The organism is Streptomyces sp. NBC_01214 (assembly GCF_026340975.1).
Lineage (GTDB): Bacteria > Actinomycetota > Actinomycetes > Streptomycetales > Streptomycetaceae > Streptomyces.
Genome location: NZ_JAPEOS010000003.1, coordinates 285,509 through 400,851, shown reverse-complemented (window position 1 = coordinate 400,851; position 115,343 = coordinate 285,509). Strand labels below are relative to the sequence as shown.

Sequence of the window (115,343 nt, the reverse complement as noted above, 5' to 3'; positions counted from 1 at the left end):
GGTGTGCTGCTCGTAGTAGCGGGTCGGGGCTCCGGCCCGCAGGTAGGTGAACGCGTCCCCCCGCAGCACCGCTGCGTGCACCTGGGCCAGCGAACGATCGGGGTCAATGCCCAGTTCGTCGCGGAGCAGGGTGCGGATCTCGGCGTATTCGGCGAGCGCGTCGGCCTGCCGTCCCGAGAGGGAGAGCGCGAGCATGAGCTGTGCGCGCAGGTCCTCCGCGAGCGGGTGCTGCGCCACCAGGTCCCGGAGGTCTCCTATCACCAGCGCCGGTGGCGACGAGTGCAGCCGCAGGGTGATCAGTTCCTTCTGCACCGCGAGCCGTCGCTCTTCCACCACCCGCGCGGCCGCACGGATCAGGCCGTTCTCCAGCTCGTCGCCGTCGACGACGTCGGCCGCGACCTGGCCGCGGAAGAGGGACAGAGCCGTCTGCAGCTCCTGGATCACCTGGGCCTCGCTGGCTCCGCCCTCCCTGAGCTTTCGGACCCGTAGGCGGCGTTGGTTGAACTCCACCAGGTCGGACTCGGTCTCGCCGACGTTCAGCCGGTAGTTCGGGCCGTCGGTGAGCAGGTAGTCACCCGCACCCGGTATCGCCTGACGGAGTTGGGCGACCGCCTTGCGCACCTGGTTCGAGGCGGTCGCCGGGCAGCACGAGCCCCAGACCGCCTTGGCGAGCCGGGGGGTGCTGAGCACCTCGCCGGGGGACAGCATCAGCACGGTGAGCACGCGGCGCGCCACGGTGCTAGGCAGGCGGGTGGGGGAATCCCCGCAGCGCACCGCGACCGACCCCAGCACCTGGAAGCGCAGGCCCCCTTCTCGCGACGTCATGCGGCCGGCTCGCAGAACGCGGGCCGGGTCGTCCACCGTTCCCCTGCGGCAGTGACGGACGTCGGACATCTGTGGTCGGCCGACGAACCCGATCTTTCTTGCGCGGAGGTGTGCATGTGTAATTGCCGAGGTGTCCCAGTTAAGGAAGTGGCGTACGGGACTGGTGAGACCCACGCCCCGGACACTGCGCAAACGGACTTCAGACCATCCATCCATTCCCCCTCAGACCGAGCCGGGGCTGAAACTCAGCCCATGCTGCTGATCATTTAGCCCACGCTGCCGGGCGGTAATCCCGGAAGTATTTATAATCTTGGCATTAAGGTCGGACTCTGTGCCCTGAACCGGGACGATGCCGGGCATCACCTTTGCCCCGCTTACACAGGTCTCCGCCACGTATGTGAGGCGGTTCAGACCATCAGCACCGGGTGAGCGCTGATCGAACTCGGTCGGAACTCTGCGGTACGGGCCGCGGAGTTCGCCATCGGTCGCCCATCCGTCAGCATCGCGCGATTGGCGCGACTCGGCGTCCGCCTGGAGGCACCCGCCCGAGTGGAGGGCTGAGGCCGACCCGCCTTCGGGCCTTGACCCTGCATCCTGGTCGCGGGTTATGCGGCTGGTGCCAGCGTAGTTGATGGTGTCTCGAGTGCGGTTTCGCAGGTGATCGGACTGCGCTGGCCGAGGACGCAGCGGCGGCGGGCGGTGCTCGTGCATTGCGTCCCGTGATCGGTGATCGGTGTGCCCGCGTTGCACAGACTGCCGCGGCAGCGCCGGGCCACGGCGAGGGCGTCGGTGACGAGCTCGGCCCGCATGCGGTCCACGAGTGCCCAGCCGACCAGGCGGCTTGAGGCGAGGCCGATGACGGTGGCCAGATACAGGAGCTTCCCGCTGGTCAGCGGGATACGGGTGATGTCACCGACGCACTTGGTGTTCACGGTGTCGGCGGTGAAGTCCCGTCCGGTCAGGTCGGGCGCTTTCACAGCGGCCGGGACGGGATGGTTGTGCGGTGCTTCTTGCGCAACCGCAGGCCCGCCAGTCCCATCGACCGCATCACCCGGGCGACGCGCTTGTGGTTCACGCGCTCGCCGCCCTCGCAAAGCTCAGCCGTGGTCCTCGGGACGCCGTAGGTCCCGTCCGGCTCCCGGTGCACCTGGCGCATTCGCGCGGCGAGCTTGGCGTCGGCAGCCTGGCGGGCGGCCCGCTCGGGCGCGGTCCGGCGCCAGTAGGAGAAGCTGGAGCGGGCGATCCCGAGGGTGTGACACAACCGCTTGACGCCGAAACGGCACTGGCGGTCCTCAACGAACTGGCATCGGTTCGCCAGCACATCTCCCCGGCGAAATGCTTCGCGGCCCGCCGCAGGACGTCCCTTTCCTCCTCGAGCTCACGGATCCGCCTGCGAGCGGCGGCGAGCTCGGCTTCCACCGGCGCCTGCGAACGGGCCGGCTCACCGTTCCGTCCCCGGGGCCTGTCGGCGCCGGCTGTCCGGATCCAGTTCCGAGGGTCTCCGGGTTGACCCCGAGATCAGCGCGATGTGCTTGATCGTCGCTCCGGGCCGCGACGCGTACAACGCCACCGCATCCGCCCCGAACTCCGGCGAGTAGTGATTCATGAACACGCCCGGGGTAACCCCCTTCGACTTTCGGGAGTCGACGGCTGCTTGAACCCTGATAGCTCCCCACGCGCTGTGTAGTTGAATATTCCGTCATCGTGCGCCGCTGGGGGCATCACATCTCTACACAATCCTGGACCGACTTCTGACCCAATTGGCGACGAGCGTCGGCCGCTGGGATCCCTGTCACTCGGTTAACCGATTTCCCTCATTCCGCACTGTCGGCCTGAGGACGCCCCGCCTCACGAAACGCGCCGTACCTCGCGGGGCTCATCCCAGACCCTGTGGAGAACAGCCTCGGCTGTCATGGCGCACCGAAAGGCCGCCTGCGCCAGCAGCATGCGCGGTCTCCGCAGATTACGACCAGTAGCTCTCCTGCATCCCCTGACTCCCTGCCGCGACGACGACCGGACGAGACGCGCTCGGACAGCGGGCATCTGCCGGGTTGTCTCCGCCCAGAGCGGGGTCCGGTAGCACAGATGCCTCGCGCCGGAAAACGAAGACTCCTCCTCTGAGTCAGTTCCATGGGGGATTCAGCGAGCCCTGGTAGAGGCCGCGAGTGGGGACGCTCAGCCTCCACCAGTGCCACCCGTGGATGCTGCGGATCCCAACGGCCGGGCCGCCGCTGGAGCCTGGCCAGTGGTCCTGGATGGGGTGCGGCCTACAGATGCTGCCCCGGACGGGCATCATCGCCACCGAGAAGTTCCCCAAAGACGCAGGCTCATCAGCCGGGAGTCAGCCGCTCCCAGGCCCCGATGACATGACCGTCGCGGGTCTGCTGGCCACGGTCGCGGACCCGGAGGCGCGCGGTCTTCACGCACATGCGCTCATGGAGCGGGTCAGGCGGTCCGGTCGGCCACGAAGTCGCAGAGCGCGCCCAGCGCCTGGGTCCCCGGGCCGGGCGGAAGGACCCGCAGCGCCGCGCGGGCCCGGTCCAGCCGCTCGTCCATCATCGCCTCCGCCTGGGCGAGGGCCGACGAGTGGCGGAAGAGGGTGAGGGCCCGGCGCTGTCCGGCGGGTCCCACCGCTCCGTCGGCGAGGAGTTCGCGCAGTTCGGCGCCTCGCTGCGTACGGTCGGCGAGCGCGAGGAGGACCGGAAGGCTAGCGACGCCCGCCGTGAGGTCCTTGCCCTGCTCCTTGCCCATCTCCTCGGTCGGAGCCTTGATGTCGAGCAGGTCGTCGGCAATCTGGAAAGCGAAGCCCAGTTGTTCGGCGTACTCGCCCAAGGCCCGCACGACCTGCTCGGGCGCGCCCGCTTGCTGGGCGCCGATCCGCAGTGACATGGTGAGCAGCGCCGCGGTCTTGCCCGCTATCACCCGGAGGTAGTGGCTGATGGCGTCCTCGCCCGGGCTGGGCCCGACGAGTTCGCCCAGTTGCCCGCCCACCAGCTGTCCCGCGACCTCGGCGTTCAGGTCAGCGGCCTCCGGGCCGAGCTCGGCGGCGAGCCGGGCGGCCTTCGCCATGAGCAAGTCGCCCCCCAGGACCGCGAGTCGATCGCCCCAGCGGGCGTTCACGCTCGATGTCCCGTGCCGCGTCGCGGCATTGTCCATGACATCGTCATGGTAGAGCGAGGAGATGTGGACCAGTTCCACCACGACCGCAGCCTGCGTGACCCCGTCCCTCCAGGGGTCACCGAACTCCGCCCCGATGAGTACCAGCAGTGGGCGCAGCCGCTTGCCGCCGGCCGCCGCGAGGTGGCGGGTCACATCGGCGATCCGCGGGTCCGCGGCGCTCTCGGTCTCGACGACCAATTGCTTCTCCACCGCCTCGAGGCCGTTGCGCAGGCGCACTTCGAGGCCCGGGTGGTCGACTGCGAGCCGACGGACCAGAGCCGCCCTGCGTAGGCGGGCGGGCATCGATGCCCCACTCAGCGCCGCCAGTGTCTTCATAGCCGCCACGGAATCTCCCCGTTCCTTCTGCATGCCGGATTGAAGGGAGGGATGTTCGCTCCAGCCCATATCACTGTCGCAGCAGCTTCATCAGCGCAGCCATCGGCGTGGCATGAAGTTGCCACAACCAAATGCGGTCGACCAGGTTCTGTCACCTTCCTGCAATGGATGGAGAGATCAACCACCTCAAAAATCGAAATGCTCTCTACCCAACTCACCGAAAGAACACCGGCAATCACGAAGGAACGAGCGCCTCTTCGTGATCACGGCCGTGGCCGTGCTGGCAGCCGCCACCGGCGTGACCCCGGCCTCCGCGTCCGAGTCCGGACAGCAGGGCACCGCGTGCGGCGCCGTACGACTGCCGGTGACGCTCCCCGTGCCGCCGACCGGGATCTCCGCTCAACAGGACATCAGCATCGGTGCGGACTGCGAGCCCGTCCTGGGGCCCGTACGGTTCATCCCCACCGGGCCGACGACAAGGCGTGCTCCCTGACGGCCCCGAGTGCAGATACGCCCGTCGGCCATCAGGTCACCCACGCCGCCAACCGTGAGCCCTGGAACGCAGGAAATCTTGTCGATGCGACGGGGCTGACCACCGCGCACTCCACTGCGCTCAGGCCGCGTCGGCCGCGCGGGACCGGACGTGATCTGGGGTCGGATCGCCGCCGATCTGGTGGTGACGCTCGCCGACGGCTGCGGGACGATCTTCCTGGCCAGCACCGGCGAGGCGATGTTCGGGGAGCTGCGGCCCGGCCATGCCGGAGCCAACGCCGCCGCCGATCACATCGCGGCTCTGGACGACGCACCGACAGCGCCGGATCCGCGAAGGCCTTCCTCACCCATGTCCGAGACATGCGGAAACGAGGAATCCGCACCTTCTTCTCCGTCGGATGCGCAGTCACCAGGTCTGTCCGCCAAGCGATCTGAGCCGTGCCCGATCGTCTCCGGCATCGCGCTCTGGACCACGACGGCTCACTCCGTGCCGGCGCCGAGGTCGCCGAACTGACCGGGATGGTCGAGCTGACTGGCTATCGGGACGGCACCCGCATCATCGTGCGCCGCGAGCGGCCACACCCGGGCGCCCCACTCTCCCCGTTCGACGAGGACGAGGGTCTGCAGTACCAGGTGTTCCTTACCCACACCGCCTGCTTCGGTGTGGCAAGACGACCGACTCGCGGCCTTGGCCCCGCCCGGCGAGCTGACTTCATCAAGTGCCGTGCGGGCCCGCTGCTAGGCGGCCGGAGGAACGACCCGGCGCTTCGGCGAAGTCCGCACGTGATAGGACCACGTGGCCGATACCAGCCCGGCCACCCAGGCGAGGATGACCACCATGGTTCCCACACCTGCCCACGCGTTGAAAACGAGATCATCCCGGTCGGCAAACATGAAGTACAACGCGAGCGGAGTGCCCCACAGGCTGTAGACGGTCAGCAGCACCGATCCGGCGAAGGCGGGCCAGAGAACCAGCTTCCGGGGCACCGGCCGGCCGGCCAGTCTCGGCACCCAGCGCGGGAAGAAGTGCCCGCACGGACGGACCAGGGCCACCGCCAGGACCGAGCCCAGCAGGGCCAGTGCGCAGAGCAGCAGCAGGTAGGGGCCGCCGCCATCCGCGTACCAGTCATCGAACTGTTCCCCATACGCCCAAAGGGGCGTACCGAGAGCCCACAGCATATGTAACGGAACGAATCCGATCAGCGGTGCCAGACAAGCCGTGTATCCCGCTCGGGTGGCCCATGCGGACGGCGATGGCGTCTCGGTCCGCTGCGTCATGTAACTCTCACTCCCTCGACCGCCTCATCATGTTCCTACACGATGCTGCCGCGGGTTCCGCTCCGGCCACATCGTTCGGGAAGATGATCGCGCTCCCCCATGTGGGGGAGCGCGGAACTCATTCCTCGCCGACCGCCGCGGCCGCACCGTCCAACGGTCCGTCGCGGTTCAGCAGAAGAGGAAGCCGGAGAGCAGCGGAAGCCCCCCGAACGGGTTCGTGCCCACCAGGCAGACGTCCTTCTTCATGAACTTCTTGACGTACGCGGCACCTTCGGTGTCGCCCGATCCCTTCGTTCCGCTGTCGAGGTAGGTGCGGGCGAAGCGGTAGTGCCCACCGCGCCATTTGGCGAGCGCACGATCCAGGCGTTTCCAGCCCTGCTCGAGAGCGGCGTCGGACGTCTGTGCGAGCGCCGCGCTCAACGAGTGGTGGTCCTGGACGTCGGAGTCGTTGAGCACGGCCAGATGGCCGATGGACTCGAAGACCTCGAACTTGCGCGGGTCGTACCCGTACACCGCGATGTCCATCGCGTGAAAGTTCAGGGACTGGACGGCGCTGGCGGCTCCCGTCGCGTCGCGGAAGGACATGAAGAGATCGGGAGAGAGGGTGCGCAGGACCTCGAAGATCTCGTTGAGCAGGCGCGCGCAGTCCTCGGCCTGCGCCAGCCGGCCGACGGCACGGCCCGGGAATTCCTGCCGAGTCGCGGTGACCTCGACCGCGAGCCTGCGGATGAGGAAGAACAACACCTCGCACGCCTGGACGGAGCGAAGGAAGATGTGTTCCTCGTGACGGTCCGAGCGCGGGAAGCGGGTGGCTTCCACGAGCAGCGCCAGTCTGTGTCGCAGCACCGGGTCGGCTTCGGCGCGGTCCACCAGGTCGCCCACGTTGATGCGCGCGATCTGGTCCACTGGAATCTCGCGCAACGAGGCCAGAACCTCGTCGAGTCCCTTGATCCGTTCCACGCAGTAGTCCGGCCGGTCAGCGTCGGTCCACCGGTCGCGTTCCAGTGCGGCGAGGTCGGCGAGGGTGGCGTGAACGGTGAGGAACGCACCGCCCACGGGGTCTTCCGGGTACTGGCCGAGGAACCAGCCGTATGCGTGCAAGCAGGTGTACTGGTAGTACTCCGGAATGGCCAGCCGGCGGCTGAAGGGTCGTGTCAACAGGCGTGTGACCGTGTCCTCTTCGTCCTCGCCCCGTACGCCGTCGTGCAGCATGGCGAGGAGATCGCGCTCGGCCTCGTCGAGACCGGAGCGGCCGCGGGTCCGCTGCAGTTCGGCTATCATGCACTGCGATCAGGCCGCGTCCATCGCGTCCGCGAGGGACTTCGGCCGCATGTCGACCCAGTTCTCGTTGATGTACTCCAAGCAGGCCTGCCTGCTTTCCTCGCCGCACACGACGGTCCAGCCCGCCGGCACCTCGGCGAAGGCCGGCCAGAGCGAGTGCTGGTTCTCCGCGTTGACGAGCACGAAGTAACGGCCGTCCTCGTCCTCGAACGGGTTGGTCGCCATAATTCAACCTTCCTTCCACACCGCAAGGGTTTTCAAGTTTGCCGAATGCCGCCGTATGGATTTCGACGGTTCGCTCCATCAATCAACCTGAGACGCCCCATTGCCTACAACGTCGATTGCAGCAACCTGCCACCCAGGGGCAAGACGGCTCCTTGACGACGTCTGTATTATTCCCATAGCCGGCCCATACCGGGCCACATCGGCAAGTACAGAACAATCGGGGATTTTGTGTATTGATACGGCCGATCATATTTGTGCGGCATCTGACGGGACCCAACCTCATATGCAGGAGGAATGATGTACGACCACAAGAGCGGCCTGCCTCAGCCCCAGCACCCTTTGGAAGTCCTCGCGAGCATCGAGCGGCAAGGGACGGTGGATCAGGAACTTCTGCTGCGCGACAGCGTGACGCCGTGGGCCGATCTCCTGGCCGTACACGTCGACAACCTCAACGAACTGGCCTCCAGGGCGGCCGAGTCCAATGACTTCATCGTCACGTACGGACTCGACGAGGGACACGCCGGCGGCTGCGGCTGACCTGGATCCCCGGTCGGGCGGTGGCCGCCTTCACGCGGAGGGCTCCTGGGCGAAGAGCCGCACCAGCGGCCTGAGGTGATATCTCGGCCCTACGTCGCCTTCGATGCTCAGGGCCTCCACGAGTCGTGCGTCAGCCAGCCGTTCCAGTACCTCCTCGGCCTCGTCCACCCTTGTGTCCAGCAGTTCCGCTGCGGCGCAGGCGGTCAGCCGGGACGGGCCGTCCACTGCCAGGACGCGGAAGGCACGGGCCGTTGCCGGGTCCAGCTGGTCGCGCACTGCACTCAGCCCCACCCTCACGTCGAGGCTCCCGATGCGCAGCTCGTCGAGCCGCCGGTCGTCCGGAGCGAGCCGCTCTGCCAAGCCGCCGGCGGACCAGTGCGGGTGGGCGGCCAGCCGGGCCGCCGCGATCCTGAGGGCGAGGGGCAATCGGTCGCACAGCTCGGCGATGCGCTCGACGGTCTCGGGTTCCCCGGCGAGACGGGAGCTGCCCGCGACGGCGGTGAGCAGTCGGCCCGCCTCGGCTCGATCCATGGGGCCGAGCGTGATCAGTCTGGTTCCTTCGAGCGAGGCCAGCTGGGAGCGGACGCCGGTGATCACGGTGCGGCTCACCCCACCGCCGGGCAGCAGGGGACGTACCTGTGCGTCATCGCGCGCGTTGTCGAGGAGGACGAGCATGCGTCGTCCCGTCAGGAGCGTCCGGTAGAGCTGAACGCGCTCGTCGAGCGTGTGGGGCAGTTGGTCCCGGCTGGTACCGAGGGCGCGCAGGAACCAGCCGAGCACTTCGGAGGGTGCACGCGGACCGCTGCCGTCGGTGGTACGGAGATCCGCGTAGAGCTGGCCCTGCGGAAACTCGTCCCGGCAGTGTTCGGCCGCCCACAGAGCCAGTGTGGACTTTCCCGTTCCAGGTGCTCCGGTCACCACGACGTCCTTGCTCTCGCGCAGGGCGGTGAGCACGTCGTCCGTCTCGGCGGAACGGCCCGTGAAGTCTCCAGGAGCGGCGGGAAGCATCGCGGGGGCGAGTTCGCACCAGCCCCAACTGCCGGTCTGCGGCTGGTCGGGAAGCGCCCGCGGGTGCCGCACCGGCGACAACGCAGGCGGCGAGAGCGACGGCAGCGGGGGGTCGGGCCGCGGCTGCACCGACGCAGCGGCGCGCTCGCGTTCCGGGGCCGCTGGCGGGGCCAGCGTTCCGTTGAGCATTTCGTGGTGGAGCGTGCGCAGTGCGGGACCGGGCTCGATGCCGAGGTCCTCGGCGAGGATCCGGCGGCCCTCCTCGTACACCGCGAGCGTGTCGGGCAGCCGGCCGCAGCGGAACAGAGCGGTCATCAACTGGCCGCGCATCCGCTCTCGAGCCGGGTGCAGGGCCACCAACCGGGTCAGGCTCGGGACCGCGTCGGTGTGGCGGCCGAGGGCGAGTGCGGCTTCGGCGTGGTTCTCCAGCGCGGAGAGTCTGGCCTCCTCCATGCGGGGGCCTTCGGCCTCGGCGAGGTATTCGGTGACATGGGTGAGGGCCGGGCCCCGCCAAAGCCCGAGGGCTCTCGTGAACAGCCTTTCGGCGTCGCCGTAACGACCCGCCACCAGCTCCGTACGGCCCGCGTCGGCGAGCTCGCGAAAGGTGTCCCAGTCCAGACCGGCTCCGCCGGTGTCCAATCGGTAGCTGGCACCGTGGCGCTCCAGGCCGTAGCGAAGACCGAGACGGGTGCGCAGCCGTGACACATAGGTGTAGAGCTGATTGGTACTCGTGGCCGGCGGGTCCCAGCCCCACAGCAGACAGGTCAGCCGCTCGTCGGTCACGACCTTGCCATGGGCGAGCAACAGCGCCGCGAGCGCGGTGCGCTGCTTGCTGCCGTCGAGTGGGACCGAGCGACCGTCGACCTCGGCCGACACAGGTCCCAGGATCTTAAAGTCCATTGTGGCTTTCTTCGTTCAGCAGACCGTTCCGGTCGCCCCGTGCAAGGTGGAGGTGTACCGCCGGCGCCCCCGGTGGGCCCCCGTCGCACCGGTGGTTCTCAGGTTCTGGCCATCCAGGAAGCCGGCGGGAAGGCGTCGGGGCGATCCCAAGTGGCCGGCGGGGTTTCGATGGCACTTGCAGACGCGGACGCCGCCGCCCGCACGACGGTCAAGAGCGCCGTGACGGCGGCGAGCTCCTCCGGGGTGGGGCAGCCGTTGATCACCGTGAACAGGGTGGGGTCGAACGGCCCGTCGAGCGCAGGTACCGTCATCGGGATCTCCTCAGGTCGGAGGATTGCCATGCTTCCGGGCGGGCATCGAGGCGTGTTTGGACCGCAGCATGCGGAGCACCCCGATCAGCGACGACCGGGTCTCGGCGGGGTCGATGACGTCGTCGACGAGGCCGCGCTCGGCCGCGTAGTACGGGTGCATCAGCTCGGCCTTGTACTCCTTGACCAGCTGCTCGCGCATCGCGTCCGGGTCGTCTGCCGCCTGGATCTGACGCCGGAAGACCACGTTCGCGGCGCCTTCGGCGCCCATGACGGCGATCTCGTTGGTCGGCCAGGCCAGGGACACGTCGCTGCCGATGGAGAGGGAGTCCATGACGATGTACGCGCCGCCGTATGCCTTGCGCAGGATCACCTGCACCCGGGGGACGGTGGCGTTGCAGTACGCGTACAGCAGCTTGGCGCCGTGGCGGATGATGCCGCCGTGCTCCTGGTCGATGCCCGGCAGGAAGCCGGGGACGTCGACAAGGGTCACCAGCGGAATGTTGAAGGCGTCGCACATCTGGACGAAGCGTGCGGCCTTTTCCGATGAATGGATGTCCAGCACACCGGCGAGCGACTGGGGTTGGTTGGCGACGATGCCGACGACCTGTCCGTCGAGCCGGGCGAGGGTGGTGATGATGCTCGTGGCCCAGCGTTCGTGGACCTCCATGTGGTCGCCGTCGTCGACGAGCTCCTCGATCACCAAACGCATGTCGTACGGCCGCCTGCCGTCCGGCGGCACCAGATCGAGCAGTCGCTCGCAGCGCCGGTCGGCCGAATCGGTGGAGGCCGAACGCGGCGGGTTCTCGCGGTTGTTGGAGGGCAGCATCGAGATGAGGTACCGGACCTCGGAGATGCAGGTCTCCTCGTCGTCGTACGCGAAGTGCGCGACGCCGGAGGTCTCGGCGTGCACGTCGGCGCCGCCGAGGCCGTTCTGGGTGATCTCCTCGCCGGTCACCGCGCGGACCACGTCCGGGCCGGTGATGAACATCTGCGAGGTCTCCCGGACCATGAACACGAAGTCCGTGAGGGCCGGGGAGTACGCGGCGCCACCGGCGCAGGGGCCCAGCATGACCGAGATCTGCGGGATGACGCCCGAGGCCTTGGTGTTGCGCTGGAAGATGCCGCCGTAGCCGGCCAGCGCCGATACGCCCTCCTGGATGCGGGCGCCGGCGCCGTCGTTCAGGGAGACCAGCGGGGCACCGGCCGCGATGGCCATGTCCATGATCTTGTGGATCTTCGTGGCGTGGGCCTCGCCCAGGGCGCCGCCGAAGATGCGGAAGTCGTGCGCGTAGACGAAGACCGTGCGGCCCTCGACCGTGCCCCAGCCGGTGATGACACCGTCGGTGTAGGGCTTCTTGTTCTCCAGGCCGAACCCGGTCGCCCGGTGCCGGCGGAGCTGCTCGACCTCCCGGAAGGAACCTTCGTCGAGCAGCAGCGCGATGCGCTCACGGGCGGTCAGCTTGCCCTTGGCGTGCTGGGTCTCGGTCGCGCGCAGCGCCCCTTCGAGGACTTCTGCGCGGATCTGCGCGAGCTCGGCCACGCGTTCCACCATCGTCAACGCCCACTCCTCCTCACTGCTGGCAACCCGCCCGGGAGAAGCAGATCGAGGCTGCGGCACGCCTCGGGCGGCCTCCCCGGCGGAACTCGCTTCAGGCATGTCGGCTCGGCACCATCCTTCACGCCGCACCCGACGGCACGGCAACCGGCCTGACATGAAGGTGTCACCGGGATGACGGGACACTGAAACCGGCACGGGGCATGCGAACGCCCAGGTGGCGCTGCAGCCTGCGTTCGGCCCGAGTACTGCGGGCAGGCCGATGTCCCGTCTTCACCTCCACTGTGCGGAAGGAAGCGGCATTCCCCGAGCACCGCGGCAGGTTGTTGCCAGACCCATCCAATTGACCACGGCGCGCAGGCGGCTGCCCATCAGAATGAAAAACCTCGGGTAAACGTACTAAGAAGTCATCTCATTTGGCGAGTCGGCGGTAGCAGATGAGGGTGCAGGCGATGCTGGTGAAGGCGAGGAAGTGCTCGGCCTTGCGTTCGTAGCGGCGGTGGAGTCGGCGACAGCCGGCGAGCCAGGCCATGGTTCGTTCTATGGTCCAGCGGTGACGTCCCAGCCGCTGCGAGGGCTCGATGCCCTTGCGGGCGATGCGGTGTGTGATGCCGCGCTGACGTAACCATTTCCGCAGGTGGGCGTAGTCATAGCCCTTGTCTGCATGGAGCTTGCCGGGCTTGCGCCGTCGGCGTCCACGGCGGGAACGGATGGGCGGTATGCCGCGGACGAGGGGTTCAAGTGCCTGGCTGTCGTGCACGTTCGCCCCTGAGATACCGACGGACAAGGGCAGACCGGTCCGCTCGGTGATCAAGTGGATCTTCGAGCCGTACTTGCCCCGGTCGACAGGATTCGGACCCGTCAGGTCCCCCTTTTCAGGGCCCGCATGTTCACCGAGTCGATCGCGCAGCGGGACCAGTCCAGCTCACCTTGGGCGCCGAGCTCGTCAAGGACGAGGCGGTGCAGCTTGGCCCAGACCCGTGCCTTCGTCCACTCGGTGAAACGCCGGTGGGCTGTCGCCCCCGACGGCCCGAACGACGCCTTCGGCAACTGCTGCCATGTGCAGCCCGACGTGGCCACGAACATGATCGCGGCCAGCACTTCCCGATCACTGTGCCGACGCCGGCCACCGCCCTGCGGCCGCGAAGGCGCCTCCGGCACCACCCGTTGGAACAACATCCACAACTCATCCGGCACCAGCCGCTCAACGATCCCCGCCACGGCCGCCAGCCTATCCAACTCACCAAATGAGATGACGTCTAAGGAGTCTCATGTTTGGAAGGGTCGGGCGGACATCCGTCAAGCATCCCTGGCTGACCATCCTCGCCTGGGTGGTGGCCGCCGTAGCCTTGGTTGCGTTGGCACCCCAGCTCAAGTCGACGACCGATCAGGCCGATTTTCTTCCCTCGCACTATGAGTCGGTGCGCAGTGCCAAGTTGCAGGAGCGCGCGTTTCCTCAGCAGGAGCAGCCGGCTTCCATCGCGGTCTTCTGGCGCGGCGACAACGCCCCGCTGACAGACGCCGACAAGGCCGACGTCGCCAAGGTCACCTCCGGCCTGGACAAGGCGGGATTCGACAAGATCAAGAGGGTCGAGACCAATCCCGAGGCCGTTTCGGCCAATGGGGAGATCGCGCTGGCGAGCATACTTGCGAGCGTCAAGGACCCGTACGATCCGGACCTGGTCGACTCGGTCAAGGAGCTACGGCAGAAGGCTGCCCCGCTGCTTGAGGGGGCCGCCCTGCGCATGGGGGTCACCGGCTCGACGGCGAGCGCGCTGGACAGCCGGGAGTCGTCCGGCGACACCGACGCGATGATCTTGATGGCGACACTGGTGCTGATCATCGTGCTGCTGGGGGTCATCTTCCGCAGCCCGCTGATCGCGCTCCTGCCCGTGCTGATCATCTGCCTGGTCTTCATGGTCGCCAACGGACTCATCGCCACCGCGGCGGACCTCTTCGGTCTCGAGGCCGACGGCTCCATCTCCTCCATCCTGATCGTGGTGCTGTTCGGTGTCGGCACCGACTACATCCTCTTCCTGCTGTTCCGGTACCGGGAGCTGCTGCGGGAGGGCCAGGCCCCCAAGCAGGCGATGGGCGAGGCGGTCGCCAAGGTCGGCGAGACCATCGCCTCGGCGGCAGGGGCGGTCATCGTTGCCTTCCTCGCCCTGCTCCTGTCCTCCCTCGGCATGCTGCGCGCCATGGGCCCCGCGCTCGCCATCTCCGTCGCGGTCACCCTGGTCGCCGCGCTCACCCTGGTGCCCGCGGTCTTCTCGCTCCTCGGCGAGAAGGCGTTCTGGCCGTCGAAGGCCTGGCGCAAGCAGCCCAAGCACACGCTGGCGAAGCGCGTCGGCGACCTGACGGCGCGCAAGCCGGGTCTCGTCGCGGCCGCGTCCGGTGGACTCCTCGCCGTACTGGCCGCGGGCGTGCTCACGTTCAACCCGACGTTCGACTCGGGGAGCGCCCTTCCGGAGAAGCTCGAATCCGTAGCGGCGATGAAGAAGCTGCAGAGCGGCTTCCCGGCCGGGCAGACCGACCCCACCTGGGTACTTCTGGAAAAGAAGTCCGGCGGCAAGTTCGAGCAGGCCGAGCTCTCGGCGTTCGAGCAGAAGCTGGCCGCCGCCGACGTCGGGCAGGTCACGCCCGGAGTCGTCGCGCCCTCGGGTGACGTGGCCCAGTTCGCCGTGCTGCTGAAGGATAGGCCGACCACGGACGCGGCCATGGAACTGGTCTCGGGCAAGCTCAGGGACTCCGCCCACGAGGCCGCGCCAGAGGGTTCCCGGGCCGCGGTCGGCGGTCTCACCGCTGTCCTCTCGGACATCCAGACCGCGGTCAACCGCGACTACTCGCTGGTGTTCCCGATCGCCGGGCTGGCCATCATGGTCATCCTCGGGCTGCTGCTGCGCAGTGTCGTCGCACCCTGGTATCTGATGCTGGCCGTGGGGCTGGGCTTCGGCGCCGCACTCGGCTCCACCGTGTGGCTCTTCCAGGGCATCCAGGGCGAGGACGGCCTGCTGTTCAACCTGCCGGTGATCGTCTATCTCTTCGTGGTCGCGATCGGTACGGACTACAACATCCTGATGGTGGCCCGGCTCCGCGAGGAAGTGCGCCGCGGGGACAACCCGGCGGATGCCGTGCGCCATGCGATCACCCAGTCCGCCTCCACGATCGGAGCTGCCGCGATCATCCTGGCCGGCACCTTCGGAGTCCTGCTGCTGGCCGAGAACAGCATGCTCCAGCAGATGGGCTTCGCCGTGGCCTTCGGCATCCTGCTGACGGCCTTCGTGATGGCCCTGCTGCTCGTACCCGCCATCACCACGTTGGTCGGCCCCCGCGCCTGGTGGCCGGGGAACAAGTCGGACCAGGCCCGGCACGCCGAACGCGTGTCGCAGGCCGCCGAGGTCCCGGCCGGGCACCGCACGTCCGTGTGACGGGAAGGCAGTGTGCCACCGGACGGCCGGGCTCTCACGGGCCCGGCCGTCCGGTGGCTCCGGGGGTACGGAGGCACGCTCCACCGTTACGTGAGGGATCGGTATGAATCCGGCTGTTCTTCTCCTTGTGGCACTGCTCACCACATCGATCGTGCTGATCGGCGTCACCACTGGTGCCAGACGTCTCCTCGGTCTCCAGCTGGGCAAGGGACGGGCGGTGTTGACGGCCGTCGTAGGGCTGATGGCCGCCACGGTCATCGGCTTCGCAATGCGCGACCAGGAGCGGTCTCCGGCGCTGGTCACCGTGCAGTTGGGATCCTCTCTGCTCGTCGCGATGGGATTCCTCTTCGTCACCGAGATCGTCTTCCCCCAGGGTGCCTGGATGGGGCTGGTGAGCTGGCCGAAAGCCCTGCGGCGCCGGCTGTCGAGGGCCAGGCGCTATACACAGCTCACCCGCATCCTCGTACGGAACGGCCTCGGCCGATTCCTCCGCAGCCGGGCCAGACGCGGACCCGCCGCCGCCGACGAGCGCGCTCGGCTGGCTCCTTCACTGCGCAGGGCGATGGAGGAGGCCGGAGTGACCTTCGTCAAGATGGGCCAGGTCCTCTCCACTCGCTACGACCTGATGCCTTCGGAGTTCATCGCCGAACTCGGCAAGCTACAGCACCAGGCCACTCCCGACCCGTGGGACGACGTCGAGAGGCTGATCAGGGACGAGCTGGGGAGCGACCCCTTCGAAGTGTTCGCCGAGTTCGACCGCGAGGCGATCGCGGCCGGGTCGATAGCCCAGGTGCACCGGGCCCGTCTCAAGGACGGGAGCCAGGTCGTGGTGAAGATCCAGCGGCCCAGCAGCGAGTCCGTGGTGGAGGACGACCTCGACATCCTGCTGCGGTTCAGCCAGAAGCTGCAGCAGCACACGGAGTGGGGCCGCAACGTCAATGCCGTCAGACTCGCCGAGGGGTTCGCCAACTCGCTGCACGAGGAACTCGACTTCCGGATCGAGGCACAGAACATGATCACCGTGTCGACCGCGATGGGCGAGTCGGGGGCGGACCGGACGATCTGGCTGCCGACGGTGTACGAATCCCTCTCGACCCAGCGCATGCTCATCACCGAGTGGCTCGACGGCGTCCCCCTCAACAGCGCGGCAAAGACGCTGGAGGAACAGGGACTCGACCCGGCAGTGCTGGCCCAGCAGATGCTGCGCTGCCTGCTCGACCAGATCATGGTCGGCGGGGTGTTCCACGCCGACCCCCACCCCGGGAACATCCTGTTGCTGCGGGACGGCCGGCTCGGGCTGCTCGACTTCGGTTCGGTGGGAAGGCTCGACCGGATCGTGCGCTCCACACTGCGCAGCATTCTCGTCGCCTTGCACCGCAATGACCCCGCGGCCTTGTGCGACGCCCTTCTGGAACTCGTGTCCCATCCGGAGGACATCGACGAGCGGGTCCTGGAGCGCTCTCTGGGGCGGTTCCTCGCCCGGCACTTCGCCCCCGGGCTCCGCCCCGATCAGGAGATGTTCACCGATCTCTTCCGGCTGGTGTCCCGGCACGGGCTGCACGTCCCTCCGGACATCGCCGCCGTCTTCCGTTCGCTGGCCACCATGGAGGGTTCACTCGGGCGGCTGGTGCCGGAGTTCGACATCGTCGCGAGTGCCCGCGACTACGCCGTGGCCCTGCACACGAAGAAGTTCCGGCCCGAAGCGCTGAGCAAGACCATCGCCGACGAGGTCATCGGCCTGGTGCCGGTGCTGCGCCGCATTCCGCGGCGCATCGAGCGCATCGGCAGCGCCATCGAGAACGGTCAGCTGAGCGTGAAGGTGCGGGTCCTCGCCGACCCTCGCGACCGCCGGTTCATCCGGACCCTGGTGCACGAGACGCTGTTGACGGTCCTGTCGAGCACCATCGGCCTGATGGCCGTGCTGCTGGTGCGCACGGACGGCGGTCCGCAGCTCGGTCCGTCGCTGACCCTCGTTCAGCTGATCGGATACAACCTGCTGGTGGTGAGCGGGGTGCTCGTACTCCATACCCTCTTCGCCATCTTCAAGGCCCAGCGCTGACGGCGCGGCCGGCGCCGGGGAGGGCGGCGACGGGACGGCGGGACATACGCGAACACGTCCCGGCAGCCCGTGGGGGGCGACCGGGACGTGTGGAGGGGTGAACGCGCGACCCGTGACCAGGGCAGGCCTCAGCCCGCGTCCATGGCATCGGCCAGAGACTTCGGCCTCATGTCGGTCCAGTTCTCGTTGATGTAGTCAACGCAGGCCTGACGGCCGTCCTCACCGTGCACGACGGTCCAGCCGGCCGGCACCTCCGCGAAGGCGGGCCACAGAGAGTGCTGATTCTCTTCGTTGGTGAGCACGAAGTAGCGAGCGCTCTCGTCTTCGAACGGGTTGGTGGCCATGATCAGCCTTCCTTCCTCACGGTGGGATGTGCAGAGTGGGCACGGATCGTCTCGGCAAAGAGCGGAAGCCGGTCCACACCCCAGAACTTTTCGAATCCACTGATGAAATAGGGGACTCCGAAGACCCCGTCACGGTAGAGGGAGTTCAACGCATCAAGACCTCGAGCGCGCACCTCGGGGTCCGCATGGGCTCCGGCGAGCAGTGCCGGGTCGAGATCCAGTTCCTCGCCGATGCCGCGCATGGTGTCCGGCAGCGAGATGTCTTCCCCGCGCTCCCACCTGGCCCGGTAGACGGCGGCGATGAACTCCCGTCCCGCCCCGAGGTCCGCCGCCACCAGGTAGGCGAGGTGTGAGACCTCCCAGCGCGGCTCGGGATCCACCGGCCAGACCATGTCCAGTCCTCGGGCCCTGGCGAGCCTGCGGACGTCCTGCAGAATGTAGAGGTGCTTTTCCTTGGACATCGGAACATAGGGCAAGTGGACTTTGTTGCGCTCTAGTTGGGCGATGGCGGCATCGTCCGGCTCCCAGAAGGGCAGCCATTCGATCTGCTCCGCCACATCCGCGTACTCATCGATCAGATCGCGGTACGCCATCCAGGAGTAGGGGCTGCGAAAGGAGAAGTACCAGCGGGGTCTTCTTCGTGCCATCACGAACTCCTCATATCGTGATGCCGCCGTCGATCTGCAGCACCGCGCCCGTCACGTAGGCGGCGCGGTCCGAGACCAGGTAGGCGACCAGGTCGGCCACCTCCTCCGGGGTTCCCATCCGGCGCAGCGGAATCGAGGAGAGGGCCTCCTTTCGGGCCTTTTCGTTCATCGCGGCGACCATGTCGGTCTCGATGAATCCGGGGGCGACCGTGTTGACCCGGATGCCGGAGCGGCCGGTTTCCTTGGCCAGGGCCCGGGAGAAGCCGATGATGCCGGCCTTGGAGGCCGAATAGTTGGTCTGGGTGGCGTGACCGTACACGCCGGCGACCGAGGAAATGTTGACGATCGCCCCGGTGCGGCGCTTCATCATGCCGAAAACCACGGCTCGGCAGACGTGGTAGACGCCGTCCAGATTGGTGGCGACGACCTGTCGCCACTGCTCGTCCTCCATGAGGACCAGCGGGTTGTCGCGGGTGATGCCCGCGGCGGTGACCACGGCGTCGATGTCCCCGAGCTCCTGCTCGGTGGCCGAGATCCAGGCGCGTACGGCTTCGGGGTCCGTGACATCGACCCTATGGCCCACGACGCGTACGCCCCGGTCGGCGGCCTCCTTCTCCAGGGCGCGGGCGGCGGTGTCGTCCGATCGGTAGCAGAAGGCGACGTCGAATCCGTCGCGGGCCAGCGCGAGAACCGTGGCCCGGCCTATGCCGCGCGATCCCCCGGTGACCAGGGCCACCGGGCTCTTGCTGTCTCCCATGAACTTTCTCCTCAGAGGGTGGTGGGGCGCAGGGCGGCCGCGGGACGGAAGGCCATGACGATCCGGTCCACGGTCATGACCGTTTCGCCGGCCGAGCGGGACACGCCTTCGAAGAGCAGGGTGTCGTCGACCTTGCGGTCGAGCCGCACCCGGTGCTCCAGGACCTCACCGGGCAGCACCGGGCGGTGGAACTCCACTCCGGTCATGCCGCCAAAGAGCATCACCTGCCCGTCGAGCACGTCCGGGTTGGGGTCGTCCCACGTCGCGAGGAGTCCGGCGGACTGGCACCAGGACTCCACCAGCAGCGCCGCGGGGTACGCGAAGTCCTCCTGCGGACTGTCCGGCCCGAGCCGCTCGTACCAGGGCTCGTTACACGTGACCGCCTTCAGTGCGACCAGCCAGTCACCCGGTACGACATCGACGACCCGGTCCACGAGGAGCATCGGGAAGCGGTGCGGCAGTCGGGCCCTGATCTCGCGCTGGCCGATCACACCGCCTCCCGGGTGTCCGGGAGGGCGTATCGCAGTCGTACGCCGGCGGCCGGGCCGCGTCCGGTGGTGAGCTTGGCCCGGACCTGCCAGTCGCCGGTCGGGGTCTGCTTCCAGGCCATGGTGATGTCGACCAAGTCGCCGGGGAACACCGGCCCGGTGAACCGGGTGGACTCCACGGCGGCCAGCCCGGCGCCCTTGGCCTCGCGGGGCAGCGTGGCCTCGGCGCCCTGCCGGGCACACTCCACCAGACAGACGCCGGGGAAGATCGGGAAACTCGGGTAGTGGCCGGGCAGCACGGTTTCGGTGTCCGCCACCGTGAAGCGTGCCGCCGTACTGAGCTCGCTCTCCGCCGGCAGCACTTCGACCGCGCCGCGCAGCAAAGTCGCAGCGGGCATCAGGCGGCTCGCACCGTGTCGAGCTTGCCGAGGAGCAGGTCGTAGGCGCTCTGGAGGGTGACGATCTGCTTGAGCTCGGACTCCGGCAGTCTGACGGCGTACTTCTTCTCCAGCACGACGACGATCTCAAGAGCCATCAGCGAGTCGACCTCAAGGTCGTCGGTGAACCGTACGTCGTCGGTCACCTCGGCCACTTCGACGTCCAGTACGTGCGCCACGAGCGCGCGCAGTTCTTCCTTGTCCAGCACGGTTCAGGTCCTTTCGAGGGGCGGGTGCTCAGCGCAGGCCGAGCAGGGCGCAGCCGACGGTGCCGGTGCGGTCCACGGAGGTGATCACGCCGATCCGGCCGGCTGCTTCCGCAGGGCGGTCCTCGGCGTACGACAGCAGTGCGGCGGCCTGGAAGGCCGCAGCCGCGGCCCCGGTATCACCGATCAGGCCCGTCGGCGTCAGGTCGCGATGCTCCACCGCAGCGAAGACTTCGCGTACGGCCTCGGCCTCGCCCCGGCCCTCACGGCCGGGAGCGCCCGAACGGGCCACGGCGGCCACCTGGCCGGGCTCGACGCCGGCCCGGCGCAGCGCCGAGCGCAGGCAGGACAGGAGTGCGGGTCGAACGTCGCCGTCGAGGACGATGCCGAGCTCCACGGCGAGGAGTTCGGCGAGCACGGGCTGGCCGGGATCCTCCGGTGTGTGGGGTTCGACCAGCAGCATGGCGCAGCCCTCGCCGAGCGCCGGGGCGCCGTCGCCGGGTCCCTGGCCACTGTGGTGTTCCAGCCAGGCCCGGGCCTGTGAGAACTCCTCCGCGGCACCGCACAGGACGGTTCGGGCCCGGCCTGCTCCGAGCAGCCGGCGAGAGTAGTTGAGCGCGTGCAGGCCCGCGGTGCGGCCGCCTGCAATGGTGGCGTTGGGGCCTTTGAGCTGGTACCAGATGGCGCTCTGGCCGGCCGCGCAGTTCATGACGGTGTTGGGGAACCGGGCGGGGTCGACGAAGAAGGGCTGTTCGCCGGTGAGGGAGTCGCGGGTGAAGTCCATCATCGACTGGGCACTGCCGGTAGTGGTGCCGAGCGCGAACGCGGCCCCCTCCCCGGTCCCGACCGCGCGGTTGCGCTCGGCATCGTCCAGCAGGGAGCCGACGGCTGTGACCGCGAGGCCGGTGACCCGGTCCATCGACCGGGTGCCCTTCTTGCCGAGCACCTCCCGGATGCTGAAGGAGGGCACGACGCAGCCCACGCCGTCGGGCGTGGTGCCGTGCTCGGGCCCGAGCACGGCGACCGTGTCGCGCCGCTCCCGCAGGCCCTGGGTGAACGCGGCCCTGCCGATGCCGTACGGCGACACGGCCGACCAGGCGGTGATCACCGGGTGTCCGGTGCCCGTGGTGAGGGTGGTCATGACCGTCACGTGTTCCTTCCGTTCGGGGCGTTTCGTACGAATGCGGCTCATCGGCAACCGGATCGCAAGCAGACCGGACGGGCTGTCGCCCCGTCCGGGGTCCGTCGGATCTACGAGGCCTTGCCCTCGATCGCGTCGACGACCCGCTGGTCGAAGTTCACGAGGCTCCAGTCCCGGCGGTTCTCGATGACGGCGTAGCCGTGCACGATGCGGCCGGTGGCGGTCTTGACGAGGTTGCCGTCGCGCAGCACGTAGAAGTCCATGCGCGAGGTGTAGGTGAAGTCCTTGAAGACCTCTTCGACGGTGTAGACCGTGTACAGGTCCTCCTCCATCAGCGCCTCGTCGAGAATGCGGATGTCGGAGCGGGGCACGACCGGGATCCAGCGCCGGTCGTCGAGCAGGGTCTTGATGGAGATGCCGCGGTCGGCGACGAAGCGGTCCTTGCCCTCCTCCATGAGCCGCAGGTATCCGGACATCTGGATGCGCTCCGTGAAGTGGCAGTACGGGTACGGGATGTTCCACTTCCAGGCGTACGCGTTCTGACCGGCGGTCAGCGAGGCGAGGATCTCGTCCTCGGCCGGAGCGGCGGTGGCGGGCTCGCGCTCCAGGTCGTCGCCGAGGGTGGCGACGGCGTACCGGGCGAGCGCGGCCGGGACTTCGCCGGCCGCCTCCAGATACGTGTCGATCCGGAGCGAGACGCGGACCTTGGCCGTGACGGCCTTGTGGATCGCGCCGTCGCGCTCGAACCGGATGGTGACCCTGAAGCCGAGGGTCGCATCGCCGTCCTTGGTCCACGGCTCGACCTCGGCGTCGGCGACGTCGTCCATGTGGAAGGCGTGCAGGATGCGGCTGTCTATCGACACCAAGTCGAGGCCCAGGCCGTGCGTCTCGTAGAGCGCGCGGGCCGGCAGGCCGGCCTGCCGGAAGTGGTCGAGGACCGCCTCCTCGACCAGGTAGTTGACGTGCTTGAAGCCGATCCACGTACAGATGTTGGAACCCTCGTAACGGGCGCGCACCTGCGTGGTGGTGGTGGAGTGGACGAGCGCCTTGACGGCGGTGTCCGTGACGAGGGTCATCGTTGGAGCTCCAGGGCGTTGAGGGGGGCGGTCCCGCGCCGGGGAGTCTCGCCCGTGATCGGATCGATGAAGTCCCGTACCGCCGCGGCGAAGAGTTCGGCCGCTTCGAGCATCGGGAAGTGCCCGCAACCGGGCAGGACGCGGGAGACCGCGTCGGGAAGGGCGTCGGCGAGCGCCACGCCCTCGTCAGGAGAGGCGGCGAAGTCCTCCTCGCCGCCCAGTACCAGGGTGGGGACGGTGATGCGGCCGGTCTGCAGGGTGGGTGTCCGGAGATAGAGGTCGAAGAACCGGAACCATCCGTAGGGGCCGACCTGGTCCCGGACACGTCGGCCCATGGCCTCCTGCACGTCGGCGGGGTACCGGCCGTCCGAGTGGACCCGGATCCCCTCTTCCATGATCAGGTGGAAGTCGTTGAGGTAGTGGCTGAGGGTGTTCCAGTCGAACGCCTCGGCGCTACCGCGGTAGAAGGGCGACACGAGGACCAGCGCGCGGATGCCGAACCGGCGCGGCGCGTCGGTGCCGCCCCGGTTCTTCTGGTCGAGCAGGTCGAGCAGGACGTTCGCCGCCATGGAGTGCGCGACGACCACCTCGGCGCCCCCTGGCACCGCTTCCAGCGCCTTGGCGAGCCAGCCCTTGAGGTTGGCCTGCCCGCCCCAGTCGCCGATGGCCTCGGTGCGCCACGGCAGCCGCGCGGTCCAGATCTCGTACGTGTCGGGAAGCAGCGGAACCGTACGGTCCCAGACGCTGTCGCTCGCGGCAAGGCCGTGCAGCAGCAGGGCCCGGGGGCCGCCGCCATGGGTGCGCCGCTTCACCGAGACGGGCCGCGGATCCGTCGGGGTGATCACTACGCCGCTCCGGGGGCCAGCAGCAACAGGTCCGCGATGGCGTCGTCCGCCGCCGTGCCCGCTACGGCGTGCACCGGGTCGTTCTCGCCGGCGTCGAACCAGCCGACGGCGGCGGCGCACTGGAGCACCCCGCCCGCACCGGACGCCCTGCCGAGGTGCTGCGGCAGCTGCCAGCGCCGGCCGCGGAGACTCGGGGCATCGGCGCTCCTGCGGTACGAACCGAGTACCGCGCGCACGGTCACGGAGCGCTGCGCGGCCGCGGCCCGGGACTCCAGGACCAGGGCTGCTCCGCCGTCGACGGCCCGGGTGCCGCCGAGGAGCCGGCGCACCACGTCGTTGTCGGGTTCGACCCCGAGCACAAGGACCCGGTCAACACGTCCCGAGCCGATCATCGTGGTCGCCCAGTGGACGGCGTCGAGACCGGACGTCTCTCCGTTGCAGACCATCAGGTTGGGGCCGCGCAGGCCGTAACGGATGGCCGCCGACGAGGCGATCACGTTGCTGGACGCGTTGGGAAGGTCCATCGGGCTCGTTGCCGTGACGGTCTCCTCCCGGATGGTGTCCAGCGCCCGAACCACGGTGTCGAGATTGCCGAAGTTGGAACTGGCGACCACCCCGACGGTCCCGGCGGGGACGGTGAGTCCGTCCCCGCCGTCGACGAGCAGTCCTGCATCCCGCAGCGCCGCCGCCGTCAGGCAGTAGCCGAGCTGGGTGGCCCGGTCCTTGTAGCGAAGGCCCTTGCGTCCCACGTGCGCGGCGGGATCGACGGGGGTACCGCCCGCCGCCGGTCCGTCGGCGAGGGCCCGCACCGTGTCGGCGCCGGGTAGCAGCACGGCCGCCCCGGTGACGACGACGGCGCCGCGCCCGCTGCGTGCGTACTCCCCGCTCATCGGGCGCCCTCCACGATGGCCACGGCGTTGATGCCGCCGAATCCGAAGGCATTGAGCTGCACCACGTTCAGCCTCAGGTCGTCGGCCGCCTCGCCCGTGACGAAGCGGAAGGGCGCGGCCTCCTCGACCGGTTCGTCCAGTCCCACGGTCGGCGGCACCCGTCCCTCGTTCAGGGCCTGCACGCCCACGATCAGATTGATCAGCCCGGACGCACCGGAGGTGTGCCCCGTCATGGACTTCACGGCAGTCATCAAAGGCACGGCCGTGTCCTCGCCCAGCACGTCGGCGAGTGCGGTGGCCTCGGCCTCGTCGTTGAGCAGGGTGCCGGTGCCGTGCAGCATCACCAGGTCCACGTCGCGCGGCTTGACGCCCGCCATCCGGTAGGCGGCGCGCATGGCCTCGGCGATGCCCTCCGGGGAGGGGGCGGTCACGTGGTACGCGTCGCAGTTCACGGCGACGCCGCGCAGGCGGGCGTACACCTGGGGCGCGCCGCGCTCCGTACGGCGCAGTACGATCGCGGCGGCACCGTCGCCCATCAGGACACCGGTCCTGTTCCGGTCGAAGGGGCGCACCCGATCCGGGGGCTGCGGATGTACGCGCTCCAGCAGCCCGTACATCGACTCGGTCAGTACGTCCACCCCGGCGACGATCACGGTGTCGGGCGCGTCCGCGCCCTCCTGGTTCAGCAGGTCCGACCCGAGGGCGAGCGCGTACAGCGAGGCCGAGCAGGCGTTGGAGAACGTGTGGGTGACGTCGGCGTTGAAGCGCTCGCGCAAACCGGTGCCGAACTGCAGCCCGGACGCGTCGAACTGCGCGCCGTCGCGCCACCACAGTTCGGCCGAGCGGAGCTCCCGCAAGCCCGTGCCGATCAGGATCGGAATGCCACTGAGGTCCTCGCTGAGGCCCGCGTCGGCCGCGGCCTGGGCGATCGCCTCGTGCAGCAGCCTGCTGGCACGGCCGGGTACGTCCTGACCGACGGCGGGCCGGTCGTCCACCTCGTAGGCGTGCTGCGCCCGGAATCTGGAGCGGTCGAAGCCGCGCAGCTCGGCACGGCCGCTGACGCCCCGGCACAGGTTCTCGAAGAGTTCACCGACACCGGAGCCGGTCGCGGCGACGGCGCCCATCCCGATGATGGGGCGGATCGTCATGACGCCTCCTTGTTCGCGTCGTACCGGCCGAGCAGCACGGCGGCGTTGTTGCCGCCGAAGGCGAGACCGTTGTTCTGCACGATCCGCAGGTCGGCCTCGACCGCCTGGTTCGGCACACAGTCGACGTCACACTCGGGGTCGGTGCTGACATGGTTGATGGTGGGCGGGATGAAACGGTTCTGGATGGCCAGAGCACAGCCGATCGCGCCGAGGGCGCTGGCCGCGCCCATGGAGTGGCCCAGCATCGACTTCATGGACACGGTTCGGGGCGGCCTGTCCCCGAACACCTGGCGGATGGCCCCCGCCTCCGTGATGTCGTTGGCCTTCGTACCCGTGCCGTGCGCCGAGATGAGGTCCACCTCGTGGGGGGCGACGCCCGCGTTGTCCAGCGCGAGGCGCATCAGTTCGGCGACGCTGTCCCGGTCAGGGGCCACCTGGTGGTGGGCGTCGCAGTTGAGCCCGTAGCCGAGGACCTCTGCGTAGATGGTGGCCCCGCGTTCCAGGGCCGAGTCCAGACGCTCGAGCACGAGGATGCCGGCGCCCTCACCGGTGAGGATGCCCTTGCGGTCGACGTCGAAGGGCTGGCACCGGTCCGGGGCGATCGTGCCCAGCCGGTAGAAGCCGGTGAACGTCTTGCGGCACATCGCGTCCGCCCCACCGCAGAAGGCGAACTCCGCCTCGCCGGAGCTGACGGCGTCGAAGCCGTAGCCGATGGCGTAGTTGCCCGCCGAGCAGGCGGTCGGAATGGTGAGCGCCTCGACGTCGGTCAGCTCCAGTTCCTGGGCAACGGCCACCGACAGCCGCCCGGCCGGCACGCGCCGGGCGGCCTCGGGGTCGAAGGAGCCGATCCCTTCGGTGAGTTCACGTTCGACCAGCTGGTCGAGGTCGTAGCTCTCGCCGTCGGTGGTACCGATGGAGATCAGCCCGCGCCGGGTGCGCAGATGTGTCAGATCGAGCCCCGAGTCCTCCAGTGCCATCCGAGCCGCCGCCGTCGAGAACTGCGCGGCTCTGCCGAGCTGTTCCACGTCCAGCGTCCTGATCCAGTCCCGCGCGTCGAAATCCGCGATCTCGCACCCGGTCGCGTGGGCGAAGCCCTCCGTGTCGAACACCGTGATGGGCCGGGCACCGCTGCGGCCTTCGCGGAGCCCCTGGAGGAACTCCTTCGCGCCGAGCCCGATGCTGGACACCACTCCAAGTCCAGTGAGAACCACCCGGTGCCGTTCCGGCCGGCTCCGGCCGCTGCTGCGTTCTGCTGCCCTCATGGCAACCTCCCCAACCCACCGAAGCGGGATCGACTACCAGCCGGCAGGCTCAGACACGACTTCGTAGACGCCCTTCAGATTCACCATGCGCGGCAGTTCGGTCTGGTTGATGACAATGCCGAACTCCTTCTCCAGCGCGGCGAGAATCTCGATGGCGCGGAGCGAGTCGGCATCGTGGTCCTCCTTGAAAAGGCTGACCTCGCTGACCTCGTCTTCCTCGATCTCAAGAATGTCGCAGACAATAGCCTTGATGGCTACGAGACGTTCGTCGCGCGCAGCAGTCGTCACGCTTATACCCCTTATCCGATTCGCCGCGAGAAAGCGCGGCACAGTTACTCGCCCAGGAATGGTGCGTTGGTGGGTTCTTTTCTCACAACGGAGGCTGCAAGAACCTGCCACTGCCGGGACGGGGTTCAGGACCCGGACCGGACCGCGGGGGCCAGTTCCCCGCGCGTGCGCAGCAATGGGTCAGTCAGGGCGGCGGCCGCATCGGCAGCACGGCCGCTGCTCTGGCGGTCGGGTGCCACCGGGATCCGGACGGGCGGCCCAGACTGGGATCGGGGCCGTACGCCCAGCCTCGCCGACGGGCTTGCTGCGCCAGCCGGTCCTGGCGTGCCTCGATGGTGAACAGGCCGAGCCGGGGGCCGAGTACGAAACCATGCCGGAAATCACGGCTGAGCAGACCGAGCCGCTCCACGGCAATGGCCTTCCGGTGGGCGGTCGAACGCGACAGACCACTGCCGCGCCGCGCGTTCGACCGGCGTGGTCGGGCCCGCCCCGATGATGTCGAGCACGACCGAGGCCGTGTCGAGCACGCCGACCCCGCTCGTCGGCAACGGCCTGGCTGCTGTGCTCATCGCTGCGGCGCCAGCCGTGCGCGGATGTCCCCGACGAGCGCGTCCCGCTGGTCCACCAGGTAGAAGTGGCCGCCGGGCAGGACCCTGAAGTCGAAGCCCTTGGGGGCTATGTCGGCCCATCCCGCGACGTGGGCGGCCGTGATGTCGGGATCGTTGTCGCCGACGTACCCGACGACCGGGCAGGCCAGCGGTACACCGCGCCGCGCGGTGTACCGGGCGACGGCGGTGAAGTCTGCGCGGATGGCGGGGAGGGTCAGCTCGCGCAGGTCAGGATCGTCCAACAGCACCGCGTCGGTGCCGCCGAGCCGTACGACCTCGGCGAGCAGCTCCTCATCGGTGCCGAAACCGGCCTCCCGGGTCGTGCGCAGGTGCGGAGCCTTGCAGCACGAGACCATCAGTAGCTCCGGGACGACATGGTGCCGGGCCTCGAGGCGGATCGCGATCTCGTAGCCCACTGAGGCGCCCATGCTGTGGCCGAAGATTGCCAACGGCACGTCAAGGTAAGGCAGCAGATCGGCGGAGATGGCGTCGGCGATCTCCTCCAGGTCGGTCAGGGGCTCCTCCGCAATCCGCTCCTGACGGCCGGCGTAGCGTACGGCGAGCACTTCGACGTCGTCACCGAAGGCGGCTCTCCATGTGTGGAAGAATCCTGCCGAGCCGCCGGCGTGCGGCAGGCACAGCAGCCGCATTCGGGGCGGCGCCTCGGTCTCGTATCTGCGCAGCCAGCTACTGCGGGTGTCCATTGCCATGGTTCGTCGCTCTTCTCGCTCACGTGGGTCGTCCGTCCAGGGCGCTCGGAAGATCCACGGCGCGGGCGACCAAGGGGGTACGCGATGGCAGTTCGGGGAGATCGCCTCCGGCGCCTTCCCCTGCTTCCGTGGTGATTCCGACGGCGAGGATTTCCCGCCGGGGAAACACCCGCCCCCTTTGTTCCGCCATTCCCGTCCAGCCACGCTCCAGATTCCGCGCGGCGTTTTCCTGAGGACCACAGGGGCCCGGATCCGACCATCAGATGTACGGACCCCCGCGCACCGGCGTTGGCGCCGCCCGGGGGATTTGCGAGGCCGCCGGTGGCGGCAGTTCCCGGAAAGGAACCCCGCACCTCGCGGCCATCAAACTCGCCACGCCCCGCGGCAGCAACAGCACCTTCAGGAAGCTGCCAGACCGGGTCGACCCAGGGGCGTTTCAAAGTCCCGGTGGGAAGGAGAGCCCGTAGGTCGTAGCGGCGCCAGGAGCCCGGGTCGGCCCGTCACGAACGCAACGAAACTCCGGGGTCACCGGTCTCGGCCTGGACTTCCCCCCGCAGTCCAGGCCGTACGTATCCTGCGCCACCGCACCGACCTGAAGACCGGCGAGTGCAGCCGCCGGACGAGCTACGCGATCACGGATCTGATCTCGTATCAAGCCTCGCCCCAGCGACTCGGCCGGCTCGCCAGGTCACAGTGGGCCACCGAGAAGCGGCTCCACTTCGTCCGCGACACCACCTTCGGCGAGGACGCCTCGAAGATCCGTACCGGCCATGGCCCCCAGAACATGGCGACGCTGCCCGGCCTTGCGATCAACACGCGTCGCGCCGCCGGGCACCGCACCGTTGCCGCCGGCCTCCGCCACGCCTCCTACGTGCCGGTCACCCGCCCACTCGACCTCCTGTGCATCACCTGACCAGGGCATCTACAAGATCGCTGGACTTTGCTACACCCCCGAGGTCGAACCCGGCTGCCTCGGGGCTCCCTGTCCCGAGGCGGAGGCGGGCGATAGCAGCCCGAGTTCGGCGGCCCTGACTCCGGCCTGAAAACGGGAGTTCGCCCCGAGCAGCGCCATGATCTCGGCGACATGGCGGCGGTACGTACGCACGGATACGGTGAGCTCGCGCGCGGCCACCTCATCGATGACGCCGCCGCGAAGCGCCCCCAGGATCTGCTGCGCGAGGGTGGCCCGGTCACGGTCACCGAAACTCACTCGATCGTCGGCCGGCACGGCCGTGCTCCACACGCTCTCGAAGAGGGTGTAGAGCGTGTGCAGGACCTCCGGGGACCTGATCAGCGAGGCCCGGCGGCCGACCGCGGATTCGGCCACGACCAGGCCCACGGTGCCGTCGACGAGGAGCGCCTGCAGCGGGGGCACTCGTGCCACCCGTGTCTCCACCGTGCTCTCCCTGCCGAACTGTTCGTTGACCAAAGACTCGTTGAGCAGAGCAGGGCTGACCAGCAGTCGTGCGGACACCAACTCCTTCGCCTTGTAGATCATTTCTCGCTCCGCCCCCTCCGGGCGTTCGAGTTGCTCGCTGGAGCCCGGCAATCGGGCGTGCACGATGTCAATGGTCTGCGCGGCTCCGCTGATCAGTTCCTCCGCCACCGCCAGTACAGCCGCGTAGCCGCCGTCGACCGTGGTGATCTGCCGTTCCTTGAGACTGCGGCCACGATGGATGGCCACCGTCGACTCGATCAGTGCACGTACTTCGAGCAGAGCTTGCTCCAGCTCGTCCTCTGGCCTTCTGGACACCCCGTACTCCACCATCCCCCGCTTTTGCCAACCCTCGACCGTCCGACGACAGACGGCCAAACGCCCTCCACCTGCCGCGGTCACCCCGCCAGCAACCCCAGTTCCACGGCGCGCACGCCGGCTTGGAAGCGGGACTTGGCGTCGAGTTCACGCATGATCACTGCGACATGGCGGCGGTAGGTCCGCAGTGACACGTTCAGTTCACGTGCCGCCGTGTCGTCGGTGTGACCCGCCCTCAGACGCTCGAGGATGTCACGCGTCACCTCGCTGCGCAGCTGCGGGCTCAGCTCGAGGTGGTCGGCGAGTTTGCGGCTGCGCGACCACGCGCCGGCGAAGAGCAGTTCGAGGGCGCGCACTGCAGCGGCGTCCTTCACGACGGTCATCTGGGACCGGCCGCTCTTGTCGGATCCACGGACCAGTGCCGCCGAGCCGTCGACGACTGCGATCTCACGCAGTTCGCGCTCGGACACCCGGACCTCCAGCCGGAAGCCCGGCAACTGGCCCAGCCGGAACAGCGATTCGTCCGCAGCTTCGGCAGTGCAGAGCACCCGTAACGCCACCCCGCGCGGCACGTCGGCCAACAGCTGCAACACGGAATCGGCGAACCTTCCGGGTCCGGTCAAGGCGACGCTGATCGAGTACCGGGCCCGCGCCATCAGCTGGTCCAGGGTCTCGCCGCCCGCGAAGTCGGCGGGTGCCTCGGCAGGCATGCCGACGCGGCGCCTCCGATGCAGGTTGACCGTGCTCTCGATCAGCGCGCGAGCCTGGAGCAGCGCCTGCTCCAGGTACGCGGCGTGATCCTCGGTGACCGCTCCTTCCGACCGCTCCACACTCGATGGATCTCGTACCACACCCGTCATCATGTTCCCCCGTTCCCCCGTGCACACTCGACCGCAGCACCCCTCATCGACGACCTTGGCCGAAAGCGGCCACCAAGACCCGACTGATTGAATCATTCATGGAGTGCCCGCGGGCGCACGAAATGTGAATAGCCACGCTCCCGCCAAACACTAGGTCGCACGCCCGGAGCCAGTCAACAAGTCTCCGGCCCCATCAGCCATGAAACGAAAACCCTCCAACAAGAATGGCGTGCAATCCCACCCCGGCTGTCAGCAAGCTGCACTTGCCACCCCGGAACCAAATCCACCCCTTCCGATTGAGCCACCCTCCGTAACGCGACCTTCACGCGTCGTAGCCGGGGCGTCCAGTTACGGACACCAGAGCAAGCTGCAGCCACTTCAGCCCTACGGTTATCACGTGACGACGCACCCCTATCACGTGACGACGCACCCCACGGCCGCTCCACAACCCGAGGAAAGCCCAACCTCCTCCCACGGAACCAACATATGGTGGTGGGAGATGCGTACCGGGCAGTACGACAGGGCGGATCTGCATCTGCTCGACCGCTCGGAACTCACACGTGTAGACCAATTCAAATCAGTAAGCGCAATGTCCGAATTCATCACATGCCGTGCGGCGATCCGCCGCATATTGTCCGAGATACTTCAGGTGCCGTCCACCGCTTTATCCCTTGGCCGAATCCCCTGCCCCGGTTGCGGCAGCACACACCACGGACCGCCCGCGGTGCTCAGCCCGGAGACACCCCTACAGCTCGGCATCTCCCACTCCGCGGGTCTGGGCATGCTGGCCGTCTCCCCCTCCCGAGTCGGCGTCGACCTCGAAGCTCTACGGAGCGTTCCGGTCGAAGAGATCGCCGGTGCCACCCTCACCGCACGCGAGCACCGCGCACTGCACGCAGAGCCGCGAGGCCTCGCCCGCAGCCGGTCGTTCCTGCGCTGCTGGACCCGCAAGGAAGCGGTGCTCAAGGCTGTCGGGACAGGAATCGCCACCGATCTCACCCAGCTGGAATCCTACGCCTGGATCCCCGGCCCCGCGCAGATGACCACCTCCGGGCCCGGCGAGCCGACCACCTGGCAGGTGACCGAAGTCCCGGTCCCCGACGGATGGGTGGCCTCCCTCGCCCTGCCCCTCCACACCCGCGGAGACGTCACCGTCCGCCAGTTCTGAGCCGCCTACGGCGCATGCCCCCATGGCTCCACCTTCGACCTGCCGTCGAGCTCCGCGTCTCGGACGTACGTCACGAGCCCCACACCAGTCCAGTCCTGCACATCCTTCGACACGGCGCCTTCCCATGGAGCCCAGCGCGCCCCAGAGTCAACGGGAGACAGACCACTGTGAACACCGCATCCGCCCGGAGCATCGCGGACCTGCTTCTGCGCGCAGCGCGGTACCACCCCGGATCAGGCGTCCGCCACTGTTGGGGCAGCGGTGACGCGGAGTTCCGCGATCAAAGCCACGAGGAGCTGTTGAACGAAGCCCTCCTGGTTCTCGCCGGACTCCGGGCCCGGGGCCTGCGGCCGCAAGACAAGCTCGTACTGGTCCTGGAGCGCCCGCAAGAGTTCATCGTCGCCTTCTGGGCCGCCGTGCTCGGTGGGTACGTGCCCTGCCCGATGGCCCCGCTGCGCGGCGACCCCCAGCGCTGGGCCGCCCAGCTCGGGCACGTCGCCGCGCTGCTCGATCAGCCGCTGGTCGTCACCAGTGGCTCCCTGGCGACCGAACTCCCCCCGGTGCCCGGGCTCCAGATCACCCCGCTGGAGGAGCTGTACGGACCGGAGCAGGCGACACCCCACATCGCCGCTCCCGAGGACACCGCCGTCCTGGTCCTGACGTCGGGGTCGACCGGCAACTCCAAAGCCGTCATGCTCAGCCACGCCAACCTCCTTGCCTCGATGCGAGCGAAGAACGGCTGTCACCGGCTCTCACCGGCCGACGTCACCTTGAACTGGGTCTCCTTCGACCATGTGGCCGCCCTCCTCGAATGCCACCTGCTTCCGCTGTACACCGGAAGCCGCCAGCTGCACGTCGAACCGTCGGTGATCCTCGGCGAGCCGCTGGACTTCCTGCGCCTGGTGTCGAGGCACCGCGTGACGATGACCTTCACACCGAACTTCCTCCTCGGACAGCTGAATTCCGCCGCCGCACGACTCGCCGCAACCGGCGAGCACATCGACCTGAGCGCGCTGCGACAGATCATCAGCGGTGGCGAGGCCGTAGTCCGCGCCACCGGCGAGGCCTTCCTCGACCTGTTCGCCCCGTTGGGCCTCGCGCGGGACGCCCTCTGGCCGGCCTTCGGCATGACCGAGACGTGCGCCGGCAGCATCTACTCCCGCAAGGCGTTCCCGGACGCGGACCGCGGCCAGGAGTTCGCCGGCGTCGGCACGCCCATCGACGGCCTGAGCATCCGGGTCGCCGACCCCGCCGGCCGGAGCCTACCCGCGGGCGAGACGGGTGAACTCCAGATCACCGGGCCCGTAGTCACCCGCGGCTACTACAACGACGAGCGGGCGACCCGAGAGGCCTTCACCGCCGACGGTTGGTTCCGCAGCGGCGACCTGGGGCGCATCGACGAGGGCCGCCTCACCCTCGTCGGCCGCAGCACCGACAGCGTGATCGTCAACGGCGTCAACTACTTCAGCCATGAGATCGAGACCGTGCTGGAGCGGCTCGAAGGGGTGGCGGGGTCCTACGTGGCGGCATTCGCGACCCGCCCGGCCGGCAGTGACACCGAGCAACTGGTGATCGCCTTCCACTGCACCGCCTCGGACGACCACGACCCGGCGCTGTACCGCGTGCTCTGCGCCGTGCGCAGCAGTGTGGTGGCCCATTGGGGTTTCCGCCCCTCACTCGTCCTTCCGCTGCCCGAGGACGCGTTCCCCAAGACCAGCCTCGGCAAGATCCAGCGCACCCTGATGCGCCGCAGGCTGGAGTCGGGGGCGTACGGGAGCCACGAGCGGGCCGTCGCCGACCTCACCCTGCGCATGCTGGGCGGATACACCGCACCGGAGGGCGAAACCGAGCACGTCCTTGCGGAGGTCTACGGGGAGATGTTCGGCATCGAGCCGGGCACGGTCAGCGCCACCGCCAACTTCTTCGATCTCGGCGGCACCTCGCTGGACATACTGCGGCTGCGCAACAAGGTGGCCGAGCGGATCGGCGCGACAGGTCTGGAGGTCATCACCGTCCTGACCGCTCCCACGGTCCGTGCGCTCGCCGCCCGGCTCACCGAGCAGGCTCTCTCCTCCGGGCCGGAGTACGACCCCGTCGTCCCGATGCAGACCAGTGGCACCAAGACCCCGCTGTTCTGCGTCCACCCGGGCGTCGGCGAGGTCCTGGTCTTCGTCAACCTCGCCAAGTACTTCGTGGAGGACCGCCCCTTCTACGCCTTGCGGGCCCGCGGGTTCAACGAGGGCGAGAAACCCTTCGCAACCTTCGAGCAGATGGTCGGCTGCTACGTCGACGCCATCCGGGCCCGCCAACCTCACGGCCCGTACGCCGTGGCCGGCTACTCGTTCGGCGGCGCCGTCGCCTTCGAGGTGGCAAAGGTGCTCCGCAGCCAGGGCGAGCGTGTCGACTTCGTCGGCAGCTTCAACCTGCCGCCCCACATCAAATACCGCATGGACGAACTCGACTTCGTGGAGACCGCGACCAACCTCGCCTTCTTCCTCTCCCTGATCGACAAGAAGCAGTCCCTCGAACTGCCGGATCAGCTGCGCGCCCTACCCGTCGAGGAGCAGCTGGCACACCTCACGGCGCTCGCTCCGCCGGGCCGGCTGGCCGAACTCGACCTGAACGTGCAGAAGTTCGGCGCCTGGGCCGAGCTGGCCAACTCGATGACCGACCTGGGGCGCGGATACCGGCCCGAAGGTGCGGTGCCGGCAATGAGCGTCTTCTACGCCACTCCGCTGCGCGGCACCAAGGAGGACTGGCTCAACAACGAACTGCGCCGGTGGGACGAGCACACCACCGGCAGCAACCACTACATCGAAGTACCGGGTGAGCACTACACGCTGATGGGCCCGCGGCACGTGGCGACCTTCCAGGCCATCCTGCGCAGCGAGCTCGACCGGACTCTGGTCGAGGCTGACCGGATCTCACACAGGCGGGCCACGGCTCGTGAAGGAAACGGAGAAGACCAGTGAAGGGCAAGAAGATCCTCGTCACCGGCGGTACCGGCCAGGTGGCCCGACCCGTCGCCGAGGCGCTGGCCGAAGAGAACGACGTGTGGTGCCTGGGCCGCTTCGGCACCCCCGGGGTCGAACACGAGCTCAACGATCGGGGCATCACCACCTGGCGCTGGGACATGGACGACCTCTCGGGTGACGCGCTGAGGGGAGTCCCCGAGGACTTCACCCATGTCATCCATTCCGCCGTGCGGCGCGGCGACGACGGCGACTTCAACGCCACGGTCGAGGTGAACTCGGTGGCGACGGGGAGACTGATGACGCACTGCCGGACCGCCGAAGCCTTCCTGTACGTGTCGACGGGCGCCCTCTACGCCCGGCAGACACTGGACCACCAGTACACCGAGACCGACCCGATCGACGGGGTGGCCGACTGGCTGCCCGCCTATCCCGTGGGCAAGATAGCGACGGAGGGCACCGTCCGGGCCTTTGCCCAGGTGCTGGGTTTGCCCACCACGATCGCCCGGCTCAACATCGCCTACGGTCCCGGGGGTTACGGCGGCGTCCCGATGCTCTACTTCAAGCGCATGCTCGCGGGTGAGCCCATTGCCGTTCCGCTCGGCGGACAGAACTGGTGCTCGCTGCTGCACACCGACGACCTGGTGGCGCAGGTTCCCCATCTGTGGAACGCCGCCGCTCTCCCGGCGACCCTGGTCAACTGGGGCGGCGACGAAGCGGTCGGCATCACCGACTGCGTACGCCACATGGAAGAGATCACGGGGGTCGAGGCCCGCCTCCTGCCGAGCGAGGTCACCCGGGAGACCTATCAGTTCGACCCCACGCGGCGCCGAGAACTGACCGGCCCCTGCGCGGTCGGATGGCGGGACGGAATCCGCTCGACCCTCGAAGCGCTGTACCCCCAGCACGTCAACCGGTGAGGAAGGAACGTCCGCGTGACCACGAACACAAGCCTTCGCACGGCTGAGGAGTCCGGCAACCTTGCGCTGATCCACCGGGCCTACCAGGCCTTCCACGCCCGCGATGTGGAGGGTCTGCTCGAAATCATGGCGCCGTGCGTGGAATGGGTCCACCCCGACGGCATGGCCGAGTTCGGTCTGGGCGGCACCAGACAGGGACATGCAGCCGTGAAGGAATTCCTTGCCCGTGTTCCCGCGGTGCTGGGCGGAATGCGCCTGGAACCGAAGGAGTTCGTCGAGTCCGGCGACCGGGTGGTCGTGTTCGGCGTACGACAGGTGACGTCGCTCCGCGGGAACACGCAGACGCTGTCGTTCGTGCATTCCTGGACCCTGCGTGAGGGCAAGGCCGTCCGGATGGAGGACATCTTCGACACCGTCGCGTTCCACCGGCTGATCGCGAGCTGACGGCCATGTCGGCCGGCGACGGCCTGTACAGCCCCAGCGGGGTCGTACAGGCCGTCGCACGTACACGGCCCGTCCCGTGCGCCTCGACCGCGCCGATGACGTCGACCAGGTCGGCGAGCGGCCGACCGAGCTCATGGCGCGGGGACCCGAGCACCAGTTCATCGGGGCACTCCTGGCCCTGCCCGTGGACCAGCGGGCCCGCCTGCCGGACCGGATGGCGACGGTCTCCGGCCGGCCGGCCGCCCGCGCGTCGGCGGCGAGACGCTGCCTCGGGGCTCTGTGACGCGTCACGGATGACCTCGTGGTACTCGCGGGAGTGATTCCTCCGAAACGGCATCACGCCGGGCCCACCGGGTACCCCATCCTCGGAGTACACCTCGCGCCAACGGGAGTCGCCCATGAGCGTCCTGGCCTGGATCGGCACCGTCCTGGGCGCCTGGTTCGCGCTCTCGTTCCTGCTCGCCGCCGTCTACGCGTACAGTCGCACCCGGCACAAGCGCACCCGCCGGTGAGGCGGCCGGCCTTCATGTGGACCAGATGTCCAGCAGTTGATCGGCGGCGCGGAACGTGTCGGGTGAATCCACGTTGCACACGACGGCTACGGCAGTGTTGCGGTCCGGGCTCACCTTGAAGGTGCTGTGGAAGCCTTCCCAGTCTCCGCGGTGCACCAGGCTCCGGCCGTGCCCGGTGCGGTGACAGGGCCGGTATCGACATTCCGGGGGGGCCGCCACCGCGTACGTCGGGCCGAGTGCTGCCAGGAGGGCCAGGCCGGCCCCGGCAACCGCCGTCCCGTCACGGTAGCCGTGCTCTGCCATGTGGTCCCGTTCCTCTGCCGATCGACGGCCGGCCGCTCGCCGGGCGACGCTACGGCGGTATGGGCGGAACGCACGTCATCGACGTTACCGGGCGGTCCGAACACCTGCACACGGACGGCCGCCGACCCCACGCACCGCGCCCCTCTCGGAGTCCTGGAATCCGCTCCGGCGCCTACAGGACTCCGGGACCTACGGGGGGCGGGCAGCGGACCGGAGTACGGATCGGCGACCTGATCCGCGACCGGCAACCGGCCGACGCCCCGAGCGTCCACGTGCGCTCAATCGAGCCGCTCCGCGAGCCGACCGGTGACCGCGCTTACGAACGCCTCGCGGAGCTGCTGCCCAGCGCCCGCGCCCGCCGTCGCGCCCGCGGTGCCGAGGGCGACTTCGCCACCTGATCGGCCGCCCTGCGCGCCGATCGGAAACGCCGCGCGGCGGGGCCGCACGGCCGGGCCCGTCGCCGCACGCTGCCGACAACCCGTAGAGGTTAGAAAATGGACTGATGAGCAACTATCTGGGAGGAATCCGGCGCTGGCTGCTCCGTTCGGGCACGAGCTCCTCCACTCGCTCTCGGCCTGCCCGCCCGGGGCACCGCCAAGAGAGCCGGGACCTGGCGCCGCCCCCCGAAGAAGGGGCACGGCGGCCACAGCGCCTGTCTTCCCTCCTGAGCGCCCGCAGCGTGGCCGGAGAGGTGTTCCTCCTCCAGCTGGCCGTCGTCGTCCTCCTCGTCGCTGCCGCGGTCGTGGCGCTCGTGGTGCAGGGCCGGAGCGCCGCCATGATGGACGCCCGGAACCGTACCCTCGCCGCCGCCGGGACGTTCGCGGAGTCGCCGGGAATCGTCGCCGCCGTGCGCAGCCCCCACCCCAGCGCGGTGCTCCAGCCCAGCGCCCAGGCGGCCAGGAAGATCGCCGGGGTCGACGGCATCAACGTGTACACGCTCGACGGGCTCACCCTCGCCCACAGCGACCCGCGGCAGATCGGCAAGCACGTCGTCGGTCCCTTCGCCCGGGCAGCGGCCGGCCGGTCCTTCACCGAGACGTTCTCCGGGTCCCTGGGGCAGTCCGTGGTCTCGGTGGTCCCCGTGAAGGCCGCCGACGGCAGCGTCATCGCCGTCGTCTCCTCCCCCGTCACGGTCGAGAACGTCCAGAACATGCTGAACGGGCAGCTGCCGGTCGTCCTCGGCAGCGCGGCCGCGGTGCTCGCCCTGTCCGCGGGCGGCACCGCTCTGGTGAGCCGCCGGCTGCTGCGCCGGACCCACGGCCTGGGACCGGCCGAGATGACGAGGATGTACGAGCACCACGACGCGGTGCTGCACGCGGTCCGGGAGGGCGTGCTGATCGTCGGCGCCGGCGGGCGACTGCTGCTGGCCAATGACGAGGCGCGTCGGCTGCTGGACCTGCCGGCGGACGCGGAAGGGCTCCCCGTCACGGACCTGGGCCTGGAGGAGGGGATCGCCGAGCGGATCGCCTCGGGCCGTTCCGCGACCGACGAGGTGCACATGGCGGCCGATCGGCTACTGGCGGTGAACATCCGGCCAACTGCCCCCTTCGGGTCCGCCGGCACCGTCGTCACGCTGCGGGACACCACCGAGCTGAGGGCCCTGTCCGGCAGGGCCGAGGTGGCGCGCGAGCGCCTGAACCTGCTCTACGACGCGGGGGTGCAGGTGGGTACGACCCTGGACGTCGAGCGCACGTCGGAGGAACTGGCCGAGGTGGCGGTCCCGCGGTTCGCCGACGTGGTCACGGTCGACCTGCTCGACCCGGTCCTGCGCGGCGAGGAGCCGCCCGATGTGCACACCGAGATGCGCCGCACCGCAGCCGTCGGCCTGCACGGCGAGCACCCGCTCTACCCCGTCGGCAAACTGATCCGGTTCGTTCCCACCAGCCCCATGGCCGCCGGGCTGGCCGGCGGCCGTGCGGTCCTGGAGGCGGACCTGCGCACCGCCCAGCTCTGGCGGACCCAGGACCCGGAGAACTCCCTGCGGATCCTGGACCGCGGCATCCACTCCTTGATCGCCGTGCCCCTGCGGGCCCGGGGCGTCGTGCTGGGGATGGCCGGCTACTGGCGGGGGCAGGACTCCCCGCCGTTCGACGAGGAGGACGTGTCCTTCGCCGAGGAGCTGACCGCCCGGGCGGCGCTGTCCGTCGACAATGCCCGCCGTTACACCCGCGAGCACAACGTGGCCGACACCCTGCAGCGCAGTCTGCTGCCCCGGCGGGTACCGGAGCAGTCCGCCGTCGAGGTCGCGCACCGCTATCTGGCCGCCGAGGCCGGGGTGGGCGGCGACTGGTTCGACGTCATCCCGCTGCCCGGCGCCCGGGTGGCGCTGGTGGTCGGCGACGTCGTCGGCCACGGTCTGCACGCCGCGGCCACCATGGGTCGCCTGCGGACCGCGGTCTACAACTTCTCCACCCTCGACCTGCCTCCGGACGAGCTCCTGAGCCACCTGGACGAGCTGGTCGCCCACATCGACACCGACGAGCAGGAGTGGGGAGGGATCACCGGAGCCACCTGCCTGTGCGCCGTCTACGATCCCTCCTCGGGGCGGGTGACGGCCGCCACCGCCGGCCATCCGGGCCCCGCTCTGGTCCAGCCCGACGGCACCGTGACCTTCCCCGAGGTGCCGATCTCCCCGCCGCTGGGGCTGGGCGCGGGTCTGCCCATGGAGACCGTGGAGCTGACCCTGCCCGAGGGCTCCGTGCTGGCTCTGTTCACCGACGGGCTGGTCGAAGGCCGCGACCGCGATCCGGACGCGGGGCTGGCAGCGCTGCGCGCCGCCCTGGCCGGGCCCTCCCGTACCCCGGAGGAGATCTGCACCGCGGTGATCGACGCGGTGCTGCCCGCCCGGCCCGACGACGACGTCGCCCTGCTGGTGGCCCGCACCCGTCGGCTGGACCCGGAGCGGATCGCCCAGTGGGACGTGCCGCCCGACCCGGCGGCGGTGTCCCGGGTGCGCAACGCCTGCGCCCGGCGGCTCGCGGACTGGGGCCTCGAGGACATCGCCTTCACCACGGAGCTCATCCTCAGCGAACTGATCACCAACGCCATCCGGTACGGAACCGAGCCCATCCGGGTGCGGCTGCTGTACGACCGCAGCCTGGTCTGCGAGGTCTCCGACGGGTCCAGCACCTCCCCGCACCTGCGCCGGGCCGAAGACACCGACGAGGGCGGCCGCGGCCTGTTCCTCGTCGCGCAGTTCGCACTGCGCTGGGGCACGCGCTACACCGACCGCGGCAAGATCATCTGGAGTGAGCAGGCCACCCATGAGGGGGTCGCACCGGCGGCGATGGTTCCGGAAGAGGCGCTCCTGGCCGGCTGGGACGACGAACCGCTCTGAGACCGCGCCGAGGACGCGCCGGTACGGGAGCCACGGAAAGCGGGGCTGTGGGAAACGCGGCTCCTCCAGGACACGCGGCGGCCACCGCCGGCTGGGACTGCGCCGCCGGGGCCCCTGAACGTACGCTGGTCTCGACCGGTACGCGACCGCCCGCCATGGAGCCTTTGTGCCCGCACCTCGTCTCCGGACAGCCGCCGTCGCCGCCTTCCTGGCCTTCGCGGCGGCGCCCCTCGGCGCCTGCGGGGACGAGCCCACCGCCGTGCCCAGGGCCCCCGCGGTGGCCACCTCCGCCGCGGACGCCGGCGGAATGGCGGCCCTGACCGCAGCGGCGAAGAAGGAGGGCACGCTCAACACGATCGCGCTCCCGAGCGACTGGGCCAACTACGGCGCGCTGATCGACGGCTTCGAGAAGAAGTACGGGATCAAGGTCACGGTGGAGAACCCGGAGGGCACCAGCCAGGACGAGATCGACGCCATCAAGGAGCACCGGCGCGACGGCCGCGCCCCCGACGTGATCGACGTGGGCGGCTCGTTCGCCCGCTCGGCGGCCCAGCAGGGCCTGCTCGCCCCGTACATGGTCGTGCCGTGGGACGACATCCCCGAGGACCAGAAGGACCCGCGCGCCCGCTGGTACAACAATTACGGCGGCTACATCTCGATCGGCTGCGACGCCAAGCGCGTCGACACCTGCCCCTCGACCTTCGCCGATCTGCGCAAGCCCGAGTACAAGGGCAAGATCGCGCTCAACGGCGACCCGACCCAGTCCGGCTCCGCCTTCGCCGGCGTGTACGCGGCGGCCCTGGCGAACGGGGGTTCCTTCGACGACATCCAGCCCGGGATCGACTTCTTCGCCGAGCTGCGCAAGAGCGGCAATTTCATCCCGGTCGAATCCACCCCGGCCACGATCGAGAAGGGCCAGACCCCGATCAGCATCGACTGGGACTTCCTCAACCTCGGATACGCCGACGAGTTCCGCAGGAAGGGCGCGGACGTCGACTGGCGGACCGCCATCCCCTTCGACGGCAGCTTCGCCGAGTACTACGCCAACGGGGTGAACAAGGACGCCCCGCACCCCGCGGCGGCCCGTCTGTGGCAGGAGTACGTCTTCAGCCCGGAGGGCCAGAACATCCGGCTTGGCGCCTACGCGCGCCCGGTCCTCATGGACGCCATGAAGGAGGACGGGACCCTCGACAAGGCGGCCGCGGAGAACCTGCCGACGGTCGAGGGCACGCCGTCGTTCCCGACGGAAGCGCAGCAGCAGAAGGCGAAGGAGACCGTCAACCGCAACTGGGCCAAGGCCGTCTCGGGCTGACGACGGGTACGGCACACCGGATTCCGGCTCGGTGGCGGACGCGACCGTCGTGCGCGTTCGCGGTGCCGCCGACACCGGTGAGGATGCGGGGCGCCTCCCGCGCCGAAGCAGCGCCGTGGGCCCGCCGGCGTCCCCGTGAGCGCGGGCCAGCGGCTGAGGGCCACGAGGGGTCTGGCTTCGCCGTGCCGGTGGCCCGTCCCGCAGGGGACGGCCGGTGCCTCCCGGCCGAGCCGGACGGCTGCCGCAGCCCGCCCGCGCCGTCCTCCCCGTGCTCGCCCGGTCCGGCGAGCGTCGAGCCGGCGAGCGTCGAGCCGTCGAGTCCTCGAGTCGTCGGCGTCATGGTGATCAGGCGATCGGGCCCCCGGTGGGATCCGTACCGGCGCGGTAGCTTTCGGCCGCCGAGAGGAAGGCGTCGTTCTCCTCCGGCAGCCCGACGGTGACGCGGACGCCGTCCCCGGGGAAGGTCCGCACGAGCACGCCGTGCCGGGCGCAGAAGTCGGCGAACTCGGCGGCCTCCTCCCCCAGGGGCAGCCATACGAAGTTGGCCTGCGAGGGGGTCACCGGGTGGCCGCGGCGCGTCAACACGGCCTGGAGCCGCTGCCGTTCGCGGACGATCGCAGCGGAGCGCGAGCGCACCTCCTCCGGGCGGTCGAGTGCGGCGAGGGCCGCGGCCTGGGCGAGCCGACTGACCGCGAAGGGGACGGACACCTTGTGGACGGCGGAGACCACGGCCGGCGCCGCCACGCAGTACCCGATGCGCACGCCGGCGAGCCCGTACGCCTTCGAGAAGGTGCGCAGCACCGCCACGTTCGGATGGTTCCGGGCCAGCTCGACCCCGTCCGGCACGTCGGGGTCGTCGACGAACTCCCGGTACGCCTCGTCCAGTACGACCAGGATCCGGTCGGGGAGGCGGTCGAGGAACGCGCGCAGCTCGCGGCCCCGGACCGCCGTCCCGGTGGGGTTGTTGGGGTTGCAGACGAAGACGACGCGGGTGGCGGGGGTGACCGCCGCGAGCATCGCCTCCAGGTCGTGCCGGTGGCCCGCGTCCAGGGGTACGGTGCGGGCGCGTACTCCGGCGACCCGGGCGAAGACCGGATACGCGTCGAAGGACCGCCAGGCGCACAGGACTTCGTCCCCGGGCCCGCAGAACGCCTGGATCAGGTCGCGGCACAGGCTCACGGACCCGCAGCCGACGGCGATCCGCTCGCCGGGGACCGCCAGGTCGGCGGCGAGTCGGGCGACCAGGGTGTCGGAGAACCACTGCGGGTAGCGGTGGCCCTCGACGGCGGCGCGGGTGACGGCCTCGACCACGGCGGGCGGTGGTGGCAGCGGCCCCTCGTTGGAGTTGAGCAGGACGGCGTCGGGCGCCGTGCCGGGGATGTTGTAGTCGGGAACGGAGGCCAGGTCGGCCCTGATGGCGACACCCATGGAGCTCCTCGGAGTGTGCGGACGCGGTCAGTTCGGGGCGAGGCGGAACACGTCGTCGGCCAGCAGCCGGATGCGGCGGTGGTCGGCGAGGAGTTCCTCCGGGCCGTCCCCGGTGAGGAAGACCCGCAGCGGGCTGGACAGCAGGTCGGTGGTGGGCCGCATCCGGTCGCCCGGGGCCAGCCGGGGCACCGCCAGGTGCACGGAGTCCAGGGCGCGGATCCGGGCCAGGGCGTCCTCGTCCACGGCCTCGACGAGACCGCCGCGGGTGGTGCGGACGTGGACGACCATCCCCTCCCGGTGCTTGCGGTACAGGCTGTCGCCGGGGTGCCGCCGCCGGTACTCCTCGGGGCGTACGCAGGCGAGCGCGAGCAGGTCGGCCTGGTTCCCGTCGAGGCACGCGTCGTGGTGGCCCGGGTCCATGATGCCGTCGAGCCGTGCGCCCACCTCGACGAGCACCGGCCCGGCGGCCGTCATCATGATCTCCGCGTGGGCGGCGCCGAACCGGATGTCCAGGGCGTCGAGGACGGTGTCCAGGTAGGTGACGAGGGGTTCGACCACCCGCGCGCCGGGGTCGATCAGGACGTCCCGGTCGTAGACCGGCCGGGTCCCGACGAGGGTCTTGTCGTAGCGCCAGACGCCGCACACGTGCCGTGCGCCGCCGGGGCCCCTGACCACGTCCACGATGTACTCGGTGCCGTCCAGGAAGGACTGTGCGAGCAGCTCGTCGTTGTGCCGGCCGAAGATGTCCCGGCTGCCGAGGATCTCGGCGGCGGCGGCGCGGACCTCCCGCGGGCCGCGGCAGACGGAGACCTTGTCCGTGGAGGCCGAACTGAGCGGCTTGACGACGACCGGGTAGCCGGTGGTCCGCGCCCAGGAGAGCACCTCCTCGACGTCGCCGGACTTCAGCTGGTCGGCGCAGCGGATGCCGGCGGCGCGCAGCGCCTCGATCATGCGGTACTTGTCGCGGCGCAGCGCGGAGGTGGCCGACGGGTTGCCGGGCAGGCCCAGCAGTTCGGCCGTCCGGTCGGCCGGCGGGACCCCGGTCTCCTGGCCGGGCAGCACCCCGCACGGGTGGTAGGAGGCCAGCTCCCGCACCGTACGGGCGGGGTCGGCCGCGTCCTGGACCACGTTGGCCAGGTACGGGCGCAGGTCCGGCGGGGGTACGCAGTCCAGGAACTCGGGCGTGCTCTGCAGGTGCACGACGTCCGCGCCGAGCCGGCGGAAGGCGGCGGGCAGGTACTTGCCGACCGAGTAGCCGTCGACGATCACGCCGACGGACGCGGCGGCGGAGGTGGCGGCGGAGGGCATGGCGGATCCCCTCTTCGCGGGCGCGCTCACGCGGCGGCGACGCTGACGCGGTGGACGGTCCGGGAGACGCCGGGCGGCAGGTCGGTGGCGACGTGGTAGGTGGTGTCGGTCTTCCACAGCAGCAGGTCGTGCGGGGTCCAGCGGTGGGTGTACGTGCGGTCGGGGTCGGCCAGGAGGGTGTCGACGAGGTCGAAGAACTCCTCGTTCTCGTTGGCGTCGAGGCCGACGACCCGGTCCATGTAGGCGCGGGAGCCGTACAGGAAGCGGCGGCCGGTGTGCGGGTCGCGGCGGACGACGGGATGTTCGACGGCCGGGTACTGACGGGCGACGAGGGCGCGCACCTCGGCGATGGACAGGCCCACGTGCTCGGGCGCGATCCGCTGCTGCTTGGTGAGGGTGTGCAGCCCGATGCGGTCCCAGAGCAGTTCGTGCCACTCCTCGGGCAGCCGGTCGTAGACGTCGGCGGCGCTCGCGAAGACGGTGTCGCCGTGCCCCTCGGGCACCTGGACGCCGTGCAGCACGGTGTAGGCGGAGGGATCGGCGTCGAAGGAGGAGTCCTGGTGCCAGAAGTGGCCGACCCGCTCGATCCCGATCGGCCGGCCGGCCTTGCGCTCGTTGGACGAGACGAGGATCTCGGCGAACTCGGGGTGGCGCCAGTCGGCGAGCAGGAAGGGGACGGGCCGGCCGATGCGGGCGGCGAGGCCGATCTGCTGCTGGGGGGTGAGGTCGATGCCGCGGACGACGACGAGGTCGTGCTGGTGCAGGGAGTCGACGACGTCGGCGAAGACCTCGGGGCGGGTGAGTTCGGTGTGGGTGAGTCCGGTGTACTCGACGCCGATGAAGGGGGTCAGGGCGCGCTTGTGCACGGTTCCTCCTTGTGCCAGGTGTACGGGTGGGTGCGGGCGGCGAGCAGCAGCAGGCCGGCGGCGCAGACCGCCGTTCCGGCGGCCGCCCAGGGGGCGCCCGGGTGACCGGGGGCCGAGAGGTGCAGGGCGAGTTGCGGGGCCGCGATGAAGGCCAGGTTGACGCCGCTGGAGTACAGGCCCATGGTGCGCTCGGCGGCCGGGCCGGAGAGCCGGCTGACGTAGTCGAGCAGGCCGGGGAAGACGACGATCTCCCCCGCGGTCCACACGAGCGTGGCGAGCACCAGCTCCGGCCCGGTGTCGGCCAGGGCCATGAGCAGGAACCCGGCGCCCGCGAGGGCGTAGCCGATCAGCAGGGTCGCCAGGTGTCCGACGCGTGCCGTGCGGATGTTGAGCGGTACCTCGAACAGGACGATCCCGACGGCGTTGACGGTGAAGACGACGCCGGCCCAGTAGCCGGGCAGGCCGAGGCCGACGATGACGTAGGCGCCGACGAAGACCGAGGGCAGTGCGTAGGCCAGCTGGATGGGCAGCGAGAGGCCGAACACGGTCCAGAACCGGGTGCGTTCGGCCGCCGTCGGGCGAACGGTGGCGCGCGGGGCGGCGGCCTCCTCCTTCGGACCGCTCCCGCCGGTGCCGGTGTCCGCGTACGGTCCGACACCGGCCGGCCGGTGTGCGCGGCGCAGGTGCAGGAACGCCGCGGCCGCCAGGACGCACAGGGCGTTGGCCCAGAACACGGAGTACGGGTCGAGCGCGTAGAGCAGGGCCCCCAGGAGCGGGCCGGCGGACAGTCCGAGGTTGATGGCGAGGCGGTAGCAGGAGAACGCGACCTTGCGCTGCTCGGGCCGGGTCCCGGCGATCGTGGCCGCGTACGCCGCCGGGGTGACGATCTCGTACGCGAACCCCCAGACCAGCACCCCCGCGACGAGCGCGGGCAGGCCGTGCAGCAGCGGCACCACCGCGACCGCGGCGGCGCCCAGCAGGAAGCCGCCGCGCATCAGCGCGTACGGGTGCAGCCGCCCCAGGAGCCGTCCGGCGGCCAGGTCCGCGGCGAGGGCGCCGATCCCGAAGGCGGTGACGACCAGGCCCGCCCCGGCCGCGTCCAGGCCTCCGCCGCCCAGCAGGTGGGGGGTGAGGAAGGGGTAGGCCATGGTGCCGGTGCGAAAGAGCAGGGTGGTGAGGAACAGGGTCCGCAGGGGTGGGGCGAGCCCGGCCACGGTCCGCAGGGTCTCAACCGGCACGGCGGTTCCCGGCCGGCCGGGAGGCGAAGACGGCGCCGGGGTTGAACAGGCCCGCCGGGTCGAGCGCGTCCTTGATGCCCCGGTGGACGCGCAGCGCCACCGGTCCCAGTTCGCGTTCCAGCCAGTCCTGCTTGAGCTTGCCGACCCCGTGCTCGCCGGTGATGGTGCCGCCGAGGGACAGGGCGAGAGCCAAGATCGCGTCGAACGCCGTCCGGGCGCGGGCGTACTGCTCGGTGTCGGCTCCGTCGTAGAGGACCGTGGGGTGCATGTTGCCGTCGCCCGCGTGGCCGACGACCGCGACGGTGAGCCCCGCGTCGGTGCCGATCCGCGTGCAGCCCTCGATCAGTTCGGCGATGCGGGTACGGGGCACCGCGACGTCCTCGGTCATGCAGGCGCCCCGGGCTTCGAGGGCGGCGAGGCTCACCCGGCGGGCGCGCAGCAGCAGGGCGCCCTCCGCCGGGTCCTGCGTGGCGTGCGTGTACACCGCGCCCGCCTGGCGGAACACGCGTTCCATGTGGTCGAGTTCGGCTTCGCGGGCGGCTTCGGGGGCGTCGGACTGGCACAGCAGCAGGGCTTGGTCGCCTTCGCCGACGAGTTCGGTGCCCAGGTAGGCGGAAGAGGCGCGCAGCGCGGTCGCGTCCATGATCTCCATGAGGGAGGGCACGAGGCCGGCCCGGACGATCCGGTTGACGCTGGCGCCGGCCTGGGCCACCGAGTCGAAGGCCGCGATGACGGTGCCGGGCGCGGCCGGCAGCGGGCGCAGGGCGAGGGTGGCCCGCGTGATGATGCCGAGGGTGCCCTCGCTGCCGACGAGGAGGCGGGTGAGGTCGTAGCCCGCGACGCCCTTGACGGTGCGGCGGCCGGTGCGCAGGAGGGAGCCGTCGGCGAGGACCGCTTCCAGGCCGAGGACGTAGTCGCCGGTGACCCCGTACTTGCCGCAGCACAGGCCGCCGGCGTTGGTGGCCAGGTTGCCCCCGAGGGTGCACGTGTCGAGGCTGGAGGGGTCGGGCGGGTAGTACAGGCCGTGGGCGGCCGCGGCCGTCTTCAGGTCCTGGTTGACCACGCCCGGCTCCACGACGGCGAGCCGGTTGTCCGGGTCGAGTTCGAGGATCCGGTTCATCCGCGTCGTGACCAGGACGATGCAGCCGTCGACGGCGTTGGCGGCGCCGGTCAGGCCCGTTCCGGCGCCCCGGGGGACGAGGGGGACGCCGGCCGCCGCACAGGCCCGTACGCATGCCCGCACCTGCTCGACCGAGGCGGGCAGGACCACGGCGAGCGGCCGGCCGTACGGGGCCAGCGGCATCATGTCGTGGGCGTACCCGGAGGTGGCGTCCGGGTCGGTGACCAGGGCGCCGTCTCCGTCGAGGGCGGCGCGCAGGGCGTCCAGGAGGGCGGCGGTCATGCGGGCCGCCCGTCGGCCCCGGTGACGAGGATGGCCCGGGCGGGGCACAGGTCGGCGGCTTCCAGGACGGCGTCGGCGAGGTCCTCGGCCGGCTCCGGGTCCAGCAGCAGGACGACGCCGTCGGCTTCGTCCTGGTCGAAGACCGTGCCGGCGGACAGGACGCAGTGGCCGGCGCCGACACAGCGCTCGGGATCGAGGGTGACCTTCACGGGGTCGGCTCCTTCGGGGCGGGGGACGGACGGCGGCCGGACGGTACGGGGCGGCCGGGCGGTACGGGGCGGCCGGGCGGTACGGGGCGGCCGGGCGGTACGGGGCGGCCGGGCGGTACGGGGCGGCGGCCCGTGCGCGGTGGTGGGGTCACCAGGTCACGGGCAGGGCGTGCACCCCGTACACGGCCATGTCGGACTTGAAGCGGATCTGCTCGACGGGCACGGCGGTGCGCAGCGTCGGGATCCGGCGGGCCACGGCGGCGTAGACCTCCTGGAGCTCCACCCGGGCGAGCGCCTGGCCCATGCACTGGTGGGGCCCGTAACCGAAGGCGAGGTGGCCGTGGGCGCGGGCGGTGGGGTCGAAGTCCTCGCCGGCGGGGAAGCGTTCGGGGTCCCGGTTGGCGACGTTGATGGCGGCGACGACGCCCTCCCCGGCCCGGACCAGCCGGTCGCCGACCCTCACGTCCTCGACGGCGATCCGGCGGATGCCGCGCTGGACGACGGTGAGGTGGCGCAGCATCTCCTCGACGGTGCGGGCGGGCCGTTCGGGGTCGTCGTCCGCGCCGAGGGCGGCGAAGTGGCCGGGGTGGCGCAGCAGGGTCAGCACCCCGAGGGAGATCATGTTGGCGGTGGTGTCGTGGCCGGCGGTGAGCAGCAGGAGGGCCATGGCGGCGAGTTGGCGCCGGGTCATGGTCCCGTCGGGCCGGTGCCGGGCGGCCATGCGGCCGATGAAGCCGTCCTGCGGCTCCCGTTCGTTCGCGGCGACGAGTTCCTCCAGGTAGTCCTGGAGGGCCTGCCGGGCGGCGGCGGCGCTCTCGGTGGTGCCGGCGACGACGTTCATGGTGTGGGTCAGACCGCGGAAGAGCTCGCGGTCCTCGAAGGGCACCCCGAGGAACTCGCAGATGACGGTGAGCGCGACGGGCAGGGCCAGGTCGGCCACGAGGTCGGCCTCCGTGCCGCGGAGCATGCGGTCCAGGCAGCCGTCGACGACGGCGCGCACGGCCGGGCTCCACTGCTCGGCCCGTTTCACGGTGAACTCGCCGAGCACCAGGCGCCGTACGGCGTCGTGCTCGGGGTTGTCCATGACGAGCAGGGTCGGTTCGACGGCGGTCTCGGCGAGGGCGACGGCGCTGGACAGCGGGTAGCCGGGGCGGCTCTTGTCCGCGCTGAAGCGGGGGTCGGCGAGGACGGTGCGGGCGTCGTCGAAGCGGGTGAACAGCCAGGGGCGGACCCCGTTCCACAGCGTCACGCGGGGCACGGCGCCCGCGTCGCGGATGTCGGTGGCCTCCCGCGGCGGGGCGAACGGGCACTGCCGGCCCATGGGGTAGTGCGGGTCGGCCGTCGGGGCGGTCTGCGGGTCGGTCGTCGGGTCGGTCATGCGCGGGTGCTCCGGTCGAGGTTCTGCCACCAGCGGCCGACGAGGGCGTCGTCCAGGGCGGGCGGGGAGATGCCGTGGGCCCGCAGGGCTGCGAGGGTGGCGTCGTTGCGGTGGTCGGGGAGGCGGGCGTCCGGGTGGTCGCGCAGGTCCCGGAAGTACTCGCGGTAGGCGAGGGCGGGCAGCGCGGTGCCGCCGGCTTCGGCGTCGGCCAGGCGGCCGAGCCAGGTGCCCAGCGGGACCGCGGGGGTGGTCCGGCCGGTACGGCGGTCGTGTACGGCGTGCAGTGCGGCCAGTGGCGTCCGCCGGGGGTGGTGCAGGTGGTGGACGGTGCCCGGGGCTCCCTCGGCGAGGGCCAGGGCGACCAGGGCCCGGGCCATGGTGTCCACGGGCAGTGCGTCGGTGGCGAGCCGCGGGTCGTCGGGGTGGCAGCCGAGGGCGGTGGAGGTGACGAGGAGCCGGCTGAGGAAGTCGTCCTCGCTGACGGCTCCCGTCGTGCTGCCGCCGGCCCGGCCGAGCCGGTAGATCCGGGCGTCGGCGCCGCGTTCGAGGGCCTGGGCGACGAGGTGCTCCGCGGCCCACTTGGCGGCCGCGTAGCCGCGGCCCCGGGGGTGGCGTTCGGCGGCGGCCGGGGTGGCCTCGGTGATCGTGCGCGGGCGGGCGCCGCCGGGGCCGTCGCGGAACACGCCGAGGGTGGAGACGTGGTGGAAGCGGGCCGGGCGGCCCTCGGCGCAGATCCGCAGGAGTTCGGCGGTGCCGCCCACGTTGGCGGCCGCCAGGTGGTGGAAGCCGGACACGTGGTGGACTTCGGCGCCGAGGTGGAGGACGGTCCTCGCGCGCAGGACGTGCTCCCGGTGGGTGCCGTCGAGGCCCAGGCCGGGACGGGTCAGATCACCGGGGACGGGCACGATCCGCGGGTCCGAGGCGTCGGGGCGCAGCCCGTGGCGGCGCAGGGCGGCGGACAGCCGCCGGCGGGCGGCACCGGTGTCCGCGGCCCGGACCAGGCACAGCACCGGGCCCGTGGTGCGGTCCAGCAGCTCGGCGAGGACGTGGGAGCCCACGTATCCGGTGGCTCCGGTGAGCAGGACGGCGTCGTGCGGGTCGAAGGGGCCGGGGCGGTCGGGGAAGACGATGGCGGGGTCGAGCCGCGCGTCGTCGGGCCCCACGGGCCGGGCCCCCGCCGGGACGGACCCTTCCAGCAGTCGGGCCACCTCCCGTACGGTCGGCGCGGCGAGGAAGTCGGCGACGGCGATCCGGACGCCGTGCTCCCGCTCGATGCGGCCCAGGAGCCGGATGACGCGCAGGGAGTGGCCGCCCTGTGTGAAGAAGTCCTCGTCCGGGGAGCCCACCGGCCCGCCCAGCACGTCCTCCCACAGGGCGAGCAGCCGCCGCTCGGTCCCGTTCGGGGAGCCGTCGGCGGCTCCGTCGCCGGGCTGCGGCCGCTGCCTGCGCACGGCGGCCAGGTGGGCGGCGAGCGCCGGCCGGTCGGCCTTGCCGTGGCTGCCGGTCGGGATGGCGGGGACGGGCACGGCCAGCCGGGGCACCATGTGGGCCGGGAGCAGCCGGGCCAGGTGGGCGCGGGCGTCCCGGGGGGCGGCCGTGCCGACGTAGCCGACGGCGAGTTCGGTATCGGCACCGGGGTCGAGGAGGACGGCGACGGCCTCCCGGACACCGGGGTGTTCGGCGAGCGCGGCCTCGATCTCCCCGAGCTCGATGCGGAAGCCGCGCAGCTTGATCTGGTGGTCGAGCCGGCCCAGGTAGTCGATCGATCCGTCGGACAGCCGGCGCACCCGGTCACCGGTGCGGTAGCAGCGGCCGGCGGCGGGGAGTGCGGGATGGGTGGTGAACGATGCGTCCGTCCGCTCGGGGTCGCCCAGGTAGCCGTCGCCGAGTCCGGCGCCGGAGAGCCACAGTTCGCCGGGCACGCCGGTGGCGGCGAGCCGTCCGTGGCGGTCCACGACGTGGGCCGCGGTGCCGGACAGGGGGGTGCCCACGGGCACGCGGGCCCGGGCGTCCGCGGGGTCGGCCCGGTGGGTGGTGGCCAGGATCGCCGCCTCGGTCGGGCCGTAGCCGTTGACGACGACCCGGTCCGCGGCGAAGTGACGGGTGTCGTGGACGTCCGCGGGCTCGCCGGCGACGAGCAGCACGCGTACGCCCGCCAGGTCGGGGCGGTCCAGGGCGCGCAGCAGGGAGGGCACGGTCACCATCACGGTGACCCCGGCGGTGCGCAGGGTGCGGGTCAGGGCCGGGCCGTCGGCGCGGGTGGCGTCGTCCGCGTACACCAGGGTGGCGCCGGAGACGAGCGGCATGAACTGCTCGAAGGCGGCCACGTCGAAGCCGGGCGAGGTCAGTTGGAGCCACACGTCGTCCGCGGTGAAGGGGTGCCGGTCGAGGCAGGCGAGGAGGGTGTTGGCGACCGCGCGGTGGGAGACGGCGACGCCGCGGGGGCGCCCGGTGCTGCCGGAGGTGTAGATGACGTACGCCGGGGCGGCGGGATCTCCGGGGTGTGCGGCGGGCGGAGTCGGCGCGCCGGGGGCGGTGAGGGCCTCGATGTCCAGGACGGGCGGGCCGGAGCCTTCCGCGCCCGGTCCGAACAGCGTGTCGGCGGTGTCCTTGGCGCAGACCAGCGCGCCGGCACCGGCGTCGGCGATGCAGTGGCGCAGCCGCAGCGCCGGGTACGCCGGGTCGAGCGGCACGTACGCGGCCCCGGCCTTGAGCACCCCGAGGAGGGTCGCGGCGAGGAGCGGGGAGCGTTCGAGGCACACGGCGACGCGGTCGCCGGGCCGGATCCCCCGGGTGGCGAGGCGGGCGGCCACGGTGTCGGCGAGCCGGTCGAGTTCGGCGTAGGTGAGGCTGGTGTCGGTGCCGACGACGGCGGCCTTGTGCGGGTGGGCGGCGACCTGGCGGGCGACGAGGGCGGGCAGGGTGGTCCGCGCCGCCCGGGGGCCCGGCTCCGGGGCGCGGCTCAGCCGCTCGTGCTCCCCCGGTTCGTACAGGGTGACGCCGCGCAGTGGCGGGTCGCCGTCCGCGAGGCGGTCGAGCACGGCGGCCAGCTGGCCGGCCAGCCGCTGTGCGGTGGCACGGTCGTAGAGGTCGGTGCTGAACTCGATCTCGATGTCGAGTCCGTCGCCCTCCTCCTCGAAGGTGAAGGACAGCTCGAAGGTCGCGGTGTCGCGGTCGCCGGCGTCCCAGGGTGCGGTCCGGGCGCCGGGCAGCTCCAGCGGACGCGGGCGGCGCTGGCGGTGGTTGACGACGGCCTGGAAGGGGACGGTCGCGCGGCCGGGGGTGGTCGGGGCGAGTTCCCGGCCCACGGCCTGGAAGGGGACGTCCTCGTGGTGCAGGGCCTCGGTACAGGCGGCCCGGACGCGGGCGAGCAGGACACCGGCCGTGGTGTCCGCGTCCGCCTCGATGCGGACGGGGAGCAGGTTGACGAAGCAGCCCACGAGGTCCTGTGCCCCGGCCCGGTTCCGCCCGGCGGACAGGGTGCCCAGGGTGAGGGTGTCGCGTTCGGTGTGGGCGGCCAGGACCGTGTAGACGCCGGCCAGGCCGAACATGTACGGGCTGACGCCGTGCCGGCGGGCGGCTTCGGCGTGGCGGGCGTGCTGCGCGGCGCCGATCCGCAGCCGCACCCGGTCGCCGGATCCGCTGAGGACGGCGGGGCGGGGGCGGTCGGTGACCAGGTCGAGTGCGGCGGCGCCGCCGTCGAGCGCGCCCTGCCAGAACCGGGTCGCGGCGGTGAGCCGTTCGGGGCGGGGCGCGAGGGAGCGGCGCAGGTGCTCGGGGTAGCCCCGGTCCAGGGGCGGCAGGTCCGCGGCCGGGTCCGCGTAGAGGGCGGACAGCTCGGACGTGAAGAGGTCCAGGGACCAGTCGTCGGCGATGGCGTGGTGGACGGCGAAGTGGAGCAGCGCGCTCCGGGCGTCCAGGGTGAGCAGCAGGGTGCGCAGCAGCCGGGTGCCGTCGGCGTCCGGCTCCGCCGTGCGGTGCTCGGCGGCCAGGGCGCGGGCCAGGGCCTGGCGTTCGCCGGCCGGAACGCCGGTGAGGTCGATGTGGCGCACCGCCGCGCCCGGGTCGGCGGTCAGGCTCTGGCGCCAGCCGTCGGCGTCGCGCCGTACGACGGTGCGCAGGGCGGCCTGGCGCCTGCCGAGCAGGGTCAGGGCGTTCCGTAGCCGGGCCGGGTCGAGGGGACCGTCGACGAAGTACCCGCGTCCGATGACGTAGCGGCCGGTGCTCCCGGTGGCCTCCTGCTCGAACCAGATCCCCTCCTGGGCGGGCGACAACGGCAGCCGGCCGGTGTCCGCCCCGGGGGCGGACGGGGCGGGGGCGGCCGGGGCGGTGGTGGCCACGCGGGCCGCCAGGGCGCGGATCGTCGGGGTGGTGAAGAGGTCGGCGATCGTCAGGACCACGCCCTGGTCGCGTTCGAGGCGGGCCAGGATCGCCAGAGCGGACAGGGAGTCGCCGCCGGCGGCGAAGAAGTCGGCGTCCGGGCCGACGGCGCGGCCGAGGACGGCCTCCCAGTGCGCGGAGACGGCGCGGAGTACCGCCGGGGCGGAGGCGGCCGGAGCCGGGCCCACCGCGGGCGCGCGGTCGGCGAGGGCGGCGAGCAGACGGCGGTCGGCCTTGCCGTTGGCCGTGGTCGGCAGCTCCGCGAGCACGGTGACGACGGCCGGAACCGCCGGTCCGGGCAGAACCCGGGCGACGTGCGCAACGAGGCCGACCGCGTCGACCGGGGCCGGGGCGACCTGATCGCCCAAGGCCTGGGGAACCGCGTCGGCCATCGCCGAGACGACCGGATCGGCCGGGGCCGGGGCGACCGGGTCGGCCGGGGCCGGGGCGACCGGGTCGGCCGGGGCCGGGACCACCGCAGCGGCTGCGGCCCGGGCAACCGCATCGGCCGGGGCCGGAACGGAAGCATCGGCAGAAGCCGGGACGAACGGGTCGGTCGAGGCCGGAACGACCGCGTCGGCCGAGGCCGGAACGAACGGGTCGGCCGAGGCCGGGACGAACGCGTCGGCCGAGGCCGGGACGAACGGGTCGGCCGAGGCCGGAACGAACGCGTCGGCCAAGGCCGGAACGACCACGTCGGCCGGGGCCGGGGCAGGAGTGTCGGCAGACGCCGGGGCGGGAGTGTTGGCAGACGCCGGGGCGGTGGGGGTGGGGGCGCCGAGCGGTGTCAGGGTCACGTACGCGGCCAGTCGGCGGGCGTTCGCGGCGCCGTACGGGACCACGACCGCCTCCCGGACCGCCGGGTGGGTCCGCAGCGCACGTTCGGCCTCGGCCGGTTCGACGCGGTGGCCGCGGATCTTGACCTGGTCGTCGAAGCGCCCCAGGAAGGCGAGTTCACCGCCGGGGAGCCGGCGGACCCGGTCGCCCGTCAGGTAGGCGGTGCGGCCGGGCCGGCCGGGCTCGGGGACGAACCGCTCGGCGGTGCGCTCCCGCTCACCGCGGTAGCCCTGGGCGACGCCCGGGCCGCCGATGCAGAGTTCGCCCTCCTCGCCGGGCGCGGCCGGGGTGCGGTCGGGGCGCAGGACGTGGGCGGTGGCGCCGGCGATGGGGCGGCCGATGGGCACGTCCTGCCAGGCGCCGTCCCAGTCGTCCGGGCCGTCGAAGGTCTGCCAGCAGGCGTAGACCGTGGTCTCCGTGGGCCCGTAGCCGTTGACGATCCGGCAGCCGGGCAGCTCGCGCAGGGCGGTCCGTACCGCGTCCGCGTCGGCCCGGTCGCCGCCGGAGATGCACAGGCGCAGCCCGCCCAGGTCCGCGGTGATGTGTTCCATGGCCAGCCGGAACAGGGGGGCGGCCAGCCGCAGGACGGTCACGCCGTGGCGGGCGCACTCCCGGCCGATGTCGTGCACTCCGGGCCGATCGGACCGCGGGAGCACGAGCCGGGCGCCGTTGAGCAGGGCGCCCCAGATCTCGAAGACCGAGGGGTCCACGTGGAGCGGGGCGAGCTGGAGGACCGTGTCGGCGGAGCTCAGCCCGGCCTCGGGGGCGTACGCCAGCGCGAGGACGGAACGGTGCGCGACCCGGACGCCCTTGGGGGCGCCGGTGCTGCCGGAAGTGTGGATGACGTAGGCCGTCGACTCGCCCCCGAGGGCGTACAAGGGGCCCTGGCCCGGGTCCGGGTCCGGGCCCAGGTCCGCGTCCGCGTCCGGATCCGAGGCCTCCTCCTCGATCGGCAGGACCGTCACTCCCGCGGGCAGGAGGGCGCGCAGCCGCGCGGTGTCCTGCCCGGCGGCGAAGACGGTGCGCAGGTGGTTGTCGAGGACGAGCGCGCGGATCCGCTCGTCCGGCGCGTCGGGGTCCAGCGGCAGGTACGCGCCCCCGGCCAGCACCGTCCCCAGCAGGGCGGCGATGGTGCCGGGCGAGCGCCGGGCGCAGATCCCGACGCTCTCTCCGGCGGCGGTGCGGCCGGCGAGGCGGCGGGCGGCGGCCGCGGCCCGGGCGGCGAGTTCGCCGTAGCCGATCCGTAGGTCGCCGTGGATCAGGGCGGTGCGGTGGGGGTGGGCCCGGGCCACGGCGGTGAAGGCCGCGCCGAGGGTGGTGGCGGTGGTGGTGGTGTTCACGGGGCCGAGGTCACCTCCTGCGGGTCGCGTTCCAGGGCCTCGACGACACTGGCGGTGTCGAAGAGGTCGAGGTAGCGGGAGATGAGTCCGTCGCGGACGGTGAAGACGTTCATCCACTGGGCCTCGTAGCGTGCGCCGTTGGCGAGGACGTGGGTGCGGCTCACGCCCAGGACCACGACGCGGTCCCCGGCGTCGAGGTAGTCGTAGGCCTCGCACTCCTGGACCCGGATCAGCTCGCGGACGATGGCGAAGAACGCCCGGAAACCCTCGACGCCCCGGTAGACGCCGGCCCACGGCAGCGAGGCGGGGCCGTGGTAGACCCATTCGAAGTCGGGGGCGAGCAGCGGCTCGATGTCGGCGAGGCGGCCCTCGTCGAACAGCCGGAAGAAGGTGCGGATCACTTCGACGTTCTGCGTGCTCATACGGTGCTCCTCGAAGGTGCGGGGGTGCGGGACGGGCCGGGCTTCAGCAGGCCGGACAGGCGTTGGCCGAGCCGGAACAGGGCGGCGTGGGCCACGAGCCGGGCCGGGCCGGTGCGGGAGAGCCTGCGGGCGCCGCGCATGACCTGGAAGACCTCCCGCTCGGTGGCGGTCAGGGGCAGCAGGAACACGTCGTAGACGACGAACGCCCGGGCGCGGGTGATCCACCAGAGGATGAGGGCGTACGTCATCCGCTCGCCCTCGGGGTCGACCAAGCGGCCGAGCGCTCCGGGGACGCGTGGTTCGAACCGGCCGAGCATGCCTTCGGCGAAGCGGCGGCCGATCACTCCGCGCGGCCCGGTGTCCATCGCGGCGAGTCCGGCGGCCACGAGGTCCGACAGGGCCCGGACCCGTTCGGGCAGGCCGAGGGCGTCGACCTGGCGGATGGCCTGGAGGGCGAAGTGGGCGCCCAGGGCGTGGGCGTGGTGGGTGCGCAGTTCCTCGACCAGTTGCGGGTTGGCCGCGCGGGCGGCGTCGTACACCTCGTCGGAGACGAGGGCGGCACCGGTGGGGAAGCAGCCGTAGCTCAGGGCCTTGGACAGGCTCATGAGGTCGATGTCGGGGAGCCGGCCGTGGTGGGCGAAGCGGGTTCCGCAGCGGTAGTAGGACGTCAGGACCTCGTCTACGCCGACGAGGTAGCCCTGTTCGGCCCGGCCCGCGGTGACGGCGTCGAGGAGGGGTCCGGGGATCGGGGCGTAGGCGTCGGAGCTGCCGTGGACCAGTTCGATCCACACGAGTCCGATCTCGCCGGTGGCCGCCTCCTTGCGGAAGTCGTCGACGGCGTGCGGGGTGAAGGGGTCGATGTAGCGGATGTCGTCGTAGAGGGGGCCGAAGGGCGCGCGGGTGCGTTCGGCGGCGGTGGCCAGCAGGGAGACGAGGGTCTTGCCGCCGTAGTTGTGCTTGAAGACGACGATGCGGCGCTGCCTGCCGGGGCGGGCGAGACGGGCCAGGGTGATGGCGCTCTCGACCGCGGACGCGCCGCTGACGGCGGGGAAGGCGTGGGGCAGGCCGGTTTCGCGGGCCAGGACCCGTTCGAGCTCGCGGACGTGGTCGTGGGCGGGGTCGTGGTCGCGGACGACGTCGGTCAGCGCGTCGGCCGGGTTGTGGCCGGCCACGCCGAGCCCGGCCCCGCACAGTCCGTCGACCAGGTCCAGTTCGCGGCCGGAGTCGAGGCGGACGGTGAGCCGGGAGCCCTTGGCGCGGACGACGTTGAGCGCGCCGTGCAGCTTGCGGTGCATGCGGACCGCCATCGGGTTCACGTGGCGGGCGTACAGGTCGAGGGCGGCCTGCCGGTCGGCGGCGGCCGCCGCGAGGACGCGGTGCACGGGGGCGGCGGCGTCCCAGCGGGGGCGCAGCCGGGCGCTGACGGCGCGCATGGCGACGCTGTTGCCGCCGTAGGTGTTGGAGTGCAGGAACCCGGTCTTCGGGGTGGTCCACGGCGCGAACGTGTCGTGGGTGCCGGTGAAGGCGCCGAACGGGACCTCGTACCCGGTGAGGGATTCGCCCAGGACGACGAGGTCGGGGCGCAGGGCGGTGACGGCGGGGTCCGCCGGGCTGTCCGGGGCGACGTCGCTGAGGTCGACGACGACGCGGGCTCCGGTGGCGCGTGCGGTACGGGCGAGTTCGACGACGGCGGCCAGGGCGCCCGCGTCGAGGAGTTCGGGGGCGCGGACGACGAGCCCGCACACGGTCGTGCCGTGCAGGGCGGTGTGCAGGCCGGCGACGGTGGTGTGGGTGAGGAGGCCGGGGGCGAGGGCGCGGTCGGGGCCTTCGCCGAGCGGGTCGGTGCGGCGGGCGAGGGTGCCGTCGGGGTCCAGGACCAGGACGCGGCCCCGGTGGGCGGCGGCGGTCGCGGCGGCGCGGTGGCGCAGGAGTTTGACGGCGCCGTGCAGGGCCTCGTAGCGGGAGTTGGCGAAGAAGCTGCGGTAGTGGGTGCCGGGCGGGCGGCCGCCCAGTTCCCTGACGAACTCGCTGACGAGGTGGCCGGCCTGGGCGGACTCGGGGGACACGAACCAGGACGGCATGGCGAAGACGGGCTGTTCCTGCGCGATGAGGTCGGCCAGGATGCCGAGGGTCTGCGGGCCGGCCGGGCGCAGGTGCGGTGCCGGGCCGGGGGCGGCGTGGGGGTTCGTGTTCATGACGCCATCTCGCTCGTGGGAGGAGTCCCGGCGGCGGGTGTCCGCGGGATCGCTGCGCTTCTTGCGGGGTGCGGGTGCGGTGCCTTGCGGGGTGCGGGGTGAGCTGCGGGTGCGGGTGCGGTGCCTTGCGGGGCGCGGGGTGAACTGCGGGTGCGGGTGCGGTGCCTTGCGGGGCGCGGGGTGAACTGCGGGTGCGGGTGCGGTGCCTTGCGGGGCGCGGGGTGAACTGCGGGTGCGGGTGCGGTGCCTTGCGGGGCGCGGGGTGAACTGCGGGTGCGGGTGCGGGCTGCCGAGGTGGGTGGGCGACGGGGTCACCGCCAGGCGGAGAGGGCGACGGCCCGGGACCCGGCGAGCCCGGGGCGACGGGGTCACCGCCAGGCGGAGAGGGCGACGGCCCGGGACCCGGCGAGCCGGTGCCGGAAGCACTGCCGGGCAGCGCCCGTTGAGGCACCGCGAGCCGGCGACACCGACAGCGCAACCACCGCCGGACAGGGCTGGCGGAGCCGACAGCGGACCGCCACCAGGGAGATCCCGTCCCGGCACCGCGAACCGGCGAAGCCGACAGGCGACCCGCCCCGGACAGAGCCCGTCCCGGCACCACCCGGTGGAAGCCGACAGCCGGACCGCCACCAGGCAGGTTCCGTCGTGGCACCGCCCGGCAGGGCCGACAGCGCAACCACCGCCGGGCAGAGCCAGTCGAGGCACCACCCGGCGAGGCCGACAGCCGGACCGCCACCAGGCAGGTTCCGTCCCGGCACCGCGACCCGGCGGAGCCGACAGGCGAACCACCGCCGGGCAGAGCCAGTCGAGGCACCACCCGGTGAAGCCGACAGCCGGACCGCCACCAGGCAGGTTCCGTCGTGGCACCGCCCGGCAGGGCCGACAGCGCAACCACCGCCGGGCAGAGTCCGTAGAGGCAGCGGGTCCGGTGCGGCCGGCGGACGGACCGCCGCCGGGTGGAGCCCGTCGCGGGGCCGGGCGGCGGGGGGCGCGCTGTCAGGTACGCTTCCCCGCCGCCCGGGTTCTCAGGAGGCCCGGACGCGCGTCGCGTCGGCCTGCTCGCCGCCCCAGACGAGGGCGGCGGGGGTGGCGGACGGCTCCTCGGGGGTGGCGAGCCATCCCACGAGTGCGCCGTCGCGGGTGACGAGGACCGCGGCGGACCCGGCGGGCAGGTCCAGCGTCCAACCACCGCCGGTGCCCATGCCGGTGACCCGCTCGTCGGCGTCGGTGGGGTTGAAGGCGCCGATGACGCGGACCCCGGCGGGGCCGGACCGGCTCAGGACGCGGGCCCTGCCGTGCTCCGTGGTCCAGCGCGGACCGGCCGGAGCCGGCAGCGCGTCGGCGAACGCGGCGAGGAACGCGGCGGCCGCACCGTCCGCGGACGCACCGGCCGGCAGCGTCAGCTCGCCGGGGCCGTCGCCGCCGGGGTGCCCGGCCCGCAGCACGGCGACGGGGACGGGGCTGCCGTCGGCGGCGCGGGCCGGCCGCTCGTCGAGCCAGCCGAGCCCGATCAGCCGTCCGGAGTCGGCCAGTTGGCGGTGCACGGCGTCGGCGAGTTCCGCGAGGACGGTGCGGCCGGTGCGCTGCCAGGCGCCGGCCTCGGGCAGGGCCCGGTCGACGAGGACCACCGCGTCGCGGTCCAGGACGGAGCCGGCCAGCAGGTCGCCGTGGCGTTCGAGGAACGCGGCCAGCAGCCGCAGGCCCTCGGCGTTGGCCTGGTGGGCACCGCCCTCGGCGAGCGGTGCGCCGGGGGTGTACGGCGGTGCGTGCAGGGCGGGGTCCACCCCTTCGGCGCGCAGCCCGTCGGGGTCCATGTCGACCAGCGGGCCCCAGTTCTCCGTGGCGCAGGCGGTGTAGACGCTGACGGTGGTGGAGCCGAGCAGGAGGGCCAGCAGGGCGTTGAAGACGGGGGTCGCCGGCCGGGCGAAGGACTCGTCGGTCCAGGTGAACCCCCAGTTCGCCTCGACCACGTCGGTGCCGCCGAGGAGGATCCCGGCCAGGTGGGAGCCGAAGGCCTCGGTCTCCCGGGCCGGGTTGCCGATCCATTCGGTGTGGCCGACGAAGTACCCGGAGCCCTGCACGGCCCGCTGCCGGGCGGCCCAGGCGTCGAGGGCGGCGCGCGGTGCGCCGACCGCGGTGAGGGGGACGTTGGCCAGCCGGGCCGGACCTTCGGGGAAGAGCGCGGAGATCCGGTCCCACAGGTCGACGATGGCGTGCCCGGACCAGCGCGACCACTGCTGTCGCGTGGCGCTGGTCCACCGGGTGACGTCCTCGGTGGCGAGGGCGGCTTCGTCGGGCAGGCCGCGTCCGGTCAGCCAGCGGGCGAAGGCCCGGCGGGCGGCCGGCGAGGCGTCCTGGGCGTCCACGGGAAGGTGGGCGTCGCCGCAGGTGCCCTCGTTGCCGAGCTGGAGGGCGACGACGGGGCCGTGGGGGGCTGCGGCCCCGGCGACGACCTCGTCGGCGACGGCCTTCAGCCACGCCTCGGTCTCGGCCTGGACGGCCGGGTCGAGGAGGCTGGGCAGCGGCTTGCCCTGGGAGGTGAGGACCGTGCCGTCCAGACCCTGGTACGGGGTGTGTCCGGGGCCGCACAGGCGGTCGGGCAGCCCGCCGAGCTGCACCTCGGCGTGGATGAAGGGGCCGGGTTTGAGGAGGACGCCCAGCCCGGCGGCGGCGGCCAGCTCCAGCAGTCCGACGACGTCGCGCTGCGGGTCGGTCTTCCCGGTGAAGTCGAAGGGGCGGTCGCTCTCCTGCGCACCCGTCTCGTGGAAGCGCCACGGGAGGTAGCAGGAGACGACGTCCACGCCCAGGGCCCGCAGTTCGCGCAGGTCGGCGCCCCAGTGGGCGGGGGCGGCCCGGTAGTACGGGTACTCGCCGACGACGACGGGCCGGGTGGTGCCGGGGACGAGCGCTCCGGCGAGCGTGGTGCGCGGGGTCGGGCTCATGCGGCCGCTCCGTCGTGCGGGGGTACGAGGACGACCTTCAGGGCGGTGTACTCGGCGCCGGGGACGGCGGCGAGGGCCTTGAACGCCTCTTCGTGGTCGGCGAGGGCGAAGCGGTGGGTGACCACGCGCTCCAGGGGCAGCTGCCGGGCCAGCTCGACGGCCTTGGGGAAGATCATGCTGTTGTAGTCGCCGGCGCCGATGATCTGCAGGCCGCGCTGGAGCAGGGTGAGCGGCCGGACGGTGGCGGAGGCGTTGCTGTTGAAGCCCATGACGACGACGCGGCCGCGCACGGCGGCGTAGCCGATGCTCTGCTCCAGGAGGTTGCCCACGGAGTCGACGACGAGGTCGCCGCGTTCGGTGAGGGCGGGGTCGTCCGGGGTGTGGACGGTGACGCGGCCGCCGAACTCGGGGGCGTCGAAGATCTCCTGGCCGAGCCGGCCGCGTACCGGGTCGGGTTCGACGAGGAGGACCGTGGCGCCGTAGCGCTGGGCAGCCATGGCGGTGACCACGCCCATGGGGCCGCCACCGACGACGACGGCGGTCTCGCCGGCCGCCAGGCGGCCGGCCTCGATGTTGTTGAGTGCGCAGGCGAGCGGTTCGACGACGACGGCGCGGTCGAAGTCCATGTCCTCGGGGATCGCGTGGCAGAAGAGCTCGGGGAGGCGGACGAACTCGGCGAAGGAGCCGTCGTAGTCCAGGCCCACCTCGGTCCCGGCCTTGCGGCCGCAGAAGTTCCAGTGGCCTTCGAGGCAGGTGGGGCAGTTGCCGCAGTACAGGGTGGGGTTGACGATGACCCGGTCGCCGATGGCGAAGCGGGTGACGCCCGGGCCCGTGGAGTCGACGACGCCGACGGCCTCGTGGCCCATGACGACACCGGTCTCGGCCGGGAACTTGCCGACGAGGACGCTGCGGTCGGTCCCGCAGATGCCGCTCTGGGTGACGCGGATGACGACGTCGTCCGCGGCCAGCGGCTCCGGCTTGGGGTGGTCGACGAGGGCGAGCGTGCGGTCGGCGGTGAGCGTCAAGGCCTTCATGATTCCTCCCTCACGGGCGCGGCGGCGGCGCGGCCCAGGTCCCAGCGGATGGTGTCGAGGAGCTGCTTGTGGAGTTCGGGGGTGGCGGCGGCGATGCAGGACTTCTGGTTCATCGGGCCGAGGTCGACCAGGGAGGTGCTGCCGAGGTCGTCGCCGTAGGCGTCCGTGATGACGACGCCGGCCTGCCGGGCGAGGTAGACGACGGCGGCGATGTCGTAGGGGAAGAGGTGCAGGATCGAGCCGCGGCCGACCCGCAGGAACGCCTCTTCGGTGTCCGGGTGGTCGCGCAGCACGCGGTTGCCGATGTCGACGTAGGCGTCGAGCTGGCCGGTGATGATGCGGGAGATGGAGAAGGTGCTGCTGTTGAAAACGAAGATGCCGCCGGTGTTGGCCGAACTGTCCACGAGGTGGCCGTACGCCGCGGTCATCAGGTCCATGGGGTGGCCGTTGAACTCGATCGACCAGAACATGTGGGTCGGGTCGGTGTTCCGGCTCAGCCGCGGGACCGGAGTGGCGAATCCGCCGCTGTCGAGGCCGTCGGTGTCGTCGCCGTAGAGCCATGCGCCGCTCTTGATCTCGACCAGGCAGGCGGCGTCGACGTCGGCGAGGGTGGGCTTGCCGTCGCCGTAGGGGGCGGCCGCGATGGACACCATGCCCATTTCGAGGCCGGCCGAAGTGGGGCGGGTGCCGTCGATCGGGTCGACGACGAGGAGGACCTGCGGCTCGGGGGCGAGCTCCACGTAGGAGCCGTCCTCGGTGTAGAGGGCCGCGGGGACGTGGGCGTGCTCGCGCAGGTAGTCCAGTACAGCCTGCTCCGCCACCTCGTCGACGTCGAACTGGGCGTCGCCGCCGGGCGAGTCGCCGTGGACGCTGCGCTCGCGGCCGGTGGCCTCGTAGGCGAGGAGTTCGGCGCGGACGTGCTGCCCGAGCGAGGTGAGCAGCCGCTTCATCGGGTTGTCGCCGGTCGCCGGGTTGTCGCCGGTCACCGGGTTGTCGCCGGCCATCGGGTCGTGGCCGGTCATCGGGTTGTCGGCGGTCATCGGGCCAGCTCCGCGAGGAAGAGGTTCTCCAGCTTGTCGCAGACCTCCTCGGCCTGGTCCATGGTGAGGATCAGCGGCGGGCGGATCTTGAGGACGTTGCCGTAGCCGTAGCGCGAGGTGCGCAGGATCAGGCCGTGCTCCATGGCCTTGGTGGCCAGGTGGTTGGTGAGCTTCACGGCGGGCTTGCCGTCGGCTTCGGCGATCTCGAAGCCGATCATCAGTCCGACGCCGCGGACGTCGACGATCTGCGGGTAGCGGCGCTTCATGTCGTCGAGGCGCTGCATGATGTAGTCGCCCGTGCGGGTCACGTTCGCCAGAAACTCGGGCTGCCGCACGATGTCGAGGGTGGCGTTGGCCGCAGCGGCGGCCAGCAGGTTGGCGCCGTAGGTGAACGAGTGGTGGTTCGCGGGGAGGCCGGCGAGCCGCTCGTTGGTGATGATGGCGGCGACCTGCGCGCCCGATCCGCCGAGGCCCTTGGCGGTGGTGATGGCGTCGGGTTCGACGTCGAAGTACTGGGCCGCGAACATGTGGCCGGTGCGGCCGATGCCCGTCTGGATCTCGTCGAATATGAGGGCGATGTTCTGCTCGTCGCAGAAGGCGCGCAGTTTCTGCATGTAGCCGTCCGGCGGAACGATGTTCCCGCCGTTTCCGGAGATCGGCTCGATGAGGACGGCGGCGACCCGGCCCGAGCTGGCGTAGTCGACGAAGTCCTCCAGCCGGTCCACGCACATCATCCCGCAGGAGCCCTCCTTCTGCCCGTAGAAGCAGCGGAAGCAGTACGGGTCGGGGACCTGGAGGCTGCCGGGAAAGAGGTTGGGGAACGGCTCGCGGCGGAACGCGTTGCCGGACATCGACGTCATCATCATCGTCTGTCCCACGTGGCTGCGGAACAGCGTGATGACCTCGGACTTGCCGGTGGCCATCTGGGCCATCTTGATGGCGCCCTCATTGGCCGCGGAGCCGCCGGAGACCTTGGGGTGCACCTTCGTCAGGTTGTCCGGGGAGACCTCGACCAGCCGCTGGACCAGGCCGTTGACCGGCTCGCTCTGGTAGGAGGAGGTGATGTGGACCACCTTGTCGAGCTGGTCCTTCATCGCGGCGACGACGGCCGGGTGGGAGTATCCCAGGCTCAGGTTGAAGGTCGCCGACGCGCAGTCGAGGTAGCTCTTGCCGTCCTCGTCGTAGAGGTAGACACCCTCACCCCGCGCCATCTTGTAATCGCTGACGGGGTAATAGATGTGCTCGGTAACGTCCTTGGTTTCCATCGGTCCCTCTCACACGGGTCGTTCGAGACGTCAACACGTCGAAAAATGGACGGCGGATTTGCAACTCACGTCCAATGGAAAAGAATTCGGATACGGCGATGTGATGCCGGTGGGGGGCGGCCCGGATACTTCACCCGTTGGAGACAGGGATCTCGCGGCAGCGCCTTCCCTTTCATCTGATCACATTCCAACTCGGCGTGACAAGTGGCCATTTGGAGATGTAGATCTCTTTACTCCCTTTGCCGTCCGGTTTCTCTAGCCGGGAAAGGCGAGAGCGCCGGCGGAGCCGCTCAGGGAACGGGACACGGCCGTCGCGGCGCGCGCGACGGGCAGCCCCGCGGGCCCCAGCGCGGCCACGGCCCGCAGGGTGCGCCTGGACGCCTCGTCCCGGGAGAGGGCGGGCCAGCACAGGTCGTGCAGTCCGGACGCCGCGAGCAGGGCGCCCGCGGCCACCGCGTGGAGGGCGGAGCGGTCGGGCTCCGCCACCGCCCCCCGCACCCGTTGCAGCGCCTCGCGGGGCCGGATCCCGGCGCGCCGTCCGGGCGGTTCGGCACCGCCCGGGAGCAGTCCGGGGCGGGGGGCGGCGAGCGCCTCGGGACCTGGGCCGTCTCTTTCGGATCTTGCCGGGCCCGCGACGCCCGGCACCGCACCTGGCCGCGTTGTCGGGGCGCCCGAGTACGCCCAGTACACGGTGCGCACCTCCGCCTTGCCATGCTTCCCCTCGGCCCTGCGGGCCTGGGGAGACCCCATGGCACCGGACGCCGTGGGCTCGGCCGACAAGATCCAAAAGAGACGGCCCAGGCGTTCCACCCAGTCGGTGGGCGCCCGGTCCCGGGGGGAACGCTCGACGTGCGCCAGGAAGGCGTCCAGCACCGGGTCGCCGCGGCGGCCCCGGCCGGTCGGCCGGACCCGGTCTTCGTACAGGTCCAGCCGGCCGGCCAGCACACCCTGGAGCAACAGCGCACCGGCGAGGCCCCGGCCGGTCTCGGCCGCGCGGCGCGGCGGCGGGAAGTCGCCGTGCGCGGCGGCGCACAGGGCGTAGAGCTGCGCGGGGGCCGTCACGTCAACGCCGCCTCCAGCGCGCCCAGTAGTTCTTCCGGCGAGGTGAACACGTGCCCCTGGAGGCCGAGTCTGCGTGCCGCGGCCACGTTCTCGTCCCGGTCGTCGACGAACAGGACCTCTTCGGGCGGCAGTCCGAGTGCCTGGACGCACCACTCGTAGGCGGCGGGTTCGGGCTTGGCGCTGCCGATCCGGCAGGAGAGTCCGCGGACCGCGAACCGCTCCAGCCACGGCTGGGTGGCCTCGTACCGGGCGGCCAGGTCCTCGGGGATGTTGGAGAGGAGACCGAGCACGAGCCCCTTGTCGGCGAGGAGGCCGAGCAGGTCCACCATGCGCGGGTCGATCTCGCTCCAGCTGGCGAGGTCGGCAGCGGTCAGTTCCTCGGTCAGCCGCCCGTCGAGCGGGACGTCCAGGTGCGCGAAGACCGCCTGCCAGTAGCCGGGCCCGGTGACCTCGCCGCGGTCGTAGGGGGGCCGTTCGGACCAGTACGCCGCCCAGAAGCGGTCGGGGTCGGCCCCGGCCGTGCGTTCCAGGACGGCCGTGGACTCGGGCGACTGGACACGAGCGATGACACCGAACATGTCGAATAGGACGGCTTTCATCCTTCGGTTCCTCACGTTCTACGGGTTCAGGGGGGCGGTGACGGCGTCCGTACGCCCGGAGTCGCGCGGGCCCGGCACGCCACCGGGGTCGGGGGCGTTGCGGCGCAGCCACAGGCTCAGCACGCCGCAGACGACGGCGAGCAGGAACAGCAGGAGCGGCACCGTCTTCACCTCCATCGTGTCGATGACGGCGCCGAGCAGCGGCGGGAACGCCACGCCGCCGATCATCGAGGCGGCGATCACGTAGGCGCCGGCGGCTCCCACGCCGGGCACGGCGCGGTTCAGCCAGGGCAGGCAGGTCGGGAAGATCGGCGCGATCATCAGGCCGACGCCGAAGTACGCGTACGGGGCGAACGCCGGGACCGTCGCCAGGAGGAGGAAGCCGGCCATGCCGATGCAGCAGACGAGGAGGATCGACGGCGCGGACCAGCGCAGGCTGATCGGCGCGGCGACGAACCGGCCGAGGGTCATGGCGGCCCAGTAGGCGGAGGTCGCGGTCGCGGCGGTGGCGGCCCCGTACCCGACGGCTTCGAGGTGGGTGGGCTCCCAGCCGCCGACGCCGGTCTCGATGGCGACGTGCAGGACGTAGATGCCGATGAACACCGCGATGATCGGGAGCACCCGGGCGCCTCCTGCCGGGGCGCCGTCCACGGGGGCCGGGGCGGGCTCCCGAGCGGCCACCCCGCCGAGGGTCACGAGGATCAGCAGGCTGATCACGCCGGTGCCGACGAAGATCTCCGGATAGCTGTCCGCGCCGAGCCAGCCGATCAGTGCGGGGCCGGCGATCGCGCCGATGCCGAAGTGCCCGTTCAGCAGGTTGAGCATGGCGGTGCTGCGGTGGCCGAAGCCGACGGCGAAGAGCTGGTTGAGGCCGTAGTCGATGCCGCCGAAGCCCAGGCCGATGACGAACGTGCCGGCGAGGGCGAGGGCCCAGCTCGGGGAGAAGGCGAAGGCGGCGGCGCCGAGCGCCATCAGCACGTAGGAGCCGCCGAGCAGCACCCGGTTGTTCAGGCGGCCCCGCAGGAGGTGGTAGATCAGCACCCCGAGGAGGGCGCCGACGAAGTGGGCGCTGAGGCTGAGCCCGGCCACGGCCGGACTGATGCCGAACTCGTCGCGCAGGGCCGGGATCGCCGGACCGTAGAGCGCCTGGAGGGCGCCGATCACCACGAACGCCAGGCACGAGGCGACGATCGCGACGGTGGTGAGGAGGGGTTTCCCTCCCTCTGGCAGGTCGGCCTCAGGGCTGGCGGTCATGGCTCTCCTCATTGGTCATGGCCGAATGAACACGATCAACGTTCACAGCAGCAGGAAGTCCCCACTACTTCACTCAAGCTACACACCGCGAATGTTCATTTCAACAGTTTGAATGTTCGAAACGCACATCCCGACAGTCCTCCGCCCTCATCTGTGCTAAAAGCAGACACATGAACGTGATGGAGAGGCACAAGTTCGTCGTGGAACTGCTCGTGCAGCAGAACCGCGCGACGGTGGCCGAGCTGGCCCTGGCCACCGGGGCGTCCGAGATGACCGTCCGCCGGGACCTGGAGGTCCTGGAGTCCCGGGGAGCACTGCGCCGCGTGCGCGGCGGCGCGGTGAGCAGCCTGCCCGGCGGCGTCGAGCCCCCCTACGCGATCCGGGCCATGTCCGGGACGCAGACCAAGGAGCGACTGGCGCGCGCCGTGGTCGAACTGCTCACCGACGGCGAGACCGTCGCGCTGGACACGGGCACGACCGCCGTGGCCATCGCCAAGGCCATGGCGGACCGCCAGCTCACCGTCGCACCCCTCTCACTGCACGCCGCCTTCACCCTGTCCGCACACCCCGGCATCCAACTGGTGATGCCCGGCGGACAGGTGCGCCCCGAGGAGCTGTCCTTCTACGGCCACGCGCCCGTGCAGACCTTCAAGGACCTGTGCTTCGACACGTTCATCCTGGGCTGCTGCGGTGTCGACCCCGTCCAGGGCGCCACCGCCTACAACCTCGACGACGTCCAGGTGAAGCGGGCGGCGGTCGCCGCGGCGCAGCGCGTGATCCTCGTCGCGACGGCCGACAAGATCGGCCGCGCGGCGCTGGGCCGCATCTGCTCCATGGAGGAGATCGCCCTCGTCGTGACGGACGCCCCCGCGGACTCCCCCGCGGTCGAGGGACTGCGCGACCAGGGGGTCGAGGTGGTCCACCCGGCGGACGGCTGAGCCCGGCGGCGGCCCGGGCGGCCCCGACAGGCGGGGCCCGCCGGTCGTCTGGGATCCATGCGTTCGCGCCTTTCCTGCACGGTGCGCAGCCCCGATCGGCTCGCCCCGTCCCAGCATCGAGGGGGAGGCGGCCGCCCGCCAATGGGGTGCGACCGTCGTCTTACCGACTGTCAGAAAGACGACAGCAAGGACTTGCTGAAACTTTCAAGCGGGGTCCTACGTCTTCCGGCCATCCCCGCGGAGGCACGTCCTCCGGCTCACCGGTTCGCGGCGGGCGGCGAATTCCGCTACGGATCAAGGAACTTGCGCCGACCTCCCGGCAAGACCCGCACACGGAAAGCATGTCTGATACATGTTCCTGGGGCGGCGGGGCCGGAGCGGAGTCTCCTAGCATCGCGATCGCGACGGATGCGAAGGAGAGGGCAGCGAAATGAAACCAGGCGCGCCGAAACGCCCGCAGGACCGTGACCGACCCCGGGAGCTCACGTCCGAGGAGATGGACCTCTACCGGGAGTTCGCAGAACACGGCCCCCTCCAGGGAAGCCAGGTGCTCGCCCGGGCGGAACCCGACGCCATGGCCCGTTCCCTCGACGCCCTCGTCGCCAGCGGCCTGGTGCAGCAGACCGGCCCCGACTGCTTTGCAGCCACCAACCCCACCGACGTGTCCGCGCGCTTGCTCAAGCAGTGGGAGGAACGCGTCCAGGGGGCCCAGCTCGACCTGCTGCGCATGCGGGGGCAGCTCGCGGAACTGGCCATCGTGCACGCCGCACGCCAACGCACCCTGGAGGGGCCGCCGCTGGAGCGCATCGAGTCGGCGGACGAACTCCAGCGCATCCTCGACCGGCAGTCCGCCGCGTGCACGCAGGAGGTGCTCTGCGCCCAGCCGGGCGGACCCCTGCCCGAGGCCGAACAGCGCCGCGCCCGCGTCCGGCACCGGGACCTGCTCTCCCGTGGTGTCCCCGTACGCACGCTGTACCAACACTCGGCCCGGTTCGACCCGTCGACCGTGCGGTACGAGACGGAGCTGGCGGCTCTCGGGGCCGAGGCGAGGACGGTCTCCGGCGGTCTGGCCCGGTGCCTGGTCTTCGACCGGTCCCTGCTCGCCCTCCCGCTCCCGGAGACCGCGGGCGGGGCGCTGCTCGTCCGCAGCCCGGACCTGGTCACGTTCGTCGCCGAGCTGTTCGACCTGCTGTGGGCGACCGGCGAACGCATCGGCAAACCGCGCGAGAAGGCCTTCATCCAGGACGTCGCCGACCAGACGAAACGATCCGTGCTCCAGCACCTGATGCAGGGCGACGACGACCGCGCCACGGCCCGCGCCCTCGGCATCTCGGTGCGCACCTGTCAGCGCCACGTCTCCGCCATCATGCGCCAGCTCGGCGCGACGAGCCGCTTCCAGCTCGGTTACCTGGCCCACCAGCACGGACTGCTCTCGCCCGACGGCTCGGAGACCCCCCGTACGGTCGTCCCGACATCGATGTCACGACCCGCGCCCGCTCCGGCCGTTCCCGAGTCCGGCGCGGGGTGCGCCGCGGACCGCAGCACCTGGATCCACCTGTCACGGGGTCGCGGTACCGAGGACTTCTCCGAGCGGATCGGGTGTCGTCAAGAGGCGTATTAGTGGGACTTTCGGGACCGTCCGGCCGTCGCGGACAGTGGCCTCACGTCGTCGTTGATCGACCGATCCGACTGAGGAGACTGACCACCGCATGGCCACTCACGACCGCGGGCCGCTGCCCCTGACCCCGCCGCAGAACGGCGTCTGGTTCGCGCAGCAGCTCGACCCCACCCGCCTCGACTACACCATCGCCGAGTACCTGGAGATCCGCGGGGCGGTGGATCCGGAGCTGCTCGCCGAGGCGGTGCGCACGATGGTGGCCGGAACCGAGACGCTGTGCGTCCGCTTCGCCGAGGTGGACGGTGTGGTGTGCCAGATACCCGCCGGTCCGCCGCCGCTGCGGATGGCGACGGTCGACGTCAGCGACCACCCGGACCCGGACGCCGAGTCCGATCGGCTGATGCGCGCCGAGCTGGCCCGGCCGACGGACCTGGCGACCGGTGACGTGTGCCGGCACCTCCTGGTGCGGACCGGTCCGGCGACGTACCGCTGGATGCAGGGCTACCACCACCTCGTCGCGGACGGGGTCACCGGTTCGATCCTCGCCCGGCGGACCGCCGAGGTGTACTCGGCGCTGGTCGCGGGCGAGCCCGTACCGGCCCCCGAGAGCACGCCGTGGGAGCGGATCGTGGCCGGGGAGGAGGAGTACGCCCGCTCCGAACGGCTCGCCGAGGACCGGGAGTTCTGGCGGCGTCGACTGGACGGCGCCCCCGAGCCCGTGTCCTTCACCGGCAGCGTCCCGGCGCCCGCGTCGGGTACCACGGTGCGGGTGAGCGGCGAGCTCGACCCCGCCGATGCCCGGACCCTGCGCGACGCCGCGCGCCGGCACGGCACGCGCTGGTCCGTGCTGGTGATGGCCGCGGCCGCCGCCCACCTGCACCGCGCGGGCGCCACCGAGGACGTGGTCCTGGGCCTGCCGGTCACCGGCCGCACCACCCCGGACGCCCGCCGGACGCCCGGCATGTTCTCCAAGGTCCTGCCGCTGCGGCTGGCGGTGACCGGGGACACCACGGTCGGGGAACTGCTGCGCAGCACCTCCGCCGGCATCAAGGAGGCCCTGCGCCACCAGCGGTACCGGATCGAGGAGTTCACCGGAACCGGGCCCCGGCTGTGGGACGCCGCCGTCAACCTCATGTCCTTCGACTACGAGCTGTCCTTCGCCGGTGCTCCCGCCTCCGCGCACAACCTCTCGGTCGGCCCGGTGGAGCACGTCTCCCTCAACGTCTACGACCGTGGTGGCGACAGCCCGCTGACCGTGCAGGCCGAGGGCGACGCCGCCGACGTCGGCGCGGAGGAACTCGAGGCGCTGCGCGTGCGGTTCACCCGCTTCCTGGTCGCGCTCGCCACGGCCGACGACGAGGCCCCGGTCGGCTCGCTGCCCTTCCTGACCGCCGAGGACGAGGCCCGCCTCGCCGCCTTCGCCGAGGGCGGCGCCGACCCGGCGCCCGGGGACGGGCTGCTGCACACCCGCTTCGAAGCGGAGGCGGCGCGCACCCCCGGGAAGGTCGCCGTGATCTGCGCCGGCCAGGAAGTGACCTACCGTCAACTCGACGCCTGGGCCGAGGACATCGCGGACCGGCTGGGGCCGGCCGTGGATCCGGGCACGCCGGTCGGCGTGTGCGTGGAGCGCTCGCCCGCGATGGTCGCGGCCCTGCTCGGCGTCCTGAAAGCGGGCGGCTGCTACGTACCGCTCGACCCCGGCCTGCCGCCGGAGCGCATCGCCTACATCGTGCGCGACGCGGGGCTGCGCACGGTCGTCGCCGGGCCCGGCAGCCTCGACCGGCTGCCGCACGACCTCCCGTCCGTGGTCGACCCGGGAGCGGTGAGCGACCGGATCCGCGGCGACCGGGCGGGCGCAGCAGTGCCGGTGGCGTCCGCCGCGTACCTGCTGTACACCTCGGGCAGTACGGGCGAGCCGAAGGGCGTCGTCGTCCCGCACGCGGCGGCGGTCGACTTCGTCCACGGCCACCTCGCCCTGTGCGGCGCAGCCGACAGCGGCGGCTCCGGATCCGAAACCGATTCCGGTTCCGGTTCCGGTCGCACGGAGCGGTTCCTCGGCTTCGCCTCGCTGTCCTTCGACGTGTCCGTCCTGGACGTGTTCGGCGCGCTGCTCAGCGGTTCCACCCTGGTCCTCGCCACCGACGCCGAACGGGTCGACGTCGACCGCCTCCAGGCCCTGCTCGCCGAGCACGCGGTGACCGTCGCCGACCTCCCGCCGGCGCTCCTGCCGCTGCTGGACCCGGCCGCCCTGCCCGCACTGCGGTTCCTGTCCACGGGCGGCGAGGCCCCGTCGGGGGACGCCGTCGACCGGTGGGCGGTGGACGGCCGCGAGGTCTGGAACGCGTACGGGCCCACCGAGGCCGCCGTCTCCGTCACCATGCACCGGGTGGTCCCGCCCTCGCACGGCCGGATCCCGCCGATCGGGCGGCCGATGGCCAACCACCGTGCGTACGTGGTCGACCGGGCGCTGCGGCTGCTGCCGCCGGGAGCGACCGGTGAGCTGTGCGTGGCCGGTGCCGGTCTGGCCCGGGGGTACGCGGGGCGCGCCGCCATGACGGCCGACCGCTTCGTGCCCGACCCCTTCTGCGGTGTTCCCGGTGCGCGGATGTACCGCACGGGCGACCTCGTGCGCTGGTCGGCGCGGGGCGAACTGGAGTTCCTCGGACGGGTGGACCGACAGGTCAAGATCAACGGACATCGCATCGAACTGGGCGAGATCGAGGCGGTGCTGGGTCGGCAGCCCTCGGTGGGGCAGGCCGCGGTCGTGGTGCACGCCCCCGCGGGCGGAGCCCGCCGGCTCGTCGCCTTCGTCGCGCCGCCGGGCGACGGCGGCCCGGCTCCCGAACCGGAGCTGCTGGCAGCGGAGTTGGGCCGGGTGCTGCCGGGCTACATGGTGCCCCGCAGCTTCGTGGTGGTGGACCGGCTGCCCCTGACCGCGAGCGGCAAGGTGGACCGCGCGCGGCTGCACGTGCCCGAGGCCGCGGACCGTCCGGAGCACCCCGAGCGTGCGTACGGCGCCACCGAGCTGGCCCTCGCGACGCTGTTCTCCGAGGCCCTCGGCGCCGCCGCCACCCCCGACGACAACTTCTTCGAGCTCGGCGGCGACAGCATCGCCGCCCTCAGCCTGACCAGCCGGGCCCGGGCGCGGGGCTTCTCCTTCACCCTGCGCGAGGTGTTCGCGCACAAGACGGCGGCCGCCCTCGCCGCGGCCGTCGGCGAGCCGGGCCACGGTTCCTCGCGGGCCGCCGGTCCGGCGCTCCCCGAGCACGGTCCGCTCCCCGCGACCCCGGTCATGCGCTGGCTCCTCGACGGGCCGGGCCCGATCGGGCGCTTCAGCCAGTCCATGGTGCTGGCGCTGCCCGAGGGTGCGGACGACGCCACGCTCGTACGGGTCCTGCAGTCGGTGGTGGACCGGCACGGGGCGCTGCGCCTGGGCGTGACCGCCGGACCCGAGGGCCCGCTGTGCACGGTCGGCGAGCCCGGTTCGGTCGACGTGTCCCGGCTCTACCGCACCGTCGGTGTGGCGGGGTCGGACGGGTCCGCCCGCACCGCGATCGTGGCGGAGGCGGCGCGGGAGGCGGCCGGGCAACTGGACCCCGCGGCCTCGGTGATGCTGAGGGCGGTGCGCTTCGATGCCGGTGGGGCGTCGCCGGACCGGCTGTTGCTGTGCGTGCACCACCTGGCCGTGGACGGGGTGTCCTGGCGGATCCTGGCGGCGGACCTGGCCGCGGCCTGGGAGGCCGCCGTCGCCGGGCTTCCGCTGCCTGCCGCGGACGGGAACGACGTCCCGTTCCGTGCGTGGGCCCACCACCTCGCGCTCCAGGCACGGTCCCCCGAGGTGCTCGCCGAGCTCCCCTTCTGGCGCTCGACGCTGGAGACCCCCGGGGCCGGACCGGACCCGCGGGAGCCGTGGCACCGGGTCCCCGACCCGGCGCGGGACACCGCGGGCACCACCCGCACCCTGACGCTCGACCTGCCCGCCGAGGTCGCCGGCCCGCTGCTGGCCAAGGTGCCCGGCGCGCTGCGCACCGGTCCGGCCGAGGTGCTGCTCGCGGGGCTGGTCCTCGCGGGCCACCGGCTGCGCTCCCCCGGCAGTGCCCCGGGGTCACTGCTGGTCGACCTGGAGGGCCACGGCCGCGTCGACCGCACCGGCCGCCACGACCTGGCGCGCACGGTCGGCTGGTTCACCACCCAGTACCCGGTCCGGTTCGACCTGGACGGCCTCGACCTGGACGCGGCGGCCCGGGGCGGCGACGCCCTGGCCGAGCTGGTCGCACGGATCCACGCGGCGGTCGCCTCCGTGCCGGACCACGGCACGGGCTTCGGTCTGCTGAGCCGGCTCGATCCGCGGAGCGCCGCGCAGCTGTCCGGACTCCCGCGCCCCCGGGTGCTGTTCAACTACCTGGGCCGGTTCTCCGGCGGGGACGGGGCGCCCTGGAGCCCCGCCCCCGAAGCGGGCGGCCTGCGGGCCGATGTGGATCCGGCGATGCCCGTCGAGCACGCCCTGCAGATCGACGCCATGGCCGTGGACGGCGCCGACGGCCCCTCCTTCACGGCGGTGGTCACCCATCCGCAGGCCCTGCTGACCGACGCCGAGGCCGACGCCCTGGTGGCGGCCTGGGACGAGGCCCTGCGCCTGCTGGCCGGCTGGACGGGCGCCCCCCGACCGCGCCGCCTCACCCCCCGCGACCTGCCGTTGGTACGGCTGACGCAGCCGGAGACGGACGCGTTGGCCGCGCGCTACCCGGGACTCGCCGACGTACTGCCGCTCTCGCCGCTCCAAGAGGGCCTGTTCTTCCACTCCGCCTTCGACACGGGCGCGATGGACGCCTACACCGGCCAGATCGTCCTCACCCTGGACGGCGCCCTGGCCGAGGACGCCCTGCGGACGGCATGTGACCGGCTGCTGCGCCGCCACACCGCGCTGCGCTCCGCCTTCACCGACCAGGGACTGGACCGGCCGGTGCAGATCGTCGTCGAGTCCGCCGGAGCGCCGTGGGAGGCCGTGGACCTCGGCGGGCTCGGGGCCGCGGACCGGCAGCGGGAGTGGGAGCGGCTGCTCGCGGCCGACCGGGCCCGCCGCTTCGACCTGGAGCAGCCGCCGCTGGTGCGCTTCACCCTGGTCCGGTTCGGAGCGGGCGAGCACCGGCTGGTCATGACGAACCACCACATCGTCTGGGACGGCTGGTCCTCGGCGGTGTTGCTGCGCGAACTGCTCACCGGATACGCCGAACACGCCGGGCCCCACGGGCCCGGTGACACCGGTCCCGCCGCGGAAGGGGTCCCGTACCGCTCGCACCTGGACTGGCTGGCCCGCCAGGACGACGACGCCGCGCAGGCCGCGTGGAGCGCTGCGCTCGCCGGGCTGGAGGAGCCGACGCTGCTGGGCGCGGCCGACCCGAACCGGATCGACGCGTTGCCCGAGCGGGCCCCGGTCGAGCTGTCGGCGGAGCTCACGGCGCGGCTCACCGCGCGGGCCCGTGCCGCGGGCGTGACCCTCAACAGCGTCGTCCAGGGCCTCTGGGCGGTCCTGCTGGGCCGGGTGACGGGGCGGGACGACGTGGTGTTCGGCGGAACGGTCTCGGGACGGACCGCGGACGTCGCGGGCATCGAGGACATGGTCGGGCTGCTGATCAACACCCTGCCCGTGCGATTCCGGATCCGGGAGGACGAACCGCTGCTGGCGGCGCTCGCCCGGTTCCAGGACGAGCAGGCGGAACTGATGGACCACCAGCACGTCGGACTCGCCGGCATCCAGCGGGCGGCGGGGCTGGGGGCCCTCTTCGACACCACGGTCGTCGTCGAGAACTATCCGCTCGACCTGGAGTCGATGCGGGACCTGGCCGGCGGGCCGCGACTGACCGGGGTGGAGGGCTCGGACGCCACCCACTACACCGTCAACCTGATCGTGCTGCCCGGGGAGCGGCTGCGGCTCCACCTCGACCACCGCACGGACGTCCTCGACGCACGGACGGCGCGCAGCCTGGGCGAGGCGCTGGAGCGGCTGCTGACGGCCTTCGCCGACGCCCCCTCCACCCCGGTCGGGGAAGTGGACCTGCTCTCCGACGAGCAGCACCGGCTGATCCGGGAGTGGAACGGCACGGCCGTGCCCGTCCCCGACACCACGCTGGTGGAGCTGTTCGAACGGCAGGTGGCCCGGACGCCCGGCGCCCTGGCGACCGTCTTCCGCGGCGAGCGCCTGTCGTACGCCGAACTCGACGCCCGCGCCGAGCTGCTGGCCGGTCAGCTGTGCGCCCGGGGAGCCGGTCCGGAGCGGATCGTCGCGGTCGCCCTGCACCGCTCCACCGAGATGGTGGTCTCGCTGCTGGCCGTGCTGAAGTCGGGCGCCGCCTACCTTCCGGTGGACCCCTCGCTGCCGGCGGACCGGATCGCGTACCTGCTGTCCGACGCCGAGCCCGTCCTGCTGCTCGCGGACGACGCGGTGGCGGCGGCGCTGCCGGCCGCGGCGGACCTGCCCCGGCTGGATCCGGGGGCCGTCCACGACGGGACCACCGGTGCGGTGCGCCGGGCCCCGCTGCCCGCGCACCCCGCGTACGTGATCTACACGTCCGGGTCGACGGGGCGGCCCAAGGCCGTCGTCGTGGAGCACTCGGCCATCGTCAACCGGCTGCTGTGGATGCAGGACCGGTACCGGCTGGGCGCGGACGACCGGGTGCTCCAGAAGACGCCGTTCGGCTTCGACGTCTCGGTGTGGGAGTTCTTCTGGCCGCTGCTGACCGGCGCGGCCCTGGTGGTCGCCGAGCCCGGCGGGCACAAGGACCCCGCCTACCTCAGCCGGGTGATCCAGGAGGAGGCGGTCACCACCGTCCACTTCGTCCCGTCCATGTTGGCCGCGTTCGTCGAGGACCCGCAGGCGGGCCGCTGCCGGTCGCTGCGCCGGGTCGTGTGCAGTGGCGAGGCGCTGCCGGAGGAGCTGAAGAACCGCTTCCTCGACGTGCTCGACGTGCCCCTGCACAACCTGTACGGGCCCACCGAGGCGGCCGTGGACGTCACGCACTGGGACTGCCGCCGCGAGGACGCGGGGCCCGTGCCGATCGGCCGCCCGATCTGGAACACCTCGCTGTACGTGCTCGACCCGCGGGGACGGCCCGTCCCCGTGGGGGTGGCGGGCGAGCTGTTCCTGGCCGGCGCGGGCCTCGCCCGCGGGTACCTGCGCCGCCCGGCGCTGACCGCCGAGCGGTTCCCGCTGGACCCGTTCGGCCCGCCGGGCTCGCGCATGTACCGCACCGGTGACCTGGCCCGGCACCGGGCCGACGGCTCGGTGGAGTACCTGGGCCGCACCGACGACCAGGTGAAGATCCACGGCTTCCGGATCGAACTCGGCGAGATCGAAACGGCGCTGGGCCGCCTCCCCGGTGTCGGGCGGGCCGCGGTCGTGGTCCGCGAGGACGTCCCGGGCGAGCGCAGGCTCGTCGGGTACGTCGTCCCGGAGGCCGGGGCGGACCCGGCTGCGGTCCTGGACCCCGAGCCGATGCGCGCCGAACTGGCCCGCTCCCTCCCGAAGTACATGGTTCCGGTGCTGGTGGTCGTGGACGGGCTGCCCGTCACGGCGAACGGCAAGCTCGACCGCCGGGCGCTGCCGGCGCCCGCCGCCGCGGCCGCCGCCACCGGGTACGAGGCGCCCGCCGGGGAGACCGAGGAACTGGTCGCCATGGTGTGGGCCTCCGTACTGGACGCGCCGCGGATCGGCCGCCACGACGACTTCTTCGCCCTCGGGGGGCACTCGCTGAGCGCCACCCGGGTGGCGGCCCGGCTGCGCCAGGCCCTCGGCCTGGACCTGCCCCTGCACACCCTCTTCGAACAGCGGACCGTCGCCGCCCTCGCCATCGCCGTCGAGACGGTGCTGCTGGCCGAACTGGAGGCCGAACCGGCCCCGTTCGCCGCCGCCGCCGACGCCGTTCCTTCACTCGTACTTCAGGGAGAGACCTCGTGACCACCCAGGAGAGCCTGCCGGCCACCGGCACGGACAGCCGCCTGGCCGCCGCCCGCGAACTGCTGCGCCGCCGGGTGCGCGCCGCACTGGACGACTCGGCGGCCGGTGCGGCCGCCGAGACGGCCCCGGCCCCCACCGCCGGCCCCGACGGCCCGCGCGCCGAGCCCGTCGCCTCGTTCGCCCAGGAGCGGATGTGGCTGGTGGACCGGATGATGGACGGCACCCCCGGCTACGCGATCCCCGAGGTCGTGCGGCTGCGCGGCCCCGTCCGCCCCGACCTGCTGCGCCGGAGCCTGACGGCCGTCGTGGCCCGCCACGCACCGCTGCGCACCGTCTTCGAGGAGCGCGACGGCGCCCCGCACCCGGTGGTCCTGCCCGCGCCGGCGGCCGTCCCGCTGCCGGTGCTGGACCTGGGCAGCGCCCCCCTCGCCGAACTGGAGGAGCGGGCCCACGCCCTGGCCCGGGAGGAGGTCCGCAGGCCCTTCGACCTCGCGGCGGGCCCGCTGCTGCGCGCCCTGCTGATCCGGCTGGGCACCGAGGACCACCTGCTGGTGCTGGTGGTCCACCACATCGCCACCGACGGCTGGTCCATGGGCCTGCTCTGGCAGGAGTTCTCCGCGGGGTACGCGGCCCTGCTCGCGGAGCGTCCCCTCCCGCAGGCGCCGCTCCCCCTCGACTACCAGGCGTACGCCCGTACCCAGCGCGACCGGTTCGCGAGCGGTGCGATGAACGGGCAGCTGCGCTGGTGGGAGGAGCGCCTCGCGGGGCTGGAGCCCCTCGAGCTGCCCGCGGACCGGCCCCGGCCCACCCGCCGCAGCGGTGACGGCGCGAGCCTGGACTTCACCCTCGACGCGCCGCTCACCGCACGGCTGCGCGGGATCGCCGAGAGCGCCGGCGCCACCCTCTTCATGACCCTGCTGGCCGGCTTCCAGGCGGCCCTGGCCCGCTACGCCGGCCGCACCGACATCGCCGTCGGCACTCCGGTGGCCGGGCGCGACCGGGTCGAACTGGAGCCCCTCGTCGGGTTCTTCGTCAACACCGTGGTGCTGCGCGGCGACCTGTCGGGCGACGCCGGGTTCCGCGAACTGCTCGGCCGGGTCCGCCGGGCGACGGTGGACGCGTACGACCACCAGGAGGTGCCCTTCGACCGGCTGGTGGAGCACCTGAGCCCCGAGCGCGTCGGCGACCGCAACCCGCTCGTACAGGTGATGTTCGCGTCCGCCCCGGACGAGACGGCCGGGCTGCGGCTGCCGGGCCTGGACGCGCAGGCCGTGCGGACCGACTTCGGCGGATCGCTCTTCGACCTGAGCGTCTTCGTCTCCGAGGGCGCCGAGACCTGCTCCGGCTCGCTCCTCTTCGACACCGACCTGTTCGACCGGGCCACGGCCGAACTCGTCCTCGGCCACTACCTGGAGCTGCTGGCCTCCGCCGCCGAGGAGCCCGACCGCCCCGTGGCCGAGCTGCTGCCCTCCGCCCCGACCGCGGCCCGGCTCGCGGCCGAGGGCCACGGCGCGGTCCGCCGCGACCTCGCCCCGGCCACACTGGTCGAGCTGTTCGCCGAGCAGGTCCGGCGCACCCCCGGCGCCGACGCCGTGGTCTGCGGCGCCGAGCGCCTCAGCTTCGCCGCACTCGACTCCCGCTCCGACCTGCTGGCGGCCCGGCTGACCGCCGCCGGGGTGGGGCGCGAGACCCCGGTGGCCCTGCTCATGGAGCGCTCGGTCCACCTCCCGGTGGCGATCCTGGCCGTCCTGAAGGCCGGCGGGGTCTACGTCCCGCTCGGCGAGGGGTTCCCCGTCGCCCGACTGCACTGGATGCTGGAGCGGACCGGCGCCCGCCTGCTGCTCGCCGATCCGGCGACGGCCGACCACGAGGCGGTCCGCACCTCGCCCGTACCGGTGCTCGACGTGAGCGCCCCGGCGGACGGGATCCAGGCCGTCGCGCCGGGCTCGTACCCGGCCTGCGCGCCGGACCAGCTGGCGTACGTGATGTACACCTCCGGTTCCACGGGAGAGCCGAAGGGCATCGGCGTCACGCACGCCAACGTCGCGGCGCTCGCCCGCGACACCGCCTTCGGTACCGCGCACCGGCGGGTGCTGGCCCACTCCCCGCTGTCGTTCGACGCCTCGACGTACGAACTGTGGGTGCCGCTGCTGTCCGGCGGCCAGGTGGTCATGGCGCCGCCCGGCCGGGTGGACGCCGCGGCCCTGGCCGCGCTCGTGGCGGAGCACCGGATCACCTCGATGTTCCTCACGGCCGCCCTGTTCAACCTGGTGGTCGAGGAGTGCGTGGAGCTCCTGACGCAGGTGCGGGAGGTGTGGACGGGCGGCGAGGCCGCCTCCCCGCACTCCTTCGCCCGGGCCCTGGCGCAGGCTCCGGACACCGTCCTGGTCAACGTCTACGGGCCCACCGAGACGACCACCTTCGCCACCGGCCACCGGCTGGACACCCGCGCCGGTGCCGTCGTGGACGGCCGGATCCCCATCGGCACCGCCCTGGACGACACCCGCCTGTACGTCCTGGACGAGCGCGGCCGCCCGGTGCCGCAGGGCGCCGTCGGCGAGCTGTGCATCGGCGGCACCGGCGTGGCCCGCGGCTACCTGGGCCGGCCCGGCCTGACCGCGCGGCAGTTCACCCCGGACCCGTACGGCGCCCCGGGCGCCCGGATGTACCGGACGGGCGACCTCGCCCGGCGGCGCCCCGACGGCACCGTCGACTACCTGGGCCGCCGCGACCAGCAGGTCAAGATCCGCGGCCACCGGATCGAGCCGGGCGAGATCGAGTCCGAGCTGGCCCGTTGCCCGCAGATCGGGCACGCCGCGGTGGTGGTCCGCGAGGACACCCCCGGCGAGCAGCGCCTCGTCGCCTACGTGGTGCCCTCGGAGGGGCAGCTGGCCGAGCCGGCCGAGCTGCACCGGGCCCTCGCCGCCCGGCTGCCCGCGTACATGCTGCCTTCGGCGATCGTGCCGCTCGCGGCCCTGCCGGTGACCCCGAACGGCAAGCTGGACCGGCGCGCCCTGCCCGCGCCCCCCGAAGAGGGGGTGCGCCGGGCCGAGTTCGCACCGCCGGCCACACGGACCGAGGAACTCGCCGCGGCGGTATGGGGCGAGGTGCTGGGCACCGCGCGGATCGGCCGCCACGACGACTTCTTCGCGCTCGGCGGCCACTCCCTGCGGGCCACCCGCGCCGTGTCGCGGCTCGGTGCCCGGCTGGGCACCGGCGTGCCGCTGCGGCTGCTGTTCGAGCACCCGACGCTGGAGCGGTTCGCGTCGGCGCTGGACGCCCTGTGCGGGGACGGTCCCGGCACGACCGCGGCCGCCGTCACCGCGATCGGCGCCCGGCCCGCCGGGGAGCCCGCGCCGCTGTCGTTCGCACAGCAGCGGCTGTGGTTCCTGGACCAGCTCCAGCCCGGCCGGCCCGACTACAACATCCCCGTCGCGACCCGGCTGCGCGGCCCGCTCGACACCGACGCGCTGGCCGACGCGCTGTGCGCGGTGGTGACCCGGCACGAGGTGCTGCGCTCGCGGATCACCGAGGGCCCGCGGGGCCCCGTACAGACCGTGGAGGCGCCGGAGGTCTTCGCCCCCGTCCGCACCGACCTGGGGGACCTGCCCCGCGAGGAGGCCCGCTCGCGGGCGCTGGGCCTCGCCCACGCGGACGCCGCCGCCCCCTTCGACCTGGGCTCCGCTCCCCTGTTGCGGGCCCGCGTGGTGCGGGTCGCGGACGACGAGCACCTCCTCGTCCTGGTCCTGCACCACACCGTCGGCGACGGCTGGTCGATGCCGGTGCTGTGGCGGGAGCTGTCCGGGGCCTACGCGGCGCTGCGCCGCGGCGAGCGTCCCGCACTGCCGGAACTCCCCGTGCAGTACGGGGACTTCGCGTACTGGCAGCAGCACCGGCTGGCGAACGGCGAGGCCGACGCCGGCATCGCCCACTGGCGGGCGGCCCTCGCCGGCCTCCCGGCCCTGGACCTGCCCACCGACCGGCCGCGTCCCCAGGTGCGCTCGGGAGCGGGCGACGCCTTCGTCTTCGAGGTCCCGGCCGAGCTCGCCGAGCGGCTCGGCGCGCTGGCCCGGGAGCGCGGCGCCACCTTGTTCATGGTGCTGCTGGCCGGCTTCCAGGCCCTGCTGGCCCGCTACACGGGCCAGGCGGACATCGCGGTGGGCTCGCCCATCGCGGGCCGCGACCGCACCGAACTGGAGCCGCTCGTCGGCTTCTTCGTCAACACCCTCGTGCTGCGCACCGACCTGTCCGGCGACCCGGCCTTCGGCGAACTGCTGGGCCGGGTGCGCCGGACCGCGCTGGCCGCGTACGAGCACCAGGACGTCCCCTTCGACCGGCTGGTGGAGGAGCTGCGGCCGGAGCGCGACCTCAGCCGCAACCCGCTCTTCGACGTCCTGTTCCAGCTGCATCCCGAGCAGCTCGACGCGCTGCCGCTGGAGGGTGTGGAGGTCGAGAGCCTGGACACCTCCAACGGGACGGCCAAGTTCGACCTCAGCCTCGCGATGACCGAGCACCCCGGCGGCCTGACCGGCACCGTGCAGTACGCGACGGACCTCTTCGACCGGGACACGGTCGAGCGGTTCGGCGCGCACTACCTGCGGCTGCTGGCCGGTGCGGCCGAGACCCCCGACGCACCGCTGTCCCGGCTGGACGTGCTGTCCCCGCAGGAGCACGCGGCCCTGCTCGGCGAGGAGTCTGCGGCGCGGACGGACCGGCCGGTGGCGCGGACCCTGCACTCCCTGGTGGCGCAGCGGGCCCGGCTGCGGCCGGACGCCCCGGCCGTGACCTGCGAGGGCCGCACCACCAGCTACGGCGAGCTCGATGCGGCCGCCAACCGGCTGGCCCACCGCCTGCGGGAGCTCGGGACCGGCCCCGAGACCCGGGTGGCCGTACTGGCCGGGCGCGACCCACGCATGCTGGTCTGCGTCCTCGCGGTACTGAAGGCCGGCGGCGCCTACGTGCCCCTGGACGCGGGCCATCCTGCCGAGCGGGTCCGCACGGTCCTCGCCGACAGCGGCGCCCACCTGGTGCTGACGGCGGGCCTGCCGGACGGGCTGCCCGCGGACCTGACCGGCGACCTACCGGTCCTGGACCTGGACGCCGAGCGGCAGCTGGTCGACGCCCTGCCCGCGACGGAGCCGGCCACCCCCGCCTCCCCCGCGCACCTCGCCTACCTCCTGTACACCTCCGGCTCCACCGGCCGCCCCAAGGGCGTGGCCGTCACCCACGCCGCGATCACCGGCTATCTGGCGGCGCTGACCTCCACCTTCGACCTCGGCCCCGAGGACGCGGTGCTCGCCCGTACGGCGCTGACCTTCGACCCGTCGGTGCGCGACCTGTTCGCGCCGCTGACCACCGGCGGGCGGATCGTACTGGCCTCGCAGGACGAGGCCGGGGACCCGGACGCGCTGGCCCGGCTGCTGCACGCGGAAGGCGTGACGGCGCTGCTGTCGATCGTCCCGTCGATGCTGGAGCCGCTGGTCGCCGCCGCCTCGGCCATGGACGGGCCGGCCCCGGCGCTGCGGCTGGTGATGACCACCGGTGAGGCGCTGACGGCCGGACTGGCCCGCGCCGCGCACACCCTGGGCGCGGCCGGCCGGCTGCGGCTGGTCAACCAGTACGGTCCGACGGAGTGCACCAACACCACGACCTACCACGTGGTGACGGACGCCGACATCGAGGCGGGCCGCATCCCCATCGGACGGCCGCTGCCCGGCGCCCGGGTGCTCGTGCTCGGCGAACACCTCGAACCGCTGCCCCGGGGCGCGATCGGTGAGCTGTTCATCGCCGGGCGCGGGGTGGCCCGTGGCTACCTCGGCGACCCGGCCCGCACCGCCGAGGCCTACCCGCCGGACCCGTACGGGCCGCCCGGCGCGCGCATGTACCGCACCGGTGACCTGGCGCGGCTGCGCTCCGACGGCGTGCTGGAGTTCCACGGCCGCCGCGACAACCAGGTCAAGGTCCGCGGCCACCGGATCGAACTCGGCGAGGTCGAGGCCGCCCTGCTGCGCCACCCCGACGTGGGCCGGGCCGTGGCCGCAGCGCACGGCGAGGGCGCCGACCGGCTGCTCGCCGGGTACGTGGTGTGGCGGGACGGGAGCGGTGATCCGGCCGCCGTACTGGACTTCGTACGCGCGGCCCTGCCGGCCGCGATGGTGCCCTCCGCGCTGGTGGTGCTGGACGCACTGCCGCTGACCCCGAACGGGAAGACCGACCGCAGGGCGCTGCCCGCGCCGGAATCCGGTTCGGCCGGCGGGCACCGGGCGCACGTCGCCCCGCGCACGCCGCTGGAGCGGACGGTGACCGAGGTCTGGGAGGAGGTGCTCGGCGAGGGCCCGATCGGGGTCCGCGACCACTTCTTCGAGCGCGGCGGGCACTCCTTGCGCGCGACCCGGGTCATCTCCAGGCTGCGCGCCCTGCTGGAGCTGGACGTCCCGATGCAGCTGCTCTTCCGCCACCCGGTGGCCGAGGACCTCGCCGGGGCGCTGGCGACGCTGGGCGCGGCGGGCGCGACGGGACCGGCGATCCCCGCACTGCCCGAGGGGCCCGGCCCGCTGTCCTTCGGACAGCAGCGGCTGTGGCTGCTGGACCGGCTCCAGCCGGGCCGGCCCGACTACAACATGCCCGGTGCCGTGCGGCTGACGGGGGAGCTCGACACCGACGCGGCGCTGGCGGCCCTGACGGACGTCGTCGCCCGGCACGAGGTGCTGCGCTCGCGGATCGAGGAGACCGGCGGATCCGGGGAATCCGGGGAATCCGGGGAGGAGAGCGGCGAGGGCGCCTTCGCGGCCCGCGTCGTGCCCGGTCCGGCCTCGGTGTTCACCCCGTCCTTCACCGACCTGTCGGAGCTGGGTGCGGCGGCGGCCGGGGAGCGGGCGCTGGAGCTGGCGGCGCACGACGCCGCACTGCCCTTCGACCTGGCGGCCGCGGGCCCGCTGCGGGCCCGCCTGGTGCGGATCGCGGAGCGGGAGCACCTGCTGGTGATCGTCGCGCACCACATCGCCTTCGACGGCTGGTCGGTGGGGGTCTTCTGGCGGGAGTTCTTCGCCGCCTACCGGGCCCGCACCCTCGAAGGGGCCGAGCCCCTGCCGGAACTCGCCCTCTCCTACCGAGATTTCGCGTCCTGGCAGCGCGACCGGCTGAGCGGTGACGCGCTCGCCGCCGCCCTGGAGCACTGGCGGGAGCGGCTTGCCGGGCTCGCCCCGCTGGACCTGCCCACCGACCGGCCCCGGCCGGCCACCCCGTCCGGGCGCGGCGAGCAGTTCCCCTTCGTCCTGCCCGAGCCGCTGCTGCGCGGGCTGCGCGAGCTGGGGCGCCGGCACGACGCCACCCTGTTCATGGTGCTGCTGGCCGGCTTCCAAGCCCTGCTGGCCCGCTGGTCGGGCAGCGAGGACGTGGCGGTGGGCTCCCCCATCGCGGGCCGCGACCGCACCGAACTGGAGCCGCTCATCGGCTTCTTCGTCAACAACCTGGTGCTGCGCACCGACCTGTCCGGCGACCCGGCCTTCGGCGAACTGCTGGACCGGGCCCGGGAGACGGCCCTGGGGGCCTACGCCCACCAGGAGGTGCCGTTCGAGCGTCTGGTGGAGGAGGTGCGGCCGGAGCGCGACCTGAGTCGCAACCCGCTGTTCCAGGTGATGCTGGTGCTGGACGAGGAGGCCGCCGCGCCGCCCGCACCGCCCGGGCTGGACGTCGAACCCCTCTCGCTGGCCAGCGGGGCCTCGAAGTTCGACCTCTCGCTGTACTTCGTCGAGGAGGAGGGCGCGCTGCGCGGCGAGGCCGTCTTCGCGACCGACCTCTTCGACCGGGCGACCGTCGAGCGCATGACCTCGGCGCTGACCGAACTGCTCACGGCCGCGGTGGCCGATCCCGCGACGCCGCTCGGCGCACTGCCGCTGATGGGCCCGACCGAGGAGCGCCGGATCCTGCGTGCGGGCGGCGGGTCCGCCGAGCCGGCCGCCGACCGGCCGCTGCCCGTGCTCGTCGGTGAGCAGGCCTCCCGTACGCCGGAGGCCGTCGCCGTGGACGACGGGGAACGGAGCCTGACGTACGCCGGGTTGTGGGAGGTCTCGGGCCGCCTCGCCCGGGAGCTCGCCCGGCTGGGCGTGGGCCCGGACACGGCGGTGGCCGTCTGCGCGGAGCGCTCCGTACTGCTGCCGGCGGCGCTGCTGGGCGTCCTGCGCTCCGGCGGCCTGTACGTGCCCGTCGACCCCGGCTATCCGGCCGACCGGATCGGCTACATGCTCGCGGACAGCGGTGCCCGGGTGCTGGTGGTGTCGGGGCTGTCCGGCGCCGCCCAGGCACCGGACGGGGTCGCCGTGGTGGACCTCGACGCCCTGGCCGGGGACGGGAGCGCGCGGGCCGACTTCGCACCCGTGCGGCTGGAGCCGGAGCAGCTGGCGTACGCCCTGTACACCTCGGGTTCGACGGGACGCCCGAAGGGGGTCACCGTCCCGCACCGGGCGCTCGCCAACTTCACCCGGGACATGGTGCGCAGGCTGGAGCTGACGGCCGGTGACACGGTCGCGGCCGTCACCACGGCCTCGTTCGACATCGCCGTGCTGGAGCTGCTGGTCCCGCTCGTGTGCGGAGCCACCGTCCGGGTCGTCGACCGGGAGACCGCGCGGGACGGCACCCTCCTCGCGAAGGAGCTGGACTCGGCGCCGGTCACGGTCGTCCAGGCCACTCCGGCCACGTGGCACCAGCTGATGGAGTCCGGCTGGCAGGCGCCCCGCGTACGGGCGCTGTGCGGCGGCGAGGCGCTGCCGTCGGCCCTGGCCGAGCGGATGCGCACGGCGCTGGGCACCGTCTGGAACGTGTACGGGCCGACGGAGACCACCGTCTGGTCCACGGCGCACCGGCTGTCCGGTCCCGTCGGCGACGGGCCGGTGCCGATCGGCTCGGCGCTCGCCAACACCCGGCTGCACGTCCTGGACGCGGGCCTGCGACCGGTACCGGTCGGGGTGTTCGGCGAGCTCTACATCGGCGGCGACGGGGTGGCCCGCGGCTACCACGGGCGGCCGGCGCTGACCGCGGACCGGTTCGTGCCCGACCCGTACGCGGCGGGCGAACGGCTGTACCGCACCGGTGACCTCGTACGACGGCTCGCGGACGGCGGTCTGGAGTACCGGGGTCGGGCCGACGGCCAGGTGAAGGTGCGCGGCCACCGGATGGAACTCGGCGAGATCGAGTCCGCGCTCGCCCGCCACCCGCGGGTGCTGGCGGCGGCCGTGGCCGTCCACGGCACGGGGGTGGACGCGGTGCTGGCCGGCTACGTGACCTGGCGGGACGAGGAGGGCGACGTGCGGGAGCTCGGCGACTTCCTGCGCCAGGACCTCCCCGAGTACATGGTCCCGGCGGTCCTGACCGCCCTGGAGCGGCTCCCGCTCACCCCGAACGGCAAGCTCGACCGCAAGGCGCTGCCCGCTCCTTCGGCGGACGCGGCGCGCGGCGCCGGCGCGGGGCGGATCGCCCCGCGCGACACGACCGAGCTGCGGATGGCGCGTTTGTGGGAGCAGACCCTGGGGACGGCCCCGATCGGGGTGCGCGACGACTTCTTCGCGCTCGGCGGGCATTCGCTCAAGGCCTTCGCCCTGATGGCGGCCGTGCGCCGGGAGTTCGGCGTGGAACTGCCGTTGAACCTGGTGTTCCGTCGGCGCACCGTGGAGCTGCTCTGCGAGGCACTGCCGGACGCGGGGGCGGCCGCCGCCAGGCTGCTGGTCCCGCTGGCCGACGGGGACCCGTCCCGGCCGCCGCTGGTCCTCGTCCACCCGCGGGGCGGCGACGTCGTCTGCTACCGGGACCTGGTGCGGGACCTGTCCGCCCGTCCCGGGGGCGAGCGGCGGATCCTGGGCCTGGAGTCGGTGGGCTACAACACCGGCGAGACCCCGCTGGAGCGGGTGCCCGAGATGGCCGAGCGCTACCTGGCCGCGCTCCGCGAGGAGCAGCCGCACGGCCCGTACCTGCTGGCCGGCTGGTCGTTCGGCGGGACGGTGGCCTACGAGATGGCGGCGCAGCTGGAGGCCGCCGGTGAGGAGGTCGCCTTCCTCGGCCTGATCGACGCGGCGGCGCCGGGAACGGCTCCCGGGAGCGGTTCCGGTACGGCTGGCGGGGCGGGCGATCCGGACCTGCTGCGGTACGGCATCGCCGCCGGGATCGACGCCGGCTCGGCGCGCGAACTGGACGAGGAGGAGCTGCTCGACGTCCTGGTGCGCCGGGGTCGCGAGGAGGGCACGCTCCCCCGCACCTCCCCCACGGAGGCCCTGCGCAGGCTGCTGCGGGTCGCCGAGGCGAACGGGGCGGCCTCCGCCGCCTACCGCACCGACGCCGTACTCGCCGTGGACCTGCACCTCTTCACGGTCGACGAGCGCCATCCGGAGCTCGCGACGCCGCTGGTGGACCCGGCGGCCTGGCGGCCGCGCACCGCGGGCGCCGTCGTACGGGCCGCGGTCCCGGGCAACCACCACGACCTGGTGGACCCGCCGCACTGCGCCGCGCTGGCGGAGCTGCTGGCCGCGGCCCTGCCTTCCTGAGCCTTCTTCCGCATCCCCATCCCTGATTCCTGATCCCTGATCCCTGATCCCTCGAGGAGAACACCGTGAACGACTCGTCCCCGCAGCAGTACCTGGTCGTCGCCAACGACGAGGAGCAGTACTCCCTCTGGGAGGCCGGCCGGCCCGTCCCGCTCGGCTGGCACGACCAGGGCGTGCGCGGCACCAAGGAGGAGTGCCTCGCGCACGTCGAGCGGGTGTGGACCGACATGCGCCCGCTCAGCCTCCGCGTGAGCATGGCCGGCTGACCCGACGATCCCCGGGCACCACGCCGCCCGGCAGACCCCACCGCGGGCTGCCGGGCGGCGCGGCGGTGCCGGAAGGAACCCCGTATGACCAGCTCGTACCCCGGCGGCTCCGCGTCACCGCGCCGCCGCACCCCGCTGGCCGCCCTGGTGGCCGCCTCCGGGATCTCCTCGCTCGGCATGGCGGCGACCCTGGTCGCCGTGCCCTGGTTCGTCCTGCACAGCACCGGCAGCGGCGCCCGGACGGGGCTCGTCGCCACCGCCGAGGTGCTGGGCCTGCTCTGTTCCGCCGTGCTCGCGGGTCCGGTGGTCGACCGACTGCCCGTGCGCGCGACGAGCATCGGTGCGGACCTGTTGACGGCCGCGGCGATCAGCCTGATCCCGCTCCTGCACGCCGGGGGCGCCCTGCCCCTGCCCGTCCTGATCGTCCTGGTCTTCCTGGTGGGGGCGGCGCGCGGGCCGTCCGACACCTCCAAGCAGTTGCTCCTGCCCGGGGCGATGGCACGCGCGGGGGTCACGGCGGAGCGTGCCACGGGAGCCGTCGAGGGGGCCCGCCGGATCGGCATGATGGCGGGAGCGCCGCTGGCCGGTCTGCTGATCGCGACGGTCGGCCCCGTGCGCACCTTGTACGCGGACGTGGCGGCGATGGTGCTGGTCGCCCTCCTCATGGCGGCCCTGGTGCCGGCGGCGGCCCGCCCCCGCCCGGCCGACGGCGTACCGCCGCACGGTTCCTACGCCCAGGAACTGCGCTTCGGGCTCGTGCAGTTGCGCAGGGACCGGCTCCTGGGCGCGATGGTGGGGGTCCTGATGCTGACCAACGCCCTGGACGGGGCGCTGAACGGCGTGCTCTACCCGGCGTACGGGACCCAGGTGCTGCGCAGCAGCGCCCTGTTCGGGGCGATGGTCACCGCCATGGGGGCCGGCGCACTGCTCGGGGCGGCCCTGTACGGCTGGGCGGGCCACCGGATGCCACGGCGCGCGGTCTTCGTCGGGGCCTTCGTCCTGGTCGGGGCGGTGCGGTGTGCCGCACTGGCCGCCGAGCCCCGGGCGGCGGTGCTGCTGACGGTACTGGCCCTGTCCGGCATCGGGTCGGGGGTCGTGGGTCCGCTGATGATGTCGGTCGCCTACGAGCGGGTGCCCGAGGAGGTCCGGGGGCGGGTGTTCGGTCTGCTGGTGGCCGCCGCGCTGGCGGCCACCCCGCTGGGAATGCTCGGCGCGGGGCTGGCCCTGGACGCCTGGGGTCTGGTGGCGGCGCTGCTGGGCACGGGGGCGCTGTACCTGGCGGTCACGCTCGCGCCACTGGTCTTCCCGGTGTGGCGGGAGCTCGACGCCCGGGGGCCGGCGGAGCCCGCGGAGCCCGCGGAGCCCGCAACGCCCGCGGAAGCGCCGGTCGGGCGTGAGCCGGGCCCTCCGGCCACCGTGGGAGCAGGAATCCTGACCGAATAGGTGAGATATAAGAGGATTTGCCACCCCTCACCATCGCGCCAGGCAGCTTGATGAACAGTCTGATCGATCACCGAAGTGCCCGGGGCACGGCAAGGTTGGTCCTGCACCGACCGGCGCGGACGGCCCACGAAGTGGTTCGCGCCGGGACCAGACCGCTCGCACTCCTGGGGATCCCATGCTCAAGCGTTACGTCATCGCCCTGTCCGTGACCGCGGCCGCGCTGCTGGTGCCCGCCGGCGCCGCTCAGGCCGCCGACGACACCTCGGCCGCGACCACCGTGACGACCACCACCGGGGGCGAGGGCAGCACCACCACCCAGACGCCGCGTCAGATCGTCACCTCCACCGGCCGGGTGGTGACGGTCGGCACCACGACGGGCGGCCGGACGCGCGACACGGCCGACAGCTCCTGGGGCGGCTGATCGCGCCGGCCCGTAAGGGCCGCCGAAAAGGGGGGAGGGAGGATCGCGACGCGATCCTCCCTCCCCCCTTTCGTACACCGAGCCGTCAGTCACCCGCACCGTTGAGGGAGATGACGGCGTACTGCGCCTGCGGTGCACCGACGCACCTGCGCGACCACCGGGCCGGTACGTACAGCAGCTCGCCGGGCAGCAGCCGGCACTGGAAGGACTCCGGCCGACCGCTCTCGCCGGTGCCGGTCAGCTGCCAGGTCACGGCGCCGGCGATCTGGTGGATCAGCAAGTGCTCCCGGTCTCCGGGCTGCCCGGTCCAGACGGCGTCCACACCGACGCCCGGGGCGGACCCAGCCCTCTCCACCCGGTCCAGCCGGACGGACAGGCCGGTCAGGGAGGCCAGTTCAGCGGTGAACCGGTCCATCTGGGCCGCACACACACCGTCACCCTCCGGGCCGGCCCCGGCGCCATCGGCGTCATCTGCGTCATCGACGTCATCGGCGTCTTCGAACGCCGGGTTGTCGTACTCGGGCCACAGCACACCCGGCGCCCGGTCCAGGTGGACCGAGAGGAACAGGACGATCTCCCGCAGGTGCGGGGACTCCCGTTCGCAGCCTTCATCCGGCATGTCCATTACGTGCCCCTCTTGTTCGGCGGCTCCACAGCTCCCATCTCAGCAGCATGCGACACGCCCGCCGCCCGCGACAGACACGAGAACGCGTGACACCAGGTCAGGAGGGCTGTGCCGGCTCGCCGTCCGCCTCGGCCTCCAGGTCCAGCAGGCCGCGCGCGGCGGCGGCCACACCGGCCTGGAAACGACTGCCCGCACCCAGCTCCTGCATGATGTCGGCGATGTGGCGCCGGGCCGTGCGCAACGACATGCCCAGGCGCCGCGCTATGGCCTCGTCCTTCAGCCCGGCCGCGAGCAACCGGATGATCGTCTCGTGGATCTCGCGGGCCACCTCTTCGAGCCCCTGGCCCGCCGCGGCCGAGAACGGCGAGGCCAGGTCCCAGGTCTGGTCGAAGATGTTGCACAGGTAGGCGACGGTCGAGGGCTCGCGTATGACCACGGCGCCCCAACTGCCGTCCGAGACCGGTATGAAGGCCAGTTCCCGGTCGAAGGCGATGAGGCGGCCGAAGAGTTCGTGCGCGGTGCGGTACTGCGCCCCCAGCACGGAGGTGGCGGCGACGTAGGCCTGGCTCGGTCCGTTGAAGCGGGCCGTGTGGTGGTAGAGGGTCCGGATCGAGATCCCCCGCTCGAGCATCGTCTCGTCCCGCCGCAGCGCCTCCTGCATCGCCTCCGGCACCCTGCTGCCGCCCCCGGGCTGCGAGCTGAGCATCTCGGTCGTGCAGTTGAGAGAGGCCCGGTTGAGTGCCCCGCGCACGTCCTCCAGGCTCTCCAGGACCTCCAGCGACTCCCCCGTGGAGCGGCGGCCCAGATAGTGCGGCAGGAAGCGCCCCAGGTCCTCGCGGATCCCGCTGATCTCCCGCTGCTGCTCGCGGATCTGCGCCTCCAGGGGCGCGACGAGCTGCTCGGCGGCCGTGTCCGGGGCCACCGCGAAAGCCACCGCCGGGTCGATCGGGCTCACGTGCAGCAGGCGTGAGGCGCGCAGGCGCGCCACGCTGCGCCGGACCTCGTCCGCGTCGCGCCCCGTACCGGCGACCACCGCGTCCACGTCCACCGTGCGGTGTTCGAGCACCCATCCGTAGACATCGATGTCAACATCGGCGCTGTTCGGATCCGGCGCCACGTCAGATGTTTGCATTGCCCCACTTTGCCTTTTTCGCCCCTGGTCGCTTTACTGCCAGGCACTTTGGTGAGGTGCCCGCCCCCTGGCGCCAGGATATGCAGGGCGAAAGGCTGTACCCGACGAACAGCAGCGGGTGTCCGGCCACTTCGAGCCCCGGACGTCCGAAACGGCGCGATCACACCCAGCGTGATCGCACCGTCACCAGGGGCACCGAACCCCGCTGCTCCCTTTCACCCCCGACCCGGAATCCGGAGCCCCACATGCTGCACACCACGCTCACCTCCCGCGCACCGGAGCTGCCCGCCCTGACCCCCCGCGAGCAGGAGGTGCTCGCCTACCTCGCGCAGGGGGACACGTACCGGATGATCGCCTGCCGGATGGGGCTGAGCCCGCACACCGTCGACACCTACCTGCGCCGGCTGCGCAGCAAGACCGGTGCGGTGAACCGGACCCAGCTCACCCACATCGCCTTCCGGCTGGGCTACTGAGCCGGCCGCGCGGCCGCAGCACCGGCACCGGCCCCGGCCCCCGCCTCCGGGGCCTCGTCCTCGAACTCGCGCATCCGCCGCAGCGGGGAGCAGAGCAGGACCAGCGGGGCCGCCGACAGGGCGGCGGTGCACAGCCACAGCGCGTTCCGCACGCCCAGCAGTTCGCCGAGGAGTCCCGCCAGCAGACCGCTCAGGGGCAGCACGCCCCACACCAGGAAGCGCATGGTGGCGGTCATCCGGCCGAGCAGGTGCGGCGGGCAGACCGTCTGCCGGTAGGTCACCTGGCAGATGTTGTACAGGGTGACGCCGGCCGACTGGACGAGCGACCCGAGCACGAACAGGCCGATCCGCCAATCGTCGTCGGCGAGCGGGAGCAGCAGCCCGAAGGGCATGGTCACCAACAGGGACAGCCACGTGAGCCGGGCCGCGCCGACGGCCCGGGTCACCCGGTCCGCGGCGGTGGCCGCGAGCACCGAGCCGATCGTGGCGGTCGTCAGCACCCAGCCGAGGGCCGCGGGCGGCAGCCCCACCGTCCGGGTCAGGAAGAGCACCTCGATGGCCATCACCGCGCTGAGGAACAGGTTCACCGCAGCCGTGTTCAGGGCGATGAGCCGCAGGATCCGGTGGCTCAGGACGTAGCCCAGGCCCTCGCGGATGTCGCGCAGCAGGTGCCGGCGCGGAGCGGGTTCCGGCTTCTCCTCCCGGGCCCCGATCCGCCCCAGCAGGACCACGGACACCAGTGAGGTGACCGCCTGCCCGGCCAGCGTTCCGGCCGCGCCCAGCAGTTGCACCAGGAAGCCGGCGATACCGGGGCCCGCGAACTCGGCTCCCGAACGCACGGTCTCCAGCTTCGAGTTCCCCGCGATCAGGGTGTCCTTGCCGATGAGGGTCGGCAAGTAGCTCTGATCGGCGACGTCACCGAACAGCCGGGCGCAGCCGAGCAGCAGGGCGACCGCGTACAGCAGCGGCATCGAGTGCAGGTCCAGTAGGTAGGCCACCGGCAGCAACGTCAGCAGGACGGCGCGCGCCAGGTCGGCGGCCATCATCACGCGGCGCTTGCGCATCCGGTCCACCCAGGCCCCGGCGGGCAGTCCCAGCAGCAGGAACGCCGCGTGTTCCGCGGCGGACAGCAGACCGGCCTGCCACGCCGAGGCGTCGAGGGTGAGCACCGCCATCAGCGGCAGCGCCACGTACGTGATGCTGCCGCCCAGCTCGTTGCAGATGTGCGAGGACATGAAGAGCCGGAAGTCCCTGCGCCGGCGGCGCTGCACGGCCTGGGCGGCCTCACTGGACTCCATGGACCCGGTGGACCCGGTGGACCCGGTGGGCTCGGCGGACTCGTCGGTGGTGACGGACACGGGTGCGTTCCTTGTCTGGTCGCGGACCTGGTCCGCGGGCTGCTGGTTCATCGGGGGTCGGGCGCGGGGAGCGCCCTGGGGTCGAGCTTGCCGCCCGGGGTCCGCGGCAGCCTGTCCATCAGTGTCACCACGGCCGGTACGAGGTACCCGGGCACCTTGGCCAGAAGGTGACGGCGCAGGGCGTCCGGGGTGAGGGGGCTGCCGGGGGTGACGGCGGCCCAGGCGGCCAGCTGCGGGCCGTCGGCCGCCGTCACGGCGCGGGCGACCACGTCGACGACGTCGGGGTGGGCGGCCACGGCCGCCTCCACCTCCTTGAGTTCGACCCGGTGGCCGCGGATCTTGACCTGGTCGTCGGCGCGCCCGAGGAAGACGAGCGGGCCGGCGGGCGCGCGGGTGACGCGGTCGCCCGTGCGGTACATGCGCTCTCCCGGGGCGTCGGCGAAGGGGTCGGCGACGAACCGCTCGGAGGTCAGCCCCGGCCGGCCGTGGTAGCCGCGCGCCAGGCAGGAACCCGCCAGGTACAGCTCGCCCGCGGCGCCGGGGGGTGCCTCGCGCAGCTCCTCGTCGAGGACGTAGGCGCGTACGCCCGCCAGCGGTTCGCCGAGCGGGATCAACTCGTCGCCCGCGAAGCCGGCCAGTTCGGCCGGTCCCGGCTCGTAGGAGGTGGCGGTGATGGTGGACTCGGTGAGGCCGTAGCAGCTGATGACCGGGGGCCGGCCGGCGGCCGTCCAGCGCGCCAGGTCCGCGGTGCGGCCCGCGTCGCTGCCGATCACCACGCGGCGCAGTGCGGACGGCAGCGGCCGCGGGGCGCGCTCCAGGTCCTTGGCCCACTGCGACCAGTACGGGGTGGGCAGGTTGACGACGCTGATCCGCTCCTCGTCGAGGAACGGCTCCAGTTCGGCGGGAGAGAGGACGTTGTCCTTGACGAAGACGGCCGTGCCGCCCGTGCACCAGGTGGGCAGGGCCTCCTCCAGGCTGACGTCGAAGGCGGGGGCCGCGAATTGAAGGACCGCGTCCTCGGCGGTCAGCCCGTAGCGTCCGGCCAGGGTGGCGACCTGTGCGGCGAGTCCGGCGTGGCCGACCGCCACGGGCTTGGGCTGCCCGGTGGAGCCGGAGGTGAAGAGGAGGTAGGCGAGGGAGCCGGGGGCGACGTCGGCGGGCGGTTCGGCCGCCGACGTGGGGGCCGCGGTCGTGGTGGCGGCCCAGAACAGCTCGCGCCCGGTGCGGCGTTGCAGCATCGCGGCTGCGTACGTGTCCGGGGCGACCGCGTGCCGGGTGCCGGCGGCCTCCAGCAGGGTGCGCAGCCGCTCGTCGGGGGCGTCGAGGTCCACCAGGAGGGGGGCCGCGCCCGCGTACCAGATCCCCAGCAGCCCCACCGCCCAGTGGACGCCCCTGCGCACCCCGAGGAGCACGGTGTCCTCCGGCCCGGCCCCGGCGGCGCGCAGTTCCTCGGCCACCGCGCGCGCCCGCCGGTCGAACTGGCGGTACGTCAGCTCCCCTTCGGGTGCGCGGACCGCGGTGGCCTCGGGCGTGAGCCCGGCCCGGTGCGCGATGCGCAGGGGTACGGGGGTGGTCTCGGTGGGGCTCATGGTGGTGGTGTCTCCTGGGGGTGCGGGCGGGCTCTTCGCGGGGACGGGGGGCGGGCGGGCGCGTTCGGGCGCCTTCTCGCGCGTCCAGGCGGGTTCGGGCGCCTGGACGCGCGCTCACGCCTGCGTCAGTCGCGGGAGCGGGGGCGCAGGGCGGGGCGGGCGGGCGCGGTGGCGGCCTCGGTCAGGCGGGCGGCGATGCCCGCCGGGGTGGGCGTCTCGAAGAGGTCGCGGATGCCCAGGCGTACGCCCAGCTCGGTGCCGATGCGGCCGGCGAGCCGGGTGGCGAGGAGCGAGTGGCCGCCGTGGGCAAAGAAGTCGTCGTCCATGCCCGCCTCCTGGAGGCCGAGGACGGACGCGAAGATCTCGCAGACCGTCTTTTCGGCGGGCGTGGCGGGCAGCCGGCCGGCCGGGCGGTGCACGGTGGCCGGGTCCGGGAGCGCCTTGCGGTCCAGCTTGCCGTTGACGGTGAGCGGGAACTGCGGCAGGTGCAGGAACAGCGACGGGACCATGTAGTTGGGCAGGTTCCGGCCCAGTTCGGTGCGGACCTCCTCGGCGGTGGGCGTGCCGGTGAAGTAGCAGACGAGCCGCTGCTGGCCCGCGTGGTCCCGGTCGACGGCGACGACCGCCTCGCCGACGCCCGGTACGGCGCGCAGCGCGGTCTCCACCTCGCCCAGTTCGATGCGGTTGCCGCGGACCTTGACCTGGTGGTCCTGGCGGCCGAGGAAGTCGAGTTGGCCGTCGGCCCGCATCCGGGCGAGGTCGCCGGTGCGGTACATGCGGCTGCCGGGCACGGCGGAGAACGGGTCGGGGACGTAGCGCTCGCTGGAGCGGCGCGGGTCGCGCAGGTATCCGGGGCCCACGCCGGTGCCGCCGATGAAGAGTTCGCCGGGCACGCCGGGCGGTACGGGGGCGAGCGCGGCGTCCAGCAGGTAGAGGGTGTTGTTGCGCAGCGGGCGGCCGACGGGCAGCCGGCCGTGCTCCAGCTGGGCGTGCACGTCGGGGCCGATGAAGGCGTGGGTGTTGTCGTCGGAGCACTCGGTGAGGCCGTAGGCGTTGACGATCGCGGCCTTCGGGTGGCGCGCGTACCAGCGGGTGCACAGTTCGGGCGGCAGCACCTCGCCGTTGACGATGAACCAGCGCAGCTCGGGCAGGGCCGGCGGCAGCACGCCGGTGTCCCACAGGTCGACGGCGGCGCGCACGAAGGAGGGCACGGTCTCCAGGACGGTGGTCCCGCGGCGGGCGGCGTCGTCGAAGAGGGCGGCCGGGTCGCGGGCGGTGTCGCGGGTGACCAGGTGGACCTGTCCGCCGGTGATCAGCGGGGCGAGCACCTGCCACACGGAGATGTCGAAGGTGAGCGGGGCGTTCATCACCACGCGGTCGCCGTTGCCGAGGCCGAGGTCCTCGACCTTGGCCAGGAGGTGGTTGTTCATGCCCCGGCGGTGGACCATGGCGCCCTTGGGCTTGCCGGTGGAGCCGGAGGTGAAGCAGACGTAGGCGAGGGCGTCGGGTCCGCCGGCCGGCGCGGGCCGCTCGCCCGGGGCGGCGGCCGCGTCGTCGATGACCAGGACGGGCAGGCCGCCGGGGACGGCGGCGGCGATCTCCTCGGCGCGGGCGCGCTGTTCGGGGGCGGCCAGCAGGCGGGCGATCCCGCCGCTCGCGAGGAGGTCGGCGGTACGGGTGACGGGGCCCTCGGGGTCGAGGGGGACGTACGCCGCTCCGGAGCCCAGGATGCCGAGCATCGCGACGGGGACCCGGGCGGTGGGCTCGCTCAGCACCGCGATCAGGTCGCCGGGGCGCACGCCGTCGGCGAGGAGGGACAGGGCGAGGGCGTCGGCGCGGGCGACGAGGGCCGCGTAGCTCAGCTCGCGGCCGGCCTCGTCGGTGGTGGCGACGGCGTCGGGGCGGCGCTCGGCCTGCTGTCGTACGCGCTCGACGACCTCCGCGTACTGCTCGTCGCGCGCGGTGTCGTTCCATTCGACCAGGACGCGGTGGCGTTCGGCGGGCGAGAGCAGGTCCACGGTGCCCACCGGGCACGACGGGTCCCGGGCGACGGCTTCCAGGAGCCGGGCGAGCCGTTCCAGCAGGGCCCGGGCGGTGTCCCGTTCGAAGACGTCCGGCCGGTAGTCGATCTGCAGGCGCAGCCGGTCGCCGGGGATGGCGGTCAGTGAGAGCGGGTAGTGGGCGGCGTCGTACGGGTCCACTCCGGTGACCCGGAGCCCGCCCGCGCCGAGGGCGGCGAGGCCGGCTTCGTCGACCGGGTAGTTCTGGAAGGCGACGCAGGAGTCGAAGAGCTCCCCCGCTCCGGCGAGCCGCTGGATCTCGACCAGGCCCAGGTGGTGGTGGTCGATCAGCCGCGCCTGTTCGTCCTGGAGCCGTTCGAACAGGGCGACGAGGGGCTCCGCGGGGTCGATCCGCACGCGGACCGGCACGGTGTTGATGCACAGGCCGACGATGTCGGCGACGCCGGGCAGTTCGGGGTCGCGGCCGCTGACGATGGCGCCGAAGACCACGTCCTCGGAGCGGATCTGCCGGCCGAGCAGGAGCGCCCAGGCGCCCTGGAGCAGGGTTCCGGAGGTGATCCGGTGGCCGCGCGCGAGGGCGCCGAGCCGCTCGGTCAGGGACTTGGGGAGGTACGTCTCCACGCGGTCGGGCAGGACCGAGCCGGGCGGCGGGGACACGGGCGCGGTGCGGGTTCCGCCCGCCAAGCCGTCCAGGGCGCGGGTCCAGGCGTCCTGGGCGGCGGCCGTGTCGCGGCTGTGGAGCCGGCCCAGGAAGGCGGAGTACGGGGTGACCGGGCCCAGCGGCGCGTCGTCGGCGTGGTGCAGGGCGAGGAGTTCGCGCACCAGGACCGGCCAGGACCAGCCGTCCATCAGGATGTGGTGGTAGGTCAGCAGCAGCCGGTGGGACAGCGGGCCGGTGCGGATGAGGTGGAAGCGCAGCAGCGGCGGCCGGGCGAGGTCGAAGCGGGTGGCCCGGTCCTCGGCGAGGAGGGTGTCGACGGCGGCGGCGCGCTCGGCCGGGCCGAGCCCGGAGAGGTCCGTCTCCTGCCAGGGGGCCCGTACGCCGCGCTGGACGACCTGGGCGGGCTCGCCCGTGGCGCGGCGCAGGAATCCGGCGCGGAGGTTGGCGTGCCGTTCCAACGCGGTGTCGGCGGCGGCGCGCAGCCGGTCCGCGTCGAGGGGGCCGTCGAGGTCGAGGAGCAGCTGGGCGACGTAGACGTCGCGTTCGTCCTCGTCGAAGAGGGCGTGGAAGAGGATGCCGTCCTGGAGCGGGGAGAGCGGCAGGACGTCCTCGACCAGGGAGCGTGCGGCGGGCGCGGCAGCAGGGACGGGGGTGGACGGGGGGTGGTTCACGGTGGTGTTCCTTCTGTGGTCAGGCGGTCTGGGTGCGGCGGGCCCGGCGGACGATCGGCGGGTCCTCGGCGCCGGCGCCGGCGGCCACGGCGGCGGGCAGGGCCGCGGCCAGTTCGGCGACGGTGGGGCCGGTGAAGAACTGGCGGATGCCGACGGCCGCTCCGAACCGCGCCGTGACCTCGGCAAGCAGCTGGGTGGCGAGCAGGGAGTGCCCGCCGAGGTCGAAGAAGCTGTCGTGGACGCCGATCCGCGGCAGGCCGAGGACCTGTTCCCAGATCGCGCACAGGGTGCGCTCGTCGTCGGTGAGCGGTTCCTGATGGGCCCCTGCGGTGCCGGCCGTGGCCGGGTCCGGCGCGGGCAGGGCGGTCAGGTCGGTCTTGCCGTTGGCCGTCACGGGGAAGGCGTCCAGCAGGGTGAGGGTGGCGGGCACCATGTAGTCGGGGAGCCGGGCGCGCAGGTGTTCGCGCAGCTCCCGCGGATCGGGTGCGGGGGTTCCCTCGGCGGGGACCGCGTAGCCCGCGAGCGCGGGTCCGGCGGCCGTGTCCACGACGGTGACGGCGGCCTGGCCCACCGCCGGGTGGGCGGCCAGGGCGTGCTCGATCTCGCCGGGTTCGATGCGCAGTCCGCGGATCTTGACCTGCCGGTCGGCGCGGCCGAGGTACTCGACCTGGCCGTCGGTGTTCCAGCGGGCCAGGTCTCCGGTGCGGTACATGCGGGCGCCCGGGGGGCCGTACGGGCAGGCGACGAAGCGTTCGGCGGTCAGCGCCGCCCGGCCGAGGTAGCCCTGGGCGAGTCCGGCTCCCGCGATGTACAGCTCTCCGACGACGCCGGGCGCCACGAGGCCGAGCCGCTCGTCCAGGACGTGGAGCTGCGTGCCGTCGAGCGGGCGGCCGATCGGGACCTGCCCGCCCGGGGCCTCCTGGCCCGGGCCGATGGCGAAGGTCGCGGCGAAGGTGGTGGTCTCGGTGGGGCCGTAGGCGTTGGTGACGGTGGTGCGCGGGCAGGCCTCGCGGACCCGGCGGACCATGGACGGCGAGGCGGCCTCGCCCCCGGTCATCACCTCGTGCAGCGTGCCGAGTGCGGGCAGGCAGCGGTCGGCGAGGACGTTGAAGAGGGTGGCGGTGAGGAAGGTTCCGGTGACCTTCTCCTCGGTCATCAGCCGGGCCAGTGCGTCGACGTCGAGCTCGCCGGGCGGCGCGACGACGACCAGGCCGCCGTTCAGGAGCGGCACCCACATCTCGTAGGTGGAGGCGTCGAAGGCGTGCGGGGAGCGGAACAGGACCCGCTCGTGCGCGCCGCCGCGCCAGCGCCCGTCGGTGGCGAGGGCGACGACCTCGCGGTGGGAGACGGCCACGCCCTTGGGGGTGCCCGTGGAGCCGGAGGTGTACATCAGGTAGGCGAGCGCGTCGGGATGCCCGGGGGCCCCGGCCGGCGCGGCGTCCGCGGCGGCGCCGGCGGGGGTCCCGTCCGGGCGCAGCACGTGGCGCGGACCCGCCGGTACGGGCTCCCCGTCCGGGAGGTCGGTGACGAGGACGGCGGCTGCCGCCGCGGTGATCACGGCCTCGGTACGGGCGCGCGGGGCCCGCGCGTCCAGCGGCAGGTAGGCGGCGCCCGCCTTGAGGATGCCGAGGCAGGCGGCGACGAGGTCGGCCGAGCGGTCCATCAGTACGGCGACGGCCTCGCCCGGGCGGACGCCGAGGGTGCGCAGCCGCCCGGCGATCCGGTCGGCCCGGGCGCCCAGTTCGGCGTACGTGGTCTCCCGGCCGGCGCAGAGCACGGCGGCGCGGCCGGGGTGGGCGGCGGCCCGCTCCTCGAAGGCCCCGTGGACGGTGCGGGCGTCGGTGGCGACGCCCGCGCCCTGCCAGTGCTCCAGGAGGTCGGCGCGCTCCCCGGGCAGCAGGACGTCGAGTGCGGAGAGCGGGACCCCGGGTGCGCGGACGACGGCGCCGATGAGGTGGACGAGCCGGTCCAGCAGGCGCCGCGCCGTCGTCCCGTCGAACAGGTCGCTCGCGTACTCCAGGCCGAGGGCCAGGCCCCGGGGTTCTCCGGTGGCCGGGTCGTGGAGCTCCTCGACCTCCAGGGTGAGGTCGAACTTGGCGGTGTCGGTGCGTACCGCCTCGACCTGCACGGCCAGCCCCGCGAAGGCGGGTACCTGCGGCTCGGTGCGCTGGGCGGAGACCGCAACCTGGAAAAGCGGGTGACGGGCGGGCGAGCGGGCCGGGTTGAGGCGTTCGACGAGCGATTCGAAGGGCAGTTCCTGGTGGGCGTACGTCTCCAGGGCGGCGGACCGCACCCGGCCCAGCACCTCCGTGAAGTCGGGGTCGCCCGAGGTGTCGGCGCGCACGATCAGGGTGTTGACGAAGAGGCCCACGAGGTCGGTGAGGGCTTCGTCGTCACGGCCGTCGACGGGGCAGCCGAGCGGCAGGTCGGTGCCGGCGCCGAGTCGGGTGAGCAGGACCGCGAAGGCCGCCTGGACGGCCATGAACGGCGTGGCGCGGCAGCCCCGGGCCAGCGCGGCCAGCCCTGCGTGGACGGCGGCGTCGGTCCGCGCCTCCACCAGTGCGCCCCGGTGGCCGGCCACGGCCGGGCGCGGCCGGTCTGCGGGCAGGGCCAGTTCCTCGGGCAGGCCGTCCAGGGCGGCCGCCCAGTGGGTGAGCAGCCGGGCGTGCAGGGAGGCGGGGTCCTGGGCCGGGCCGAGGAGTTCGCGCTGCCACAGGGCGTAGTCCGGGTACTGGACGGGCAGTTCGGGCCACTCGGGCGGGCGGCCGGAGCACCGGGCGGTGTAGGCGGCGGCGAGGTCGCGGACGAGGACGTTCACGGAGTGGCCGTCGCCCGCGATGTGGTGCAGGACCAGGAGCAGGTAGTGGTCCTCGTCCCCGTCGGTGAACAGGTCGGCGCGCAGCGGCGGTTCGGTGGCGAGATCGAAGGGCCGGGACGAGGCCTCCGCGGCCCGCCCGGCGCGTTCGGCGGGCGGGCAGTCGGTGACGGTGAGCACCGGGGTCGCGTCCGCGGGGTCCAGGACCCGCTGGTGGGGGCGGCCCGCCGCGTCGGGGAAGACGGTGCGCAGGGCCTCGTGGCGGGCGCTCACGTCCGCGAGCGCGGCGCGCAGGGCGGGGCGGTCGAGGGCGCCGCGCAGCCGCAGCCCGACGGGGATGTGGTAGAGCGCGCCGTCGGCGCCGTCCCGGGCGTGGAACCACAACCGCTGCTGGGCGTGGGACAGAGGGATCACAGCAGGGCTCCGAGCTGGGATTCGAAGGTGTCGAGGTCGGCCTGGCTGACCTGGGCGAGGGATACGTCGGAGGGGGTCAGCCCGCCGGCTCCCGGGCGGGCGGCGTGGGTGACGACGGCGCGCAGCATGGTGAACCACTCCTGCGCGAGGCCGTGGACCCAGCTCCCCGGGAAGGCGTTGCCCGCCCAGGTCCAGGTGGCGCTGAGGGTGAGGCCGTCCGGGCCCTCGTGGGCGGCCGCGTTGACCTCCACGGCGTGGGCCATCGGCAGGCCTTCGTCGGCGTCGTCGAGGGCGAAGGCGTGCCCGGGCGCGGCGTCCCAGGGGGCGTCGCCGCCCATCGGGAACCGGCCGAGGTAGTTGAAGCCGATCTGGGGGATGCCGCGCGCGGCGAGGTCCGGCCCGGTACGGGAGTTGAGGTGGCGCAGCAGCCCGAAGCCGATGCCCTTGTCCGGTACGGCGCGCAGTTCCTCCTTGACCAGGCGCAGGGCGGCGCCGACCGCGGGTCCGCCGGCGCGGGCCTCGTCGAGGTCGGGTCGGCCGAGGGCGAGGCGGACGGGGAACACGGTGGTGAACCAACCGACGGTGCGGGACAGGTCCGTGCCGTCGGCGACGTCCTCCCGGCCGTGGCCCTCGACGTCGACGAGGACGGCTCCCTCCTCGTCCATCCCGTCCGCCCCGTCCGCCCCGTCGGCGCTGCGCCGGCCGAGCACGGCGAGGGCCAGGGCGGTCAGCAGGACGTCGTTGACGGTGCCGTTGACGAGTCCGGGCGCGGTGGTGAGCAGGGGGCCCGTCACGTCGGGCCCGAGGGTCAGGGTGAGGGTGTTGTCCGGGCTCTCGGGGTCGAGGCCGCCGGCCGGGCGGACCCCGGCGAGGGCCTGCGGGGCCTCGCGCAGGGCGGCGGCCCAGCGGTCGGCTTCGGCGGTCCGGCGGCCGGAAGTGGCCTCCGCGCGCAGCAGGTCGGCCCAGTGCGCGAAAGGGGTGTGCGCCGGTTCGAGGACGGGCTCGCGGCCCTCGGTGAGGGCCGCCGCGCAGGTCCGCAGGTCGTCCTGGAGGATCCGCCACGAGACGCCGTCGACCACGAGGTGGTGGACGACGAGCGCGAGGCGTCCCTGCTGTCCGGCCCCCCGGTCGAGGAGCACAGCGCGCAGCATGTGGCCGGCGCGGGGCGAGAGCAGCCGACGGGCCGCGCGCATCCGCTCCCGGGTCAGGGCGGGGAGTTCCCCGTCGCCCGTCCCGCGGGCGTCCACGTGCTCCAGCAGGTCCGCCGCGGTGACGGAGCCCGCGGGCGGTACGAACGGCTCGACGCCGCGGGCCCCGATCCCGTCCGGCAGCCGCAGGCGGAGCATCTCGTGGGTGTCGAGGAGGGCCTGGACGGTGCGTGCGGCGGCGGCCGCTCCGAAGCCCGGCGGGGTGCGCACGACGAGCGACTGGTTGTACGTGTCGACGGGACCGCCGAGTTCGGCGAGCCACCCCATGATCGGCGTGGGGGTCAGCGGGCCGAGCCGGCGCGGGGGCACGGCGGGGCCGGCGCTCTCCCCCGCCCGGCCGTGGGCACGGGCGGTGGCGGCGAGCGCGCTCACGCTCTCGGCGCGGAGCACGTCGCGGGTGCTGACGACGAGGCCGGCCGCGCGGGCGCGGCTGACGACCTGGATCGCCTGGATGCTGTCCCCGCCGAGCCCGGTGAAGCTGTGGCCCGCCTCGACCCCGGCACGGCCGAGGACCTCGGCGAAGAGGGTGCACAGGGTCCGTACGGGGTCGACGTCGGTGTCGGTGTCGGTGTCGACCGACTGCCCGGTGGGGTGGACGGGCTCAGCCACGGGGCGCGTTCCCGGCGAGGGCGGCCACCAGGGAGGCGGGGCGCATGTCGGTCCAGACCCGCTCGACGTGGTCCAGGCAGGCCTGCCGGCCGTCGGGGCCGTGCACCACGCTCCAGCCGGCCGGGACCGGGTTGGTGGCGGGCCACAGGGAGTGCTGGAGCTCGTCGTTGCGGACCACGACGTAGGTGGCGTTGTCGTTCTCGAAGGGGTTACTCATGGCGGTTCGCCTTTCGGTTCGGGTGCGGCCGTACGGTCGTACGGCCACTTTTCGGAACGGAGGGTGACGGTGCATCAGGAACGGGACGCGGCCTCGATGTCGAGGCGGAGCAGGGCCCGCGCCGCGTCGAGGGCGGCGTGCACGCCCGCGGGCTCCGGGTGGCGGGCGATCACGTGCCCGAGGCGGTCGGAGGCGCTGCGGGGCTTGCGTACGGGCGTGCCGGGGGCGGCGGTGACCAGCACCGACTCGACCCCCTCGACGGCGGCGGCCTCCCGGGTGCCGTGGGCGGCCGTGAAGGTGCCGTCGGCGTCGGCGAGGAGGAACTGGATCCCGGCGTGGCCGGCCCCCTCGGCCTTGAGGTGCGGGGGCAGGCCGAGGGCGGCGCGGAGCTGTTCCCCGAGGAGGTCCACCCCGGTGGCCAGTCGGATCAGTTCGGGGATCATGCCGCCGGCCGGGCGCGGGTTGATCTCGATGAGGGCGGGCCCGTCGGCGGTCAGTTTGACCTCGGTGTGGGTGGCTCCCAGTCGGATCCCGGCCGCGTCCAGGGCCGCCGTCACCGTCTCGGTGATCTGCTGGGCGGTGGCGGCGGGCAGCGGGGCGGGGAACAGGTGGCGGTGCTCGACGAAGTGCGGGGTGGCCGTCACGGACTTGGCGGTGATGCCGACGCACACGGCCTGGCCCTCCCCGCTGAACATCTCGACGCTGTACTCCGGCGCGTCCAGGTACTCCTCGACGAGGACGGTCCGGGCGGTGGGCATGCCCCGGACGTTGGTGTCGATCGCGAGGATCTTCTCGATCTGGGCGCGGACCTCCGCCTCGTCGGCGCAGAGCAGGACGTTGGTGGAGCCCGAGTCGTCGGCCGGCTTGACCACGCAGGGCAGTCCGGTGCGGGCGACGGCCTCCGCCGCCCCGGCCGGCTCGTGCACGAGGGCGTACCGGGGCTGGCGGACGCCCGCGGCCCGCAGCCTCTCGCGCAGGGCGGACTTGTCGCGGCAGACGGTCACGGCGTCGGGCGGGTTGCCGGGCAGGCCGAGCCACTGGGCGATCCGGGCGGCGGCCGGTACGTAGAAGTCGCTGGTGGTGGTGACGCCCGCGATCTCCTCGCGGCGGAACCTCTCCTGTACGGCGGCGCGCAGGGCGGCGTCGGAGTTGGTGTCGCAGCGGACCACCTCGGCGCCGGTGTCCGCGAGTCCCCGGTAGCGGTCGGGGTCGCCGGTCAGCAGGACGGGTACGGTGCCCAGTTCGCGCGCCCGGTCCAGGGCCAGCATGCCGGTGCCGGTGGTGTTGGACTCCACGAACAGCAGGTGCCGCCGGATCCCGGCGGGCGGGCTGTAGGCGAGGGTGGACCAGGTGCGGGCGGTCCCCTCGGGGTCGAGGGCGGCCGGCGCGGTGGCTGTGGGCACCTCGCGCAGCCGGTGGGCGTCCCAGTGCGCGTCGTTGTAGACGGTGTCGGCGTAACGGTCGCCGCGGTCGGGCAGGATGCCGACGATCCGGCTCCCGGGCTCGGCGCGGTCGGCGAGGCCGGTGAGGACCCGGTAGACGGAGCCCGAGGTGTTGCCGCCGAAGACCTGCTGCTCGCGGGCGAGGTCCCAGGTCGCGGCGAAGGCCTCGTGGTCGTTGAGCCAGTGCACCTCGTCGACGAGGGTGCGGTCCAGGTTCTTGGGCAGCAGGCTGTTGCCCAACCCGCTCTGCAGCCGCTGCGGTACGTCGGGCTGGCCGAAGAGGGCGCTGCCCACGCAGTCGACGCCCACGACGTGCAGGGCGGGGAGGCTCTCGCGCAGCGCCCGTGCGGTGCCGCACAGGGAGCCGCCGCTGCCGACGGCCCCGACCAGGGTGTCGAACCGGCCCAGATCAGCGAGGAGTTCAGCGGCGAGGGTGCGGTAGGCGCCGGGGTTGTCGGGGTTGGTGTACTGCTGCGGCCAGAAGGCGCCCGGCAGTTCGTCGAGCAGTTCCGCGAGCCGCTCCAGTCGGGCGCTCTGCCAGCCGTGGCTGGTCATGGCCTCGACCACGTGCACCCGGCAGCCCAGGGCGCGGAGTTTGGCGAGGGTGACGGGGTCGATGCGCGGGTCGGTGACGATGTGGACCTCGTGGCCCAGGGAGCGGCCGACGAGGGCGACGCCGAGGGCCATGGTCCCCGAGGAGCTCTCGATGACGGGGGCGCCCGGCTTCAGGGTGCCCAGTCGCCGGGCCTCCAGGAGGATGTTGCGGGCGACGCGGTCCTTCATGGCGAAGAGGTTCTGCAGTTCCAGCTTGGCGTAGACCTCCACGCCGCGGGCCTCGCCGAGGCGCAGCCGGACCAGCGGGGTCGCGCCGATCGCGTCCGTCACGGTATCGAACAGCATGGTCAGATCTCCAGCTCGGTGGGGTGGGCGGGCGCGGCCGTCGGGCTCCAGCTGTCGTCGGCTCCGAGGGAGCGGTGTACGGACACCTCTCCGCCGAGGGCGGCGCAGCCGGCCCGGACGTGCTCGGTCTTGCCCGCGAGGGCCGGGTCGTTCGCCTCCAGGAGGACGCCGAGCATGGTGCCGCTGTGGGCGAGCACCAGGCCCAGGCCGTCGACCTCGCGGCACAGGGCGTGCAGTTCGGCGAATCCGGCGCGCCGGCGGCGGCGGGCGTTCATCTCGGCGCTGCGGGTGGCGACGGCGCCGACCTCCTGGAGGTCGCCGCGGGCCACGGCGTCGGTGAGCCGGTCCAGCAGGAGCGCGTACTCCTCCCGGTCGGCGGCGTCGATGGCGCGGGCGCCCCGGTTGTGCGCGACGGTGTCCACCTGGCCGCCCTCGTCGTGGGCGACGACGGTGAGCGGGGGCAGCACGCCGAGGCGGCGGCCGAGGCGCACCTCCCGGTGGTGGAAGGCGACGATCTCGTCGTACATGACCCCGTCGGCCGGTTCGATGCCGCGCAGGAAGTCCTCCGTCTCGGCCGGGGTGAACTCGCGTCCGTGGGCGGCCCCGACGGCCCGTACGGTGGCGACGAGGTCGGCGGAGGAGCTGGCGAGGCCCTTGCCCTCGGGCAGGTCCCCGGCCACCTCCAGGAGGCCGCCGTCCGCCGTGCCGAGGGCGGCCAGGACGGCCTCGGCGACACGACGGGACTTGGCCTTGTGGGCCGGCCGCACCTGGACGCCCGGCCGGCCGGGGCTGGGGTGGAAACGGGCGGTGGCCCAGCGGGCGAGGGGGAAGGTGACCAGGAAGTCCCCCTGCGGGTGGGGCAGGGCGCCCTGGAGCAGTTCGCCGAAGGTGCCGAAGGCGCTGCCGGAGCCGGATCCGAGGACGGAGGCCGATGCGAGGGCGGAGGCGGATCCGAGGGCGGAGGCGGACGTCCCTCCGGCGGCGTCAGTGGGCGTGCTGTACGCGGGCGCGGGTGCCATCGCCGTCCTCCTCGTGGTTCTCGTCGCCGGTCGGCCCGTACAGGGCGCGGTCGCCTTCCTCGGCGCCCGCGCGGACCGCGGCGGCGCGCAGTTCCCAGTCGGCGCCGAGCCGTTCGTACGTCTCCTGCTGGGTGCGCAGTACCGCGCGCACGGCGTCGGGGCGGGCCGAACCGGCGGAAACCGTGCGCTCCAGGCCCCGGTCGACGTCGAAGGCCTCGGCGAGGAGCCGGGCGGGGTCGGCGAGGGTGATGCCGTGTCCGGCGGCCGCCTCGACCAGCAGGGCGGGTTCGCCCGGAGCGGGGGCGGCGCCCGCCGCCGCGGCGAGCACGACGTACTTCCCGGCGACGACCTGGGCGGTGCGCCAGGACACCCCTTCGGTGAGGCAGAGGGCGTTGGCGAGGCTGAAGCCGCCGAGGAACTCGCGCTCGCACACCTGGCGCATGCGGTCGGCGCGGAAGGTCAGCCGGCGCAGCACCTCGGTGAGGAGGCGGACGGTGCCGTGGGCCGAGTCGAAGGCGTTCAGCAGGTGGGTGCCGGCCTCCTTGGACACCTCGACGAGGTTGCAGAAGGGGGTGTTGCGCTGGCCCAGGAGCACGTCGAAGTGGAAGGCGGTCAGGTGGGCGGTGCGCCCGCGGATGCGTTCCAGGACGGGGTAGTTCTTCTTCTGCGGCATGGCGGAGGAGATGCCGGACAGCTCGTCGGGCAGTTCGATGAAGCCGTACTCGCTGCCGCCCCACGTCAGCAGGTCGGTGGTGAAGCGGCTCAGGGCGGTGCCCAGCAGGCTGAGTTCCGCGGTCAGTTCGGCGCTCCAGCGGCGCGAGGCCACGGCGGTCAGGGCGTGGGGCTGCGGCCGGGAGAAGCCGAGCAGCCGGGCCATCCGGTCGCGGTCCCAGGGCAGTTCCTGCCCCGCCATGGCGCCGGCGCCCAGCGGGCAGGCGTCGATGCCGTCGTAGGCGTTCAGCAGCCGGGCGTGGGTGTGCAGCAGGTGCTCGGAGAGCGCGGCGAAGTGGAAGCCGGGGGTGATGATCTGGGCGGCCTGGAAGTGGGTGTACCCCGGCATGGGCAGGTCGCAGGTCTCCTGTGCCAGCCGCTGGACGACGGCGGCGAGTTCGAGGAGGGCTGCGGCGAAGCGGGTGAGCTGGTCGCGGCCGTACATCACCTGGGCGCAGGCCTGCAGGTCGTTGCGGCTGCGGTCGGCGTGCCAGCGCACGACCGGGGCGGGCAGGCCCGCCTCGACGTGCCGTTCGAGGGCGAAGGCGATGTCCGACATGTTGGCGCCGGGCTGCGCGCTGAGGGTGTCGGGCCCGACGGCGTCCAGCAGGGCGGCGATCCGGTGGGCCTCCTCGGCGGTGATCAGGTCCATGCGGACGTACTCGGCGGCCAGGGTCTTCTCGATGGCGACGTAGTGGCGCAGCAGGTGGCGGGACTCGAATGCGAACTGCGGGGCGAGCACTTCGTCGTGCAGGAGTTCGGCGGGACCGCCGCTGATCCGGCCGCTCAGAGCGGGGGCGCGCCCCGGGGTGTCACTCGTCACGTGGTGTGTTCCGTTCCTGTTCTGGTGCGGGGGCGCGTCGGCGCATGCCTCGTCGACGCGCGGCGCGGGAAGGGGGTACGGGTGCCCCGGGCGGGCCGGGGTCCCGTTCAGCGGTGGTCGGCCGCGGCGAGGGCGGTGCGCAGGAGGGCGGCGACCCGGGTGCTGTGCGGCGGCCGCATCAGCCCGTAGTGGTCGGTGGCGACGTCGTGGCGGGTGAAGCCGGCCCCGGCCCGCCGGGCCCATCGGTCGGCGGCCCGTTCCCTGGCCCCGGTCCCGCTCTGGAGGAACAGGACGGGACAGGGGGCGGCCGGGGGCTCGTACGCGGCGGCGGCGCGGATCCCGGTCCGGAACACCGCGTAGTGCCGGGCGAGGTCCTGCGGGTCCAGTCCGGGGGCGAAGCCGTCGCGTTCCACCTGTTCGGCGAGGACGGTGAGCCGGGCCGTGGTGTCGGCGACGCTCCGCAGGGCGCTCCGCAGGGCGGACGCGCTCTCGTCGGAGGGGTCGAAGCCGGCGGAGCGGGCGAGGTCCTCGTGGAACCACTCCAGCAGCTCGTTCTCGTCGTCGGGGACGTGGCCGGGCTCCGGGTAGCCGGTGTCCAGCAGTGCGAGGGTCGCCACCTCCTGCCCGGCGGCCCGCAGCTGGACCGCCATCTCGTGGGCGAGGAGCCCGCCGAAGGACCAGCCGGCCAGGTGGTAGGGGCCGGAGGGGCGGATCCGGCGCAGGGCCTCCAGGTGGGCGGCGGCCAGCGCCTGGACCGTGGCGTCGGGGTCCGCCGCGGGGTCGGTCAGCCCGGGCGCCGTCAGCCCGAACACCGGTCGTTCGGTGCCCAGTTCGGCGGCCAGGGTGCGGTAGCAGAAGACGTTCCCGCCGATCGGGTGGACGAGGAAGAGCGGGTCGAGGGTGCCTTCGGGCTGGAGGCGGACCACCGGGTCCGGGGCCACGGCGACGCGGCGGCCCCGCAGCAGCGCGGCCTGCCGGGCGACGGTCGGGTGCTCCAGGACGGCCGAGACGCCGAGGCGTTCGCCGAAGGCCTGGTTGATCCGGCCGATCAGGCGCAGGGCGTCGATGGAGTGCCCGCCGGACTCGAAGAAGTCGTCGTGGACGCCGACCGTGCCGGCGTCCAGCAGCCGCTCCCAGATCTCGGCGAGACGGGATTCGAGGGCGTCGCGGGGCGGGGTCGGCTCGACGCCGCCGCGCAGGTCGGCGGGGTCCGGGTCGGGCAGGGCGGCGCGGTCCAGTTTGCCGTTGGCGGTCAGCGGGAGGGCGTCCAGTCGCACCCATCCGGAGGGGACCATGTACTCGGGGAGCCGCTCCCGGGCGTGGGCGGCGAGTGCGCCCGGGTCGGGGGCGGGTGCGGCGTCCGGGCCGGCCGCGTCGGGGACGAAGTAGCCGACGAGGCGTTCGCCGCGGGGCAGGACCGCGCAGTCGCGCACACCGGGGTGTTCGGCGAGGACGGCTTCGATCTCCCCCGGCTCGACGCGGAAGCCGCGGATCTTGAGCTGGTGGTCGGTGCGGCCCGCGTACTCCAGGGCTCCGTCGGGGCGGTGCCGGGCCAGGTCGCCGGTCCGGTAGAGGCGGCGGGTGACGCCGTCGGGGCCGGTGTGCTCGATGAAGCGCTCGGCCGTCAGTTCGGGGCGTCCGTGGTAGCCGTCGGCGAGGCCGATGCCTTCGAGGAAGAGTTCCCCGGTGACGCCGAGGGGGACCTCGGCGAGGCGGCGGTCCAGGACGTGGGTGCGCATGTTGGCGATGGGCCGGCCGATGGGCACGGTGTCGCCGCCGTCCGGCCGGCACTGCCAGTACGTGACGTCGACGGCCGCCTCGGTCGGTCCGTAGAGGTTGTGCAGTTCGACTCCGGGCAGCCGCTCGAAGAACCTGCGCTGGACCTCGTACGGCAGGGCCTCGCCGCTGCACACCACGCGGGTGAGCCCGGCCGCGCCGGTCACGGCCGCGGGGTCGTCGAGGAAGACGCTCAGCATCGACGGGACGAAGTGCACCGTGGTGGCGCCCTCGTCGTGGATCAGGCCGGCGAGGTAGCCGGGGTCGCGCTGCCCGCCGGGGCGGGCGAGGACCAGGGTGGCGCCGGTCAGCAGGGGCCAGAACAGCTCCCACACGGAGACGTCGAAGGTGTACGGCGTCTTGTGCAGCACCCGCTCCCCCGGGACCAGCCCGTACTCGTCCTGCATCCACAGCAGCCGGTTGGCGATGGCGCGGTGGGAGACCACGACGCCCTTGGGCTTTCCGGTCGAGCCCGAGGTGAAGATCATGTACGCCGGGTCGGACGGCTCGGGCGCCCCGGCGGGACCCGCGGTGCCGGTCGCGGCCGCGTCCGGCCGGACGACGGTGACCCCGGAGCCCTCCAGCCGCTCCGCCCACGCGCCCTCGGTGACCACCAGGCCGATGCCGGACTCGGCGAGCAGGGACCGCACGCGCGGCGCCGGGTGCTCGGGGTCCAGCGGGACGTAGGCGGCGCCCGACTTCAGGACGGCGAGCAGGACGACGGGCAGGGCGAGGGAGCGTTCGAGCAGCAGGCCGACGAAGGTGCCGGGGCCCGCGCCCCGCTCCCGCAGGGCCGCGCACAGCCGCTCCGCCTCGGTGTCGAGGGCCCGGTAGGTCAGCTCGGCGCCCTCGAAGCGCACGGCGGGGGCGTCCGGGGTCCGGTCGCGCTGCGCGTCGATCAGCCGGGTCAGGACGTGCGGCTGCGGGTAGTCGACGACGGTCCGGTTCCACTCGGCGTAGCGGCGGTGTTCGGCCTCCGGCAGCAGGTCGGCGGCCGTGCAGTCGCGGTCGGGGGTCTCGGCCAGGTCGCACAGGGCGGCGGTGTAGGAGGCGTGCGCGCTCTCCATCTGGGCCTCGGAGAACTGGGCGGCGTCGAAGCGCAGTCCCAGTTCGAGCAGGGAGCCGTCGGGGCTGCGGGAGAACTCCGCGCCGAAGGCGAAGTCGGTGCCGGCCTCGCCGGTCTCCTCCAGCACGGTGAACGCGCCGTCGGCGGCCCCGTCCTGCTCCACGTGGAAGTGGGTGTAGTTGAAGAAGGTCTCGAAGAGCGGGCCGCCGCCGGACAGGCGCTGGATCTCGGCGAGCGGGAAGCGGCGGTGCGCGTGCAGCTCCGCCTCCAGCTCGGCGACGTGTGCGACGAGGCCGCGCCAGCTGAGACTGGTGACGTCGGCGCTCAGCGGCAGGGTGTTCAGGAAGACGCCGACGACCTTGTCGCCGTCGGTCTCCTCGGCCCGGCCGTTGTGGACCACTCCGGTGGTGACCGCGTCGCCGCCGCCCAACAGGGCCATGGCCCGCAGGTGGGCGGCGAGCAGGACCGTGCGCAGCGGCACGCCGCACTCGGCGGCCAGGGCGGTCAGCCGGGCGTGTAGCCCCTGCGGGAGCGGCGCGAGGTACCAGGACATCGTGGCGGGTCCGCCGGTCGCCGCCGGGCGGGGCAGCCGGGTCGCGGGGGCGTCGGTGGCCTTGCCGGTCCAAAAGGCGCGCTGTCCGGCGTCGGCCAGCGCGGCCCGTTCCAGGGCGACGAAGGTGGCGAACCGGGAGCGGGGGCCCACGTCCGGGGAGGGACCCGCCGCAGGGGTCCGGGCGGCGAGGGCCTCGGTGTAGCAGGAGGCCAGTTCGGTCAGGAGCGAGCGTTCGCTCCAGCCGTCGAGGACGGCGTGGTGCTCGGCGACGAACAGCTGGAGCCGGGTGTCGGAGAGCCGCTGGACGTGGAAGCGGATCAGCGGGGGCCGGTCCCAGGCGAACGGCCTGTCGCGCTCGGCGGCGTAGCGGGCGGCGACGGCGGTCCGCTGTGCCTCGGGGTCGAGGCCGTACAGGTCCTCGAAGGTGATCTCCGGGCGGGCGCCGCGGTGGACGAGCTGGAGGGGCTCGCCGAACCCGTGCGGGTCGAAGGAGGTGCGCAGCATCTCGTGCCGGGCCGCGAGGACCTCGACGGTGGTGCGCCAGGCGTCCTCGGAGTAGGGCGCCTCGACCAGGTAGGAGGCCACGTTGTGGTAGACGCGTCCGCCGGCCGACGGCAGGTCGCTGTGGTAGAGCATGCCGGCCTGGAGCCGGGTCATCGGGTAGGCGTCCTCCAGCCCTTCGGGCAGGGCGGCGCGGTCCTCGGGGGTGAGCAGGGCGAACGGCTCGTACGGGGCCCCGGCGCCGGCCGCGGCCTCCCGCCGGGTCACGACGGGGGCCAGCGCGCGGGCCGTCTGACGGCGCATGAGGTCGGCGACGGTGAGGTCGAGGCCGCGTTCCCGGATCCGGGCGAGGACCTGGAGGGAGCGGATGGAATCCCCGCCGAGGGCGAACCAGTTGTCCAGGGCGCCGACCCGTTCGTGCCCGAGGACCTGGGCGAAGACCTCGGTGAGCGCGGTCTCGACCGGCCCGCGGGGCGCCTCGTAGGCGGCGGTGGGGGTCCGGGGCACCGAGCCGGGGGCGGGCAGGCGGCGCCGGTCGGTCTTGCCGTTGGCGGTCAGCGGGAAGGCGGGCAGGGTGACGAACGCGCCGGGGATCATGTAGCCGGGAAGCCGCTGCGCCAGGTGGGTGCGCATCTCCTCCACGGTGGGGCCCGCGCCGTCCTCGGCCCCGGTCACGGCCAGGTAGCCGACGAGGACGTCGGTCCCCGCGGGATCCGGTGCGACGAGTGCGACCGCGGCGTCGACGAGGGGGTGGGCGGCCAGGGCCGCCTCGACCTCGCCGAGCTCTATCCGGAAGCCGCGCAGTTTGACCTGGTGGTCGATGCGGCCGAGGTACTCCAGGTCCCCGTCGGGCAGGACGCGCGCCAGGTCGCCGGTGCGGTACAGCCGCTCGCCCTCCGCGAGCCCGGCCGGCCCGTCGGCGCCGCGGTCGGCGCCACCGTCTGCGCCGTGGTCGGCGAGGCCGGCGGGGAAGCGCTCGGCGGTGAGTTCGGGCCGGCGCAGGTAGCCGCGGGCCAGGCCGGCCCCGGCAACGTACAGCTCCCCCACGGCGCCGCGCGGGACGGTCCGGCCGCGCGCGTCGAGCAGGTGCAGGCGCAGGTCGGGGATGGGCACGCCGATGACGCTGCCGCGGCCCTCCTCGGCGTCGCGGGCGGTCAGCGGCCGGTAGGTGACGTGCACGGTCGTCTCGGTGATGCCGTACATGTTGACCAGGCGGGGTGCGGTGTCGCCGTGCCGGGCGAACCACCCGGCGAGGGCGGCGACGTCGAGGGCTTCCCCGCCGAAGACGACGTGGCGCAGGGCGAGCCCGGGGGCGTCCGGACCGGCCGTGCGCTGGTGCTCCTCGTCGGCACGGGCCAACTGGTAGAAGGCGGAGGGGGTCTGGTTGAGGACGGTGACCCGCTCTGCGCGCAGCAGCCGGTGGAACTCCTCGGGCGAGCGGCTGGTTCCGTACGGCACCACGACGAGGCGGCCGCCGTGGGCGAGGGCGCCCCACAGCTCCCAGACGGAGAAGTCGAAGGCGATGGAGTGGAAGAGGGTCCACACGTCCTCGGAGCCGAAGCCGAA

The 115,343-nt window shown here is 72.7% G+C and carries 79 protein-coding genes (2 of these 79 running past the window's edge); 20 read left to right on the top strand and 59 right to left on the bottom strand.

The genetic code is table 11. The features are described 5' to 3' along the window. The 4 genes from OG594_RS38035 to OG594_RS38020 form a co-directional block, all read right to left on the bottom strand. Positions 1-825 carry the 5' end (the start) of a BTAD domain-containing putative transcriptional regulator gene (locus OG594_RS38035; RefSeq protein ID WP_266606969.1) on the bottom strand. It extends 1,551 nt beyond the left edge of the window, so 825 of the gene's 2,376 nt are visible here — the first part of the coding sequence; it begins with the start codon at positions 823-825; its stop codon lies off the left edge, out of view. A 605-nt stretch (positions 826-1,430) separates the two neighbouring features. After that, complete coding sequence (locus OG594_RS38030) at positions 1,431-1,802, bottom strand: DDE-type integrase/transposase/recombinase (protein WP_266606968.1); 372 nt, start codon at positions 1,800-1,802, stop codon at positions 1,431-1,433. Continuing rightward, positions 1,799-2,146: an IS3 family transposase gene (locus OG594_RS38025; RefSeq protein ID WP_266606967.1), complete on the bottom strand. Its 348-nt coding sequence runs from the start codon at positions 2,144-2,146 to the stop codon at positions 1,799-1,801. Before OG594_RS38025 ends, OG594_RS38030 begins: the two co-directional genes overlap by 4 nt. A gap of 1,124 nt (positions 2,147-3,270) precedes the next feature. After that, a complete protein-coding gene (locus tag OG594_RS38020) occupies positions 3,271-4,320 on the bottom strand; it encodes a polyprenyl synthetase family protein (protein ID WP_266606966.1) in 1,050 nt (349 codons plus the stop codon). A gap of 259 nt (positions 4,321-4,579) precedes the next feature. Here OG594_RS38020 and OG594_RS38015 point away from each other — a divergent pair, with 259 nt between their 5' ends. Then, positions 4,580-4,813, top strand: coding sequence for a hypothetical protein (locus tag OG594_RS38015; RefSeq protein ID WP_266606965.1), 234 nt, complete (start codon positions 4,580-4,582; stop codon positions 4,811-4,813). A 479-nt stretch (positions 4,814-5,292) separates the two neighbouring features. Here the strand turns inward: OG594_RS38015 and OG594_RS38010 are convergent, their stop codons facing one another. From OG594_RS38010 to OG594_RS37995, 4 genes are all read right to left on the bottom strand, one after another. Beyond that, the gene (locus OG594_RS38010) at positions 5,293-5,460 is read right to left on the bottom strand and encodes a hypothetical protein (protein ID WP_266606964.1); all 168 of its coding nucleotides are present in this window, start codon (positions 5,458-5,460) and stop codon (positions 5,293-5,295) included. Positions 5,461-5,550: 90 nt separating this feature from the next. Then, complete coding sequence (locus tag OG594_RS38005) at positions 5,551-6,090, bottom strand: hypothetical protein (protein WP_266606963.1); 540 nt, start codon at positions 6,088-6,090, stop codon at positions 5,551-5,553. A gap of 168 nt (positions 6,091-6,258) precedes the next feature. After that, on the bottom strand, positions 6,259-7,371 hold the full coding sequence (locus OG594_RS38000; protein WP_266606962.1) for a hypothetical protein: 1,113 nt from the start codon (positions 7,369-7,371) through the stop codon (positions 6,259-6,261). Positions 7,372-7,380: 9 nt separating this feature from the next. After that, complete coding sequence (locus tag OG594_RS37995; RefSeq protein WP_266606961.1) at positions 7,381-7,596, bottom strand: MbtH family protein; 216 nt, start codon at positions 7,594-7,596, stop codon at positions 7,381-7,383. 297 nt (positions 7,597-7,893) lie between these two features. Between OG594_RS37995 and OG594_RS37990 the strand changes: the two genes are divergently transcribed. Beyond that, positions 7,894-8,133, top strand: coding sequence for a DUF6269 family protein (locus OG594_RS37990; protein ID WP_266606960.1), 240 nt, complete (start codon positions 7,894-7,896; stop codon positions 8,131-8,133). A gap of 30 nt (positions 8,134-8,163) precedes the next feature. Here the strand turns inward: OG594_RS37990 and OG594_RS37985 are convergent, their stop codons facing one another. The 4 genes from OG594_RS37985 to OG594_RS37970 form a co-directional block, all read right to left on the bottom strand. After that, entirely contained in the window at positions 8,164-10,041 is a 1,878-nt protein-coding gene (locus OG594_RS37985; protein WP_266606959.1) for a transcriptional regulator, read from the bottom strand. Positions 10,042-10,139: 98 nt separating this feature from the next. Next, positions 10,140-10,352, bottom strand: a complete 213-nt coding sequence (locus OG594_RS37980; RefSeq protein WP_266606958.1) for an acyl-CoA carboxylase epsilon subunit — start codon at positions 10,350-10,352, stop codon at positions 10,140-10,142. A gap of 10 nt (positions 10,353-10,362) precedes the next feature. Next, a complete protein-coding gene (locus OG594_RS37975) occupies positions 10,363-11,904 on the bottom strand; it encodes an acyl-CoA carboxylase subunit beta (protein WP_266608770.1) in 1,542 nt (513 codons plus the stop codon). Between the two features lie 415 nt (positions 11,905-12,319). Continuing rightward, positions 12,320-13,086, bottom strand: a protein-coding gene (locus tag OG594_RS37970) for an IS5 family transposase (protein ID WP_266608769.1) whose coding sequence is annotated in 2 segments (ribosomal slippage) — positions 12,320-12,780 and positions 12,780-13,086 — 768 coding nt in all. Because the reading frame shifts where the segments join, the coding sequence is not laid out codon by codon here. A 92-nt stretch (positions 13,087-13,178) separates the two neighbouring features. Here OG594_RS37970 and OG594_RS37965 point away from each other — a divergent pair. Together OG594_RS37965 and OG594_RS37960 are read left to right on the top strand one after the other, a co-directional pair. Beyond that, positions 13,179-15,335: an MMPL family transporter gene (locus OG594_RS37965; RefSeq protein WP_266606957.1), complete on the top strand. Its 2,157-nt coding sequence runs from the start codon at positions 13,179-13,181 to the stop codon at positions 15,333-15,335. 127 nt (positions 15,336-15,462) lie between these two features. Beyond that, positions 15,463-17,394, top strand: coding sequence for an AarF/ABC1/UbiB kinase family protein (locus OG594_RS37960; RefSeq protein ID WP_266606956.1), 1,932 nt, complete (start codon positions 15,463-15,465; stop codon positions 17,392-17,394). Positions 17,395-17,522: 128 nt separating this feature from the next. Here the strand turns inward: OG594_RS37960 and OG594_RS37955 are convergent, their stop codons facing one another. From OG594_RS37955 to OG594_RS37875, 17 genes are all read right to left on the bottom strand, one after another. After that, positions 17,523-17,738 carry an MbtH family protein gene (locus tag OG594_RS37955; RefSeq protein ID WP_266606955.1) on the bottom strand — a complete coding sequence of 72 codons (216 nt, stop codon included), beginning with the start codon at positions 17,736-17,738 and terminating at the stop codon, positions 17,523-17,525. 2 nt (positions 17,739-17,740) lie between these two features. Next, positions 17,741-18,385, bottom strand: coding sequence for a 2-hydroxychromene-2-carboxylate isomerase (locus OG594_RS37950; protein WP_266606954.1), 645 nt, complete (start codon positions 18,383-18,385; stop codon positions 17,741-17,743). Positions 18,386-18,395: 10 nt separating this feature from the next. Next, complete coding sequence (gene fabG / locus OG594_RS37945; protein ID WP_266606953.1) at positions 18,396-19,142, bottom strand: 3-oxoacyl-[acyl-carrier-protein] reductase; 747 nt, start codon at positions 19,140-19,142, stop codon at positions 18,396-18,398. An 11-nt stretch (positions 19,143-19,153) separates the two neighbouring features. After that, positions 19,154-19,633 carry a 3-hydroxyacyl-ACP dehydratase FabZ family protein gene (locus tag OG594_RS37940; protein WP_266606952.1) on the bottom strand — a complete coding sequence of 160 codons (480 nt, stop codon included), beginning with the start codon at positions 19,631-19,633 and terminating at the stop codon, positions 19,154-19,156. Then, positions 19,630-20,028, bottom strand: coding sequence for a 3-hydroxyacyl-ACP dehydratase FabZ family protein (locus tag OG594_RS37935; protein ID WP_266606951.1), 399 nt, complete (start codon positions 20,026-20,028; stop codon positions 19,630-19,632). The genes OG594_RS37940 and OG594_RS37935 overlap by 4 nt, the downstream gene beginning before the upstream one ends. Then, entirely contained in the window at positions 20,028-20,276 is a 249-nt protein-coding gene (locus OG594_RS37930) for an acyl carrier protein (RefSeq protein WP_266606950.1), read from the bottom strand. The genes OG594_RS37935 and OG594_RS37930 overlap by 1 nt, the downstream gene beginning before the upstream one ends. Positions 20,277-20,304: 28 nt before the next feature. Next, entirely contained in the window at positions 20,305-21,414 is a 1,110-nt protein-coding gene (locus OG594_RS37925; protein WP_266606949.1) for a beta-ketoacyl synthase N-terminal-like domain-containing protein, read from the bottom strand. A 110-nt stretch (positions 21,415-21,524) separates the two neighbouring features. Further along, positions 21,525-22,490, bottom strand: a complete 966-nt coding sequence (locus OG594_RS37920) for a hypothetical protein (RefSeq protein ID WP_266606948.1) — start codon at positions 22,488-22,490, stop codon at positions 21,525-21,527. Beyond that, on the bottom strand, positions 22,487-23,335 hold the full coding sequence (locus tag OG594_RS37915; protein WP_266606947.1) for an alpha/beta fold hydrolase: 849 nt from the start codon (positions 23,333-23,335) through the stop codon (positions 22,487-22,489). The genes OG594_RS37920 and OG594_RS37915 overlap by 4 nt, the downstream gene beginning before the upstream one ends. Then, entirely contained in the window at positions 23,335-24,225 is an 891-nt protein-coding gene (locus OG594_RS37910) for a beta-ketoacyl synthase N-terminal-like domain-containing protein (protein WP_266606946.1), read from the bottom strand. Before OG594_RS37910 ends, OG594_RS37915 begins: the two co-directional genes overlap by 1 nt. Then, positions 24,222-25,373 carry a beta-ketoacyl synthase gene (locus tag OG594_RS37905; RefSeq protein ID WP_266606945.1) on the bottom strand — a complete coding sequence of 384 codons (1,152 nt, stop codon included), beginning with the start codon at positions 25,371-25,373 and terminating at the stop codon, positions 24,222-24,224. The genes OG594_RS37910 and OG594_RS37905 overlap by 4 nt, the downstream gene beginning before the upstream one ends. Further along, positions 25,370-26,635, bottom strand: a complete 1,266-nt coding sequence (locus OG594_RS37900; RefSeq protein ID WP_266606944.1) for a beta-ketoacyl synthase — start codon at positions 26,633-26,635, stop codon at positions 25,370-25,372. Before OG594_RS37900 ends, OG594_RS37905 begins: the two co-directional genes overlap by 4 nt. Before the next feature lie 33 nt (positions 26,636-26,668). After that, on the bottom strand, positions 26,669-26,923 hold the full coding sequence (locus OG594_RS37895) for an acyl carrier protein (protein WP_266606943.1): 255 nt from the start codon (positions 26,921-26,923) through the stop codon (positions 26,669-26,671). A 565-nt stretch (positions 26,924-27,488) separates the two neighbouring features. Beyond that, on the bottom strand, positions 27,489-28,235 hold the full coding sequence (locus tag OG594_RS37890) for an alpha/beta fold hydrolase (RefSeq protein ID WP_323185420.1): 747 nt from the start codon (positions 28,233-28,235) through the stop codon (positions 27,489-27,491). 694 nt (positions 28,236-28,929) lie between these two features. After that, positions 28,930-29,103, bottom strand: a complete 174-nt coding sequence (locus tag OG594_RS37885; protein WP_266606941.1) for a hypothetical protein — start codon at positions 29,101-29,103, stop codon at positions 28,930-28,932. 81 nt (positions 29,104-29,184) lie between these two features. Further along, positions 29,185-29,994, bottom strand: coding sequence for a LuxR family transcriptional regulator (locus OG594_RS37880; protein ID WP_266606940.1), 810 nt, complete (start codon positions 29,992-29,994; stop codon positions 29,185-29,187). A gap of 80 nt (positions 29,995-30,074) precedes the next feature. Next, positions 30,075-30,824, bottom strand: coding sequence for a DNA-binding response regulator (locus OG594_RS37875; protein ID WP_266606939.1), 750 nt, complete (start codon positions 30,822-30,824; stop codon positions 30,075-30,077). A gap of 754 nt (positions 30,825-31,578) precedes the next feature. On the opposite strand from OG594_RS37875, the gene OG594_RS37870 reads away from it, so the two are divergent. The 5 genes from OG594_RS37870 (at position 31,579) to OG594_RS37850 (ending at position 36,641) form a co-directional block, all read left to right on the top strand. Beyond that, positions 31,579-32,022: a 4'-phosphopantetheinyl transferase superfamily protein gene (locus OG594_RS37870; RefSeq protein WP_266606938.1), complete on the top strand. Its 444-nt coding sequence runs from the start codon at positions 31,579-31,581 to the stop codon at positions 32,020-32,022. A gap of 167 nt (positions 32,023-32,189) precedes the next feature. Then, entirely contained in the window at positions 32,190-34,994 is a 2,805-nt protein-coding gene (locus OG594_RS37865; protein WP_266606937.1) for a non-ribosomal peptide synthetase, read from the top strand. Continuing rightward, positions 34,991-35,914 (top strand): NAD(P)-dependent oxidoreductase, encoded by a 924-nt coding sequence (locus OG594_RS37860; RefSeq protein WP_266606936.1) that lies wholly within the window; start codon positions 34,991-34,993, stop codon positions 35,912-35,914. The genes OG594_RS37865 and OG594_RS37860 overlap by 4 nt, the downstream gene beginning before the upstream one ends. 66 nt (positions 35,915-35,980) lie before the next feature. Continuing rightward, complete coding sequence (locus OG594_RS37855) at positions 35,981-36,358, top strand: nuclear transport factor 2 family protein (protein WP_266608768.1); 378 nt, start codon at positions 35,981-35,983, stop codon at positions 36,356-36,358. Between the two features lie 76 nt (positions 36,359-36,434). Further along, positions 36,435-36,641 (top strand): hypothetical protein, encoded by a 207-nt coding sequence (locus OG594_RS37850; RefSeq protein ID WP_266606935.1) that lies wholly within the window; start codon positions 36,435-36,437, stop codon positions 36,639-36,641. Positions 36,642-36,882: 241 nt separating this feature from the next. On the opposite strand, the gene OG594_RS37845 is transcribed toward OG594_RS37850, so the two are convergent. Next, positions 36,883-37,173 carry a hypothetical protein gene (locus OG594_RS37845; RefSeq protein WP_266606934.1) on the bottom strand — a complete coding sequence of 97 codons (291 nt, stop codon included), beginning with the start codon at positions 37,171-37,173 and terminating at the stop codon, positions 36,883-36,885. Between the two features lie 272 nt (positions 37,174-37,445). Here OG594_RS37845 and OG594_RS37840 point away from each other — a divergent pair, with 272 nt between their 5' ends. The 3 genes from OG594_RS37840 (at position 37,446) to OG594_RS37830 (ending at position 41,822) form a co-directional block, all read left to right on the top strand. Continuing rightward, positions 37,446-37,571, top strand: a complete 126-nt coding sequence (locus OG594_RS37840) for a hypothetical protein (RefSeq protein ID WP_266606933.1) — start codon at positions 37,446-37,448, stop codon at positions 37,569-37,571. A gap of 254 nt (positions 37,572-37,825) precedes the next feature. After that, complete coding sequence (locus OG594_RS37835; protein WP_266608767.1) at positions 37,826-40,510, top strand: SpoIIE family protein phosphatase/ATP-binding protein; 2,685 nt, start codon at positions 37,826-37,828, stop codon at positions 40,508-40,510. A gap of 166 nt (positions 40,511-40,676) precedes the next feature. Further along, a complete protein-coding gene (locus tag OG594_RS37830; RefSeq protein ID WP_266606932.1) occupies positions 40,677-41,822 on the top strand; it encodes an ABC transporter substrate-binding protein in 1,146 nt (381 codons plus the stop codon). Positions 41,823-42,167: 345 nt separating this feature from the next. Here the strand turns inward: OG594_RS37830 and hisC are convergent, their stop codons facing one another. From hisC to OG594_RS37745, 17 genes are all read right to left on the bottom strand, one after another. Further along, entirely contained in the window at positions 42,168-43,250 is a 1,083-nt protein-coding gene (gene hisC, locus OG594_RS37825) for a histidinol-phosphate transaminase (protein WP_266606931.1), read from the bottom strand. Positions 43,251-43,277: 27 nt separating this feature from the next. Then, complete coding sequence (locus OG594_RS37820; RefSeq protein WP_266606930.1) at positions 43,278-44,558, bottom strand: ATP-grasp domain-containing protein; 1,281 nt, start codon at positions 44,556-44,558, stop codon at positions 43,278-43,280. A 26-nt stretch (positions 44,559-44,584) separates the two neighbouring features. Next, a complete protein-coding gene (locus OG594_RS37815) occupies positions 44,585-45,424 on the bottom strand; it encodes a TauD/TfdA family dioxygenase (RefSeq protein ID WP_266606929.1) in 840 nt (279 codons plus the stop codon). Continuing rightward, entirely contained in the window at positions 45,406-46,662 is a 1,257-nt protein-coding gene (locus tag OG594_RS37810; protein WP_266606928.1) for an MFS transporter, read from the bottom strand. Before OG594_RS37810 ends, OG594_RS37815 begins: the two co-directional genes overlap by 19 nt. Continuing rightward, on the bottom strand, positions 46,652-48,064 hold the full coding sequence (locus OG594_RS37805; protein WP_266606927.1) for an FAD-binding oxidoreductase: 1,413 nt from the start codon (positions 48,062-48,064) through the stop codon (positions 46,652-46,654). The genes OG594_RS37810 and OG594_RS37805 overlap by 11 nt, the downstream gene beginning before the upstream one ends. Then, complete coding sequence (locus tag OG594_RS37800) at positions 48,061-48,273, bottom strand: ferredoxin (RefSeq protein ID WP_266606926.1); 213 nt, start codon at positions 48,271-48,273, stop codon at positions 48,061-48,063. The genes OG594_RS37805 and OG594_RS37800 overlap by 4 nt, the downstream gene beginning before the upstream one ends. Positions 48,274-48,421: 148 nt before the next feature. Then, positions 48,422-49,651, bottom strand: coding sequence for a cytochrome P450 (locus tag OG594_RS37795; RefSeq protein ID WP_266606925.1), 1,230 nt, complete (start codon positions 49,649-49,651; stop codon positions 48,422-48,424). Continuing rightward, entirely contained in the window at positions 49,648-56,208 is a 6,561-nt protein-coding gene (locus tag OG594_RS37790) for a non-ribosomal peptide synthetase (protein WP_266606924.1), read from the bottom strand. Before OG594_RS37790 ends, OG594_RS37795 begins: the two co-directional genes overlap by 4 nt. After that, positions 56,205-56,630 carry a nuclear transport factor 2 family protein gene (locus OG594_RS37785; RefSeq protein ID WP_266606923.1) on the bottom strand — a complete coding sequence of 142 codons (426 nt, stop codon included), beginning with the start codon at positions 56,628-56,630 and terminating at the stop codon, positions 56,205-56,207. The genes OG594_RS37790 and OG594_RS37785 overlap by 4 nt, the downstream gene beginning before the upstream one ends. Beyond that, positions 56,627-58,825: an aminotransferase class III-fold pyridoxal phosphate-dependent enzyme gene (locus tag OG594_RS37780; RefSeq protein ID WP_266606922.1), complete on the bottom strand. Its 2,199-nt coding sequence runs from the start codon at positions 58,823-58,825 to the stop codon at positions 56,627-56,629. The genes OG594_RS37785 and OG594_RS37780 overlap by 4 nt, the downstream gene beginning before the upstream one ends. A 1,025-nt stretch (positions 58,826-59,850) precedes the next feature. Next, complete coding sequence (locus OG594_RS37775; protein ID WP_266606921.1) at positions 59,851-61,767, bottom strand: beta-galactosidase; 1,917 nt, start codon at positions 61,765-61,767, stop codon at positions 59,851-59,853. After that, a complete protein-coding gene (locus OG594_RS37770; protein ID WP_266606920.1) occupies positions 61,764-62,801 on the bottom strand; it encodes a zinc-binding dehydrogenase in 1,038 nt (345 codons plus the stop codon). The genes OG594_RS37775 and OG594_RS37770 overlap by 4 nt, the downstream gene beginning before the upstream one ends. Further along, entirely contained in the window at positions 62,798-63,841 is a 1,044-nt protein-coding gene (locus tag OG594_RS37765; RefSeq protein WP_266606919.1) for an inositol monophosphatase family protein, read from the bottom strand. The genes OG594_RS37770 and OG594_RS37765 overlap by 4 nt, the downstream gene beginning before the upstream one ends. Continuing rightward, positions 63,838-65,106 (bottom strand): aspartate aminotransferase family protein, encoded by a 1,269-nt coding sequence (locus OG594_RS37760; RefSeq protein WP_266606918.1) that lies wholly within the window; start codon positions 65,104-65,106, stop codon positions 63,838-63,840. Before OG594_RS37760 ends, OG594_RS37765 begins: the two co-directional genes overlap by 4 nt. Positions 65,107-65,361: 255 nt before the next feature. Then, entirely contained in the window at positions 65,362-66,168 is an 807-nt protein-coding gene (locus OG594_RS37755) for a GPP34 family phosphoprotein (RefSeq protein WP_266606917.1), read from the bottom strand. After that, a complete protein-coding gene (locus OG594_RS37750) occupies positions 66,165-66,767 on the bottom strand; it encodes an HAD family phosphatase (protein ID WP_266606916.1) in 603 nt (200 codons plus the stop codon). The genes OG594_RS37755 and OG594_RS37750 overlap by 4 nt, the downstream gene beginning before the upstream one ends. A gap of 18 nt (positions 66,768-66,785) precedes the next feature. Continuing rightward, a complete protein-coding gene (locus OG594_RS37745) occupies positions 66,786-68,021 on the bottom strand; it encodes a sugar MFS transporter (protein WP_266606915.1) in 1,236 nt (411 codons plus the stop codon). Positions 68,022-68,191: 170 nt separating this feature from the next. On the opposite strand from OG594_RS37745, the gene OG594_RS37740 reads away from it, so the two are divergent. From OG594_RS37740 to OG594_RS37710, 7 genes are all read left to right on the top strand, one after another. Beyond that, on the top strand, positions 68,192-68,959 hold the full coding sequence (locus OG594_RS37740; protein WP_266606914.1) for a DeoR/GlpR family DNA-binding transcription regulator: 768 nt from the start codon (positions 68,192-68,194) through the stop codon (positions 68,957-68,959). A gap of 430 nt (positions 68,960-69,389) precedes the next feature. Next, positions 69,390-70,580: a helix-turn-helix transcriptional regulator gene (locus OG594_RS37735; RefSeq protein WP_266606913.1), complete on the top strand. Its 1,191-nt coding sequence runs from the start codon at positions 69,390-69,392 to the stop codon at positions 70,578-70,580. A gap of 88 nt (positions 70,581-70,668) precedes the next feature. After that, positions 70,669-78,531: a non-ribosomal peptide synthetase gene (locus OG594_RS37730; RefSeq protein WP_266606912.1), complete on the top strand. Its 7,863-nt coding sequence runs from the start codon at positions 70,669-70,671 to the stop codon at positions 78,529-78,531. After that, positions 78,528-89,063 carry a non-ribosomal peptide synthetase gene (locus OG594_RS37725; protein ID WP_266606911.1) on the top strand — a complete coding sequence of 3,512 codons (10,536 nt, stop codon included), beginning with the start codon at positions 78,528-78,530 and terminating at the stop codon, positions 89,061-89,063. The genes OG594_RS37730 and OG594_RS37725 overlap by 4 nt, the downstream gene beginning before the upstream one ends. A 65-nt stretch (positions 89,064-89,128) precedes the next feature. Further along, complete coding sequence (locus tag OG594_RS37720; RefSeq protein WP_266606910.1) at positions 89,129-89,329, top strand: MbtH family NRPS accessory protein; 201 nt, start codon at positions 89,129-89,131, stop codon at positions 89,327-89,329. Between the two features lie 84 nt (positions 89,330-89,413). After that, positions 89,414-90,772 carry an MFS transporter gene (locus tag OG594_RS37715; RefSeq protein ID WP_266606909.1) on the top strand — a complete coding sequence of 453 codons (1,359 nt, stop codon included), beginning with the start codon at positions 89,414-89,416 and terminating at the stop codon, positions 90,770-90,772. A gap of 175 nt (positions 90,773-90,947) precedes the next feature. Further along, complete coding sequence (locus OG594_RS37710) at positions 90,948-91,193, top strand: hypothetical protein (RefSeq protein ID WP_266606908.1); 246 nt, start codon at positions 90,948-90,950, stop codon at positions 91,191-91,193. Between the two features lie 85 nt (positions 91,194-91,278). Here the strand turns inward: OG594_RS37710 and OG594_RS37705 are convergent, their stop codons facing one another. Continuing rightward, positions 91,279-91,818: a hypothetical protein gene (locus tag OG594_RS37705; RefSeq protein ID WP_266606907.1), complete on the bottom strand. Its 540-nt coding sequence runs from the start codon at positions 91,816-91,818 to the stop codon at positions 91,279-91,281. 97 nt (positions 91,819-91,915) lie between these two features. Continuing rightward, on the bottom strand, positions 91,916-92,950 hold the full coding sequence (locus tag OG594_RS37700) for a helix-turn-helix transcriptional regulator (protein ID WP_266606906.1): 1,035 nt from the start codon (positions 92,948-92,950) through the stop codon (positions 91,916-91,918). 245 nt (positions 92,951-93,195) lie between these two features. Here OG594_RS37700 and OG594_RS37695 point away from each other — a divergent pair, with 245 nt between their 5' ends. After that, the gene (locus OG594_RS37695; protein WP_266606905.1) at positions 93,196-93,423 is read left to right on the top strand and encodes a response regulator transcription factor; all 228 of its coding nucleotides are present in this window, start codon (positions 93,196-93,198) and stop codon (positions 93,421-93,423) included. Here OG594_RS37695 and OG594_RS37690 read toward each other — a convergent pair. From OG594_RS37690 to OG594_RS37645, 10 genes are all read right to left on the bottom strand, one after another. Then, positions 93,417-94,781 (bottom strand): MFS transporter, encoded by a 1,365-nt coding sequence (locus tag OG594_RS37690; RefSeq protein WP_266606904.1) that lies wholly within the window; start codon positions 94,779-94,781, stop codon positions 93,417-93,419. The two genes, OG594_RS37695 and OG594_RS37690, sit on opposite strands and share 7 nt — an antisense overlap. A gap of 47 nt (positions 94,782-94,828) precedes the next feature. Then, positions 94,829-96,370: an amino acid adenylation domain-containing protein gene (locus OG594_RS37685; protein WP_266606903.1), complete on the bottom strand. Its 1,542-nt coding sequence runs from the start codon at positions 96,368-96,370 to the stop codon at positions 94,829-94,831. 125 nt (positions 96,371-96,495) lie between these two features. Further along, entirely contained in the window at positions 96,496-99,723 is a 3,228-nt protein-coding gene (locus tag OG594_RS37680) for an amino acid adenylation domain-containing protein (protein ID WP_266606902.1), read from the bottom strand. A gap of 19 nt (positions 99,724-99,742) precedes the next feature. After that, positions 99,743-102,952: an amino acid adenylation domain-containing protein gene (locus OG594_RS37675; protein WP_266606901.1), complete on the bottom strand. Its 3,210-nt coding sequence runs from the start codon at positions 102,950-102,952 to the stop codon at positions 99,743-99,745. Further along, a complete protein-coding gene (locus OG594_RS37670; RefSeq protein WP_266606900.1) occupies positions 102,949-104,769 on the bottom strand; it encodes a condensation domain-containing protein in 1,821 nt (606 codons plus the stop codon). Before OG594_RS37670 ends, OG594_RS37675 begins: the two co-directional genes overlap by 4 nt. Beyond that, a complete protein-coding gene (locus OG594_RS37665; RefSeq protein ID WP_266606899.1) occupies positions 104,762-104,986 on the bottom strand; it encodes an MbtH family protein in 225 nt (74 codons plus the stop codon). The genes OG594_RS37670 and OG594_RS37665 overlap by 8 nt, the downstream gene beginning before the upstream one ends. Positions 104,987-105,060: 74 nt before the next feature. Continuing rightward, complete coding sequence (locus tag OG594_RS37660; protein ID WP_266606898.1) at positions 105,061-107,328, bottom strand: pyridoxal-phosphate dependent enzyme; 2,268 nt, start codon at positions 107,326-107,328, stop codon at positions 105,061-105,063. A 2-nt stretch (positions 107,329-107,330) separates the two neighbouring features. Continuing rightward, entirely contained in the window at positions 107,331-108,347 is a 1,017-nt protein-coding gene (locus OG594_RS37655; protein WP_266606897.1) for a kinase, read from the bottom strand. Beyond that, positions 108,313-109,881 (bottom strand): argininosuccinate lyase, encoded by a 1,569-nt coding sequence (locus OG594_RS37650; RefSeq protein WP_266606896.1) that lies wholly within the window; start codon positions 109,879-109,881, stop codon positions 108,313-108,315. Before OG594_RS37650 ends, OG594_RS37655 begins: the two co-directional genes overlap by 35 nt. 107 nt (positions 109,882-109,988) lie before the next feature. Then, positions 109,989-115,343, bottom strand: the 3' portion of a protein-coding gene (locus OG594_RS37645) for a non-ribosomal peptide synthetase (protein WP_266606895.1). 1,989 nt of this gene lie beyond the right edge of the window; the window shows 5,355 of its 7,344 coding nt (coding positions 1,990-7,344); its start codon lies beyond the right edge, outside the window; its stop codon occupies positions 109,989-109,991.

What these genes read in the sequence shown, in the direction of transcription:
- OG594_RS37820 (WP_266606930.1), bottom strand. Translation starts at nt 44,558, where the DNA reads ATGCCCTCCGCCGCCACCTCCGCCGCCGCGTCCGTCGGCGTGATCGTC.
- OG594_RS37750 (WP_266606916.1), bottom strand. Translation starts at nt 66,767, where the DNA reads ATGAAAGCCGTCCTATTCGACATGTTCGGTGTCATCGCTCGTGTCCAG.
- OG594_RS37990 (WP_266606960.1), top strand. Translation starts at nt 7,894, where the DNA reads ATGTACGACCACAAGAGCGGCCTGCCTCAGCCCCAGCACCCTTTGGAA.
- OG594_RS37730 (WP_266606912.1), top strand. Translation starts at nt 70,669, where the DNA reads ATGGCCACTCACGACCGCGGGCCGCTGCCCCTGACCCCGCCGCAGAAC.
- OG594_RS37695 (WP_266606905.1), top strand. Translation starts at nt 93,196, where the DNA reads ATGCTGCACACCACGCTCACCTCCCGCGCACCGGAGCTGCCCGCCCTG.
- OG594_RS37655 (WP_266606897.1), bottom strand. Translation starts at nt 108,347, where the DNA reads ATGGCACCCGCGCCCGCGTACAGCACGCCCACTGACGCCGCCGGAGGG.
- OG594_RS37705 (WP_266606907.1), bottom strand. Translation starts at nt 91,818, where the DNA reads ATGGACATGCCGGATGAAGGCTGCGAACGGGAGTCCCCGCACCTGCGG.
- OG594_RS37770 (WP_266606920.1), bottom strand. Translation starts at nt 62,801, where the DNA reads ATGAAGGCCTTGACGCTCACCGCCGACCGCACGCTCGCCCTCGTCGAC.
- OG594_RS37740 (WP_266606914.1), top strand. Translation starts at nt 68,192, where the DNA reads ATGAACGTGATGGAGAGGCACAAGTTCGTCGTGGAACTGCTCGTGCAG.
- OG594_RS37935 (WP_266606951.1), bottom strand. Translation starts at nt 20,028, where the DNA reads ATGCCCGCTGCGACTTTGCTGCGCGGCGCGGTCGAAGTGCTGCCGGCG.
- OG594_RS37950 (WP_266606954.1), bottom strand. Translation starts at nt 18,385, where the DNA reads ATGGCACGAAGAAGACCCCGCTGGTACTTCTCCTTTCGCAGCCCCTAC.
- OG594_RS37745 (WP_266606915.1), bottom strand. Translation starts at nt 68,021, where the DNA reads ATGACCGCCAGCCCTGAGGCCGACCTGCCAGAGGGAGGGAAACCCCTC.
- OG594_RS37760 (WP_266606918.1), bottom strand. Translation starts at nt 65,106, where the DNA reads ATGGAAACCAAGGACGTTACCGAGCACATCTATTACCCCGTCAGCGAT.
- OG594_RS37685 (WP_266606903.1), bottom strand. Translation starts at nt 96,370, where the DNA reads ATGAGCCCCACCGAGACCACCCCCGTACCCCTGCGCATCGCGCACCGG.
- OG594_RS37910 (WP_266606946.1), bottom strand. Translation starts at nt 24,225, where the DNA reads ATGAGCGGGGAGTACGCACGCAGCGGGCGCGGCGCCGTCGTCGTCACC.
- OG594_RS37795 (WP_266606925.1), bottom strand. Translation starts at nt 49,651, where the DNA reads ATGACCGACCCGACGACCGACCCGCAGACCGCCCCGACGGCCGACCCG.
- OG594_RS37905 (WP_266606945.1), bottom strand. Translation starts at nt 25,373, where the DNA reads ATGACGATCCGCCCCATCATCGGGATGGGCGCCGTCGCCGCGACCGGC.
- OG594_RS37995 (WP_266606961.1), bottom strand. Translation starts at nt 7,596, where the DNA reads ATGGCGACCAACCCGTTCGAGGACGAGGACGGCCGTTACTTCGTGCTC.
- OG594_RS37925 (WP_266606949.1), bottom strand. Translation starts at nt 21,414, where the DNA reads ATGACCACCCTCACCACGGGCACCGGACACCCGGTGATCACCGCCTGG.
- OG594_RS37785 (WP_266606923.1), bottom strand. Translation starts at nt 56,630, where the DNA reads ATGAGCACGCAGAACGTCGAAGTGATCCGCACCTTCTTCCGGCTGTTC.
- fabG (WP_266606953.1), bottom strand. Translation starts at nt 19,142, where the DNA reads ATGGGAGACAGCAAGAGCCCGGTGGCCCTGGTCACCGGGGGATCGCGC.
- OG594_RS37900 (WP_266606944.1), bottom strand. Translation starts at nt 26,635, where the DNA reads ATGAGGGCAGCAGAACGCAGCAGCGGCCGGAGCCGGCCGGAACGGCAC.
- OG594_RS37700 (WP_266606906.1), bottom strand. Translation starts at nt 92,950, where the DNA reads ATGCAAACATCTGACGTGGCGCCGGATCCGAACAGCGCCGATGTTGAC.
- OG594_RS37985 (WP_266606959.1), bottom strand. Translation starts at nt 10,041, where the DNA reads ATGGACTTTAAGATCCTGGGACCTGTGTCGGCCGAGGTCGACGGTCGC.
- OG594_RS37805 (WP_266606927.1), bottom strand. Translation starts at nt 48,064, where the DNA reads ATGACCGCCGCCCTCCTGGACGCCCTGCGCGCCGCCCTCGACGGAGAC.
- OG594_RS37765 (WP_266606919.1), bottom strand. Translation starts at nt 63,841, where the DNA reads ATGACCGCCGACAACCCGATGACCGGCCACGACCCGATGGCCGGCGAC.
- OG594_RS37845 (WP_266606934.1), bottom strand. Translation starts at nt 37,173, where the DNA reads ATGGCAGAGCACGGCTACCGTGACGGGACGGCGGTTGCCGGGGCCGGC.
- OG594_RS37710 (WP_266606908.1), top strand. Translation starts at nt 90,948, where the DNA reads ATGCTCAAGCGTTACGTCATCGCCCTGTCCGTGACCGCGGCCGCGCTG.
- OG594_RS37665 (WP_266606899.1), bottom strand. Translation starts at nt 104,986, where the DNA reads ATGAGTAACCCCTTCGAGAACGACAACGCCACCTACGTCGTGGTCCGC.
- OG594_RS37660 (WP_266606898.1), bottom strand. Translation starts at nt 107,328, where the DNA reads ATGCTGTTCGATACCGTGACGGACGCGATCGGCGCGACCCCGCTGGTC.
- OG594_RS37715 (WP_266606909.1), top strand. Translation starts at nt 89,414, where the DNA reads ATGACCAGCTCGTACCCCGGCGGCTCCGCGTCACCGCGCCGCCGCACC.
- OG594_RS37955 (WP_266606955.1), bottom strand. Translation starts at nt 17,738, where the DNA reads ATGGCCACCAACCCGTTCGAAGACGAGAGCGCTCGCTACTTCGTGCTC.
- hisC (WP_266606931.1), bottom strand. Translation starts at nt 43,250, where the DNA reads ATGGGTGTCGCCATCAGGGCCGACCTGGCCTCCGTTCCCGACTACAAC.
- OG594_RS37920 (WP_266606948.1), bottom strand. Translation starts at nt 22,490, where the DNA reads ATGACCCTCGTCACGGACACCGCCGTCAAGGCGCTCGTCCACTCCACC.
- OG594_RS37735 (WP_266606913.1), top strand. Translation starts at nt 69,390, where the DNA reads ATGAAACCAGGCGCGCCGAAACGCCCGCAGGACCGTGACCGACCCCGG.
- OG594_RS37890 (WP_323185420.1), bottom strand. Translation starts at nt 28,235, where the DNA reads ATGGACACCCGCAGTAGCTGGCTGCGCAGATACGAGACCGAGGCGCCG.
- OG594_RS38020 (WP_266606966.1), bottom strand. Translation starts at nt 4,320, where the DNA reads ATGAAGACACTGGCGGCGCTGAGTGGGGCATCGATGCCCGCCCGCCTA.
- OG594_RS37980 (WP_266606958.1), bottom strand. Translation starts at nt 10,352, where the DNA reads ATGACGGTACCTGCGCTCGACGGGCCGTTCGACCCCACCCTGTTCACG.
- OG594_RS38005 (WP_266606963.1), bottom strand. Translation starts at nt 6,090, where the DNA reads ATGACGCAGCGGACCGAGACGCCATCGCCGTCCGCATGGGCCACCCGA.
- OG594_RS37975 (WP_266608770.1), bottom strand. Translation starts at nt 11,904, where the DNA reads ATGGTGGAACGCGTGGCCGAGCTCGCGCAGATCCGCGCAGAAGTCCTC.
- OG594_RS37780 (WP_266606922.1), bottom strand. Translation starts at nt 58,825, where the DNA reads ATGAACACGAACCCCCACGCCGCCCCCGGCCCGGCACCGCACCTGCGC.
- OG594_RS38000 (WP_266606962.1), bottom strand. Translation starts at nt 7,371, where the DNA reads ATGATAGCCGAACTGCAGCGGACCCGCGGCCGCTCCGGTCTCGACGAG.
- OG594_RS37775 (WP_266606921.1), bottom strand. Translation starts at nt 61,767, where the DNA reads ATGAGCCCGACCCCGCGCACCACGCTCGCCGGAGCGCTCGTCCCCGGC.
- OG594_RS37965 (WP_266606957.1), top strand. Translation starts at nt 13,179, where the DNA reads ATGTTTGGAAGGGTCGGGCGGACATCCGTCAAGCATCCCTGGCTGACC.